Annotated in this window: 108 protein-coding genes, 4 tRNA genes and 4 pseudogenes (1 of these 116 only partly in view); 30 read left to right on the top strand and 86 right to left on the bottom strand. The window is 69.2% G+C overall.

The window, feature by feature from the left end; genetic code table 11:
* Positions 1-186: 186 nt before the first annotated feature.
* The 24 genes from map to rpsJ all read right to left on the bottom strand — a co-directional run bounded on the left by map (position 187) and on the right by rpsJ (position 13,023).
* A complete protein-coding gene (gene map / locus AB0L71_RS03915) occupies positions 187-1,023 on the bottom strand; it encodes a type I methionyl aminopeptidase (protein ID WP_365237494.1) in 837 nt (278 codons plus the stop codon).
* A gap of 119 nt (positions 1,024-1,142) precedes the next feature.
* Positions 1,143-1,799, bottom strand: coding sequence for an adenylate kinase (locus AB0L71_RS03920; protein WP_365237496.1), 657 nt, complete (start codon positions 1,797-1,799; stop codon positions 1,143-1,145).
* A complete protein-coding gene (gene secY / locus AB0L71_RS03925; RefSeq protein WP_365237498.1) occupies positions 1,799-3,118 on the bottom strand; it encodes a preprotein translocase subunit SecY in 1,320 nt (439 codons plus the stop codon). Before secY ends, AB0L71_RS03920 begins: the two co-directional genes overlap by 1 nt.
* Before the next feature lie 215 nt (positions 3,119-3,333).
* Positions 3,334-3,789 (bottom strand): 50S ribosomal protein L15, encoded by a 456-nt coding sequence (gene rplO, locus AB0L71_RS03930; protein ID WP_329818619.1) that lies wholly within the window; start codon positions 3,787-3,789, stop codon positions 3,334-3,336.
* A gap of 1 nt (position 3,790) precedes the next feature.
* Positions 3,791-3,973, bottom strand: coding sequence for a 50S ribosomal protein L30 (rpmD, locus tag AB0L71_RS03935; RefSeq protein ID WP_018550611.1), 183 nt, complete (start codon positions 3,971-3,973; stop codon positions 3,791-3,793).
* On the bottom strand, positions 3,973-4,578 hold the full coding sequence (gene rpsE, locus AB0L71_RS03940) for a 30S ribosomal protein S5 (RefSeq protein ID WP_072485533.1): 606 nt from the start codon (positions 4,576-4,578) through the stop codon (positions 3,973-3,975). The genes rpmD and rpsE overlap by 1 nt, the downstream gene beginning before the upstream one ends.
* A gap of 46 nt (positions 4,579-4,624) precedes the next feature.
* Positions 4,625-5,008, bottom strand: coding sequence for a 50S ribosomal protein L18 (gene rplR / locus AB0L71_RS03945; protein ID WP_365237501.1), 384 nt, complete (start codon positions 5,006-5,008; stop codon positions 4,625-4,627).
* A 2-nt stretch (positions 5,009-5,010) separates the two neighbouring features.
* Positions 5,011-5,550 (bottom strand): 50S ribosomal protein L6, encoded by a 540-nt coding sequence (gene rplF, locus AB0L71_RS03950; RefSeq protein ID WP_365237503.1) that lies wholly within the window; start codon positions 5,548-5,550, stop codon positions 5,011-5,013.
* A gap of 21 nt (positions 5,551-5,571) precedes the next feature.
* Entirely contained in the window at positions 5,572-5,970 is a 399-nt protein-coding gene (rpsH, locus tag AB0L71_RS03955) for a 30S ribosomal protein S8 (protein ID WP_365237505.1), read from the bottom strand.
* Positions 5,971-6,194: 224 nt separating this feature from the next.
* Positions 6,195-6,380, bottom strand: a complete 186-nt coding sequence (locus tag AB0L71_RS03960) for a type Z 30S ribosomal protein S14 (RefSeq protein ID WP_003956452.1) — start codon at positions 6,378-6,380, stop codon at positions 6,195-6,197.
* Positions 6,381-6,382: 2 nt separating this feature from the next.
* A complete protein-coding gene (gene rplE, locus AB0L71_RS03965) occupies positions 6,383-6,940 on the bottom strand; it encodes a 50S ribosomal protein L5 (protein WP_037688009.1) in 558 nt (185 codons plus the stop codon).
* Complete coding sequence (rplX, locus tag AB0L71_RS03970) at positions 6,940-7,263, bottom strand: 50S ribosomal protein L24 (protein ID WP_365237507.1); 324 nt, start codon at positions 7,261-7,263, stop codon at positions 6,940-6,942. Before rplX ends, rplE begins: the two co-directional genes overlap by 1 nt.
* Positions 7,264-7,265: 2 nt before the next feature.
* Positions 7,266-7,634: a 50S ribosomal protein L14 gene (gene rplN / locus AB0L71_RS03975; RefSeq protein ID WP_003966950.1), complete on the bottom strand. Its 369-nt coding sequence runs from the start codon at positions 7,632-7,634 to the stop codon at positions 7,266-7,268.
* A gap of 106 nt (positions 7,635-7,740) precedes the next feature.
* Positions 7,741-8,025: a 30S ribosomal protein S17 gene (gene rpsQ / locus AB0L71_RS03980; RefSeq protein WP_030977953.1), complete on the bottom strand. Its 285-nt coding sequence runs from the start codon at positions 8,023-8,025 to the stop codon at positions 7,741-7,743.
* Complete coding sequence (rpmC, locus tag AB0L71_RS03985) at positions 8,025-8,249, bottom strand: 50S ribosomal protein L29 (RefSeq protein ID WP_014047786.1); 225 nt, start codon at positions 8,247-8,249, stop codon at positions 8,025-8,027. The genes rpsQ and rpmC overlap by 1 nt, the downstream gene beginning before the upstream one ends.
* Positions 8,249-8,668 carry a 50S ribosomal protein L16 gene (gene rplP, locus AB0L71_RS03990; RefSeq protein ID WP_073220207.1) on the bottom strand — a complete coding sequence of 140 codons (420 nt, stop codon included), beginning with the start codon at positions 8,666-8,668 and terminating at the stop codon, positions 8,249-8,251. The genes rpmC and rplP overlap by 1 nt, the downstream gene beginning before the upstream one ends.
* 5 nt (positions 8,669-8,673) lie before the next feature.
* The gene (gene rpsC / locus AB0L71_RS03995) at positions 8,674-9,516 is read right to left on the bottom strand and encodes a 30S ribosomal protein S3 (protein ID WP_093540760.1); all 843 of its coding nucleotides are present in this window, start codon (positions 9,514-9,516) and stop codon (positions 8,674-8,676) included.
* Positions 9,516-9,863, bottom strand: coding sequence for a 50S ribosomal protein L22 (gene rplV / locus AB0L71_RS04000; protein WP_004571827.1), 348 nt, complete (start codon positions 9,861-9,863; stop codon positions 9,516-9,518). Before rplV ends, rpsC begins: the two co-directional genes overlap by 1 nt.
* 42 nt (positions 9,864-9,905) lie before the next feature.
* The gene (gene rpsS / locus AB0L71_RS04005; protein WP_003966956.1) at positions 9,906-10,187 is read right to left on the bottom strand and encodes a 30S ribosomal protein S19; all 282 of its coding nucleotides are present in this window, start codon (positions 10,185-10,187) and stop codon (positions 9,906-9,908) included.
* Positions 10,188-10,199: 12 nt separating this feature from the next.
* Positions 10,200-11,036 (bottom strand): 50S ribosomal protein L2, encoded by an 837-nt coding sequence (rplB, locus tag AB0L71_RS04010; protein WP_093540762.1) that lies wholly within the window; start codon positions 11,034-11,036, stop codon positions 10,200-10,202.
* Positions 11,037-11,075: 39 nt separating this feature from the next.
* Positions 11,076-11,399, bottom strand: coding sequence for a 50S ribosomal protein L23 (gene rplW / locus AB0L71_RS04015; protein WP_037688005.1), 324 nt, complete (start codon positions 11,397-11,399; stop codon positions 11,076-11,078).
* Positions 11,399-12,049, bottom strand: coding sequence for a 50S ribosomal protein L4 (rplD, locus tag AB0L71_RS04020; protein ID WP_365237512.1), 651 nt, complete (start codon positions 12,047-12,049; stop codon positions 11,399-11,401). The genes rplW and rplD overlap by 1 nt, the downstream gene beginning before the upstream one ends.
* A gap of 7 nt (positions 12,050-12,056) precedes the next feature.
* The gene (gene rplC, locus AB0L71_RS04025; protein ID WP_365237514.1) at positions 12,057-12,701 is read right to left on the bottom strand and encodes a 50S ribosomal protein L3; all 645 of its coding nucleotides are present in this window, start codon (positions 12,699-12,701) and stop codon (positions 12,057-12,059) included.
* Positions 12,702-12,714: 13 nt separating this feature from the next.
* The gene (gene rpsJ / locus AB0L71_RS04030) at positions 12,715-13,023 is read right to left on the bottom strand and encodes a 30S ribosomal protein S10 (RefSeq protein ID WP_003948644.1); all 309 of its coding nucleotides are present in this window, start codon (positions 13,021-13,023) and stop codon (positions 12,715-12,717) included.
* Between the two features lie 507 nt (positions 13,024-13,530).
* Between rpsJ and AB0L71_RS04035 the strand changes: the two genes are divergently transcribed.
* Both AB0L71_RS04035 and AB0L71_RS04040 read left to right on the top strand, forming a co-directional pair.
* Positions 13,531-15,201, top strand: a complete 1,671-nt coding sequence (locus tag AB0L71_RS04035; RefSeq protein WP_365237517.1) for an RNA ligase family protein — start codon at positions 13,531-13,533, stop codon at positions 15,199-15,201.
* Entirely contained in the window at positions 15,202-17,496 is a 2,295-nt protein-coding gene (locus AB0L71_RS04040; RefSeq protein WP_365237520.1) for a poly(A) polymerase, read from the top strand.
* A gap of 33 nt (positions 17,497-17,529) precedes the next feature.
* On the opposite strand, the gene AB0L71_RS04045 is transcribed toward AB0L71_RS04040, so the two are convergent.
* From AB0L71_RS04045 to AB0L71_RS04055, 3 genes and pseudogenes are all read right to left on the bottom strand, one after another.
* On the bottom strand, positions 17,530-17,739 hold the full coding sequence (locus AB0L71_RS04045; RefSeq protein ID WP_365237523.1) for a DUF397 domain-containing protein: 210 nt from the start codon (positions 17,737-17,739) through the stop codon (positions 17,530-17,532).
* A gap of 73 nt (positions 17,740-17,812) precedes the next feature.
* Positions 17,813-18,022, bottom strand: a complete 210-nt coding sequence (locus tag AB0L71_RS04050; RefSeq protein ID WP_365237525.1) for a DUF397 domain-containing protein — start codon at positions 18,020-18,022, stop codon at positions 17,813-17,815.
* Positions 18,019-18,896, bottom strand: a pseudogene (locus AB0L71_RS04055) (helix-turn-helix transcriptional regulator). The gene AB0L71_RS04050 and the pseudogene AB0L71_RS04055 overlap by 4 nt, the downstream one beginning before the upstream one ends.
* Positions 18,897-19,445: 549 nt before the next feature.
* Between AB0L71_RS04055 and AB0L71_RS04060 the strand changes: the two are divergent.
* The 4 genes and pseudogenes from AB0L71_RS04060 to AB0L71_RS04075 all read left to right on the top strand — a co-directional run bounded on the left by AB0L71_RS04060 (position 19,446) and on the right by AB0L71_RS04075 (position 23,911).
* Positions 19,446-20,419 (top strand): annotated as a pseudogene (locus tag AB0L71_RS04060) (helix-turn-helix domain-containing protein).
* 49 nt (positions 20,420-20,468) lie between these two features.
* Positions 20,469-21,055: pseudogene (locus tag AB0L71_RS04065) on the top strand (Uma2 family endonuclease).
* Between the two features lie 128 nt (positions 21,056-21,183).
* Entirely contained in the window at positions 21,184-21,642 is a 459-nt protein-coding gene (locus AB0L71_RS04070) for a GNAT family N-acetyltransferase (RefSeq protein WP_365237528.1), read from the top strand.
* Positions 21,643-21,799: 157 nt separating this feature from the next.
* Positions 21,800-23,911, top strand: coding sequence for a PIG-L family deacetylase (locus tag AB0L71_RS04075; protein WP_365237531.1), 2,112 nt, complete (start codon positions 21,800-21,802; stop codon positions 23,909-23,911).
* Between the two features lie 104 nt (positions 23,912-24,015).
* Here the strand turns inward: AB0L71_RS04075 and tuf are convergent, their stop codons facing one another.
* From tuf to AB0L71_RS04155, 16 genes are all read right to left on the bottom strand, one after another.
* On the bottom strand, positions 24,016-25,209 hold the full coding sequence (gene tuf / locus AB0L71_RS04080; RefSeq protein WP_365237534.1) for an elongation factor Tu: 1,194 nt from the start codon (positions 25,207-25,209) through the stop codon (positions 24,016-24,018).
* Positions 25,210-25,370: 161 nt separating this feature from the next.
* Positions 25,371-27,497 carry an elongation factor G gene (gene fusA / locus AB0L71_RS04085; protein ID WP_365237537.1) on the bottom strand — a complete coding sequence of 709 codons (2,127 nt, stop codon included), beginning with the start codon at positions 27,495-27,497 and terminating at the stop codon, positions 25,371-25,373.
* 38 nt (positions 27,498-27,535) lie between these two features.
* Complete coding sequence (gene rpsG / locus AB0L71_RS04090) at positions 27,536-28,006, bottom strand: 30S ribosomal protein S7 (protein ID WP_093897234.1); 471 nt, start codon at positions 28,004-28,006, stop codon at positions 27,536-27,538.
* 2 nt (positions 28,007-28,008) lie between these two features.
* Entirely contained in the window at positions 28,009-28,380 is a 372-nt protein-coding gene (rpsL, locus tag AB0L71_RS04095) for a 30S ribosomal protein S12 (protein WP_003948652.1), read from the bottom strand.
* Positions 28,381-28,694: 314 nt separating this feature from the next.
* Complete coding sequence (locus AB0L71_RS04100; RefSeq protein ID WP_365237540.1) at positions 28,695-29,135, bottom strand: hypothetical protein; 441 nt, start codon at positions 29,133-29,135, stop codon at positions 28,695-28,697.
* A gap of 11 nt (positions 29,136-29,146) precedes the next feature.
* Complete coding sequence (locus AB0L71_RS04105) at positions 29,147-29,902, bottom strand: hypothetical protein (protein WP_365237543.1); 756 nt, start codon at positions 29,900-29,902, stop codon at positions 29,147-29,149.
* 160 nt (positions 29,903-30,062) lie between these two features.
* A complete protein-coding gene (locus tag AB0L71_RS04110) occupies positions 30,063-33,962 on the bottom strand; it encodes a DNA-directed RNA polymerase subunit beta' (RefSeq protein ID WP_365237545.1) in 3,900 nt (1,299 codons plus the stop codon).
* A gap of 128 nt (positions 33,963-34,090) precedes the next feature.
* Complete coding sequence (rpoB, locus tag AB0L71_RS04115) at positions 34,091-37,576, bottom strand: DNA-directed RNA polymerase subunit beta (protein WP_365237547.1); 3,486 nt, start codon at positions 37,574-37,576, stop codon at positions 34,091-34,093.
* Between the two features lie 597 nt (positions 37,577-38,173).
* Positions 38,174-38,557 carry a 50S ribosomal protein L7/L12 gene (gene rplL, locus AB0L71_RS04120; protein ID WP_358856897.1) on the bottom strand — a complete coding sequence of 128 codons (384 nt, stop codon included), beginning with the start codon at positions 38,555-38,557 and terminating at the stop codon, positions 38,174-38,176.
* Positions 38,558-38,668: 111 nt separating this feature from the next.
* Positions 38,669-39,199, bottom strand: a complete 531-nt coding sequence (gene rplJ, locus AB0L71_RS04125) for a 50S ribosomal protein L10 (RefSeq protein WP_365237550.1) — start codon at positions 39,197-39,199, stop codon at positions 38,669-38,671.
* Positions 39,200-39,506: 307 nt separating this feature from the next.
* Positions 39,507-40,406 carry a hypothetical protein gene (locus AB0L71_RS04130; protein ID WP_365237552.1) on the bottom strand — a complete coding sequence of 300 codons (900 nt, stop codon included), beginning with the start codon at positions 40,404-40,406 and terminating at the stop codon, positions 39,507-39,509.
* A gap of 164 nt (positions 40,407-40,570) precedes the next feature.
* Complete coding sequence (gene rplA, locus AB0L71_RS04135) at positions 40,571-41,293, bottom strand: 50S ribosomal protein L1 (protein ID WP_365237555.1); 723 nt, start codon at positions 41,291-41,293, stop codon at positions 40,571-40,573.
* Between the two features lie 81 nt (positions 41,294-41,374).
* Positions 41,375-41,809, bottom strand: a complete 435-nt coding sequence (gene rplK, locus AB0L71_RS04140) for a 50S ribosomal protein L11 (protein WP_006126872.1) — start codon at positions 41,807-41,809, stop codon at positions 41,375-41,377.
* A gap of 177 nt (positions 41,810-41,986) precedes the next feature.
* A complete protein-coding gene (nusG, locus tag AB0L71_RS04145; protein WP_365237557.1) occupies positions 41,987-42,862 on the bottom strand; it encodes a transcription termination/antitermination protein NusG in 876 nt (291 codons plus the stop codon).
* A 73-nt stretch (positions 42,863-42,935) separates the two neighbouring features.
* Positions 42,936-43,223, bottom strand: coding sequence for a preprotein translocase subunit SecE (secE, locus tag AB0L71_RS04150; RefSeq protein WP_365237560.1), 288 nt, complete (start codon positions 43,221-43,223; stop codon positions 42,936-42,938).
* 106 nt (positions 43,224-43,329) lie between these two features.
* A tRNA-Trp gene (locus tag AB0L71_RS04155) sits at positions 43,330-43,402 on the bottom strand.
* 225 nt (positions 43,403-43,627) lie between these two features.
* Here AB0L71_RS04155 and AB0L71_RS04160 point away from each other — a divergent pair.
* Positions 43,628-44,854 (top strand): pyridoxal phosphate-dependent aminotransferase, encoded by a 1,227-nt coding sequence (locus tag AB0L71_RS04160; RefSeq protein WP_365237562.1) that lies wholly within the window; start codon positions 43,628-43,630, stop codon positions 44,852-44,854.
* 134 nt (positions 44,855-44,988) lie between these two features.
* Positions 44,989-46,029 carry an adenosine deaminase gene (locus tag AB0L71_RS04165; RefSeq protein WP_365237565.1) on the top strand — a complete coding sequence of 347 codons (1,041 nt, stop codon included), beginning with the start codon at positions 44,989-44,991 and terminating at the stop codon, positions 46,027-46,029.
* A gap of 29 nt (positions 46,030-46,058) precedes the next feature.
* On the opposite strand, the gene AB0L71_RS04170 is transcribed toward AB0L71_RS04165, so the two are convergent.
* The 8 genes from AB0L71_RS04170 to AB0L71_RS04205 all read right to left on the bottom strand — a co-directional run bounded on the left by AB0L71_RS04170 (position 46,059) and on the right by AB0L71_RS04205 (position 50,784).
* The gene (locus AB0L71_RS04170; RefSeq protein ID WP_365237567.1) at positions 46,059-47,114 is read right to left on the bottom strand and encodes a UDP-N-acetylmuramate dehydrogenase; all 1,056 of its coding nucleotides are present in this window, start codon (positions 47,112-47,114) and stop codon (positions 46,059-46,061) included.
* Between the two features lie 73 nt (positions 47,115-47,187).
* Positions 47,188-48,615: a DHA2 family efflux MFS transporter permease subunit gene (locus tag AB0L71_RS04175; RefSeq protein ID WP_365237570.1), complete on the bottom strand. Its 1,428-nt coding sequence runs from the start codon at positions 48,613-48,615 to the stop codon at positions 47,188-47,190.
* 75 nt (positions 48,616-48,690) lie between these two features.
* Complete coding sequence (locus AB0L71_RS04180; RefSeq protein ID WP_365238340.1) at positions 48,691-49,239, bottom strand: helix-turn-helix domain-containing protein; 549 nt, start codon at positions 49,237-49,239, stop codon at positions 48,691-48,693.
* Positions 49,240-49,357: 118 nt separating this feature from the next.
* Positions 49,358-49,786, bottom strand: coding sequence for a MaoC family dehydratase (locus tag AB0L71_RS04185; protein ID WP_365237573.1), 429 nt, complete (start codon positions 49,784-49,786; stop codon positions 49,358-49,360).
* Positions 49,786-50,238: a MaoC family dehydratase N-terminal domain-containing protein gene (locus AB0L71_RS04190; RefSeq protein WP_365237576.1), complete on the bottom strand. Its 453-nt coding sequence runs from the start codon at positions 50,236-50,238 to the stop codon at positions 49,786-49,788. The genes AB0L71_RS04185 and AB0L71_RS04190 overlap by 1 nt, the downstream gene beginning before the upstream one ends.
* Before the next feature lie 102 nt (positions 50,239-50,340).
* The gene (gene rpmG / locus AB0L71_RS04195; protein WP_003956487.1) at positions 50,341-50,505 is read right to left on the bottom strand and encodes a 50S ribosomal protein L33; all 165 of its coding nucleotides are present in this window, start codon (positions 50,503-50,505) and stop codon (positions 50,341-50,343) included.
* Between the two features lie 89 nt (positions 50,506-50,594).
* Positions 50,595-50,667, bottom strand: a tRNA-Met gene (locus tag AB0L71_RS04200).
* A 44-nt stretch (positions 50,668-50,711) separates the two neighbouring features.
* Positions 50,712-50,784: transfer RNA gene (locus tag AB0L71_RS04205), tRNA-Thr, on the bottom strand.
* A gap of 302 nt (positions 50,785-51,086) precedes the next feature.
* Between AB0L71_RS04205 and AB0L71_RS04210 the strand changes: the two genes are divergently transcribed.
* Both AB0L71_RS04210 and AB0L71_RS04215 read left to right on the top strand, forming a co-directional pair.
* Complete coding sequence (locus AB0L71_RS04210) at positions 51,087-52,370, top strand: amidohydrolase family protein (RefSeq protein WP_365237578.1); 1,284 nt, start codon at positions 51,087-51,089, stop codon at positions 52,368-52,370.
* A gap of 33 nt (positions 52,371-52,403) precedes the next feature.
* The gene (locus AB0L71_RS04215; RefSeq protein WP_365237581.1) at positions 52,404-53,060 is read left to right on the top strand and encodes an SDR family oxidoreductase; all 657 of its coding nucleotides are present in this window, start codon (positions 52,404-52,406) and stop codon (positions 53,058-53,060) included.
* 32 nt (positions 53,061-53,092) lie between these two features.
* Here AB0L71_RS04215 and AB0L71_RS04220 read toward each other — a convergent pair whose 3' ends face one another.
* Positions 53,093-53,542, bottom strand: a complete 450-nt coding sequence (locus tag AB0L71_RS04220; protein ID WP_365238342.1) for a DUF523 domain-containing protein — start codon at positions 53,540-53,542, stop codon at positions 53,093-53,095.
* Between the two features lie 69 nt (positions 53,543-53,611).
* Positions 53,612-53,693 (bottom strand) — tRNA-Tyr (locus AB0L71_RS04225).
* A 375-nt stretch (positions 53,694-54,068) separates the two neighbouring features.
* Here AB0L71_RS04225 and AB0L71_RS04230 point away from each other — a divergent pair.
* From AB0L71_RS04230 to AB0L71_RS04240, 3 genes are all read left to right on the top strand, one after another.
* Positions 54,069-54,557 (top strand): YajQ family cyclic di-GMP-binding protein, encoded by a 489-nt coding sequence (locus AB0L71_RS04230; protein WP_365237584.1) that lies wholly within the window; start codon positions 54,069-54,071, stop codon positions 54,555-54,557.
* 138 nt (positions 54,558-54,695) lie between these two features.
* A complete protein-coding gene (locus AB0L71_RS04235; RefSeq protein ID WP_365237587.1) occupies positions 54,696-55,205 on the top strand; it encodes a methylated-DNA--[protein]-cysteine S-methyltransferase in 510 nt (169 codons plus the stop codon).
* Position 55,206: 1 nt separating this feature from the next.
* The gene (locus AB0L71_RS04240) at positions 55,207-55,881 is read left to right on the top strand and encodes an alpha-ketoglutarate-dependent dioxygenase AlkB (RefSeq protein ID WP_365237589.1); all 675 of its coding nucleotides are present in this window, start codon (positions 55,207-55,209) and stop codon (positions 55,879-55,881) included.
* A gap of 6 nt (positions 55,882-55,887) precedes the next feature.
* Here AB0L71_RS04240 and AB0L71_RS04245 read toward each other — a convergent pair whose 3' ends face one another.
* The gene (locus AB0L71_RS04245; protein WP_365237592.1) at positions 55,888-56,160 is read right to left on the bottom strand and encodes a GlsB/YeaQ/YmgE family stress response membrane protein; all 273 of its coding nucleotides are present in this window, start codon (positions 56,158-56,160) and stop codon (positions 55,888-55,890) included.
* A gap of 328 nt (positions 56,161-56,488) precedes the next feature.
* Between AB0L71_RS04245 and AB0L71_RS04250 the strand changes: the two genes are divergently transcribed.
* Entirely contained in the window at positions 56,489-56,890 is a 402-nt protein-coding gene (locus tag AB0L71_RS04250) for a YccF domain-containing protein (protein ID WP_365237595.1), read from the top strand.
* 141 nt (positions 56,891-57,031) lie between these two features.
* Here the strand turns inward: AB0L71_RS04250 and htpX are convergent, their stop codons facing one another.
* The 12 genes and pseudogenes from htpX to AB0L71_RS04310 form a co-directional block, all read right to left on the bottom strand.
* Entirely contained in the window at positions 57,032-57,895 is an 864-nt protein-coding gene (gene htpX / locus AB0L71_RS04255) for a zinc metalloprotease HtpX (protein ID WP_365237598.1), read from the bottom strand.
* A gap of 271 nt (positions 57,896-58,166) precedes the next feature.
* Complete coding sequence (gene mscL, locus AB0L71_RS04260; protein ID WP_365237600.1) at positions 58,167-58,628, bottom strand: large conductance mechanosensitive channel protein MscL; 462 nt, start codon at positions 58,626-58,628, stop codon at positions 58,167-58,169.
* Between the two features lie 97 nt (positions 58,629-58,725).
* Complete coding sequence (locus tag AB0L71_RS04265; protein ID WP_365237603.1) at positions 58,726-60,285, bottom strand: NADH-quinone oxidoreductase subunit N; 1,560 nt, start codon at positions 60,283-60,285, stop codon at positions 58,726-58,728.
* Complete coding sequence (locus tag AB0L71_RS04270; protein ID WP_365238345.1) at positions 60,282-61,832, bottom strand: NADH-quinone oxidoreductase subunit M; 1,551 nt, start codon at positions 61,830-61,832, stop codon at positions 60,282-60,284. The genes AB0L71_RS04265 and AB0L71_RS04270 overlap by 4 nt, the downstream gene beginning before the upstream one ends.
* Positions 61,833-61,859: 27 nt before the next feature.
* The gene (locus AB0L71_RS04275; RefSeq protein ID WP_365237605.1) at positions 61,860-63,905 is read right to left on the bottom strand and encodes an NADH-quinone oxidoreductase subunit L; all 2,046 of its coding nucleotides are present in this window, start codon (positions 63,903-63,905) and stop codon (positions 61,860-61,862) included.
* Positions 63,902-64,306 (bottom strand): NADH-quinone oxidoreductase subunit NuoK, encoded by a 405-nt coding sequence (nuoK, locus tag AB0L71_RS04280; RefSeq protein WP_365237607.1) that lies wholly within the window; start codon positions 64,304-64,306, stop codon positions 63,902-63,904. The genes AB0L71_RS04275 and nuoK (AB0L71_RS04280) overlap by 4 nt, the downstream gene beginning before the upstream one ends.
* The gene (locus tag AB0L71_RS04285; RefSeq protein ID WP_365237609.1) at positions 64,306-64,869 is read right to left on the bottom strand and encodes an NADH-quinone oxidoreductase subunit J; all 564 of its coding nucleotides are present in this window, start codon (positions 64,867-64,869) and stop codon (positions 64,306-64,308) included. The genes nuoK (AB0L71_RS04280) and AB0L71_RS04285 overlap by 1 nt, the downstream gene beginning before the upstream one ends.
* Positions 64,866-65,543, bottom strand: a complete 678-nt coding sequence (locus AB0L71_RS04290) for an NADH-quinone oxidoreductase subunit I (protein ID WP_365237611.1) — start codon at positions 65,541-65,543, stop codon at positions 64,866-64,868. The genes AB0L71_RS04285 and AB0L71_RS04290 overlap by 4 nt, the downstream gene beginning before the upstream one ends.
* Entirely contained in the window at positions 65,543-66,511 is a 969-nt protein-coding gene (locus AB0L71_RS04295) for a complex I subunit 1 family protein (protein ID WP_365237614.1), read from the bottom strand. Before AB0L71_RS04295 ends, AB0L71_RS04290 begins: the two co-directional genes overlap by 1 nt.
* Positions 66,511-67,974 (bottom strand): annotated as a pseudogene (locus AB0L71_RS04300) (NADH-quinone oxidoreductase subunit C); the annotation flags it as partial. The gene AB0L71_RS04295 and the pseudogene AB0L71_RS04300, both read right to left, overlap by 1 nt.
* Positions 67,971-68,687 (bottom strand): NADH-quinone oxidoreductase subunit B family protein, encoded by a 717-nt coding sequence (locus tag AB0L71_RS04305; RefSeq protein ID WP_365237615.1) that lies wholly within the window; start codon positions 68,685-68,687, stop codon positions 67,971-67,973. The pseudogene AB0L71_RS04300 and the gene AB0L71_RS04305, both read right to left, overlap by 4 nt.
* Positions 68,657-69,058, bottom strand: coding sequence for an NADH-quinone oxidoreductase subunit A (locus AB0L71_RS04310; RefSeq protein ID WP_365237617.1), 402 nt, complete (start codon positions 69,056-69,058; stop codon positions 68,657-68,659). The genes AB0L71_RS04305 and AB0L71_RS04310 overlap by 31 nt, the downstream gene beginning before the upstream one ends.
* 168 nt (positions 69,059-69,226) lie before the next feature.
* On the opposite strand from AB0L71_RS04310, the gene AB0L71_RS04315 reads away from it, so the two are divergent.
* From AB0L71_RS04315 to AB0L71_RS04340, 6 genes are all read left to right on the top strand, one after another.
* Positions 69,227-70,444, top strand: coding sequence for a sensor domain-containing protein (locus AB0L71_RS04315; protein ID WP_365237619.1), 1,218 nt, complete (start codon positions 69,227-69,229; stop codon positions 70,442-70,444).
* 359 nt (positions 70,445-70,803) lie between these two features.
* A complete protein-coding gene (locus AB0L71_RS04320; protein ID WP_365237621.1) occupies positions 70,804-72,159 on the top strand; it encodes a sensor domain-containing protein in 1,356 nt (451 codons plus the stop codon).
* 157 nt (positions 72,160-72,316) lie between these two features.
* Entirely contained in the window at positions 72,317-72,991 is a 675-nt protein-coding gene (locus AB0L71_RS04325) for a response regulator transcription factor (protein ID WP_365237623.1), read from the top strand.
* 320 nt (positions 72,992-73,311) lie between these two features.
* Positions 73,312-75,267, top strand: coding sequence for a 2-oxoacid:acceptor oxidoreductase subunit alpha (locus AB0L71_RS04330; protein ID WP_365237626.1), 1,956 nt, complete (start codon positions 73,312-73,314; stop codon positions 75,265-75,267).
* On the top strand, positions 75,260-76,318 hold the full coding sequence (locus tag AB0L71_RS04335) for a 2-oxoacid:ferredoxin oxidoreductase subunit beta (RefSeq protein ID WP_365237629.1): 1,059 nt from the start codon (positions 75,260-75,262) through the stop codon (positions 76,316-76,318). The genes AB0L71_RS04330 and AB0L71_RS04335 overlap by 8 nt, the downstream gene beginning before the upstream one ends.
* Before the next feature lie 103 nt (positions 76,319-76,421).
* Complete coding sequence (locus AB0L71_RS04340; protein WP_365237631.1) at positions 76,422-78,377, top strand: APC family permease; 1,956 nt, start codon at positions 76,422-76,424, stop codon at positions 78,375-78,377.
* Here AB0L71_RS04340 and AB0L71_RS04345 read toward each other — a convergent pair.
* A complete protein-coding gene (locus tag AB0L71_RS04345; protein ID WP_365237634.1) occupies positions 78,365-78,763 on the bottom strand; it encodes a helix-turn-helix domain-containing protein in 399 nt (132 codons plus the stop codon). The genes AB0L71_RS04340 and AB0L71_RS04345 overlap by 13 nt on opposite strands.
* A 109-nt stretch (positions 78,764-78,872) precedes the next feature.
* Here AB0L71_RS04345 and AB0L71_RS04350 point away from each other — a divergent pair, with 109 nt between their 5' ends.
* The 5 genes from AB0L71_RS04350 to AB0L71_RS04370 all read left to right on the top strand — a co-directional run bounded on the left by AB0L71_RS04350 (position 78,873) and on the right by AB0L71_RS04370 (position 83,415).
* On the top strand, positions 78,873-79,733 hold the full coding sequence (locus AB0L71_RS04350) for an SDR family oxidoreductase (protein ID WP_365237637.1): 861 nt from the start codon (positions 78,873-78,875) through the stop codon (positions 79,731-79,733).
* 129 nt (positions 79,734-79,862) lie between these two features.
* Positions 79,863-80,849 (top strand): EamA family transporter RarD, encoded by a 987-nt coding sequence (gene rarD / locus AB0L71_RS04355; protein ID WP_365237639.1) that lies wholly within the window; start codon positions 79,863-79,865, stop codon positions 80,847-80,849.
* A gap of 144 nt (positions 80,850-80,993) precedes the next feature.
* Positions 80,994-82,586, top strand: coding sequence for an FAD-dependent monooxygenase (locus AB0L71_RS04360; protein ID WP_365237642.1), 1,593 nt, complete (start codon positions 80,994-80,996; stop codon positions 82,584-82,586).
* A 39-nt stretch (positions 82,587-82,625) separates the two neighbouring features.
* Positions 82,626-82,895 (top strand): hypothetical protein, encoded by a 270-nt coding sequence (locus AB0L71_RS04365; RefSeq protein WP_365237644.1) that lies wholly within the window; start codon positions 82,626-82,628, stop codon positions 82,893-82,895.
* Positions 82,896-82,965: 70 nt separating this feature from the next.
* Entirely contained in the window at positions 82,966-83,415 is a 450-nt protein-coding gene (locus AB0L71_RS04370) for a VOC family protein (RefSeq protein ID WP_365237647.1), read from the top strand.
* Between the two features lie 89 nt (positions 83,416-83,504).
* Here AB0L71_RS04370 and AB0L71_RS04375 read toward each other — a convergent pair whose 3' ends face one another.
* Positions 83,505-84,167 (bottom strand): TetR/AcrR family transcriptional regulator, encoded by a 663-nt coding sequence (locus AB0L71_RS04375; RefSeq protein WP_365237650.1) that lies wholly within the window; start codon positions 84,165-84,167, stop codon positions 83,505-83,507.
* A gap of 283 nt (positions 84,168-84,450) precedes the next feature.
* On the bottom strand, positions 84,451-85,170 hold the full coding sequence (locus AB0L71_RS04380; protein ID WP_365237652.1) for an SDR family oxidoreductase: 720 nt from the start codon (positions 85,168-85,170) through the stop codon (positions 84,451-84,453).
* Positions 85,171-85,352: 182 nt separating this feature from the next.
* Between AB0L71_RS04380 and AB0L71_RS04385 the strand changes: the two genes are divergently transcribed.
* Positions 85,353-85,958, top strand: coding sequence for a TetR/AcrR family transcriptional regulator (locus AB0L71_RS04385; RefSeq protein ID WP_365237654.1), 606 nt, complete (start codon positions 85,353-85,355; stop codon positions 85,956-85,958).
* 87 nt (positions 85,959-86,045) lie between these two features.
* Here the strand turns inward: AB0L71_RS04385 and AB0L71_RS04390 are convergent, their stop codons facing one another.
* Together AB0L71_RS04390 and AB0L71_RS04395 are read right to left on the bottom strand one after the other, a co-directional pair.
* Positions 86,046-87,296, bottom strand: coding sequence for a DUF2092 domain-containing protein (locus AB0L71_RS04390; protein ID WP_365237657.1), 1,251 nt, complete (start codon positions 87,294-87,296; stop codon positions 86,046-86,048).
* A gap of 209 nt (positions 87,297-87,505) precedes the next feature.
* Positions 87,506-88,516: a polyprenyl synthetase family protein gene (locus AB0L71_RS04395; RefSeq protein WP_365237660.1), complete on the bottom strand. Its 1,011-nt coding sequence runs from the start codon at positions 88,514-88,516 to the stop codon at positions 87,506-87,508.
* 269 nt (positions 88,517-88,785) lie between these two features.
* Between AB0L71_RS04395 and AB0L71_RS04400 the strand changes: the two genes are divergently transcribed.
* The 3 genes from AB0L71_RS04400 to AB0L71_RS04410 all read left to right on the top strand — a co-directional run bounded on the left by AB0L71_RS04400 (position 88,786) and on the right by AB0L71_RS04410 (position 92,923).
* Positions 88,786-90,780, top strand: a complete 1,995-nt coding sequence (locus AB0L71_RS04400; RefSeq protein ID WP_365237662.1) for a CocE/NonD family hydrolase — start codon at positions 88,786-88,788, stop codon at positions 90,778-90,780.
* Between the two features lie 149 nt (positions 90,781-90,929).
* Positions 90,930-92,159 carry a fumarylacetoacetase gene (gene fahA, locus AB0L71_RS04405; RefSeq protein ID WP_365237664.1) on the top strand — a complete coding sequence of 410 codons (1,230 nt, stop codon included), beginning with the start codon at positions 90,930-90,932 and terminating at the stop codon, positions 92,157-92,159.
* A 143-nt stretch (positions 92,160-92,302) separates the two neighbouring features.
* Positions 92,303-92,923: a Uma2 family endonuclease gene (locus tag AB0L71_RS04410; RefSeq protein WP_365238348.1), complete on the top strand. Its 621-nt coding sequence runs from the start codon at positions 92,303-92,305 to the stop codon at positions 92,921-92,923.
* A 26-nt stretch (positions 92,924-92,949) separates the two neighbouring features.
* Here the strand turns inward: AB0L71_RS04410 and recQ are convergent, their stop codons facing one another.
* The 15 genes from recQ to AB0L71_RS04485 all read right to left on the bottom strand — a co-directional run bounded on the left by recQ (position 92,950) and on the right by AB0L71_RS04485 (position 111,121).
* On the bottom strand, positions 92,950-94,938 hold the full coding sequence (gene recQ / locus AB0L71_RS04415; RefSeq protein WP_365237666.1) for a DNA helicase RecQ: 1,989 nt from the start codon (positions 94,936-94,938) through the stop codon (positions 92,950-92,952).
* Between the two features lie 159 nt (positions 94,939-95,097).
* A complete protein-coding gene (gene nuoN / locus AB0L71_RS04420) occupies positions 95,098-96,762 on the bottom strand; it encodes an NADH-quinone oxidoreductase subunit NuoN (protein WP_365237668.1) in 1,665 nt (554 codons plus the stop codon).
* Positions 96,759-98,330, bottom strand: a complete 1,572-nt coding sequence (locus AB0L71_RS04425; RefSeq protein WP_365237671.1) for an NADH-quinone oxidoreductase subunit M — start codon at positions 98,328-98,330, stop codon at positions 96,759-96,761. Before AB0L71_RS04425 ends, nuoN begins: the two co-directional genes overlap by 4 nt.
* Positions 98,331-98,334: 4 nt before the next feature.
* Entirely contained in the window at positions 98,335-100,230 is a 1,896-nt protein-coding gene (gene nuoL, locus AB0L71_RS04430; RefSeq protein ID WP_365237674.1) for an NADH-quinone oxidoreductase subunit L, read from the bottom strand.
* A 14-nt stretch (positions 100,231-100,244) separates the two neighbouring features.
* A complete protein-coding gene (nuoK, locus tag AB0L71_RS04435; RefSeq protein ID WP_365237676.1) occupies positions 100,245-100,544 on the bottom strand; it encodes an NADH-quinone oxidoreductase subunit NuoK in 300 nt (99 codons plus the stop codon).
* Entirely contained in the window at positions 100,541-101,368 is an 828-nt protein-coding gene (locus AB0L71_RS04440; protein WP_365237679.1) for an NADH-quinone oxidoreductase subunit J, read from the bottom strand. The genes nuoK (AB0L71_RS04435) and AB0L71_RS04440 overlap by 4 nt, the downstream gene beginning before the upstream one ends.
* Positions 101,365-102,009 carry an NADH-quinone oxidoreductase subunit NuoI gene (gene nuoI / locus AB0L71_RS04445; RefSeq protein WP_365237680.1) on the bottom strand — a complete coding sequence of 215 codons (645 nt, stop codon included), beginning with the start codon at positions 102,007-102,009 and terminating at the stop codon, positions 101,365-101,367. Before nuoI ends, AB0L71_RS04440 begins: the two co-directional genes overlap by 4 nt.
* Positions 102,002-103,423: an NADH-quinone oxidoreductase subunit NuoH gene (gene nuoH / locus AB0L71_RS04450; RefSeq protein WP_365237682.1), complete on the bottom strand. Its 1,422-nt coding sequence runs from the start codon at positions 103,421-103,423 to the stop codon at positions 102,002-102,004. Before nuoH ends, nuoI begins: the two co-directional genes overlap by 8 nt.
* Positions 103,420-105,927 (bottom strand): NADH-quinone oxidoreductase subunit G, encoded by a 2,508-nt coding sequence (locus AB0L71_RS04455; RefSeq protein ID WP_365237685.1) that lies wholly within the window; start codon positions 105,925-105,927, stop codon positions 103,420-103,422. Before AB0L71_RS04455 ends, nuoH begins: the two co-directional genes overlap by 4 nt.
* On the bottom strand, positions 105,924-107,297 hold the full coding sequence (gene nuoF / locus AB0L71_RS04460; protein ID WP_365237687.1) for an NADH-quinone oxidoreductase subunit NuoF: 1,374 nt from the start codon (positions 107,295-107,297) through the stop codon (positions 105,924-105,926). Before nuoF ends, AB0L71_RS04455 begins: the two co-directional genes overlap by 4 nt.
* Positions 107,294-108,115 (bottom strand): NADH-quinone oxidoreductase subunit NuoE, encoded by an 822-nt coding sequence (nuoE, locus tag AB0L71_RS04465; RefSeq protein WP_365238349.1) that lies wholly within the window; start codon positions 108,113-108,115, stop codon positions 107,294-107,296. Before nuoE ends, nuoF begins: the two co-directional genes overlap by 4 nt.
* A 29-nt stretch (positions 108,116-108,144) precedes the next feature.
* The gene (locus AB0L71_RS04470; RefSeq protein WP_365237689.1) at positions 108,145-109,467 is read right to left on the bottom strand and encodes an NADH-quinone oxidoreductase subunit D; all 1,323 of its coding nucleotides are present in this window, start codon (positions 109,465-109,467) and stop codon (positions 108,145-108,147) included.
* Entirely contained in the window at positions 109,467-110,192 is a 726-nt protein-coding gene (locus tag AB0L71_RS04475) for an NADH-quinone oxidoreductase subunit C (RefSeq protein WP_365237692.1), read from the bottom strand. Before AB0L71_RS04475 ends, AB0L71_RS04470 begins: the two co-directional genes overlap by 1 nt.
* The gene (locus tag AB0L71_RS04480) at positions 110,189-110,743 is read right to left on the bottom strand and encodes an NADH-quinone oxidoreductase subunit B family protein (protein ID WP_030926341.1); all 555 of its coding nucleotides are present in this window, start codon (positions 110,741-110,743) and stop codon (positions 110,189-110,191) included. The genes AB0L71_RS04475 and AB0L71_RS04480 overlap by 4 nt, the downstream gene beginning before the upstream one ends.
* An 18-nt stretch (positions 110,744-110,761) precedes the next feature.
* On the bottom strand, positions 110,762-111,121 hold the full coding sequence (locus AB0L71_RS04485; RefSeq protein ID WP_365237695.1) for an NADH-quinone oxidoreductase subunit A: 360 nt from the start codon (positions 111,119-111,121) through the stop codon (positions 110,762-110,764).
* A 774-nt stretch (positions 111,122-111,895) separates the two neighbouring features.
* On the opposite strand from AB0L71_RS04485, the gene AB0L71_RS04490 reads away from it, so the two are divergent.
* Positions 111,896-112,706, top strand: partial view of a C40 family peptidase gene (locus AB0L71_RS04490; RefSeq protein WP_365237698.1) — the 5' portion only. Its footprint extends 17 nt past the window's final position; 811 of the gene's 828 nt are visible here — the first part of the coding sequence; its start codon is at positions 111,896-111,898; its stop codon lies off the right edge, out of view.

Here is a 112,706-nt window from a genome sequence, read left to right on the forward strand (position 1 = left end):
GGCGCCAGGGCGCCTCCCGGGCTTCGGACAGCTGCGACGGACTCCGCCCGTCGAGGACCGCTCAGCCCAGCGGGTCCGGCGCGGCCTCGATGCCGACCCCTCCCCCACGCAGCCCTCGCGGGCTCGGCGCCAGGGCGCCTCCCGGGCTTCGGACAGCTGCGACGGACTCCGCCCGTCGAGGACCGCTCAGCCCAGCGGGTCCGGCGCGGCCTCGATGCCGTACTGCGCCAGCTTGGCCCGGCCGCAGTCGGGGGCGGTCAGGACCAGCGGGCCCTGCTCGGTGAGGGCGACCGAGTGCTCCCAGTGGGAGGACCAGGTGCCGTCCGTGGTGATGACCGTCCAGTCGTCCTGGAGCACCTCGGTCTGCGGCGTACCGAGCGAGACCATCGGTTCGATCGCCAGGCAGACACCGGGCACGAGCTTGATGCCCTTGCCGCGCTTGCGTGCGACGTAGTTCAGCAGGTGCGGGTCCATGTGCATCTCGGTGCCGATGCCGTGGCCGCCGTAGTCCTCGATGATCCCGTACTTGCCGGTCGCGGGGCGGGGCTGGCGCCGGATGTAGGACTCGATCGCCTTGGAGATGTCGACGAGGCGGTGGTTCACCTTCATGGCGGCAATACCGGCCCACATGGACTCCTCGGTCACCCGGGAGAGTTCGATCAGCTCCGGAGCGTGCCCGGTGCCGACGAAGGCCGTGTAGGCGGCGTCACCGTGCCAGCCGTCGACGATCGCGCCGGCGTCGATGGAGATGATGTCGCCGTCCTTGAGGACGGTCTTGTCGTCCGGGATGCCGTGGACGACGACCTCGTTGACCGAGGTGCAGATGGTCGCGGGGAACCCGCCGTACCCGAGGAAGTTCGACTTCGCTCCGTGGTCCGCGATCACCTTGCGGGCCACCTGGTCCAGGTCCAGCGTGGTGGCGCCGGGAACCGCCGCCTCGCGGGTGGCCGCGTGAATGGCAGCGACCACCAGCCCCGCCTCACGCATCTTCGCGATCTGCTCGGGGGTCTTGATCTGCACCATTGCGCGGCGCCTCTCTGCATCGAACGGTGACGGCCGCATCCCACGATACGGCGCAAACAGTCGGCCGCGGCGCCCAAGGACGCCGCGGCCGACTGTGGAGTACTGCGGGTGCTCGCCTCTCAGCCCTCTGCGGGCTTGAGAGCCTCCATCGCCCGCTCGGTCACATCGGTGACCTTGCCGAGCGCGGAGATGGTGACCACCAGGCCCTGGGACCGGTAGTAGTCGATGATCGGCTCGGTCTGCGTGTGGTAGACCTCCAGCCGGGTACGGACCGTGTCCTCGGCGTCGTCGTCACGCTGGTACAGCTCGCCGCCGCAGATGTCGCAGACACCCTCGGTCTTCGGCGCGTTGTACACCACGTGGAAGACGTGCGCGCCGTCGTTCCGGCAGATCCGGCGGCCGGCGATGCGCTTGACCACCTCGTCCTCGGGGACCTCCAGGTCCAGGACCGCATCCAGCTTGGTGCCCTCGTCAGTGAGCATGGCGTCGAGCGCCTCGGCCTGACCCACATTGCGCGGGAAGCCGTCCAGCAGGAAGCCGTTCACGGCGTCCGGCTGGGACATGCGGTCCTTGGCCATCCCGATGGTGATCTCGTCCGGAACCAACTGCCCCGCGTCCATGAACGCGCGGGCCTGCTTGCCAAGGTCGGTGCCCTGGCTGATGTTGGCACGGAAGAGATCGCCCGTGGAGATCTGCGGAATCGACAGGTTCTTGGCAAGGTACGCGGCCTGCGTTCCCTTGCCGGCACCGGGCGGCCCGACGAGGACGATTCGCATCAGCGGAGGAACCCTTCGTAATTGCGCTGCTGGAGCTGACTCTCGATCTGCTTCACGGTCTCCAGACCCACACCCACGATGATGAGGATGCTCGTCCCGCCGAACGGGAAGTTCTGGTTCGCGCCGCCGAATCCTGCCAACGCCATCGTCGGCACGAGAGCGATCAACCCCAGGTACAACGAACCCGGCCAAGTGATCCTGTTGAGCACGTAGCTCAGGTACTCGGCAGTAGGTCGACCAGCCCGGATACCCGGGATGAAGCCACCATACTTCTTCATGTTGTCGGCAACTTCCTCGGGGTTGAACGAAATCGCCACGTAGAAGAAGGCGAAGAAAACGATCAACAGGAAGTACGCCGTGATGTAGTACGGGTGGTCGCCCTTGACGAAGTTGTCCTTGATCCAGGTCGCCCAGCCCGCAGTGGAGTTGGAGAACTGCACGATCAGGGCGGGGATGTAGAGCAGCGAAGAAGCGAAGATGACGGGGATCACACCCGCCTGATTGACCTTCAGCGGGATGTACGTCGACGTGCCGCCGTACGACCGGCGCCCGATCATGCGCTTCGCGTACTGCACCGGAATGCGGCGCTGGGCCTGCTCGACGAAGACGACGAGGCCCACCATGACGCAGCCGATCAGGATGACGGTGCCGAACTCGATCCAGCCGTCCGCGAGCTTGCCGCTGGTCTTGATGGCCCACAGGGCGCCGGGGAAGCTGGCGGCGATCGAGATGAACATCAGGATCGACATGCCGTTGCCGATACCGCGGTCGGTGATGAGCTCACCGAGCCACATGACGGCCGCCGTACCGGCGGTCATGGTGATCACCATGACGATGGTCGTGAAGACCGACTGGTTCGGGACGATCTGGTCGGCGACCGGGCAGCCGCTGAACAGTGCGCCGCTGGTGGCGGTGGCCACCAGGCCGGTGCCCTGGAGGATGGCGAGCGCGACGGTCAGATAACGCGTGTACTGCGTGATCTTCGCCTGGCCGGACTGCCCCTCCTTCTTGAGGGCCTCCAGTCGGGGAATCACCACGGTGAGCAGCTGAAGGATGATGCTGGCCGTGATGTACGGCATGATGCCGAGCGCGAAGATCGTGATCTGCAGCAGTGCACCACCACTGAACATGTTCACCAGGCCGAAGAGGCTGTTGTTGCCCTTGCTGGCCTGATCAACACAGGTCTGGACGTTCTCGTAGCTCACTCCCGGTACGGGAATGTGTGCCCCGAGCCGGTAGATCACGATGATGCCGAGCGTGAAGAGCAGCTTCTTGCGCAGGTCGGGCGTCTTGAACGCCCGGGCGAACGCGGTGAGCACGGTGCCTCCTGCGACCCCCGCGCAGAGCGTAGAGGTGACGGTCTTGAGGATCGACGAATACGTAACAGTCAAAAGTCCCCGGACGGGTGCCCGAGGGGTTACCACACAACAACGCACGCCACCTTACCGGCGACCATGCCCACCTAGGAACGACCAACCGGGGATGCCCCATATGAGAGGCATCCCCGGTCGGATGTTCAGGCCATCGAGTCGTCTCAGACGAGCTCGGTGACGGTGCCGCCGGCGGCGGCAATCTTCTCCTTGGCGGAGGCGGAGACGGCGTCGACCGACACCTGCAGCGCCACGGAGATCTCGCCCTGTCCGAGGACCTTGACGAGGTGGTTGTTGCGCACGGCACCCTTGGCGACCAGGTCGGCCACGGTGACCTCGCCACCCTCGGGGTAGAGGGTCGCGAGCTTGTCCAGGTTCACGACCTGGTACTCGGTGCGGAACGGGTTCTTGAAGCCCTTGAGCTTCGGGAGACGCATGTGGAGGGGCATCTGCCCACCCTCGAAGCGCTCCGGAACCTGGTAACGGGCCTTGGTGCCCTTGGTGCCACGACCGGCGGTCTTACCCTTGGACGCCTCACCACGACCCACACGGGTCTTGGCGGTCTTGGCGCCCGGGGCGGGCCGGAGGTCATGGGCCTTCAGCGGCTTGTTCTCCGCCATGTCAGTCGACCTCCTCAACCGTCACGAGGTGGCGGACGGTGTGCACCATTCCGCGGAACTCGGGGCGGTCCTCCTTGACAACCACGTCGTGCAGGCGCTTGAGCCCGAGCGAACGAAGGGTGTCGCGGTGGTTCTGCTTGCTGCCGATGTACGACTTCGTCTGCGTGATCTTGAGGCGAGCCATTACGCACCCGCTCCCGCACGCGCACGAAGCAGGGCCGCGGGGGCGACGTCCTCGAGCGGCAGACCGCGGCGGGCCGCGATCTCCTCGGGACGCTGCAGGCCCTTGAGGGCCTCCACGGTCGCGTGCACGATGTTGATCGCGTTGTCGGAGCCGAGCGACTTCGACAGGATGTCGTGAACGCCGGCGCACTCCAGGACGGCGCGCACCGGGCCACCGGCGATAACACCGGTACCGGGGGAAGCAGGCTTCAGCAGGACGACGCCCGCAGCCTTCTCGCCCTGGATCGGGTGAGGAATGGTGCCCTGGATGCGCGGAACCTTGAAGAAGTTCTTCTTGGCTTCTTCCACGCCCTTGGCGATGGCCGCGGGAACTTCCTTGGCCTTGCCGTAACCGACACCGACGGTGCCGTCACCATCGCCCACCACGACCAGCGCGGTGAAGCTGAAGCGACGACCACCCTTCACAACCTTGGCGACACGGTTGATCGCGACGACGCGCTCGACGTACGCGGTCTTCTCGGCGGCAGCTGCGCCGCCGTCACGGCCCTTCCGGTCCCGCCGCTCGCCGCCACCGGCACCGCTTCCGCGGCGCTGGGGTCCAGCCATTGGATTTACCTCTCTCTGTTACGTCCGCTGTGCGTAGGAACCGGGGCTAGAACTTCAGCCCGGCTTCACGGGCGGCGTCAGCCAGAGCGGCAATCCGCCCGGCGTACTGGTTACCACCGCGGTCAAACACGACGGCCTCGACGCCTGCGGCCTTGGCACGCTCAGCGACCAGCGCGCCGACCTGCTTGGCCTGGTTGCTCTTGTCGCCCTCGCCACCACGGATGGAGACGTCCAGGGTCGACGCCGACGCGAGCGTGTGGCCCGCGATGTCGTCGATGACCTGAGCCACCATGTGGCGGTTGGACCGCGTCACGACCAAGCGGGGGCGCTCCGGCGAACCGGAGACGTGCTTGCGGACGCGGATGTGACGACGCTTGCGGGCGGCACGCTTGTAGGCGTCGCCCTTGGCGATCTTCACGCCGTATGCCATGGCTACTTACCAGCCTTTCCGACCTTGCGGCGGATGACCTCGCCGGCGTACTTGACGCCCTTGGCCTTGTACGGGTCAGGCTTCCGCAGCTTGCGGATCTTGGCCGCGGTCTCGCCGACCTTCTGCTTGTCGATGCCCTCGACCGAGAACTTCGTGGGGGACTCCACCTTGAAGGTGATGCCCTCGGGGGCCTCGATCAGGATCGGGTGGCTGTAGCCCAGGGCGAACTCCAGATTGGAGCCCTTCGCCTGGACGCGGTAACCGACACCGCTGATCTCGAGCGCCTTGGTGTATCCCTGGGTCACACCGGTGATCATGTTCGCCACCAGCGTGCGGGACAGGCCGTGAAGGGCCTTGTTCTGACGCTCGTCGTTCGGGCGGACGACGTGCAGGACGCCGTCCTCACCCTTGGTGACCTCGATCGGCGACGCAACGGTGTGCGTGAGGGTGCCCTTGGGGCCCTTCACCGCGACCGTGCGGCCGTCGATGGTGACGTCCACACCGGCGGGAACCTGGATGGGGAGCTTGCCGATTCGCGACATGAGCTATTCCTCCGTTCCCGACTACCAGACGTAGGCGAGGACTTCCCCACCTACGCCCTTCTTCTGAGCCTGCTGGCCGGTCAGGAGACCGTGGGACGTGGAGATGATCGCCACGCCCAGGCCGCCGAGGACCTTCGGCAGGTTGGTGGACTTTGCGTAGACACGCAGACCCGGCTTCGAGATGCGCTTGATGCCGGCGATCGAACGCTCGCGGTTCGGGCCGAACTTCAGCTCCAGGACGAGGTTCTTGCCGACCTCGGCGTCCTCGACCTTCCAGCCGGTGATGAAGCCCTCCTGCTGGAGGATCTCCGCGATGTGCGACTTGATCTTGCTGGCGGGCATCACGACGGAGTCGTGGTATGCCGAGTTCGCGTTACGCAGACGCGTGAGCATGTCTGCGATGGGATCAGTCATGGTCATGAATTGGCCTTCGGCCTCTCTCGCCGGGGTTTCCTGTATGCGCCATCCCTCTCCCCACTCTGTGGCGGGACGGGTGCGGTGCGGGGACCTACGGCGTAGTAAGTCGGTCTTGGGCGGCAGGCGCCCAACCCCACAAGCCTACGGCATGTGAGGCCGGACTCCTGCCGACCAGATGCTTACCGAGAGCTTCCGTCAATTCCCAACGCCCAAAGGGCGCCGGAGAATTACCAGGAGCTCTTGGTCACGCCCGGCAGCTCGCCGCGGTGAGCCATCTCACGAAGGCACACGCGGCACAGGCCGAACTTGCGGTAGACGGAGTGGGGCCGGCCGCAGCGCTGGCACCGCGTGTACGCGCGGACGCCGAACTTCGGCTTACGGGCGGCCTTAGCGATCAGAGCCTTCTTCGCCACGGTCAGTTCTCCTTGAACGGGAAGCCGAGGTGACGAAGGAGGGCACGACCCTCGTCGTCGTTGGTCGCCGTGGTGACCACGGTGATGTCCATGCCCCGGACCCGGTCGATCTTGTCCTGGTCGATCTCGTGGAACATGACCTGCTCCGTGAGACCGAAGGTGTAGTTGCCACGGCCGTCGAACTGCTTCGGCGACAGGCCACGGAAGTCACGGATACGCGGCAGCGCGAGCGACAGCGTACGGTCCAGGAACTCCCACATCCGGTCACCACGGAGGGTGACGTGGCAGCCGATCGGCTGGCCCTCACGCAGCTTGAACTGCGCGATGGACTTGCGGGCCTTGGTGACGGCAGGCTTCTGGCCGGTGATCGTGGTGAGGTCGCGCACGGCGCCATCGATCAGCTTGGAGTCGCGGGCGGCGTCGCCCACACCCATGTTGACCACGATCTTGACCAGGCCGGGGATCTGCATGACGTTCTCGTACGAGAACTCCTCACGCAGCTTGCCGGCGATTTCCTCGCGGTAGCGCGTCTTGAGACGCGGCGCAGTGGTGGCAGTCATCAGATGTCCTCACCGGTCCGCTTGGCAACGCGGATCTTGTTGCCCTCGTCGTCAAAGCGGTAGCCGACGCGGGTGACGACCTTCTTGCCGTCCTTCTCCACAACCAGCTGAACGTTGCTGACGTGAATCGGGGCCTCGGTGGTGATGATGCCGCCGGTCTGCGAACCGCGAGCCGTCTGACCGGCCTTGGTGTGCTTCTTGACCCGGTTGACACCCTCGACGAGGACACGGTCCTGAGCGGGGTAGGCCACGATGACCTTGCCCTGCTTGCCCTTGTCCTTACCGGTGATGACCTGGACCAGGTCGCCCTTCTTGATCTTCATGCTTACAGCACCTCCGGCGCGAGCGAGATGATCTTCATGAACTTCTTCTCGCGCAGCTCACGGCCCACCGGGCCGAAGATACGGGTGCCGCGGGGGTCGCCGTCGTTCTTCAGAATGACGGCGGCGTTCTCGTCGAAGCGGATGTACGAGCCATCCTGACGACGACGCTCCTTGACGGTGCGAACGATGACCGCCTTGACGACGTCACCCTTCTTCACGTTGCCACCGGGGATCGCGTCCTTGACGGTGGCGACGATGACGTCACCGATGCCCGCGTAGCGGCGACCCGAACCACCGAGAACACGGATGGTGAGGATTTCCTTCGCACCCGTGTTGTCGGCGACGCGAAGTCGCGACTCCTGCTGGATCACGTCTATCTCCTGATCGTCTGCCGGTTCCCGGCGGGGGCCGCTCCGTCACCGGAGCAGCCCCCGCCGAGCCTGGCGGAACTTGCCTGAGGGGAATGCCCCTCAGGAATTACTTGGCCTTCTCGAGGATCTCGACGACGCGCCACCGCTTCGTGGCGGACAGCGGCCGGGTCTCCATCAGGAGGACGCGGTCGCCGACGCCGGCGGCGTTCTGCTCGTCGTGCGCCTTGAGCTTGTTCGTACGGCGGATGACCTTGCCGTACAGCGCGTGCTTGACACGGTCCTCGACAGCGACGACGACGGTCTTGTCCATCTTGTCGCTGACGACCAGACCCTCGCGGGTCTTGCGGAAACCGCGGTCGGTGTTCGTCTCAGTCACAGTCTTCTCGCTCATCAGACGCTCTCCACCGTCTCGATGCCCAGCTCGCGCTCGCGCATCAGGGTGTAGATCCGGGCGATGTCCTTACGGACGGACTTGAGCCGACCGTGGTTCTCGAGCTGCCCCGTCGCCGCCTGGAAGCGGAGGTTGAACAGCTCTTCCTTGGCCTCGCGGAGCTTGTTGAGCAGCTCCTCGTTGCCCAGCTCGCGCAGCTCGGACGCCTTGGTTCCGGCCGACATCACGCCTCACCTGCCTCGCGCCGAACGATGCGGCACTTCATCGGAAGCTTGTGAGCAGCGCGGGTGAGCGCCTCACGAGCAATCTTCTCGTTCGGGTAGGACAGCTCGAACATCACCCGACCGGGCTTGACGTTCGCGATCCACCACTCGGGAGAACCCTTACCGGAACCCATGCGGGTCTCGGCAGGCTTCTTCGTCAGGGGGCGGTCCGGGTAGATGTTGATCCAGACCTTGCCGCCACGCTTGATGTGGCGGGTCATCGCGATACGAGCCGACTCGATCTGACGGTTCGTCACATACGCCGGGGTCAGCGCCTGGATGCCGTACTCGCCGAACGCAACCTGCGTACCACCCTTGGACATACCGCTGCGCTTCGGGTGGTGCTGCTTGCGGTGCTTGACCCTACGGGGGATCAGCATTTCGGTCAGGCCTCCGTTCCGGTGCTCTCAGCGGCCGGAGCGGCAGCGGCGGGAGCCTCGGCCTTGGGGGCCTCGGCAGCCGGAGCCGACTGCTGCTGCGGCTTGCGACCGCGACCGCCACGCTCGCCACCGCGGCCACCACGGCCGGCCGGGCGGTCAGCGCCGCCACGGGCCGGGCGGTTGCCGGCGCGGGCAGCGGCGTTCTCGGCGCGGACCTCGGCGATGTTCTTGACGTCGCCCTTGTAGATCCAGACCTTCACACCGATGCGGCCGAAGGTCGTCTTGGCCTCGAAGAAGCCGTAGTCGACGTTCGCGCGGAGCGTGTGCAGGGGCACACGGCCCTCGCGGTAGAACTCCGAGCGGGACATCTCGGCGCCGCCGAGGCGGCCACCGCACTGGATCTTGATGCCCTTGGCGCCGGCCTTCATCGAGCTCTGCATGCTCTTGCGCATGGCACGACGGAAGGAGACGCGGGAGGAGAGCTGCTCGGCGACGGCCTGGGCCACCAGCTGAGCGTCGACCTCGGGGTTCTTGACCTCGAGGATGTTCAGCTGGACCTGCTTGCCGGTCAGCTTCTCCAGCTCGCCACGGATGCGGTCGGCCTCGGCGCCACGGCGACCGATGACGATGCCCGGGCGGGCGGTGTGGATGTCAACGCGGACGCGGTCGCGGGTGCGCTCGATCTCGACCTTCGAGATGCCGGCCCGCTCCATGCCCTTCGTCATCATGCGACGAATGGCGACGTCTTCCTTGACGTAGTCCTTGTACAGCTTGTCGGCGTACCAACGGGACTTGAAGTCCGTGGTAATGCCGAGTCGGAACCCGTGCGGGTTTACCTTCTGGCCCATTACCGGGTTCCTTCCTTGCTGCTGACGACCACGGTGATGTGGCTGGTCCGCTTACGGATCCGGTAGGCACGGCCCTGAGCACGCGGACGGAACCGCTTCAGGGTCGGGCCCTCGTCCACATACGCCTCGCTGATGACCAGCGAAGAGGCGTCGGTGTGGTCGTAGTTGTGTGCAGCGTTGGCGATGGCGCTGTCCAGCACCTTGCCAACCGGCACGCTCGCGGCCTGCGGGGCGAAACGCAGGACCGCCTGAGCCTCCGTGGCATCCATGCCACGGATGAGGTCCACCACGCGGCGGGCCTTCATGGGCGTGACGCGGATGTACCGCGCCTGGGCCCTGGCTTCCATGGTTGTCCCTTCGGTGTAAGTCATAGTCGTTCCACCCCGCGGTTAGCGGCGCTTCGACTTCCGGTCGTCCTTGACGTGGCCGCGGAAGGTGCGAGTCGGCGAGAACTCGCCGAGCTTGTGGCCGACCATCGACTCGGTGACGAACACCGGGACGTGGATCTTGCCGTTGTGCACCGCGATGGTGTGACCCAGCATGGCCGGGACGATCATCGAGCGACGGGACCAGGTCTTGATGACGTTCTTGGTGCCTGCCTCGTTCTGTACGTCCACCTTCTTGATGAGGTGGCCGTCGACGAAGGGCCCCTTCTTGAGACTGCGCGGCATCTAAACCCGCTCCTAGCGCTTCTTGTTCGTCTTGCGGCGGCGGACGATGTACTTGTTCGATGCCTTCTTCGGCGAACGAGTACGACCCTCCTTCTGACCCCACGGCGAGACCGGGTGGCGACCACCGGAGGTCTTGCCCTCACCACCACCGTGCGGGTGGTCAACCGGGTTCATCGCGACACCGCGGACGGTCGGGCGGACGCCCTTCCAGCGCATGCGGCCGGCCTTGCCCCAGTTGATGTTCGACTGCTCGGCGTTGCCGACCTCGCCGATGGTGGCGCGGCAGCGGGCGTCGACCAGGCGGATCTCACCCGACGGCATACGAAGGTGGGCCATGGTGCCCTCCTTCGCCAGCAGCTGCACGGAGGCACCTGCGGAACGGGCGAACTTCGCACCGCCGCCGGGCCGCAGCTCGATGGCGTGGATGGTCGTACCGACCGGGATGTTGCGCAGCGCCAGGTTGTTGCCGGGCTTGATGTCGGCGGTCGGGCCGTTCTCGACACGGTCGCCCTGCGTCAGGCCACGCGGCGCGATGATGTAGCGCTTCTCGCCGTCCGCGTAGTGCAGCAGCGCGATGCGCGCGGTGCGGTTGGGGTCGTACTCGATGTGCGCGACCTTGGCCGGCACGCCGTCCTTGTCGTGACGACGGAAGTCGATCACTCGGTAGGCGCGCTTGTGGCCACCGCCCTGGTGGCGAACGGTCACACGACCGGCGTTGTTACGGCCGCCCTTGCTGTGCAGGGGGCGGACCAGCGACTTCTCCGGCGTGGACCGCGTGATCTCGACAAAGTCGGCGACGCTGGAGCCACGACGGCCCGGGGTCGTCGGCTTGTACTTGCGGATACCCATTTCTCAGTCCTCGTCCGATTCCGGACGACTCGACCTCCGTTAGGAGGTCGGGCCGCCGAAGATGTCGATACGGTCGCCCTCGGCGAGGGTCACGATGGCGCGCTTGGTGTCAGCGCGCTTGCCGAAACCGGTCTTGGTGCGCTTGCGCTTACCCTGCCGGTTGATCGTGTTGACCCCGGTGACCTTGACCGAGAAGACCGCTTCCACGGCCTGCTTGATCTGGGTCTTGTTGGAGCCGGGCGCGACGATGAACGTGTACTTGTTCTCGTCGAGCAGCGCGTAGCTCTTCTCGGACACCACCGGCTTGACGAGAACGTCGCGCGGGTCCGTGAAGGTCTTGCTGGTAACGGTCGCCTCGCTCATCAGGCGTCGCTCCCTTCGGTCTCAGCGGTCTGGGGGCCAGACACGAAGGACTCGAAGGCGGCCTGGGTGAAGACCACGTCGTCAGAGACGATCACGTCGTACGTGTTCAGCTGGCCCGGCTCCAGGATGTGCACCTGGGGCAGGTTGCGGGCGGACAGCCACGCGGCCTCGTCGGCGCGGTCGACGACCAGGAGCAGGTTCTTGCGCTCCGAGATCTTGCCGAACAGCGTCTTGGCGGCCTTCGTGGAGGCGGCACCCTCGACCACGCCGGTGACGACGTGGATGCGGGAGTGACGGGCCCGGTCCGAGAGGGCACCGCGCAGGGCGGCGGCCTTCATCTTCTTCGGGGTCCGCTGCGAGTAGTCACGCGGCTGCGGGCCGTGGACGACGCCACCGCCGGCGAACTGCGGCGCACGGGTCGAACCCTGGCGCGCGCGGCCGGTGCCCTTCTGGCGGTAAGGCTTCTTGCCACCACCACGGACTTCGCCGCGGGTCTTGGTCTTGTGCGTGCCCTGACGGGCAGCTGCCAGCTGGGCGACAACGACCTGGTGGATCAGCGGAACGCTGGTCTTGGCGTCGAAGATCTCCGCGGGGAGCTCGACGGTCCCGGCCTTGTCGCCTGCCGGCGAAAGGATGTCAATGGTGCTCATCGGTTCCTCAAGCCCCCTTGGCCGCGGTGCGGACCAGGACGAGGCCGCCGTTCGGACCAGGGACCGCGCCCTTGATGAGGAGCAGACCCTTCTCCGCGTCAACCGCGTGGATGGTCAGGTTCTGGGTGGTGACCCGCTCGTTGCCCATGCGACCCGCCATGCGCATGCCCTTGAAGACACGGCCGGGGGTGGCACAGCCACCGATGGAGCCGGGCATGCGGTGCACACGGTGGGCACCGTGGGACGCCTTGCCGCCCTTGAAGTTGTGACGCTTCATGACACCCGCGAAGCCCTTGCCCTTGCTCTTGCCCGTGACGTCAACCTTGACGCCGGACTCGAACACCTCGGCGGTGACCTCCTGGCCCAGCGTGTACTCGCCGGCGTCAGGGGTGCGGAGCTCCACCAGGTGGCGGCGCGGGGTCACGTCGGCCTTGGCGAAGTGGCCCTTGAGGGGCTTGTTCACCTTGCGCGGGTCGATCTCGCCGAAGGCGAGCTGAACCGACTCGTAACCGTCGCGGTCGTTGGTGCGGATCTGGGTGACGACACAGGGCCCGGCCTTGACGACGGTCACCGGGACGACCCGGTTGTTCTCGTCCCAGACCTGGGTCATGCCGAGCTTCTCGCCCAGGACGCCCTTAATGTTCTTAGCCATCTCGCGCGTCACCTCAGAGCTTGATCTCGATGTCGACGCCCGCCGGCAGGTCGAGACGCATCAGCGAGTCAACCGTCTTCGGCGTGGGGTCGAGGATGTCGATGAGGCGCTTGTGCGTGCGCATCTCGAAGTGCTCGCGCGAGTCCTTGTACTTGTGCGGCGACTTGATGACGCAGTACACGTTCTTCTCAGTGGGCAGCGGCACCGGGCCCGCGACCGACGCACCAGTGCGGGTCACCGTCTCGACGATCTTCTTCGCCGAGGAGTCGATGACCTCGTGGTCGTAGGCCTTGAGCCGGATGCGGATCTTCTGTCCCGCCATGGCTACTAGTAGTCCTGTCTCTCGTAACGCTCTGGAACCCGGGAGTTCTAAGGACTCCTCCTCCGACCCACGCGGTCGGGCGTGTCGCATCCCCTCTACGCAGATCTCCCGAAGGATTTCCCAACCAAGGGGGTGCGGGCCCGAGGACCGCAGGACCGGGGGCGGAACACCCACCGGGTGCCTGGTCAGTGCCCCACTGACGCTTCCCGGAAGATTCCCGTACGTCCGACCCGCAGGGGGTCGACGAGTACTGTGGGACTCGCTTCCGGTCCTCCCGGCGGGAGGCGCGCAGCATTGACACTCAACCGAGCAACCTGGTCAGTGTGCCATACGCGGCACGAGCCTGGCCAATCGGGCCGAGAATCTTACCCCGCGTAGCCGTGCGGTCAAACGGGGGCGCGCAGGAGAGGGTCTCCGGGCGCCACTCCGCGTCATTCGGTCGAGCCCCGCACAGCCCCTCCCCCACCGTGACCGGCCGGGCACACCGTCGGCCCAGGGGCATCGAAAATGCGTACGCACTATCCGCGCACCGCGCATCTGCCGTGGTCGCCGGGGGCCGCCTCGGACGACGTGCGGATCGCGGACCTCTCGGGGCTGACCGGCCGCGAGGTCGTGGTCACCGAGAAGCTGGACGGCGAGAACACCACGCTCTACGCCGACGGCCTCCACGCCCGCTCGCTGGACTCCGCCCACCACCCCTCACGGGGCTGGGTGAAGGCACTCCAGGGCCGGATCGGGGCCCGTACACCCGAGGGATGGCGGGTGTGCGGGGAGAACATGTTTGCGCGCCGCTCGATCCCGTACGACGGCCTGGAGAGCTTCTTCTACGGTTTCTCGGTCTGGGACGGGGAGCACTGCCTGCCCTGGGACCGGACGGTGGTGTTCCTGCGCGAGCTGGGGATTCCGGTGCCACCGGTGCTGTGGCGCGGGGTGTTCGACGCGCGGGCCGAGAAGGCGCTGCGTGCCTTGCGACCGGACACCGGGCGACAGGAGGGGTACGTCGTCCGCCCGGCGGACGGCTTCGGCGCGGCGCACTTCGGGCGCCGGGTGGCGAAGTGGGTGCGGCCCGGTCATGTGCGGACCGACACCCACTGGATGCACGCCTCCGTCGTGGAGAACGGTCTCGGTCCGGCCGCCGCTCTGTGGGCGGTGCGGTCGGGCGCACCGGTCGACGCGGGGGCGCTGGCCGATGCCACGGGTGCGGGCGGCTGGGACGTGGGGGCCGCTGTCGCGATGGGCGAGGCCCTCGACGCCCTGGGCCGCACGGGCGACGACCGGCTGACCGGTGTACTGGCCGCGCTGCTGCACCGCGGCCGGCGCACCGCACTCGCGCCCGCGCTGGCGCGGACCCTGGGCATGCCCCAGGCCCGGCGCATCGCGGATCTCGTCGGACTGCACCCCGCGCTGCACCGCCCGTACCCGGACGAGGAACGCCGAACAGGCCTGGTCCGGCTGTCGCTCGCCGCCGGTCTCGGGCTGCTGCACGCGCTGGCCGCGACGGTGGCCGACACCGACGAGGCACGCGAACAGGTGGAGTGGTCGGCCCTGCACGCCCAGGACGTACAGGAGCCGGCCGGACTGTCCGCGGCGTTCACGGATCTGGATCCGTCGGCCGCCGACCGCTGCCGCGCCCAGGCACGTGAGGCGTACGCCCTGGGCCGGGTCGCCACCGCCGAGGAGGCGGTCGCCGCGACCTGGCGATGGCGGACCGGGGACTTCCCGCGCCTCATCCATCTGGTCGGGCCCTCCGGCAGCGGCAAGAGCACCTTCGCGCGCGGCCTGCCCGGTGTCGACACGTATCTGGCGCTGGACGACCTGCGACTGGCCCGGGGATCGCGCGCCGGCCAACGCGCCAACGGGGAGGTGCTGCGCGAGGGGCTCGACCGCCTGGACGCCGCGCTCACCGCAGGCTCCACGGTCGTCTGGGACGCCACCTCGCTCAACGCGCACCAGAGCTCCCTGGTACACGCGGTCGCCCGGCGCAGGGACGCACTGCTGACCCACGCCGTCGCCCTGGTCGACGAGGCGGAGCTGGTCCGCCGCAACGAACGCCGCACCCATCCGGTGCCCCCGCAGGTGCTGACCTCGCAGCTGCACCGGTTCGTGCCCCCGTACCCGGGCCAGGCCCACCGCACCTGGTACATCGGCGCGAGCGGAACTGTGGAGGACGGGGTGTAGATGCGTACCAGCGAGGAGATCTACCACCGGGTCCGCTGGGACCCCCGGTTCGATCCGGCACGCTTCGTGATGGGCGTGGCGCAGCGCGGGACGGTGCCGACGCGGGTGCCACTGCCGCAGTTCACGCCGGGCGGGGACATTCCCTGGCACCGGGTGCTGTTCTTCGAGGCCGACGGCGAGGTGGTGTGGGACCGGTCCTCGGGCGTGGACCGGATCGACGCGACGGAAGCCGGGCGGATCCGCACCGCACGCCGGCTGCCGTCGCCGTACTTCGTCTCCCGCACACCGCACGCGTACTGCGCACCGGAGGCCGCCTGGACGCCCGTACCCGAGGACGTGTCCGCGCCCGCTCCGTCCGGGCCCCTGACGCTGCTGACCTGGAACACCCTCTGGGACCGCTACGACAGCGACCGCATCGACACCGCCCGGCGCCGCCCGCTCCTGCTCGACGCCCTGCGTGCCGCGCACGCGGATGTCATCGCCCTCCAGGAGGCCGAACCCGACCTGCTCGGGCTTCTGTTGGCCGCGCCCTGGGTCCGCGAGACGTACACGCTCTGGGCCGACCCGGCAGGCCGGGACGTCTCCGACTGCGGCCTGCTGCTGCTCAGCAGACTCCCCGTGCGCGAAGCCGGCCTGCATGCGCTCGGCCCGCACAAGGCGGTCGCCGCAGTGGTCGTGGAAACGGCGGAAGGAGCGGTCACGGTCGCCACCACCCATCTCAGCAGCAACCACTCGGCGAACGGTGCCGCCCTGCGCGACGCCGAACTGACCGGCCTGGCAACGGCGTTGAATGCGGTCGAGGGGGATGTGATGCTGCTCGGCGACTTCAACGACAGCGGTGACACACCGCAGGCCCGGCTGGGGATGGCGGACACCTGGAGTCTGGTGCACGGCGTGGACGACCGGACACCGACCTTCGATCCGTCCGTCAATCCGCTGGCCGCCGTCTCCTCCCTGACCGGACGGGCGTCCCGGCTGGACCGGGTGCTGGTCCGCTCGGAGCGGCTGCGGCCCGTGTCGGCCGTGCTGCTGGGCGACGTACCGACACCGGACGGGCTCTATGTCTCGGACCACTTCGGGGTACGGGCGGAGCTGGCCGGAACCTCGGAGGACGAGGCCGGGGAAGCCAAGGGCACCGCGACCGAGATCGTCCGCCGGGTGACCGCAGCCCTGCCCGAGGGCATCGTCCATACGGTCGGCTCGCGGCGGATGGGCTGCGCACGGCCCGGCGCGGATGTGGACCTGGTGGCTGCGCTGCCCGGGGACGGGGATCTCTCCGGGGTGCGGAAGCGGCTGGCCTCAGCACTGCCGGAGGCCACCGGTCTGCGTGAGGTGACCGGTGCACGGGTGCCCGGTCTGCGCTTCCGGCTCCACGGGCTCCTGGTCGATCTGGTGACCGTCGCGACGGGCGGCCTCTCTCCGGCCGAGGCGGTGGACCGGCGCACCAAGTTGGGCGAGGCGGCGGCCGTGGCGCTCAGTGCGGTGAGCGACGCGGACGCGGTGCTCGCGGCGGCGGACCCGCACCGGGCGGCGTTCACCCGCCTCGCACGGGAGGTGAAGGCCTGGGCACGGGCGCGGGGCCTGGACTCCGCCCCGTGCGGCGGACTGCCGGGCCTGGCCTGGTCCGTACTGGCCGCACGAACCGCCCACGAGGCCGGCGACCTGCCCCCGGTCCCCCTGCTCCGGCACTTCTTCGCGACCTGGGCGGCGTGGGACTGGAGCCGGCCGGTCGGCTGCGGGGAGACGGCCGACCCCGGGCGGACAGAGGACTCCGAGCAAGCGGTCGGCTCCCGGAAGGCGGGCGGCCCGGAGCAAGCGGGAGAACGCTCTCTCACCGTGCTCACCCCGACCGCTCCCGTGCGCTCCTGCACCTCGCAGGTCTCCCCGGCGGGCCGCGACCTCATCGCCGAGGAACTCTTCCGCGCATGGGAGATCCTGGAGTCCGCCGCCGACTCCGACCTCGTACCGCGCGCCCTGCTCTGCGCCCCGCCACCCCTGCACCTGCGTCATGCCGCCTGGGCGATCGTCTCCGTCGAACAGGGCCCGGACGAGGGCCGCTTCCGTGGCCGTCTCCTCGCCCTGCTCGCCGCCCTCGCGGAGGCGGGCTCCCCGGACGCCCAGGCCTGGCCCCGCCCGTGCGGCGCCGACGCGTCCCACGTCCAGTACGCGATCGGCCTCGGGCGTACCCCGCCCGACGAAACCCGGCTCGCGGAGATCGGCGGAGAGGTGCTGCGCGGCATCCCGGGGACGGGGCTGCGCCGGGTGGACGGGAGCGAGATGCCGGCGGTGCGGTGAGGGGGTACGCCTATGGGGCGGGCCGCCAGACGGTCAGTTGTCGGACGCGAACGAGACGAAACCGGCCCATGCGCTCGACGGGAAGGCCAACTGGGGCCCCTGCGCCACCTTGGAATCGCGGACACGGACGACACCCGAAGTGGTCGCCACCTCGATGCAGGAGTCGCCCTCACTGCTGCTGCTGTAGCTGCTCTTGAACCACTCCAGCTCGGAAGCGTCCCCGGCAGAGGGCTTGCAGATCATGTCTCCCCCAGCACGTGCTCGATGTAAGCCCCGGGACGCCCGCCAGGCGGCCTGAGGGGCGCGCCATCGGAGGTCAGTCGCGTGACGCGAACGAGACGAAACCGGCCCATGCACTCGGCGGGAAGGCCAACTGGGGCCCCTGCGCCACCTTGGAATCGCGGACACGGACAACGCCGGAAGTGGTCGCCACCTCAACGCAGTCGTTTCCGTCGCCACTGCTGCTGTAGCTGCTCTTGAACCACTCCAGCTCGGAAGTGTTCCCGGCAGAGGGCTTGCTGATCATGTCTCCCCCAGCACTTGTTCGATGAAGGCCAGCGACTCCCGCGGCGCAAGAGCCTGGGACCGGATCATCCCATAGCGCAACTCAAGGATCCTGAGCTGCTTCGGGTCGGAGACGGGGCGGCCGCCGAAGGCCCCATCGGAACGCCCAACAGCACTGCCGTCAGGGAACTTCAGCACCTCGATCAGCCCACCCGTCCCGGGATGTTCCTCGCACCGGGTTGGCATCACCTGGATCACCACGTTTCGCAACTGCCCTACTTCCAGGAGATGTTCGAGTTGCCTGCGCCACACCATGGTGCCCCCAACCGGACGGCGGAGCGTCACCTCTTCCTGTACGAAACTGAGCGAGGGGAGAGGATCTCGATCAAAGATGGATCGCCGGGCCATACGAGCAGCCACGACGCGATCCATCTCGTCCAGTGTGTATGCGGGAAGCCACGATGCGAAGAGGGCCCGCATGTGTTCCTCGGTCTGCAAAAGGCCGTTGATGTTGTGGGGGTGGTAGGCCTCCAACTCGACGGCCTTGGCCTCCAGCTTCGCCAGGTCCCGCACCTTCTTCGGGTACCGGACCTCCGCCACGTCCTTCTTCATCGTGACGAGCTTCCCGCCCGCGCCCAGCACCGCGTCCGCCCTGTCCAGGAACTCCGCCGGGGGATGCGCCGACCGCTCTCCACCTTGTAGACCAGGTCCTCCCCGTACCCGATCGCCGCCCCGAACTCGCAGGCCCTCAGCCCCGCCGACTCCGGCCACACCTTGATCTGACGGCCCACGGCGGCGACCACGGCCGCCCCCGACTCGTCGTCGGGATCGACTTCCCAGCCGGGCTCGTCCGCACCGCCGTCAGCCCGCTCCGCGCCGACCTCGTCCACGCTCATCCGTGCCCCGCTTCCACCGTGCGTGCTGTTCTCCGTCAACCCCTTCAGTCGTCAACCCCTTCAGCCCCCGGTAGGACACCCCGGACAGCCAGGACAGCGCTGGACACCACTGGACAGTGACCGTACGCAAGGGCTTGGCCACGGTGCACGCTATGCAGTCCCGGCCCCACCGAGTGACGTGAACCGAGAATTCAATCGCCCTCGACTCGCCGCCTCCAGCGGTGCGTTCACCACGCCACCTTCCAGGACTACCTCCTCCACCGGGTCGCGACAGCCACGACCCGGTAAACCGCGACGAGGTGAACCACGACGAGGTCGACCGCGCCGTGGTCATGCACGACATAAAAGATCCAAGAACCAGGAAAAGAACCCTTACCCACCCCACCCCACCCCCGTCACTCGCACGGGTGAGGTTCTCCAACTCAACTGGCTTTTCGGCGGGTTGGCAGGCATATGCTCGCCCCCACAACCACAGACATGCGACGGCCCCCAACCAGGAGTGCAATCCCGACCGAGGGCCTGACCACCGAGGAAGAAGAGAGCTTCCCGATGGATACCCCGAAGGTTAGCGCGCCCCCGCGCACCTCGTCAGCCGGTGTCGTACACATCAACACCCGGCACACGAACCGCTTCACTGTCGTCGGCAACCACCTCACCCAGCACAGCGAGCTGTCCCTCGTGGCGATCGGCCTCGCCGCGCACATCCAGTCGCTGCCGACCGGGTCCAGGTTCGGCATCAAGTCCCTCGCCGAGCGCTTCCCGGAGAGCGAGCCCCGGATCGCCGCCGCCCTGCGCGAGCTGGAAGCCCACGGCTACCTGCGCCGCACACGGGAACGCCTGCCCAGCGGCCGGTTCATCGCCCGTATCGAGTCCTACAACCAGCCCACGGGATACGCCGCCCCGGCCGCAATCCCCAGGCCGCGGACCGCGCCCAGCCTCCCGGACCCCGCGCCTCGGGCAACGACGCAGGAACCCCGACCCCGCTCCCCCGGCGACGACGCAGGAGCCCACCCCGGTCGCCCAGCCGGAGCCCCAACAGCCCACGCCCGCCCCGGTCGCCCAGCCGGAGCCCCAACAGCCCACGCCCGACCCCCACCCGGCCCCTGCCTCACACCCAACCCTCCCGGTCCCCCGCTCCCAGGTGCCCGACCCGGAACGGCACCGGACCGCCGTCGACCTCCTCGCAGACCTGCGGCGGCACGACCCGCGGCTGCTGCTGAGCGAGAACGACATCCGGCGGCTGGCCCCTGCCGTCGACGCCTGGCTCGAACGCGACGCCCACCCCGACGCCGTACGCCGCACCCTCCTCGTCGGCCTCCCCCCACCCGCTCACCCGCCCCGCAGGCCTCCTCGCCCACCGTCTCGCCGCCCTCCTGCCACCCCCACTGCCGGCCGCTCCGGCACCGGACACCGCGGGACGCCCGGACCCGCTCCAGAACTGCGACGGCTGCGACCGCGCCTTCCGCGCACCGGAGCCGGGCCACTGCCCCAGCTGCCGATCCGAGCTGATGGAGGCCGCCTAGCATGAACGCGACGCCCCTTGCCTTCGGGCACAGACGAGGAGCCCACGCCGTGGCCACCGCCCCGGACGACGCACCGCAGGACTCGTTCCGCTACCAGGCCATGCGCGACATCGTCGAACAGGTACGGGACAGCGTTCCCGGCAAGCTGGAGATCACCCGAGAAGGGATCGTGCACGACATGACGTCCCCGGGGCGTCTCCACGAACTGACCGCCGCCCAGGTCAGTCGCCGTCTGGAGAAGCTGATGCCGGACGACATCGTGGCCCACACCGGGACGCCCGATGTCGAGGGAGCGTCGGAGGGCATCATGCGCCACCCAGACATCATGGTGATCGCCGTGGAGGACATGGAGGGGCAGGGGTCCTTCGACCCCCGTACGCTCATCGCCGCCATCGAGATCGTCTCGCAGTCGAATCCGGACAACGACTGGGTGAGCAAGATGCGTGACTATCCCCTGCTCGGCATCCCCGTCTACGCGGTCTTCGCCCCCGTACGGGGGTCGGAGCCGTCCTGTCCGACATCCACCCGACACCCCACGGGCCCCGCTACGCGACCCGCAAGGACTTCGTCTACGGCGAGGACGTCACCATCGGCAGGTGGACGATCTCGACCGACGCACTCCCCCGCTACGCCTGAGCCCGGCTCCACGATCCGCCGACACCCACCAGAACGCACCCACTGAACGGGCAGCCGGGAGCGCCCCTCTCCGGTCGCCTCGTGCCACTGCGAATTCGGTCGCCTCGTGCCGCTGCGAGAATCCAGCCGTGAACGAGAGCACTGCCACGGCCTGGGCTCTGCGCCCCGCCGAGCCCGAAGACGTCGAGGTCATAGCCGAGCTGCGGGCCATCGTGATGCGCCCAGACCTGGAACGGCTCGGGCGCTACGACGAGCACCGCGTGCGACAGCGGCTTCGGGACGTCTACGCGTCGGAGCACACCTCGGTCGTCCTCGTGGACGGCGCGTTCGCCGGCTGCGTCACCCTGCGGCCGGTCGAGGACTGGTTGTGGCTGGAGAACTTCTACCTCTCCCCCGCCCTCCAGGGCCGCGGCATCGGCACCGCCGTGCTGCGTTCGCTGCTCGCGCGGGCCGACGAGGAAGGCATGACCGTCCGCCTGGACGTGCTGCAGGGCAGCGCCGCCCGCGCGCTCTACGAACGGCACGGGTTCGTAGAGGAACGGCAGGACCCCGTCGATGTGTACATGGCGCGTACGCCCACGAGTTGAGCCATCGGGGTCACATCGGCAGAACCCAGGCAACCTGTCCCGGGATACCTCCGTCTATCCGGCCGCAGCAGCGGCACGTCCCCGCCGCTGCTGCACGGATTCGGTACGCAGCGCAGGCCGCACAGCCGCCCGCTGCGGGGTGAGTGGACGGAGCACGATGGTGACGGATCGACCCACGCTGCACGCATCTCTCACGGGGCTGCCGCGACGCACCCTGCTCACGGCGGCGGCCGGTGCGCTGGGCCCGGCAGTCCTCGGCGGCTGCACCGCGTCTTCGCCGCGCCGTCGCCGCAACCCCACCGCGGACCCGCTGCCCGGCCTGCCGATCAGCGCCTCGCACGAGTCCCTGATGATGCAGATCCTCGCCCACCCGGACGACGACCTGTACTTCATGAACCCGGACGCCCAGCAGGCCCTGGACGCCGGCACCCCCCTGGTCTGCGTCTATCTGACCGCGGGCGAGGCCACCGGCATCAACCACGCCCCCGGCCACCCGCTGCCCGCCCCCGACAAGGCGGCGTACTCCTCCGCCCGGCACCAGGGGCTCCGCCAGGCGTACGCGACCATTCTCGGCCACGGCCCGTTCACGCAGTGGCAGAAGTCCGTGATCGACCTGCACGGCAACCACCGCGCCGAGATCAACCGCCTCGGCAACGGCGGTCGCACAGTCGACCTGATCTTCATCAACACCGCGATGCACACCACGTACGGCCGCCTCGGGCTGTCCAGCCTCTGGCAGGACCGCCGACTCGTCCTGCCGACCGTCGTCGCCGACAACTCCCCTCTGCAAAAGGCGGGTTCGTACACGTACGACGGGCTGATCGACGTACTGGTCGGGCTGTTCGAGCAATACCGGCCCAGCATCGTGCACACCCTGGACCCGGACCCCGACACCCAGCACAGCAGCAACACCGTCCGCCGCCGGGACAGCGAGCAGCAGGGCTACTCCGACCACCCCGACCACACCGCGACCGCACTGTTCACCTGGACGTCTCTGATCCGGTGGGTGGCAAGGGCCACCGAGGGCGGCGGTACGGTACCGGGCTTCGCCACCACGGCGTTCCGGGGCTACTACAACGCGCACTGGCCCAAGAACCTCCCGCCCGCCGTGCTGGCGGAGAAGGCATCGCATCTGGTGCCGTACGGGGGCGCGATCGGCTGGCGCTGCGGGAACCCCGCGGGCTGCGGGGACTACAACGTGGGCGGCAACCGGCCGCTGACCAACCGCAAGGGCTGGGTGCGCTCCACCCACTACCGCTACCCCGGTCCGCGGACCGCCGTCGTCCCGGAGCCGGACGGCCGGCTCGTCGCATACGGGGTGCTGGGGCTGCGGGCGGTGCGCTGGCGCGAGAGCGCGCCGGGCAGCGGGGTGTGGGACACCCCGGACGACCTCGGCGGCGGCCCGCTCGCACCGGTCCTGGGGAGCGCGACCCTGCCGGACGGGCGGCAGCTGCTCCTCGGGCTGCGGTTCGCCGCGCTCGGCGGGCGCGGGGCGGACGACGAACGCGAGATCGTGGTGCTGGAGCAGCGCCACCCCGGCGGCGGCTTCCGCGCCTGGGACGGACTCGGGAACCCGATGCGGGACCACGAGAGCGGGCGCCGGATCGGTGTCCCGGTCGCGGTCGCCGCACCGGACGGCCGGGTCCATCTCTTCGTACGGAACGCGGGAAAGGGCCTCAGTACGCGGGTCCGGCACACCGACGGCCGGTGGAGCGGGTGGCGGGACGCGGGCGGCGGGGAGGTCCAGGACGGGCTGAGCGCCGTGGTGGACGACGCCGGGTGCGTCCATGTCTTCGCGGCGGGCCATTTCGGGGTGCATCACTGGACGCAGGACAGCCCCGGGGATCCGGTCACCGCGCGCGCCCGGATCAGCGGTCTGCCGGTGCCCGGGGACGGACCGGCCGCGCTGCCGGGGGCGGACGGGACCATCGACCTGTTCTACCGTGCGGCGGCCAAGGCCGCGTTGACGACGGTACGGACCGGGGAGACGGCGAAGGAGACCGGCATCGACGGGTACGGCCGGCTGATCACCGACCGGGCGGGCTTCGACGGGTACGGGCCGGTGTCCGCCGCCGGATCGCCGGATGCCCCGGTGCTGCTCGGCCGCACCATGAAGGGCCTGCTCCAGCTCCGTACGCCCAAGGGGCTCTCGGTACGGACCCACGGGCCGGTGGCCCTGGACGGGCCCGTGCTCCGGGTCGACCAGGACGGGCGGCCCACGGCGGTGGCCCTGGGGCCCGACGCCCTGCCGTGGCTCTGGCGTCCCTGAGGAGGCCCCGCACACGCCGAAGGGCCCCGACCCACCGCTTGCGCGGCGGGCCGGGGCCCTTCTTGGTGCTCTGTGCGGAGCAACCAGGTCAGACAGTCAAATAATTACTTGACGATCTTGGTGACCTGGCCGGCGCCCACGGTCCGGCCACCCTCACGGATGGCGAACTTCAGGCCCTCCTCCATGGCGACCGGCTGGATCAGCGCGACGTTCATGACGGTGTTGTCGCCCGGCATGACCATCTCGGTGCCCTCGGGAAGGGTCACAACGCCCGTCACGTCCGTGGTACGGAAGTAGAACTGCGGGCGGTAGTTGTTGAAGAACGGGGTGTGACGGCCACCCTCGTCCTTCGACAGGATGTAGGCCTGGGCCTCGAACTCGGTGTGCGGCGTGACCGAACCGGGCTTGATGATGACCTGGCCGCGCTCGACGTCCTCGCGCTTGATGCCACGGAGGAGCAGACCGACGTTCTCACCGGCCTGACCCTCGTCGAGCAGCTTGCGGAACATCTCGATGCCGGTGACCGTGGTGGTGGTCTTCTCGGTCTTGATACCGACGATGTCGACGGTCTCGTTGACCTTCAGGACACCACGCTCGATACGACCGGTGACGACGGTGCCACGACCGGTGATCGTGAAGACGTCCTCGATCGGCATCAGGAACGGCTTGTCGACGTCACGCTCGGGCTGCGGGATCGACTCGTCGACGGCGGCCATGAGGTCGAGGACCGACTGGCCCCACTCCTTGTCGCCCTCGAGCGCCTTGAGCGCCGAGACCTTGACGACCGGAACGTCGTCGCCCGGGAACTCGTACTCGGAGAGGAGCTCACGGACCTCGAGCTCGACGAGCTCCAGGATCTCCTCGTCGTCCACCATGTCGGCCTTGTTCAGGGCGACGACGATGTACGGAACGCCGACCTGGCGGGCCAGGAGCACGTGCTCCTTGGTCTGCGGCATCGGGCCGTCGGTGGCGGCGACCACGAGGATGGCGCCGTCCATCTGCGCGGCACCGGTGATCATGTTCTTGATGTAGTCGGCGTGACCCGGGCAGTCGACGTGCGCGTAGTGACGCGACTCCGTCTGGTACTCGACGTGCGCGATCGAGATCGTGATACCGCGCTGGCGCTCCTCGGGAGCCTTGTCGATCTGGTCGAAGGCCGAGGCCTCGTTCAGGTCCGGGTACGCGTCGTGCAGCACCTTGGTAATGGCGGCCGTGAGGGTCGTCTTACCGTGGTCAATGTGACCGATGGTGCCGATGTTGACGTGCGGCTTAGTCCGCTCGAACTTCGCCTTCGCCACTGGGTCCTCCTGTGGAGTGGTTCTGTACGCCTTGCTTCATCGGCGCCAGGGTGATCTTTGCTGGGATGCCGGGGCCGGGGGCATTCACCGCATTGCTTGCGCTCTGCGACGAATGCCCCACGAGGCTCCGGTGACAAGCCTAAAGCGTGAGCTCGGGAGAGTTACTCGCCCTTGGCCTTCGCGATGATCTCCTCGGCGACGTTCCGCGGAACCTCGGCGTAGGAGTCGAACTGCATCGAGTAGCTTGCGCGACCCGAAGTCTTGCTACGGAGATCTCCGACGTAGCCGAACATCTCCGAGAGGGGCACGAGGCCCTTCACGACGCGAGCGCCGCTGCGCTCCTCCATGGCCTGGATCTGGCCACGGCGGGAGTTGATGTCACCGATGACGTCGCCCATGTAGTCCTCGGGCGTCGTGACCTCGATGGCCATCATCGGCTCGAGGAGCACGGGGGACGCCTTGCGGGCACCCTCCTTGAACGCCTGCGAACCGGCGATCTTGAACGCCAGCTCGGAGGAGTCGACCTCGTGGTAGCCACCGTCGAGAAGCGTGACGCGGACGCCCGTCATCTCGTACCCGGCCAGGATGCCGAACTGCATGGCCTCCTGCGCACCCGCGTCCACCGAGGGGATGTACTCCTTGGGGATGCGGCCACCGGTGACCTTGTTGACGAACTCGTACGAGGACTCGCCGCCCTCGAGGGGCTCGATCGCGATCTGCACCTTGGCGAACTGACCGGTACCACCGGTCTGCTTCTTGTGGGTGTAGTCGATGCGCTCGACGGCCTTGCGGATCGTCTCGCGGTACGCGACCTGCGGCTTGCCGACGTTCGCCTCGACGCGGAACTCGCGCTTCATGCGGTCGACGAGGACCTCGAGGTGGAGCTCACCCATACCACCGATGATGGTCTGGCCGGTCTCCTCGTCCGAGTGCACCTGGAAGGAGGGGTCCTCCTCCGAGAGACGCTGGATGGCGACACCCAGCTTCTCCTGGTCACCCTTGGACTTGGGCTCGATGGCGACCTGGATGACCGGTGCCGGGAAGTCCATGGACTCCAGGATCACCGGGGCCTTGTCGTCGCACAGCGTCTCACCGGTGGTGGTCTGCTTCAGGCCCATGACGGCGACGATGTCGCCGGCGCCCACCGACTCGATCTCCTCACGCTTGTTCGCGTGCATGCGGTAGATCTTGCCGATGCGCTCCTTCTTGCCCTTGACGGAGTTCAGCACCGAGGTGCCGGACTCCAGGCGGCCCGAGTAGACCCGGACGAAGGTGAGCTTGCCGAGGTGCGGGTCGCTCATGATCTTGAACGCGAGGGCCGCGAGCGGCTCGTCCTCGGACGGCTTGCGCTTGACGACCTCCTCCGGGTCCTTGACGCCGTGGCCCTCGATGGCCTCGACGTCCAGGGGGGAGGGGAGGTAGCGCACGACGGCGTCGAGCAGGGGCTGAACGCCCTTGTTCTTGAACGCGGTGCCGCAGAACACGGGGGTGACGGTGGTCTCGCCGCCCTTGCCCGAGTTGATGGTGATGCGACGGATGGCGTCGTAGAGCTGCTCCACGGTGGGCTCTTCGCCCTCCAGGTAGAGCTCCATGAGCGCCTCGTCGTTCTCCGCGACGGCTTCGAGGAGCTTGGCACGCCATTCCTCGGCAGCCTCGGCCAGCTCGGCCGGGATGTCGACGATGTCGTACGCCTCGCCCTTGCTGGCTTCGGCGGAGTAGACGAACGCCTTCATCGTCACGAGGTCGACGACACCCGTGAAGTCGGCCTCGGCGCCGATGGGGAGCTGCATCACGATCGGGGTCGCGCCGAGGCGGTCCGTGATCATGGTGACGCAGCGGAAGAAGTCCGCACCGGTGCGGTCGAGCTTGTTGACGAAGCAGATACGCGGAACGCCGTAGCGGTCCGCCTGACGCCAGACGGTCTCGGACTGCGGCTCGACGCCCGCGACACCGTCGAACACGGTGACAGCGCCGTCGAGGACGCGGAGCGAACGCTCCACCTCGACGGTGAAGTCGACGTGCCCGGGGGTGTCGATGATGTTGATGGTGTGGTCAACATCATTGAGCGGCCAGTGGCAGGTCGTCGCGGCCGACGTGATCGTGATGCCGCGCTCCTGCTCCTGCTCCATCCAGTCCATCGTGGCAGCGCCGTCGTGGACTTCACCGATCTTGTACGAGACGCCGGTGTAGAACAGGATCCGCTCAGTGGTGGTCGTCTTGCCCGCGTCGATGTGGGCCATGATCCCAATGTTGCGGACCTTGGCCAGGTCAAGCGAAGTGGTGGCCATAAGGCTCAATCTTCTCTCGGTCTCGATGTGGGTAGCGACTACCAGCGGTAGTGCGCGAAGGCCTTGTTGGACTCGGCCATCTTGTGGGTGTCCTCGCGCTTCTTGACGGCAGCGCCAAGACCGTTGGAGGCGTCGAGCAGCTCGTTCATGAGGCGCTCGGTCATGGTCTTCTCACGGCGGGCGCGGGAGTAACCCACGAGCCAGCGCAGCGCGAGGGTGGAGGCGCGACCGGGCTTGACCTCGATCGGCACCTGGTAGGTGGCGCCACCGACACGGCGGGACTTGACCTCGAGCGAGGGCTTGACGTTCTCAAGCGCGCGCTTCAGCGTGATGACCGGGTCGTTGCCGGTCTTCTCGCGGAGGCCTTCCATGGCGCCGTACACGATCCGCTCGGCAGTGGAACGCTTGCCGTTGAGCAGGATCTTGTTGATCAGCGAGGTGACAAGAGGAGAACCGTAGACCGGGTCGATGATGACCGGGCGCTTCGGGGCGGGGCCCTTACGAGGCATTCTTACTTCTCCTTCTTGGCGCCGTAGCGGCTGCGAGCCTGCTTGCGGTTCTTGACGCCCTGGGTGTCAAGGGAGCCGCGGATGATCTTGTAACGAACACCCGGCAGGTCCTTCACACGGCCACCACGCACGAGCACGATGGAGTGCTCCTGCAGGTTGTGTCCCTCACCCGGGATGTAGGCCGTGACCTCGATGCCCGAGGTCAGACGCACACGCGCGACCTTACGGAGGGCCGAGTTCGGCTTCTTCGGGGTGGTCGTGAACACACGCGTGCAGACGCCGCGGCGCTGGGGCGAACCCTCGAGTGCGGGCGTCTTGTTCTTCTCGACCTTGTCCTGCCGGCCCTTCCGGACCAGCTGCTGGATCGTAGGCACTACTTCTCCGGTTTCTGTGTGCCGTTCGTGAAACTAACCTGGAACGTCACCGACCCACGCGGTCGGGTGTGTCGAATACTGCGTACCCCTGCCACACGGCAGAAGTGAGCGCAGATTGCGGTGGCCAGTGGCGGACTCTCCATGCGGTTGAAGACACGCACAGGAACCCAGGCACACCCCAGGCACAAGGTCTGAGCGTACCTACCTCGTCGACTCCGGTCAAAACAAATGCTGTCCACCGGGACACGCCGGGGCGGCGTTCCGTCTCTACGGCGCCCTCCGCCTGACCTTCAGGCCGAGGTATTCGCCAGGACTCAATCCCCCTGTTCGCCCTTCAGCCCGTTGCCGTTCAAATATCTCTGAATCAAGGCAAGATCCTCTTGGTCCTTCCGGCGATTGGATCTTCCCTTCCAGATAGCCACCTCACGGAGCGGGCAGAACGGTATGCCCTGGATGAATTCGGCCGCTTCGATCAGTTCGTCGGGCTCCGCGGAGCCGGGCAGCCAGCGGTCGAACACCTCAAGACAACCACCGAAGAGCAGCACCATACGGCCGTGCCCGGACGGTGCCGGAATGGGTTCGGCCAGGCTGACGGCTGTCTTCCACGCCGCCCCCCTCGCCACGATGTCCAGGTCTCCCACGGTCTCCCTGAGTCCATGGGCCAGCATGGGTCCGCTGCCCGCGACGACGTAGTCGCCGAGCGCCAGGTCGAGGGACAGGAGCTTCCGGACTAATGGGTGCTCGGTCAGGTCCAAAAGCCCTCCTCCTAGAGCACAGGCAGCCCGACCGCGGAGCGAGCAGCCATGCCCATCGCCAGGGACGCGATGACACTGGCCAGCGTACCGATAAGGAAGTATTCCGACGCGTGCTTGCCGTGGTCGTTCGTCGGTACGCGCGCCAGCGACTTGGCCGCCAGGACAAGAGCGGCAGCTTCGGGCTGGCCGGCGGCAATGAAAACGAAGAGGAGTCCACGCTCCAGCAAACCGATGTTCTTGCTGCCACTCATGAAATCCAGAGCCTTGGTCTTTTCCGGTCCGTCCGGCATCGAATCGACTTCGGCACAGACCGGAGCCGTGGCCGCCTGGGCCAGAGTTCCGCCACCGAACACCGCAAGGAGAAGAGCCGACAGGAAGATCGCCGCTCGATCACTGTGCAACAGATCGCTGCCCAGGGTGACGGTTGTCCCGCCTGCCGTCCACAACGACAGCAGCACGGCGACGGACAGCAGGACGGCTCCTGCCCGTCTCGTCGACGAGGAGCCCGCGGTCAGAGGCAGAGTGATCGAGAAGCCGGACGACGGCGTCGCAGCCTGCCGATACAGCAGGACCGATCCGTAGGCGAGTAGAACAGCGGTGACAAACGCCGACCAGGGCTTCGGCTCGTGCGCATACGGAGCGATGGTGTACGCGCCATACAGGGCGACGAAGGACACGGTCAGCCATGGACGCGTCCGCTGCCAACCTGTTCCCCATGGCATCGATAACGCCGCCGTGATACCGAAGAAGACACGTGCCGTCTCCACGCCCGCCCCCATGTTCCACCGTCAAGTCCCTAGAACAAGGGGGGACTTTACTTGGAAGGCCCCACGCTCACCACGGGTTCACCAAGCCTGTGCATACGCCGGAGGGCGGCCACCCCGTGGTGTACGGGGTGACCGCCCTCCGGTCGTTCAAGCGACTCGCTTACTGGTTGTACGGACCGTAGTCGTAGTCCTCCAGCGGAACGGCCTGGCCGGAGCCCGTGCCGAACGGCGAGTAGTCGATGTCGTCGTAGCCGACGGCCGAGTACATCGCGGCCTTGGCCTCCTCGGTCGGCTCGACCCGGATGTTGCGGTAGCGGGACAGGCCCGTACCGGCCGGGATGAGCTTACCGATGATGACGTTCTCCTTGAGGCCGATGAGGCTGTCGGACTTGGCGTTGATCGCCGCATCCGTCAGGACTCGGGTCGTCTCCTGGAAGGAGGCGGCCGACAGCCAGGACTCCGTCGCCAGCGAGGCCTTGGTGATACCCATCAGCTGCGGACGGCCGGAGGCGGGGTGACCGCCCTCGGTGACCACACGACGGTTCTCGGTCTCGAACTTCGAGCGCTCGACGAGCTCGCCCGGCAGCAGCTCCGCGTCGCCGGACTCGATGATCGTCACACGGCGCAGCATCTGCCGGATGATGATCTCGATGTGCTTGTCGTGGATCGACACACCCTGCGAGTTGTAGACCTTCTGGACCTCGCCGACCAGGTGGACCTGGACCGCGCGCTGACCGAGGATCCGCAGCACGTCGTGCGGGTTGGTGGCACCCACGGTGAGCTTCTGGCCCACCTCGACGTGGTCGCCCTCGCCCACCAGCAGACGGGCGCGCTTCGAGATCGGGAAGGCCGTCTCGTCGCTGCCGTCGTCCGGGGTGACGACGAGCTTCTTGGTCTTCTCGGTCTCCTCGATACGGACGCGGCCTGCCGCCTCCGAGATCGGGGCGACACCCTTGGGCGTACGGGCTTCGAAGAGCTCGACGACTCGGGGCAGACCCTGGGTGATGTCGTCACCGGCCACACCACCGGTGTGGAAGGTACGCATCGTCAGCTGGGTACCGGGCTCACCGATGGACTGGGCGGCGATGATGCCGACCGCCTCACCGATGTCGACCAGCTTGCCGGTGGCGAGCGAGCGTCCGTAGCAGAAGGCACAGGTGCCGACCGCGGACTCACAGGTCAGGACCGAGCGGGTCTTGACCTCCTCGACGCCGGCGGCCACCAGGGCGTCGATCAGGACGTCACCGAGGTCGACGTTGGCGGGCGCGATGACCTTGCCGTCGACGACGACGTCCTCGGCGAGCATGCGGGCGTAGACCGAGGTCTCGACGTCCTCCGTCTTGCGCAGGACACCGTCCTCACCCTTGACGGCGATCTTCAGCTTCAGGCCGCGGTCGGTGCCGCAGTCCTCCTCGCGAATGATCACGTCCTGCGAGACGTCCACCAGACGACGGGTCAGGTAACCCGAGTCGGCGGTACGCAGGGCGGTGTCCGCCAGACCCTTACGGGCACCGTGCGTGGAGATGAAGTACTCCAGAACGGTGAGGCCCTCACGGAAGGACGCCTTGATCGGACGCGGGATCGTCTCGTTCTTGGCGTTGGACACCAGACCACGCATACCGGCGATCTGACGCATCTGCATCATGTTTCCTCGGGCACCCGAGTCAACCATCATGAAGATGGGGTTCGTCTTGGGGAAGTTCGCGTTCATCGCCTCGGCGACCTCGTTGGTCGCCTTGGTCCAGATCGCGATGAGTTCCTGCGTGCGCTCGTCCTTGGTGATCAGACCGCGCTCGTACTGCTTCTGGACCTTCTCGTCCTGGGCCTCGTAGCCAGCAACGATCGCCTTCTTGGCCTCGGGGACCACGACGTCGGAGATGGACACGGTGACACCGGAACGGGTCGCCCAGTGGAAGCCCGCCGCCTTCAGGTTGTCGAGCGTCGCCGCCACGATGACCTTGGGGTAGCGCTCGGCGAGGTCGTTGACGATCTCGGAGAGCTGCTTCTTGCCCACCGAGTAGTCGACGAACGGGTAGTCCTCGGGCAGCAGCTCGTTGAAGAGCGCGCGGCCCAGCGAGGTACGCAGCCGGAAGGTGTCACCCGGCTGGTACTCGGGCTCGCCCTCTTCGGCGACCGGCGGCACCCAGCCACGCGGCGGGATGGTGCCCACCGGGAAGCGGATGTCGACCTGCGTCTGGAGCGAGAGCTCCCGGGCGTCGAACGCCATGATCGCCTCGGCCGTGGAACCGAAGGAACGGCCCTGTCCGATGACGTTGCGCCCCTCCTCGTCCGTGGTGAGGAAGAACAGGCCCAGCACCATGTCCTGGGTCGGCATGGTGACGGGACGGCCGTCGGCCGGCTTCAGGATGTTGTTCGAGGACAGCATCAGGATGCGGGCCTCGGCCTGCGCCTCCGCGGAGAGCGGCAGGTGCACGGCCATCTGGTCACCGTCGAAGTCCGCGTTGAACGCGGTGCAGACGAGCGGGTGGATCTGGATGGCCTTGCCCTCGACCAGCTGCGGCTCGAAGGCCTGGATGCCGAGGCGGTGCAGGGTCGGTGCACGGTTCAGCAGCACCGGGTGCTCGGCGATGACCTCTTCGAGGACGTCGTACACCACGGTGCGGCCGCGCTCGACCATGCGCTTGGCCGACTTGATGTTCTGCGCGTGGTTCAGGTCGACCAGGCGCTTCATCACGAACGGCTTGAAGAGCTCCAGCGCCATGGCCTTCGGCAGACCGCACTGGTGCAGCTTGAGCTGCGGACCGACGACGATCACGGAACGCGCGGAGTAGTCCACACGCTTGCCGAGCAGGTTCTGACGGAAACGACCCTGCTTGCCCTTCAGCATGTCGCTGAGGGACTTGAGCGGGCGGTTGCCGGGGCCCGTGACCGGGCGGCCGCGACGACCGTTGTCGAAGAGGGCGTCAACAGCCTCCTGAAGCATGCGCTTCTCGTTGTTGACGATGATCTCCGGGGCACCGAGGTCCAGGAGCCGCTTCAGACGGTTGTTGCGGTTGATCACACGGCGGTACAGGTCGTTCAGGTCGGAGGTCGCGAAGCGGCCACCGTCCAGCTGCACCATCGGACGCAGGTCCGGCGGGATGACCGGCACGCAGTCGAGCACCATGCCCTTGGGCTTGTTGCTGGTCTGCAGGAACGCGGAGACGACCTTGAGGCGCTTGAGCGCACGGGTCTTCTTCTGGCCCTTGCCGGTGCGGATGATCTCGCGGAGGCGCTCGGCCTCCTCCTCGAGGTCGAAGGACTCCAGGCGCTTCTGCAGAGCAGCGGCACCCATGCAGCCGTCGAAGTACGTGCCGAAGCGGTCACGCAGCTCGCGGTAGAGCAGCTCGTCGCCCTCCAGGTCCTGGACCTTGAGGTTCTTGAAGCGGCTCCACACCTCGTCGAGGCGGTCGATCTCGCGCTGCGCGCGGTCGCGCAGCTGCTTCATCTCACGCTCGGCGCCTTCGCGCACCTTGCGGCGCACGTCCGCCTTGGCGCCCTCGGCCTCCAGCTCGGCCAGGTCGGTCTCGAGCTTCTTGGCGCGGTTCTCGAGGTCGGAGTCGCGACGGTTCTCGATCTGCTGACGCTCGACGGAGACGTGCGCCTCCAGCGACGGGAGGTCGCGCGTGCGGCGCTCCTCGTCGACGAACGTGATCATGTACGCAGCGAAGTAGATGACCTTCTCGAGGTCCTTCGGCGCGAGGTCCAGCAGGTAGCCCAGACGCGACGGGACGCCCTTGAAGTACCAGATGTGGGTGACGGGAGCGGCGAGCTCGATGTGACCCATGCGCTCACGGCGCACCTTGGCGCGGGTGACCTCGACGCCACAGCGCTCACAGATGATGCCCTTGAAGCGGACACGCTTGTACTTGCCGCAGTAGCACTCCCAGTCCCGGGTCGGACCGAAGATCTTCTCGCAGAAGAGTCCGTCCTTTTCAGGCTTGAGGGTGCGGTAGTTGATGGTCTCCGGCTTCTTGACCTCGCCATGGGACCAGGTCCGGATGTCGTCCGCGGTGGCCAGGCCGATCCGCAGCTCGTCGAAGAAGTTGACGTCGAGCACTTGTCGTCAATCCCTCTTTCGGGGGTTCGAGCCCCCTCGCTCACGCGAGAAATCGGGGCACTTCAGCAATGGTCTGAACGGGTCCGGGGAGAGCCGGCCGGATCACGGGGATCCGGCCGGCCAACCCGTCAGACCTCTTCGACGCTGCTCGGCTCGCGCCGGGACAGGTCGATACCGAGCTCCTCCGCCGCGCGGAAGACGTCCTCGTCCGTGTCGCGCATCTCGATGGACATGCCGTCCGAGGACAGCACCTCCACATTGAGGCAGAGCGACTGCATTTCCTTGATGAGCACCTTGAAGGACTCGGGAATGCCGGGCTCGGGGATGTTCTCGCCCTTGACGATCGCCTCGTAGACCTTCACGCGGCCGGTGACGTCGTCGGACTTGATCGTCAGGAGTTCCTGGAGGGCGTATGCGGCGCCGTAAGCCTCAAGGGCCCACACCTCCATCTCACCGAATCGCTGCCCACCGAACTGCGCCTTACCACCCAGCGGCTGCTGCGTGATCATGGAGTACGGGCCGGTCGAACGCGCGTGGAGCTTGTCGTCGACCAGGTGGTGCAGCTTGAGGATGTACATGTACCCGACCGAGACCGGGTCCGGGAACGGCTCGCCGGAGCGGCCGTCGAATAGCTGGGCCTTGCCGGAGGGCTGCACCATGCGGTTGCCGTCGCGGTTCGGGATCGTGGCCCGGAAGAGGCCGGAGATCTCGTCCTCGCGCGCACCGTCGAAGACGGGGGTGGCGACGTTGGTGCCGGGGGCGACCTGGTCGGCGCCGATGGCCTGCAGGCGCTTGGCCCACTCGTCACCGAGGCCGGAGACGTCCCAGCCGCGGCTGGCGAGCCAGCCGAGGTGGATCTCCAGGACCTGTCCCGGGTTCATTCGGGACGGGACACCCAGCGGGTTGAGGATGATGTCGACCGGGGTGCCGTCCTCCAGGAACGGCATGTCCTCGATCGGAAGGATCTTCGAGATGACGCCCTTGTTGCCGTGACGGCCGGCGAGCTTGTCACCGTCGGTGATCTTGCGCTTCTGCGCGACGTAGACGCGGACCAGCTGGTTCACGCCCGGCGGCAGCTCGTCGCCCTCTTCGCGGTCGAAGACGCGGACGCCGATGACCTTGCCGATCTCACCGTGCGGCACCTTCAGCGAGGTGTCGCGCACCTCGCGCGCCTTCTCACCGAAGATCGCGCGGAGCAGGCGCTCCTCGGGGGTCAGCTCGGTCTCACCCTTGGGCGTGACCTTGCCGACGAGGATGTCACCGGCGACGACCTCGGCACCGATACGGATGATGCCGCGCTCGTCGAGGTCGGCGAGGACCTCCTCGGAGACGTTCGGGATGTCCCGGGTGATCTCCTCGGGGCCGAGCTTGGTGTCACGGGCGTCGACCTCGTGCTCCTCGATGTGGATCGAGGAGAGGACGTCGTCCTGCACGAGGCGCTGCGACAGGATGATCGCGTCCTCGTAGTTGTGACCCTCCCACGGCATGAACGCCACGAGCAGGTTCTTACCGAGGGCCATCTCACCGTTCTCGGTGGCCGGACCGTCGGCGAGCACCTGGTCGGCCACGACCCGGTCGCCCTCGGAGACGACGACCTTCTGGTTGACCGAGGTGCCCTGGTTGGAGCGCATGAACTTGGCGATGCGGTACGTGGTGTACGTGCCGTCGTCGTTGGTCACGGTGATGTAGTCCGCGGAGACCTCCTGGACCACACCGTCCTTCTCGGCCTTCAGCACGTCACCGGCGTCGGTGGCGCAGCGGTACTCCATGCCGGTACCGACGAGCGGGGCCTCGGACTTGATCAGCGGCACCGCCTGGCGCATCATGTTCGCGCCCATGAGGGCACGGTTGGCGTCGTCGTGCTCCAGGAAGGGGATCATCGCGGTGGCGACGGACACCATCTGGCGCGGCGAGACGTCCATGTAGTCGACCTCGGCCGGCGGCACGTAGTCGACCTCGCCGCCACGGCGGCGGACCAGGACGCGCGGCTCGGTGAAGCGCAGCTCCTCGGAGAGGGTCGCGTTCGCCTGGGCGATGACGAACCTGTCCTCCTCGTCGGCGGTGACGTAGTCGACCTCGTCGGTGACCTGGCCGTCGACGACCTTGCGGTACGGCGTCTCGATGAAACCGAACGCGTTGATCCGGCCGTACGAGGCGAGCGAACCGATCAGACCGATGTTCGGGCCTTCCGGCGTCTCGATCGGGCACATGCGGCCGTAGTGCGACGGGTGAACGTCACGGACCTCGAAGCCGGCCCGCTCACGGGAGAGACCACCCGGGCCGAGGGCGTTGAGACGACGCTTGTGCGTCAGACCCGACAGCGGGTTGTTCTGGTCCATGAACTGGGACAGCTGGCTGGTGCCGAAGAACTCCTTGATGGAGGCGACGACCGGCCGGATGTTGATCAGGGTCTGCGGCGTGATCGCCTCGACGTCCTGGGTGGTCATGCGCTCGCGCACGACGCGCTCCATACGGGCGAGACCCGTACGGACCTGGTTCTGGATCAGCTCACCGACGTTACGGATACGGCGGTTGCCGAAGTGGTCGATGTCGTCGGTCTCGACCATGATCGAGCGACCGGACTCGCCGACCGTCTCGGTCTCACCGGCGTGCAGCTTCACCAGGTACTTAATGGTGGCGATGATGTCGTCGGTGGTGAGCACGCCGGCGTCCAGCGGCTCGTTGGCACCGAGCTTCTTGTTCACCTTGTAGCGGCCGACCTTCGCGAGGTCGTAGCGCTTCGGGTTGAAGTAGAGGTTCTCCAGCAGCGTCTGCGCGGCCTCGCGCGTGGGCGGCTCGCCCGGACGCAGCTTGCGGTAGATGTCGAGCAGCGCGTCGTCCTGGCCCTGGGTGTGGTCCTTCTCCAGGGTGGCGCGCATGGACTCGTACTCGCCGAACTCCTGCAGGATCTGCTCGGTGGTCCAGCCGAGCGCCTTCAGGAGAACGGTGACGGACTGCTTGCGCTTGCGGTCGACGCGGACGCCGACCATGTCGCGCTTGTCGATCTCCATCTCCAGCCAGGCACCCCGGGACGGGATGATCTTGGCGGAGTAGATGTCCTTGTCGGACGTCTTGTCGATGGAGGAGTCGAAGTAGACACCGGGCGAACGGACCAGCTGCGACACCACGACACGCTCGGTGCCGTTGATGACGAAGGTGCCCTTGTTCGTCATGAGCGGGAAGTCGCCCATGAAGACCGTCTGAGACTTGATCTCACCGGTCTCGTTGTTGGTGAACTCAGCCGTGACGAAGAGCGGGGCGGCGTACGTGAAGTCGCGCTCCTTGCACTCGTCGATCGAGTTCTTCGGGGGTTCGAAGCGGTGGTCGCGGAACGTGAGCGACATCGACCCGGAGAAGTCCTCGATCGGTGAAATCTCCTCGAAGATTTCCTCCAGTCCGGACTTGGTGGGGACGTCTTGTCCACTGTCAAGAGCAGCCTCGACGCGAGCCTTCCAGGCGGCATTGCCGAGGAGCCAGTCAAAGCTCTCGGTCTGCAGCGCGAGGAGGTTCGGAACCTCGAGGGGCTCCTTGATCTTTGCAAAGGAGATGCGCAGCGGGGCGGTGCTGGCACCGTTGTTCGTATTCGCGGTCGAGGCGTTGCGCGAGGCGGCCAAGAGGGGGTCCTTCCGAGGGCTCGGACTCACTACGCGCGTACCGGTCCCAAGTTGTACATGGAGACAGAAATCCCAGGTCAGAGATGTTCGGTCATCGATGCTCAAGCGTGGGCATGCCCCTGGTGACGGGCAGGAGGCAGCTAACAGGCAGCGCAAAGGGTCAGTGTAGCCAAACGGCACACTGATGTCCAGTCGGGGTTCTCAGAGACCCACGTTGCTCGCAACAGCTGTTCTCAACACCTACGTCTAGCTCCTGCGCGGATGCGCTCTTCTTTACTGCCCTCTTCGCACGCGATCCATGCCTCGGTTTCGGATCGATGTGGCAACGCGTCCTGAGAATTGCGCGCCGCGTGCGGTTCGTCAAGGCCCCCCTGCCAGGACGGCTCCCCCTCGGCCCTCACTCCGACCGTCTCCGGGCGCCGGCACCGGCCCCGAGAGGCAACGGCGATGATCACCATACTCGTCACCATCGGAAGAGCAAGGCAGCCGACGCAGGAACGCCGAAGGGCGACCACCCGGATGGGTGATCGCCCTTCGTGTTTTGACGTCCGTACCGACCGGCACGGGCCGTCAGAAGGAGTCAGCAGACTCCCTGAGTCACTTGACCTCGACGGAAGCGCCGGCGGCCTTGAGGGACTCGGCAGCCTTCTCGGCGGCCTCCTTGGCGACCTTCTCGAGGACCGGCTTCGGGGTGCCGTCGACGAGGTCCTTGGCCTCCTTCAGACCCAGCGAGGTCAGCTCACGCACGACCTTGATGACCTGGATCTTCTTCTCGCCGGCGCCGGTGAGGATGACGTCGAACTCGTCCTTCTCCTCGACGGCCTCGGCGGCGGCACCGGGGGCACCCGGGGCGGCAACGGCGACCGCGGCGGCGGCGGTGACGTCGAACTTCTCCTCGAAGGCCTTCACGAACTCGGAGAGCTCGATGAGGGTCATCTCTTCGAACTGCGCGAGCAGGTCGTCCTGGGACAGCTTCGCCATGATGGCGTCCTTCCACTAATTCGGCTGGTGCCGGATGTACATGAAGGCGGGCGTACGTTCGGCCCGCTGCGACCGTCGCCCTGATGGGCGGCGATCAATGCGCGAGCCGAATTACTCGGCACCGCCCTGCTCGGCCTGCTTGGCACGAAGCGCCTCCGCGGTGCGGACGAACTTCGACGGGAGCGCCTGGAAGACCTGAGCAGCCTGAGTCTGCTTGCCCTTCATGGCGCCCGCCAGCTTGGCGAGCAGAACCTCGCGGGACTCGAGGTCCGCAAGCTTCTTGATCTCATCGGCGGACAGCGCCTTGCCATCAAGGACACCGCCCTTGATGATGAGGTTCGGGTTGTCCTTGGCGAAGTCACGAAGACCCTTCGCCGACTCCACCGGGTCACCGGTGACGAAGGCAACCGCCGTCGGACCTGCGAACAGGTCGTCCAGCGCGTCGATCCCGGCCTCGTTGGCCGCAATCTTGGTCAGCGTGTTCTTCACCACGGCGTACTGGGCGTTCTCACCGAGCGAACGGCGCAGCTGCTTGAGCTGGGCCACGGTGAGACCCCGGTACTCGGTCAGCACGGCGGCGTTCGAGCTGCGGAACTGGTCCGCGAGCTCGGCTACCGCGGCAGCCTTGTCGGGCCTTGCCATGAGCGTCGGCCTCCTTCCGGGTGATGAGGACCGCTCAGAAGGGGCCGGGAAAGACGAACGCCCCGGCGCAGGCGCCAGGGCGTAGCTCAACCGAACAGAGTCCGGGAGCTTTCCACAGTCACCTGCGCAGGTCGCCCGCACTCGACGGATCCTTCGGTTGCTGCTCCCTCTTGCGAAGGCACAACAACGACCAGCGGTCTTTGGCTTCTGTAGGAGAGTACGCGACCGGAGTCGCGCTGGGCAAATCCGCCCTTCTTCGAGGGGTGCGGGAGGTTTCGAACCCCCCGGGACCGGGCATCGCGCGGTCTCAGCCCACGTCCGCGCCGGCCTCCTGCTGCTGCTTCACGAGGTCGGCGAAGTCGACCGTGTCACCGGCCGGCGGCTTCTCGACCGAGACCTGGGTGCCGTAGTCGCTGTAGTACACCGTCGAGCTCAGCTCGCCGGTCGTCATCCGGCCGCGCTCGGTCTTCTTGACCAGCAGGTCGTTCTCGTCGACCCAGATGTCGATCGTCTCGGTGGTGATCCCCGCGTCGCCCAGTTGCTTCTTCAGCTGCGTCACCTGGTCGGCGTCGAGCGCGGAGTTCTTCGCGGTGAGCTCGGCGACGTCGACGGTGCCGGAGTAGTGGGTCGTGGAGACCCCGCGCACCTCCTCCTGGCCGACCTTCTTCACGTCGCCGGAGGCGAGCAGGGACTTCACGCCCTGTTCGGGGGTGGTGTTCTGCATCTGCTGCTTCACTGCCTCGCCGGAAGCGCCCGCCAGCTCGGCGAGGTCGGCGTAGCCGTAGCTGATCCAGTGCTTGCCGCCGGCCTGCTTGGCGAAGACATCGCCCATGTTGACGATGTAGCCGTCCTTGAAGTAGCGGGCCTGCATCGTGGAGCTGCCACCGTTCTGCGTCATGGCCTCCGCCATGCTGCCGCCGGTGTAGGTGATCTCCATGGTGCCGGTGAGACCGTCGGACCAGTCGACGGTGCCGCTCTGCTTCATGGACATGGTGGTGCCCATCCGGATGGTGCCCTCGATCTTGGCCGAGCTCGCGCCATCGGTCTTCTTCTGGACGGTGCGCAGCGCGGCGATCGGGTCGGCCTTCACCACGACACCGCGGTGGCCCTCGCCCTTGACGTCCGTCCCCCCGCAGGCCGCGACCGACGTCAGCGCGGCCGCCACCGCCATCGTCAGACCCGCGCGTCGTGCGGTCATGGTCCTCATATCGGCTCCCACCCCTCGTTCGACTGTCGAAGGCTCACGCTAACGCACAGCTCCGACACAGCTTCCGGTTTCCTGTGGGGAAACGAGGACGGGCCCCGCACCTCGAAAGGTTGCGGGGCCCGTCCCTGTCACACGTGACACGGCCTGCTGCCGAGCGCGGGGGCTCAGACGGCGGCCGGGTCCTCCTCGACGAGGAGGTTACGGGTGCGGTTGGCGTCCAGCGGGATGCCGGGGCCCATCGTGGTGGCCAGCGCGGCCTTCTTGATGTAGCGGCCCTTGGCGGCGGACGGCTTCAGACGGAGGACTTCCTCCAGCGCCGCGGCGTAGTTCTCGACCAGCTTCGTCTCGTCGAAGGAGACCTTGCCGATGATGAAGTGCAGGTTCGAGTGCTTGTCGACGCGGAACTCGATCTTGCCGCCCTTGATGTCGGTGACAGCCTTCGCGACGTCGGGGGTGACGGTGCCGGTCTTCGGGTTCGGCATCAGACCACGCGGACCGAGCACCCGGCCGAGGCGGCCGACCTTGCCCATGAGGTCCGGGGTGGCGACGACGGCGTCGAAGTCCAGACGGCCCTTCGCGACCTCGTCGATGAGCTCGTCGGCGCCGACGATGTCGGCGCCCGCGGCTTCCGCGGCCGCAGCACGGTCACCGGTCGCGAAGACCAGGACCCGGGCGGTCTTGCCGGTGCCGTGCGGGAGGTTCACGGTGCCACGGACCATCTGGTCGGCCTTGCGCGGGTCGACGCCCAGACGGAAGGCGACCTCGACAGTGCCGTCGAACTTGGTGGTCGCGGTCTCCTTGGCGAGACGGACGGCCTCGAGCGGGGCGTAGAGGCGCTCCCGGTCGATCTTGGCGTCCGCAGCGCGGAGGTTCTTGCTGCGCTTCACTTCTGCTCCTGTGGTTTCAGGGTGTGGAGTCGTGGTGCGGGCCAGCGCTTGGCCCTACCACTGGGGGTGTGAGGGGCTGAATCAGCCTTCGACCGTGATGCCCATGGAACGGGCGGTGCCAGCGATGATCTTCGACGCGGCGTCGAGGTCGTTGGCGTTCAGGTCGGGGAGCTTCGTCGTGGCGATCTCGCGGACCTGGGCGGCCGTCAGCTTGGCGACCTTGGTCTTGTGCGGCTCGCCGGAGCCCTTCTCCACGCCCGCGGCCTTGAGGATCAGCTTCGCGGCCGGCGGAGTCTTGGTGACGAAGGTGAAGGAACGGTCCTCGTAGACCGTGATCTCCACCGGCACGACCATGCCACGCTGCGACTCGGTCGCGGCGTTGTAGGCCTTGCAGAACTCCATGATGTTGACGCCGTGCTGGCCGAGCGCGGGGCCGACCGGCGGGGCCGGGTTGGCCGCACCGGCGTTGATCTGGAGCTTGATAAGCCCCGTGACCTTCTTCTTCTTGGGAGGCATTGCTCTCTCCGGGTCCTAGTGAGAGTTTTTTCGCCGCCTTCCGGTCATCCGGATGGAGGCATACCGCACAACGATAACGGGTATCGTCACGCGTCCAAAAACCGAGCAGGTCAGACCGGCTGCGGAGCCGGTCTGACCTGCTGGGTAGGCATGCGTCCAGAAACTGGCGGAAAGTCGTCAGTTCTTCTGGATCTGGTCGAAGCTGAGCTCGACCGGGGTCTCGCGGCCGAAGATCTCCACGAGACCCTTGACCTTCTTCGAATCGGCGTTGATCTCGTTGATCGTCGCCTGCAGCGTCGCGAACGGGCCGTCGGTGACGGTGACCGAGTCGCCGACCTCGAAGTCGAGCACCTGCACCTCGACCTTACGGGCCGGAACCGGCTTGCCCTCGGCCTCGGCGGCCTCGCGGGCGGCCTTCTCCTCGGCCTCCGGGGCGAGCATCTTGACGATCTCGTCCAGGGTCAGCGGGTACGGGTCGTAGGCGTTGCCCACGAAGCCGGTGACACCGGGAGTGTTGCGGACGACGCCCCAGGACTCGTTCGTCAGGTCCATGCGCACCAGGACATAGCCCGGGAGCTTGTTCTGGCGGACGTTCTTGCGCTCGCCGTTCTTGATCTGGACGATCTCTTCCTCGGGCACCTCGGCCTGGTAGATGAAGTCCTCGACATTGAGCGAGACGGCGCGCTGCTCCAGGTTGGCCTTCACGCGCTTCTCGTAACCGGCATACGTGTGGATGACATACCACTCGCCGGGAAGGCCGCGCAGCTCCTCACGCAGGGCTGCGACGGCGTCGACGGGGGCGGCCGGCTCGGCCTCTTCCCCGGCCTCTGCGGCCTCGTCGCCCTCGGACCCGGCGTCGGCCTCGGCGGCCTCGTCGATGTCCTCGGTGTGCAGGGCGGCCTGCTCGGCGGGCTCACCCGCGGCGGCGTCGGCAGCTTCGGCCTGGTCCGGCTCCTCGGCGTCCGCTCCCTCGACGATCTCGAGCTCGTCCTCGGCGGACTCGAAGGCGCCCGCCGTCGGCTCGACGGCGTCGTTCAGGTTCGGGTCAGACACGGTGGCTGCTTCTTCCTGGATACAAATGGGTGGAACATGCGAAAGGGGCGCCCATGAGGCGCCCTCCGCGGGATCAGCCGAAGACGTACTTGACGACCCGCTGGAAACCGAAGTCAACCACGGTCACCAGACCAATCATGACGACGACGAACACAATCACCACGGAGGTGTATGTCGTCAGCTGTTGGCGAGTCGGCCAGACAACCTTGCGCAGCTCGGCGACAATCTGGCGGTAGAACAGCGCGAGACGACCCAGCGGGCCCTTCTTTCCGCGCTTTCCGCCCTTCCGAGTCTTCTTCTTCGACTCGGGCGCTTCATCCTCGGCATCAGGCATGTCGATGGAGCCCACGGCGTCCGTCACGCTACTCACCTGATTCCGGGTCATGGCCGTGCCGCGCCCGGTGGAGCCGCACGGCGGTGCATTGAAGTACGTACATGCGCACACGTCCTGGCGAAGGAGTGTGTAGCAGGGCCGGAGGGACTTGAACCCCCAACCGCTGGTTTTGGAGACCAGTGCTCTACCAATTGAGCTACGACCCTTTGTGGTTTCCACCAACCTACCGCATCTTCCCCGATGGTCGGGGCGCAGGAACGGTGCGGCTGGTGAAGGCCAACGACAGGTGAGTGTACGTGTTCCTCGGCCCGGCGTCGAACAGATAGCTTCCGATCACTCCCGGTCGCCTCTTGTCCGCATGCTGTCCGTGTCCTGTCCGGTCCCTGAAACCCGTGTGCCGACCGGGAACGCGGTCTGGGACCATGGGGGCCATGAGCGCTGCAACTTCTCCCTCCGAGCGCCGGGTCTCCGCCCGCATCGGGGCGATCTCCGAGTCCGCCACCCTCGCCGTCGACGCCAAGGCCAAGGCCCTCAAGGCGGCCGGCCGGCCGGTCATCGGCTTCGGCGCCGGTGAGCCCGACTTCCCGACGCCCGGCTACATCGTCGAGGCGGCGGTCGAGGCCTGCCGCAATCCGAAGTACCACCGCTACACCCCGGCGGGTGGCCTCCCCGAGCTCAAGGCCGCCATCGCGGAGAAGACGCTGCGCGACTCCGGCTACGAGGTCGACCCCGCCCAGATCCTGGTCACCAATGGCGGCAAGCAGGCCATCTACGAGGCCTTCGCCGCCATCCTCGACCCGGGCGACGAGGTCATCGTCCCGGCGCCGTACTGGACCACCTACCCCGAGTCGATCCGGCTGGCCGGCGGTGTCCCGGTGGAGGTCGTGGCCGACGAGACCACCGGTTACCGGGTCTCCGTCGAGCAGCTGGAGGCGGCCCGCACGGAGCGCACGAAGGTCGTCCTGTTCGTCTCCCCGTCGAACCCGACCGGCGCCGTGTACAGCGAGGCCGAGGCCGAGGCGATCGGCCGCTGGGCCGTGGAGCACGGCCTGTGGGTGCTGACCGACGAGATCTACGAGCACCTGGTCTACGGCGACGCGAAGTTCACCTCGCTGCCCGCGATCCTGCCCGAGCTGCGGGACAAGTGCATCGTGGTCAACGGTGTCGCGAAGACGTACGCGATGACCGGCTGGCGGGTGGGCTGGATCATCGGCCCGAAGGACGTCGTCAAGGCCGCGACCAACCTGCAGTCGCACGCCACGTCCAACGTCTCCAACGTCGCCCAGGTCGCCGCGCTGGCCGCCGTCTCCGGGAACCTGGACGCGGTCGCCGAGATGCGCACCGCCTTCGACCGCCGCCGGCGGACCATCGTCCGGATGCTCAACGAGATCGACGGCGTGTTCTGCCCGGAGCCCGAAGGTGCGTTCTACGCATACCCCTCGGTGAAGGCGCTGCTCGGCAAGGAGATCCGCGGCAAGCGCCCGGCCACCTCGGTCGAGCTGGCGGCGCTCATCCTGGACGAGGCCGAGGTCGCGGTCGTACCGGGCGAGGCCTTCGGTACGCCGGGCTACCTGCGGCTCTCCTACGCCCTGGGCGATGACGACCTCGTCGAGGGCGTCTCGCGGATCCAGAAGCTGCTGGCCGAGGCCAAGGCCTAGCCGGTTCGGCGACCGGCGCGTCCCGAACCCAGCGAGCGACCCCCGGCTCCAGCCGGGGGTCGCTCGCGCGTTCGAGGACAACTCGATGGGGAAATCAACTACCGTCGGCCCCGTGCGTGCGGCAGGATCTTGGAATGGAGCGTGATGTACGGCTGTTGCCCAAGGCCCACCTGCACTTGCATTTCACCGGGTCGATGCGGCCCACGACCCTGCTGGAACTCGCCGACAAGTACGGCGTGCACCTGCCGGAGGCCCTGACCGGCGGCGAGCCGCCCAAGCTACGGGCCACGGACGAACGCGGATGGTTCCGCTTCCAGCGGCTCTACGACATCGCCCGCTCCTGTCTGAGGGCCCCCGAGGACATCCAGCGGCTGGTCCGCGAGACGGCCCAGGAGGACGTCGCCGACGGCTCCGGCTGGCTGGAGATCCAGGTTGATCCCACCTCGTACGCCCCGCTGCTCGGCGGCTTGATCCCGGCCATCGAGATCATCCTGGACGCGGTGGACAGCGCGTCGCGCGAGACCGGTCTGCCGATCCGGGTGGTGATCGCGGCGAACCGGATGAAGCATCCGCTGGACGCCCGCACGCTGGCCCGGCTCGCGGTGCGGTACGCCGACCGGGGCGTCGTCGGATTCGGGCTCTCCAACGACGAGCGCCGCGGCATGGCCCGGGACTTCGACCGGGCCTTCGCCATCGCCCGTGAGGGCGGCCTGCTGGCGGCCCCGCACGGCGGTGAGCTGGCCGGCCCGTCCAGCGTGCGGGACTGTCTGGACGACCTGGACGCGGCCCGGATCGGGCACGGGGTGCGCGCCGCCGAGGACCCGCGGCTGCTGCGCAGGCTGGCGGAGCGCGGGGTGACCTGCGAGGTGTGCCCGGCGTCGAACGTGGCGCTCGGCGTCTACGAGAAGCCCGCCGACGTACCCCTGCGCGCCCTGTTCGAGGCCGGGGTGCCGATGGCGCTCGGCGCGGACGATCCGCTGCTCTTCGGCTCACGCCTGGCCGAGCAGTACGACCTCGTGCGGCATCACCACGCCTTCACGGACGCGGAGCTGGCGGAGCTGGCCAGGCAGTCGGTACGCGGCTCCGTGGCGCCGGACACGGTCCAGGACCGGCTCCTGGCGGGCATCGACGCCTGGTTGTCCGCGCCGACGGACCAGGGGGCCTCCGTGGCCTGATGCCCGGGCCGCCCGCCCTCCCCACCCCGTTACAGGCTCACACCGACCGTCACAGGTTCGTTGACGAGCGTGACGCCGAATGCCTCGTGGACCCCGGCGACGACCTCCCGGGCGAGCGCGAGGAGGTCCTCGGTGGTCGCGTCGCCGCGGTTGGTGAGCGCGAGCGTGTGCTTGGTGGAGATGCGGGCCGGACCCGTGCCGTATCCCTTGGTGAAGCCGGCCTTGTCGATCAGCCAGGCCGCGGAGGTCTTGGTGCGGCCCCCGTCCGCGGGGAAGGCGGGGGGCGTCGCGCCGGGGCCGAGCCGGTCCTTCGCGCGGGCGAGGAACGCCTCGTACTCCGCCGCCTCCAGGATCGGGTTGGTGAAGAAGGAGCCGGCCGACCAGGAGTCGTGGTCCGCCGGGTCCAACACCATGCCCTTGCCGGCGCGGAGTCCGAGCACCGTTTCGCGGGCCACCGCGACGGGCACCCGCTCGCCCTGCTCGACGCCCATGACCCGGGCCGTCTCGGGGTAATTCAGGGGGGCGGACAGACCGCCCACGTCCTCCAGTTCGAAGCGGACGCGGAGCACCACGAAACGGTCCGGCTCGGCCTTGAAACGGCTGTGCCGGTACGAGAAGGCGCACGCGGCGTTCGGGAGGGTGACCGTCTCGCGGGTGTGCCGGTCGTAGGCGACGACCTCCGTCAGGGTGGTGGCCACCTCCTGGCCGTACGCGCCGACGTTCTGGATCGGGGTGGCGCCGGCGGAGCCGGGGATTCCGGCCAGGCACTCGATACCTGCGAGACCGGCCTCGACGGCCCGGGCGACGGCGTCCGTCCAGACCTCCCCCGCGGCCAGTTCCAGCGTCGTGCCGTCCAGGGTGAAGCCCTGGGTCGCGATGCGCAGGGCGGTGCCGTCGAAGCCCTTGTCGCCGATGACCAGGTTGCTGCCACCGCCGATGACGAGGAGCGGGGTGCCGCTCTCGTCGGCCTCGCGCACGGCTTCGATCACCTCGTCGTCGGTTGTCGCCGTGCGGAGAAGGGTGGCGGGGCCGCCGAGCCGGAAAGTGGTCAGGGGGGCGAGGGGGGCGTCGTGGAGTTCCTGCACGGGGACAAGAGTACGGTCCGTGGTCCCGCCGCTCGGGCGGGGCCACGGACCGGTACGGACGGGGAACCGTGGCTCAGGCGGCGAGAACGCGATCCTCGGCCGCTTCGGGCTCCGGGGCGGCGTCGCCACGGCGGGCGGGGATCAGCAGGGCGACGAGGGCGGCCAGCGCCACCACACCGGAGCCGATCCACAACGCCGGAACAGTCCCGTCCGTGAAGGACCGCGCGGATGCGTAACCGCCCTGCGAGGAGAAGACCGTGGCGAGCACGGCGACCCCGAGGGATCCGCCGACCTCGCGCAGGGCGTTGTTGGCGCCGGAGGCGATGCCCTGCTCGGAGGGGCGGACGCTGGACATCACGAGGCTGGCAGCGGGTGCGAAGTACAGGGCCATGCCGATGCCGCCGACGATCAGACCGGGCAGCTGCGAGGCATACGAGGCATCGGGGCCGATGACCAGCGCGAAGAGGGCGAGACCGGCTGCCTGAAGGGCGAGCCCGGCCACGACCACCGGGCGGCCGCCGAAGCGGTCGGAGAGGGCCCCCGCGACGGGTGCGACCAGCATCGGCATTCCGGTCCAGGGCAGCATCCGCAGGCCGGCCTCGGTGGGCGAGTAGCCCAGTACGCCCTGGAGATACTGGCTGAGCAGGAAGATCGACCCGAACATCCCGAGGAACATCAGCAGGCTGGCCATGTTGATCCCGAAGAACGCGCGGCTGCGGAAAAGCCGCATGGGCAGCATCGGGTTCTTCGCGTGGAAGCCGTGGTGGATGAACCCGCCGACGAGCACGGCACCGGCGATCAGGGCCGTGAGGACGGTGGGGCTGGTCCAGCCGTCGGAGTTGGCGTTGACCAGGCCGTAGACGATGCCGAAGAGTCCGCCGCTGACCAGGAGCGTGCCGGGGATGTCGAGCCGCGAGTCCGGCGCGTGCGACTCCGCCAGGCGCAGTCGCGCCAGGGGGAGCAAGGCCAGACCGATCGGGACGTTCAGCCAGAAGATCCACTGCCAGGAGAGGTGCTCGGTGAGGCTGCCGCCGATCAGGGGGCCACTGGCCACGGCCAGCCCGGTGACGGCGCTGAAGATGCCGAGCGCGGCACCACGACGGGCGGGTGGCACGGCGGCCGTGAGCAGGGTGAGCGTCAGCGGCATCATGATCGCCGCGCCCACACCCTGGACGGCCCGGAAGGCGATGAGTTCGTTGATGCCGGGTGAGAGGGCGGCCGCGGCGGAGGCCCCGGTGAAGACGGTGAGCCCGGTGAGGAAGAGCCGGCGGCGGCCGAACCGGTCGCCGAGTGCGGCCCCGAGCATCAGCAGCACGGCGAAGGTCAGGGTGTAGGCGTTCACCGTCCATTCGAGCTCCGTCAGTTCGCCGCCGAGGCTTGTGCGGATGGAGGGCAGGGCGGTGGTGACGACGAGGTTGTCGAGGGCCGCCATGAATCCTGCGACGCTGGTGATGACGAGGGCCCAGACCGCTCCTAAGCGGCCTGTCGTGTGCTGGTTCACTGTTCCCCCTGGGGGTTAGTTATCCATTACTAACTTCTCTGGGCAGAAAACCGGGCAGAGCTCGGGTCGTACCGTTCAGGTGATCGGCCTGGCCGACTCATAGAACCCCGACCAGACCCGGTGACCGGCCGGGAAGCCGAGCGAGGTCAGCGTGTTGATGAGCATGCCGTACGCAAGAAACGTGGTCGTCTCATCGGCATCGGCGCCGAGCGCGAGATGGGCCTCGTCCCACATCTGCAGCCAGCCGGCGCGCGCCGACTCGCCGAACTCATGGTCCCCCGATGCCTCGGCCGCCGCGACGGCCGCATACATCTGCATCTGCAGGAGCAGCTTGTCCGGATCGTCGACGATCAGACGCTGATACGCGACAGCCATGGCATGAAGCGCTTCTTCGCCCTCAAGCCCTTCGGCCGCATCGGAGAAGACCTTCCGGGTGTCCGCGAGACAGCGCTCGGTGGCGGCGAGGAACATGGCCTGCTTGTTGGGGAAAAGACGGAACAGGTACGGCTGCGAGACGCCGACGCGCTTGGCGATCGCCTCGGTGGAGGTGGCGGCGTAACCGCCTCGGGCGAACTCGGCGATCGCCGCACGAATGACGCTCTCGCGCCGCTCTTCCGCACTCATCCTTGCCATGCCAGGAAGTTAGTACTCAATCACTAACTTCGTCAACCGGTATGTGTGCGCAGGAACGCGCAAGGGGCACCGCCCTCGGACAGTGCCCCTTGCGCCGCGCTCAACTGCTTCAGTCGAGCCGCACCACGGCGCGGGACATGCCCAGCACCTTCTTGCCCTCGCTCATGGCCGTCAGGTCCACCCGCACCTGCTTGTCGTCCAGCAGGGCCGCCACCTTGGCGCTGACCTCGATCAGGGCGCCCTGGTCGTCGTTCGGCACGACGACCGGCTTGGTGAAGCGCACGCCGTACTCGACGACCGCGCCCGGGTCGCCGACCCAGTCCGTGACCACCCGGATCGCCTCGGCCATGGTGAACATGCCGTGGGCGATGACGTCCGGCAGTCCCACCTCGCGGGCGAACTTCTCGTTCCAGTGGATCGGGTTGAAGTCCCCCGAGGCGCCCGCGTACTGCACCAGCGTCGCCCGGGTCACCGGGAAGGACTGCGCCGGCAGCTCCGTACCGACCTCGACCGACTCGTAGGCCACCTTCGCCGTCATCACGCCTCCTCGGCGGCGCGCGCCACCAGCTTCGTCCACGCGGTCACGACATGCTCACCGGTCTCGTCGTGGACCTCGCCCCGGATGTCCAGGACGTCGTTGCCCGCCAGGGACTTGATGCCCTCGATCGTCGAGGTGACCGTCAGCCGGTCCCCCGCCCGCACGGGGCGCACATAGGCGAACTTCTGGTCACCGTGCACCACCCGGCTGTAGTCCAGGCCCAGCTGCGGGTCCTGCACCACCTGCCCGGCGGCCTTGAAGGTGATCGAGAACACGAAGGTCGGCGGCGCGATCACATCGCTGTGGCCGAGCGCCTTGGCGGCCTCGGGATCGACGTACACCGGATTGGCGTCGCCCACCGCCTCGGCGAACTCGCGGATCTTCTCCCGGCCGACCTCGTACGGCGGGGTGGGTGGATAGACCCGCCCCACGAAGGACTGGTCGAGCGCCATGTGCTCGCTCCCTCCTGATGAAAGATGAAAAGGCCATAGAACAGCCCCATACAACGACACGAGGCCGCCCCCAGTGGGGACGGCCTCGTGTACGAGCCTGTTTCAGCGCGTTTCGCGGTGCGCCGTGTGCGAGTTGCAGCGCGGGCAGTGCTTCTTCATCTCAAGACGGTCCGGGTTGTTGCGCCGGTTCTTCTTGGTGATGTAGTTCCGCTCCTTGCACTCCACGCAGGCCAGCGTGATCTTCGGGCGGACGTCGGTGGCAGCCACGTGAGTGCTCCTTGGACGGACGGATGAACGGATGAACGCAAAAAAGAGTAGCCGATCGAAGGACCGACCCCGCAATCGGCTACCGTAAGTAGCGGTGACCGGACTTGAACCGGTGACACAGCGATTATGAGCCGCTTGCTCTACCGACTGAGCTACACCGCTTTGATGACGAGTCCCCCGCCGAAGCGGGGTTCCCCGATCACCAGAGCCCCAATGCGGAATCGAACCGCAGACCTTCTCCTTACCATGGAGACGCTCTACCGACTGAGCTATTGGGGCGAGCGATGAAGACATTACACGGTTGGTCGCCGATCGCCCAAATCCGTTTCGGCGCCCCGGCCTGCACTCTTGATCGAGACAGCCTCGATCCCTCCGGACGGCCGCTCTCCGGCCTGCTCACCGACCGCGCGCGACCGCACCCCGACCACCCCACGAACCGCTCCGGTCCCACCCGTACACAGCACCCGGCCCTCCTCCGGGCCACGCCGGTATGACTATTTCGCTCCTCCTCGAACCGGGCCGAACACGCCCCTAGGCTCGACTCACTCTGTGTGACCTTGCCCCCCTTTCCCAGGAGCACGATGCCCGACAGCCAGCCGCGGCAGCCGGACGGCGACGCTGCCGACGAGACCAGCGGCCCCGCCGCCGAGACCGGCGCCCTCGTACTCTGCGGCGCCCGTCTCACCGACGGCCGCATCGTGGACGTACGTCTCGGTGGCGGTCGCATCGAGGCCGTCGGTACCGCGGGCAGTCTGGCCGTGCCGGGTCCGCGCGTGGACCTGCGCGGCTATCTGCTGCTCCCCGCGCCCGCCGAACCCCACATCCACAGCGACACCGCGCTCACCGCGCACGGCGCGGGCCCCGAGGGCCCGGGGCCCGTCTCGCACCACCCGGAGGACATCCAGCGCCGCGCCGTCGAGGCCGCCCTGCTGCAGCTCGGCCACGGCGCCACCGCACTGCGCGCGCATGTGGGCATCGGGGACGTACGGGGCCTCACCTCCCTCGAAGCGGTGCTGCAGGCACGACGCTCGCTGCGCGGACTCGCCGAGCTGATTCCGGTCGCCGTACCCCGGCTCCTGACGGGCGTGGCAGGCGCGGACAACCTGGCCATGCTGCGCGACGCGGTGAAGATGGGGGTCGGCGCGGTCGGCGGCTGCCCCGACCTCGATCCGGATCCGGCGGGGTACGCCGAGGCCGTCCTGGAGATCGCCGCCGAACAGGGCTGCCCCGTCGATCTGCACACGGACGGCGACGACCCGGCCCGGCTCGGCCGGCTGGCCGCCATGGCGGGCGGGCTGCGGCCCGGTGTCTCCATCGGCCCGTGTGCCGGTCTCTCCCGGCTCCCCTCCCAGGCCGCGGCCCGCGTCGTGGACCAGATCGCCGCGGCCGGACTGACGGTGACCTGCCTCCCGCAGGGCGGCTGCTGCGGGGCGGAGGGCCGGGGCATCGCCCCCGTGCGCCTGCTGCGTGCGGCCGGGGTGCGGGTTGCGGCGGGCAGCGGTGCGCTGCGGGACGTGGTGAACCCGGTGGGGCGGGGGGACCCGCTGGAGGCCGCCTACCTGCTGGCCTCGCAGAGCGGCATGCGGGCCGACGAGGCGTACGACGCGGTCTCCTCGGTCGCGCGGAGCGCCATGGGGCTGCCCGAGGTGCGGGTCGAGGCCGGTTTCCCCGCCGAACTGCTGGCCGTACGCGGGGAGCAGCTCTCGGGCGTGCTGTCGCTCGCCTACAGCCGGGTCGTGGTGCACCGCGGCCGGGTGGTGACGCGGACGAGCGCGGTGCGCGAGTACTGCGATTCGGAGACCGTCGTCGCCCTCGGCCTGCCCCGCCAGGGCCGGCCCGAGTCCGGTCCCTGCAGCGGACCCTGAGCGCCGCGGCCCCGTGCGGCGTACGGTCGGACCATGCGCATTGTCATCGCAGGTGGACATGGTCAGATCGCGCTGCGGCTGGAGCGGCTGCTCGCCGCGCGTGGGGACGAGGCGGTGGGCGTCATCCGGAACCCGGAACAGAGCGCTGACCTCAGGGCGGCGGGCGCGGAGCCGGTCGTCCTGGATCTCGAATCGGCCTCCGTGGAGGACGTGGCGCAGGTGCTGCGCGGCGCCGACGCGGCGGTCTTCGCGGCCGGTGCGGGCCCGAACAGCGGCGCGGCGCGCAAGGAGACGGTGGATCGCGGCGCGGCGGTGCTGTTCGCGGACGCGGCGGAGCAGGCGGGCGTGCGGCGTTTCGTGGTGGTCTCGTCGATGGGTGCCGACCCCGACCACCCGGGCGACGAGGTCTTCGACGCCTATCTGCGGGCGAAGGGTGCCGCGGACGCGTATGTGCGCTCCAGGACCGCACTCGACTGGACGATCCTGCGCCCCGGAATGCTGACGAACGACGCGGGCACCGGGATGGTCCTCCTGACCGTCTCGACCGGCCGCGGCCCGGTCCCGCGCGACGACGTGGCGGCGGCACTGGTGGAGCTCCTGGACACCCCGGCGACCGCGGGGCTGACGCTGGAGCTCATCTCCGGCAGCATGCCGCTGTCAGTCGCCGTGAAGGACGTGGCGGGGAACTGAAACCGCCTCCTCGGCATTTCGGTTCGGCCGGTTCAGCCGCGCGGCGCCGGGCGCACCGTGATGCCGTGGCGTTCCAGCAGGGCGGCGGTGACGCCGTCACCCTCGCGCAGTGCGCCCGTGAACGTACCGTCATGGACCGTGCCACGCCCGCAGGAAGGGCTGCGCGTCATCAGCAGCGCCTCCGTGCACCCGGCCCGGCGCGCGGCCTCCAGCGCCCGGTGGGCGCCCTCCACGAACTCCGCCGTCACGTCCCGCCCGGTGTCGTCGACGACACGGGCGCGGCCGTCCAGCACGTCGTGACCGTCCCCGCCGACGATCTCGGCAGGGCGGCGCGGGGTGGGCAGTCCGCCGGACACCTCGGGGCAGAAGGCGACGGTGCGGCGTCCGCCGATGGCCTCCGCCACCGCGGCGGAGCCCTTGGCCCGGCCGTCGAAGCGGCAGGGAACGCCCCGCAGACAGGCGCTGACCAGCAGAGGTTCCATGTTCACGTTCACCACCCTCGCAGCAGAAAACAAAGAAGGTCCCTGTCCTGAGACAGGGACCTTTCGATGTGGCGGCGCCAGGGTTCGAACCTGGGTAGGCTGAGCCGGCAGATTTACAGTCTGCTCCCTTTGGCCACTCGGGCACACCGCCGGGAATCGCTGCCGTGAGAACCGATTTTCGGCGGTGCTCCCTGGCAACGACGTAAACGATACCCGATGCCGGGGGGTGCTTCGCCACCGGATTGATCAGTGGTCCGATCGGGCGTGGGCGGGCGAGGGCCGCCCGGTCGTCCCCGGTGGGTCGGCGTGCGGCGTCGCGGTGCTGGCAGGACGCGGAGGGACGTCCACATACTGGCTGTATGCGGGTGTTCCGAGCGACGCGGACGAGGCGCCGTGGCTGCTGCCGCGCGCCCACCGGCGATCGCGGGACAGCCCTTAGGCTTTGATCGGCGGCGCGGGGCCGGCAGGCCCGCAGCCGCCCGTATGCACCCCGTTTCCCAGCCCCCGATACAAGGAGCAACACGTCATGGCCGACTCCAGTTTCGACATCGTCTCGAAGGTCGAGCGGCAGGAGGTCGACAACGCCCTCAACCAGGCCGCCAAGGAGATCTCGCAGCGTTACGACTTCAAGGGCACCAACGCCTCGATCTCCTGGTCCGGCGAGAAGATCCTCATGGAGGCGAACGGCGAGGAGCGGGTCAAGGCGATCCTCGACATCTTCCAGTCCAAGCTGATCAAGCGCGGCATCTCGCTGAAGGCGCTGGACGCGGGCGAGCCGCAGCTGTCCGGCAAGGAGTACAAGATCTTCGCCGACATCGTGGAGGGCATCTCCCAGGAGAACGCCAAGAAGGTCGCGAAGATCATTCGCGATGAGGGTCCGAAGGGCGTGAAGGCGCAGGTCCAGGGCGACGAGCTGCGGGTGAGCTCGAAGAGCCGCGACGACCTGCAGGCCGTGCAGGCACTGCTGAAGGGCAAGGACCTCGACTTCGCCGTGCAGTTCGTGAACTACCGGTGACGTACCGGCCCCACCCGTACGGTCGTTGCCCGTGGGGGCGCTGACGGCGTGACCGGGACGGGTGCCGGGAGGTACGGGGTGACGCGACGCGGGACGTGTCGCGTCACCCCTCACCACGGGCGAGGAGAGGGACAGGGCATGACCATGTACGCGACGGTCGGCAGTCCGCTGGGGGAACTGCTGCTGGTGGGCGAGGAAGCCGCCGGTGCGGACGGCGGAGTCGCGCTCGCCTCGCTCTCGCTCCCCGGCCAGAAGGGTGCCGCGGTCGTCCAGGAGGACTGGGTCCCCGCTCCGGAGGCCTTCGCGGGAATCGCCGCACAGCTGCGGGAGTACTTCGAGGGGCGGCGCAGGCACTTCGACATCGCGTACGCGGACGGCCGGGGCACCGACTTCCAGCGGCGGGTCTGGGCGGCGCTGGACACCGTTCCGTACGGGGAGACCGCGTCCTACGGGCAGATCGCCGAACGGGTCGGCACGTCCGGGGCGGGCGTACGGGCCGTGGGGACGGCGATCGGCCGCAATCCCCTGCTGGTCGTACGGCCCTGCCATCGGGTGATCGGCGCGGACGGATCCCTGCGGGGCTACGCGGGCGGCCCGGAGCGCAAGAAGCAGCTTCTCGCCCTGGAGGGCGCCCGGGTGGTGCGCTGAGATGTCCGGGCTCTTCCCGAGGCCGCGCACCGTCGTCGCGCCGGGGGCCGTGCATGTGCCCGAGTGGCTGTCGCCGGAGCGCCGGCGGGAACTGGTGGCGGCCTGCCGGGAGTGGGCGCGGGGGCCTGTGCCGCTGCGGCACACGGTGCTGCCGGGCGGCGGCGTGATGTCCGTGCAGACGGTCTGTCTGGGCTGGCACTGGCAGCCGTACCGGTATGCCCGCACGGCCGACGACGTGAACGGTGCGCGGGTCACCGCGTTCCCGGACTGGCTGGCGGATCTGGGGCGCGACGCGGTGGCCGAGGCGTACGGGGACGAGAGCCCCGTACGGACGTACGCACCGGACGCCGCTCTGATCAACTTCTACGACGGCGCCGCGCGGATGGGGATGCACCAGGACAGGGAGGAGCGGTCCGACGCTCCGGTGGTGTCGCTCAGCATCGGCGACACCTGCGTCTTCCGCTTCGGGAACACGGAGAACCGCGGAAGGCCGTACACCGATGTGGAGTTGGCCTCCGGCGATCTGTTCGTGTTCGGCGGCCCCTCCCGTTTCGCGTTCCACGGTGTGCCGAGGATCTGTCCCGGGACGTCCGATCCCGCATCCGGTCTGCGCCGTGGCCGGCTCAATCTGACGCTGCGTGAGACCGGGCTGGGCGCCCCGGACTCCGGGTGCTGACGGGCGTCAGCGCCGTTCGCGGGAGTTGCCGAAGAGCAGGCGGTAGAGGATCAGCAGGATCAGCGAGCCGCCTATGGCCGCGACCCAAGTGGCCGTGTCGTAGAAGTCGTTGGAGATCGGGCGGTCGAGGAAACGTGACGATATCCAGCCGCCGAGGAAGGCGCCGACGATCCCGATGAGGGTGGTGCCGATCAGGCCGCCGGGGTCTCGGCCCGGGAGCAGGACCTTGGCGATGGCTCCGGCCAGCAGCCCGAGAATGATCCAACCGATGATGCTCATGCGTGCGAACCTACCCGTCACTCGTTCCTGGAATCCAAGACGTTTTCGCGGATCGGGCGGTTGCGGCGCGTGGTCCGCGAGCGGGCCGTGCGCCGCTCGTCGTGCGGTCGTGCGCGGGCGCTGAAATCCGGTCAGCGCTCACGGCGACGGGGCGGCGCATGGGGCGGGGAAGGTCTTGGCACCCGTCCGCGCCGGGCCGCCGGGAGGTGGGGTCGCCGGGGGGCTGAGCCATCTCGGGGGCCGTCTCCGGTTCCTGTTCTTCGCCTGCGCAGCTGATACTGGCTCCGAACAGCACTGACGGACGAAACGCATCGGAAGGCCAGTGACCATGAAGCTCGTGCAGCTGATCCTGAACATCTTGTGGGTGGTGTTCTGCGGGTTCTGGATGGCCCTCGGGTACCTGCTCGCCGCAGTCATCTGCTTCGTGTTGATCGTGACCATTCCCTTCGGCATCGCCTCCCTGAGGATCGCGGGCTATGTGCTGTGGCCGTTCGGGCGGACCACCGTGGAACGGCCCGACGCGGGTGCGCCCTCGTTCGTGGGCAATGTGATCTGGCTCGTCTTCGCCGGATGGTGGCTCGCGCTGGGGCATCTGATCACCAGCATCCCGCTGTTCGTGTCGATCATCGGCATCCCCTTCGGCTGGGCGAACCTGAAGATGATCCCGATTTCCCTGATGCCCCTGGGGCGCCAGGTGGTCCCGACCGACCAGGCGTTCGGATCCCGCTGACCTTCAAGGCCCGCCGGCATCCCGGGCGGCTGCTGCGCCCGGGATGCCGGCGGGCTCCGGCTCGTGGTGGTCCGTCGGAAGCAGAACCGCCACGAGCGGTGCCCTGGTCCTTCCGACCGTCCGGCCCTGGTCCGTCCGTCCTCAGGGGCGACGGCCGGCCATCTGCTCCAGTCGGGCGATGCGCTCCGCCATCGGCGGGTGGGTCGAGAACATCCTGGACAGGCCCTGGCCGGGGCGGAAGGGGTTCGCGATCATCATGTGGCTCGCGGTCTCGAGCCTGGGCTCCGGGGGCAGAGGGAGCTGTTTCGTTCCTGCGTCGAGCTTGCGCAGGGCACTGGCGAGGGCCAGCGGGTCGCCGGTCAGTTGGGCACCCGAGGCGTCCGCCTCGTACTCGCGGGACCGGCTTACGGCCAATTGGATGACGGACGCGGCCAGCGGACCGAGGATCATGATGAGCAGCATGCCGAGAAGGCCGGGGCCCTCGTCGTCGTCGGACCGGCCCACCGGGATCAGCCAGGCGAAGTTGACGAGGAACATGACGACGGAGGCGAGCGCTCCGGCGACGGACGAGATCAGGATGTCGCGGTTGTAGACATGGCTGAGCTCGTGGCCGAGGACTCCGCGCAGCTCGCGTTCGTCGAGGATCTGCAGGATGCCTTCGGTGCAGCAGACCGCGGCATTGCGCGGGTTGCGGCCGGTGGCGAAGGCGTTGGGGGCCTGTGTCGGGGAGATGTAGAGCCGGGGCATGGGCTGGCGGGCGGCGGTGGAGAGCTCGCGGACCATGCGGTAGAGCTGGGGCGCCTCGAATTCGCTGACGGGGCGGGCACGCATGGCCCTGAGCGCCAGCTTGTCGCTGTTCCAGTACGCGTAGGCGTTGGTGCCGATGGCCACGAGGAGCGCGACGATCAGGCCCGTACGTCCGAAGAAGCTTCCGATGACGAGGATGAGTGCGGACAGGCCCCCGAGGAGTACGGCGGTTTTCAGCCCGTTGTGCCGGCGGTGCACGGTACGCCCTCCAAGTGGTGCGGCAGGGGGACCCTTTGGTGGTCTCCACATCCCAGTGGAGCCTCCCGTACTGGTCAACGCCAGGCGAGAAGTGCTAGTTCCCTTGTGCATGTGGCCCTGGGAACACGGCCCACCGGACGCGGGTGACCGAATCGGGCTCCGGGCCGGAGGGGGCAGGGGGTAGCGAGCGGGGCCTGTTCGGAACGGAGGCCCTTCGGGCCCTGGTCCGAACAGGCCCCGGGGAAGCGTGCGCGTACTGGATGCCGCCGGATCAGCGCTGGGCGGGGAGGCCGGCGACCGCGAGGGCCTCGGGGTCCGGCTCGATCTCGCTGGTGCAGTGGGAGCAGCGGGAGGCGATGGCCGGGATCTCGGTGAAGCAGCGGGGGCAGTCACGCATGGCGGCCTTGATGTCGACGACCTTCTCGTCCGCCTTGGCGAAGCGGTTCTGGACCTTCGTCATGGGGACGATGACGCAGAAGTACAGCACGGCCGCGGTGATCAGGAAGGCGATGGCGGCGGCCAGGAACTTCCCGTACGGGAAGATCGTGCCCTCGACGGCGAACTCGGCCGAGCTGAAGTCGCCGACGGAACCGGTCGCGAGGCCGATCAGCGGAGTGATGAAGGCCGTGCTGAATCCGGTGACGACTGCGGTGAACGCGGCTCCTACAGCCAGACCGACGGCCATCGAGACGACGTTTCCGCGCAGGATGAAGTCCTTGAACCCGTTCAGCACTGCTCTTGCTCCTCTGGGACATGCGTATGGGGGTGGGAATGTGCCGCCCTGACCTTGCCTTGTCGGGGCTGTCCCGGGCAAACCGATCGTGCGTCCATCAGAAGAGACTCACAGCGGCGAATCGGAGGACGGTCTGGGGGGCACCGGACAGCACGACGGCCACAGCGGCAGTGAGGGCGATCGAGACAGTGAGGGGGGCCGGGGCGCGGTGCCGGGTGGGAACGGGGGTGGTCTCGCCGGCCGGTGCCTCTTCCGGGGCACGGAAGAGCTCCGCGGTCCACTGGAGGTAGTAGTAGAGGGCGATCACGACGTTGACGGCCATGACGACGGCCAGCCAGCCCAGGCCCGCGTCGACGGCTGCCGAGAAGACCGTGACCTTGGCGAAGAGTCCGACGATGCCGGGCGGCAGACCCGCCAGGCAGAGCAGGAAGAAGGCCATCGCCAGGGCGGTGAGGGGGCGGGTGGCGTACAGGCCGCGGTAGTCGGAGATCCGGTTTCCGGGGTGCGTACGGGCGACGAGGGCGGCGACCGCGAATGCGCCGAGGTTCACGACGGCGTACATGAGGGCGTACGCGACGGTGGAACCGATCTGCCGGTCGCTGGAGTACGCGGCGGCGGCGATCGGGACCAGGAGGTACCCGGCCTGGCCGACCGAGGACCAGGCGAGCAGGCGTACCGCGCTGCGGGCGCGGGCGGCGTTCTGACGCAGGGCGGCGACGTTGCCGGTCGTCATGGTGAGCGCGGCGAGAACGGCGAGGGCCGGCCCCCAGACGTCGGCGTACGCCGGGAACCCGATCACGGTGACGAGGACGAGGCCGGAGAAGCCGGCCGCCTTGCCGACGACCGAGAGGTAGGCGGCGACCGGCAGGGGGGCACCGACGTAGGTGTCGGGGACCCAGAAGTGGAAGGGCGCGGCGGCGGTCTTGAAGGCGAAGCCGACCAGGGTGAGGACGACGCCCGCCCGGGCCAGGGTGGAGAGCTGTCCCTGCACGTCGTCGAGGCGGCCGGCGATCTCCGTGAGGTGCAGGGTGCCGGTGGTGGCGTACACGAAGCTGACGCCGAGCAGCATGACGGCGGTCGCGACGACGGAGGAGAGGAAGAACTTCAGCGCCGCCTCGGAGGACCGCCGGTCGCCGCGCTTGATGCCGACGAGGGCGAAGGCGGGCAGCGAGACGACTTCGAGGGCGATGACGAGCGTCGCGAGGTCGCGGGAGGCGGGCAGGAGCGCGGCACCCGCCGCCGAGGACAGCAGGAGGAACCAGAACTCGCCCGCGGGCAGCCTGCGGGTGTCGCCGAGGGAGAGCAGGGCGGTCAGCAGGGCGGCGCCGAGCACGAGGGCCTGGATGACGAGGGCGAAGTGGTCGGCGGTGTAGCTGCACGCCCCGGTGGTGCCGGTGCCGGTGGCGGCCGCGGTGACGCAGAAGGTGGCGCGGTTGCCGTCGCGCAGCGGCACGAGGAGGGCGAGGGCGGCCACGAGTCCGGCCATGGCCGTCCAGCCGAGGAGCGGCTTGCGGTCCTCGGGGAGGAAGAGGTCGGCGACGAGCACGATCAGGGCGAAGGCCGCGACGACGACCGGGGGTGCGATCGCGAGCCAGTCGACGGACTGGACGAGGCTGGTGGTGCTCTCGGCCGCTGCGGTGACGACGGCTGGGGTCACGACTTGCCTCCTGCGAGGAGCTTCTGCACGGCCGGGTCGGTGAGGCCGAGGAGGACGGCGGGCCACAGACCGGCGAGGACGGTGAGGGCGACGAGCGGGCTCCAGGCGGCGAACTCGTACGTCTGGACATCGGCGAGCTGCTGCGGTTCCGTCCGCTTCTCGCCCATGCAGACGCGGCGTACCACGATCAGCATGTACGCGGCGGTGAGCAGGGTGCCGAACGCGGCGATCGACATGAAGGTGAGGAAGGCGGGGCGGCTGAGGCCGTCGGCGGGGTCGAAGGAGCCGAACAGGGCGAGCATCTCGCCCCAGAACCCGGCGAGTCCGGGCAGGCCCAGGGAGGCGACGGCGGCGAAGGCGAGGAGGCCGCCGAGGCGGGGTGCGCGGCCGTAGAGGGCGGCGCCGGTGGCACCGGAGAGGGTGTCGAGGTCGGCGGTGCCGTATCGGTCCTTGACGGCGCCGACCAGGAAGAACAGCAGTCCGGTGATGAGGCCGTGGGCGATGTTGGCGAAGAGTGCGCCGTTGACCCCGGTGGGGGTCATGCTCGCGATGCCGAGAAGCACGAAGCCCATGTGGCCGACGGAGGAGTAGGCGATCAGTCGCTTGAGATCGCCCTTGGAGCCGGGCCGGGCCAGGGCCAGGCAGGCGAGCGATCCGTAGACGATGCCGACGGCCGCGAGAGCGGCGAGGTACGGCGCGAAGGTGTGCATCCCGTCGGGGGCGATCGGGAGCAGGATGCGGACGAATCCGTAGGTGCCCATCTTCAGCAGGACGCCCGCGAGCAGGACCGAGCCGACGGTCGGGGCAGCGGTGTGGGCGTCGGGGAGCCAGCTGTGCAGCGGCCACATCGGGGTCTTCACGGCCAGCCCGACGCCGATCGCCAGAACGGCGATGAGCTGCACGGACGAGGTGAGCCCACGGCCGTTGTCAGTGGCGAGTGCCACCATGTCGAAAGTGCCGCTCTTCAGTCCGATGAGGAGCAGGCCCAGCAGCATGATCACCGAGCCGAGCAGCGTGTAGAGGATGAACTTCCAGGCGGCGGCCTGCTTCTGTGCACCGCCCCAGCGGGCGATGAGGAAGTACATCGGGATGAGGACCATCTCGAAGGCCAGGAAGAACAGCAGCAGGTCGAGGACGGCGAAGCTCGCGAGGGTGCCGGTCTCCAGGACGAGGAGGAGCGCGACGAAGGCCTTCGGGGAGGGGCCCTCGGGCATTTTGAAGTAGCTGTAGAGCGCGCAGAGGAAGGTCAGCAGCGCGGTCATCACGAGAAGGGGGAGCGAGATGCCGTCGATGCCGAGGTGGATGCGGACGTCGAGTGCCGGGATCCAGCTGATGTCGGTGGTGGCCTGCATCTTCGACGGGTGGTCGTGGTCGAAGCCGGCGGCGAGGACGAGCGCGGCGAGCAGGACCGCGCCGGTGACGGTCACCCCGTGGCGGAGTACGGCCTGGTCGGGGCTGGTCCCCTTCAGTCCGGGCGGGGCCGGCAGGAGAGCGGCCACGGCCCCGATGAGCGGGATGACGACGATGAACGCGAGAAGGAACTGCATCACGGATTCGCTGATATCGATCACGGTTCACGACCCGGCGTTGACGTTGGCGAAGACGAGGACGGCGACCGCCAGGACCAGGGAGCCGGCGAGCAGCGCGCCGAGGTAGGTCTGCACGTTGCCGGTCTGGGCGCGGCGGACGGCGGTGCCGAGCCAGCGTGCTCCGGTGCCGGCACCGCGTACGTACGTGTCGACGACCTCGCGGTCCAGGAAGCGGACGAGGCTCGCCGCGGCCTGGACGGGGCGGACGAACAGGGTCGCGTACAGGGCGTCGAGGTGGAAGCCGGCGGCGGCGTGCCGGTGGAGCGGGCCGAGGAGCAGGCGTCCGGGATCGGCCGGGTCGGAGACGTCCCCGTCGGCCCCGTAGGCCGCGGTGTGCGCCGACAGGGCCTGGGCCTCGACGAGGGCGGGTTCGGCCTCGGGGTGGGCGACGACCGTGCCGACGGCTGTGCGGGCGGCGAATGCCGAGGTGTGGCGCCAGGCGCCGTAGGTGACGAGGCCGCCGACGAGGCCGACGCCCGTGGAGAGGACGGCGGTGGTCAGGGTCGGGGTGAGGGCGTGGCCGTCGAACCAGTCGGTGATCGCTCCGACGGTCAGTCCGAAAGCGATGGTGGGTACGGCGAGGACCCAGAGGACGGCGGTCATCGCGACGGGCTGCCTGCCGTGGTCGGGGACCTCGGTGCCGCGGCCCCGGAAGGCGAGGAGCCAGAGACGGGTGGCGTATCCGGCGGTGAGGACGGCGGCGAGCAGTCCGGCGACGAGGACGGTCCAGCCGGCGGCGGCCGGGGCGACGTGCCGCTCCCCGAGCGCGGTGTGCTCAGCAGCGACGAGGACGGCTTCCTTGGAGAAGAAGCCGGCGAACGGCGGGATCGCGGCCAGCGCGAGGAGGGCGACGGTCATCGTCCAGTAGGCGTCCGGGATGCGTTTCGCGAGACCGCTCATGCGGGACATGGCGGCCAGTGAGTTGGTCCCGGCGGCGTGGATGACGACGCCCGCGGCGAGGAAGAGGACCGCTTTGAACGCACCGTGCGAGAGGAGGTGGAAGACGGCGGCACCGCGGTCACCGACGGCCAGGGCGCCGGCCATGTAGCCGAGCTGTCCGATCGTCGAGTAGGCGAGGACGCGTTTGAGGTCGTCCTGGGCGAGGGCGGCGATTCCGGAGCCGATCATCGTGATCGCCGCCATCACGGCGAGGACCACCAGGGCCGCGCCGGATGCGGCGAAGACGGGGAGGAGCCGGGCCACGAAGTAGATACCGGCTGCGACCATCGTCGCGGCGTGGATCAACGCGGAGACGGGGGTGGGGCCGGCCATCGCGTCGGGCAGCCAGGTGTGCAGGGGGAACTGCGCGGACTTGCCCGCGACCCCCGCGAGGAGCAGCAGGGCGATGACGGTGGGGTGGTCGAGGCCGCCGCTCGCGACGGCGCCGAGGACCCCGGTGATGCGGAACGTTCCGGTGTCGGCGGCGAGCGCGAACAGGCCGATCAGGAGGGGGACGTCGCCGAGCTTGGTGACCAGGAAGGCCTTGAGGGAGGCGGCGCGGGCCTCGGGCGTCTCCCAGTAGTGGCCGACGAGGAAGTAGGAGCAGATGCCCATGACCTCCCAGCCGACCAGGAGCACCATCAGGTCGCCGGAGTAGACGACGAGCAGCATCGCGGCGGTGAAGAGGGAGACCAGGGCCGCGTACGAGGGGTAGCGGGGGTCGTCGCGCAGATAGGCGGTCGAGTAGATCTGCACGCAGGTCGCGACGAGCCCGACCAGGACGGCGACGAGGACCGCGAAGCCGTCGAGGTGCAGGGCGAGGTCGATGGGGACCGAGCCGGTGGGGGTGAACCGGGTCGCCGCGTCGATGGCCCGGCCGCCGCCCTGGTCCCAGGCGACGACGACGGCGAGCACGAAGGAGGCGAAGGTGGGCAGGACGGCGAGGGGGCGCACGTATCCGGGTGTGAAACGGAGCGCGCGGAGCCCTGTCCCGGAGTGGTGGCCGGAGGCGGGCGTGCCCAGCAGGAGGCCGGCCGCGGCGCCCAGGAACGGAAGGAGGGGAACGAGGACGGCGAGGGTCGTGGTGGTCACGCGGTGGCCTCTGCCTTCTGTGCCTTCCCTGCCGCAGCAGTGGCCTGGTCTTCGGTGGCGTCGGCCTCGTCGCCGGGGAGGTTTTCGGCGGCGTCGGTCTCGGCGGTGTCGCGGAGGCGGTCCACGTCCGAGCTGCCGCGGTTGCGGTACACGGCGAGGACGATGGCAAGGCCGATGCCGATCTCTGCCGCCGCGATGGCGATGGTGAAGAGGGTGAGGGCCTGGCCGGAGTGCAGGCTGTCGCGGAGCCAGACGTCGAAGGCGACCAGGTTGAGGTTGACGGCGTTGAGCATCAGCTCGACGGACATCAGGACCAGGATCGCGTTGCGGCGTGCGAGCACTCCGTACAGCCCGGTGCAGAAGAGGAGGGCGGCGAGCACGGCGGGATAGGCGAGGTGCATCAGCTCTGCTCCTTACCGCGCTTGCGGGACAGGACGATCGCGCCGACGAGGGCGGCGAGCAGCAGGACGGAGAGTGCTTCGAACGGCAGCACCCAGTGCCGGAAGAGGAAGGCTCCGGTCACCTCGGTGGAGCCCTGGGCCGGCCCCTCCAGGTCGATCCAGGTGGTGCGGAAGGCGTCGACGACGACCCAGACGAGTGTGCCGGCGGCGGCGACCGCCACAGCGAGTGCCGCCCAGCGGTGTTCCGAGTCGGCGTCCGGGGAGCGTCCGATGGGGGCCCTGGTGAGCATCAGTCCGAAGAGGAGGAGCACGACCACGGAGCCGACGTAGATCAGTACCTGCACCCAGGCGATGAACTCCGCCGTGAGCAGGAGGTACTCGACCGCGAGCCCGCCGAGCGCGACGACCAGCCACAGGGCGGCATGCACCAGCTGCCTGGTCGTGACGGTGACGAGGGCCGCTGCGAGGGTGGCGATGCCGACGAGGACGAAGGCGATCTCGATGCCGGTCGGGGAGAGGAAGCCGGGGTGGGCGGACTGGGCCGCCGCGGCTGCGAGTGTCACTCCTCCCCCTCTGCTTCCTTCTGGGCCTGCTGGGTCTCTCGGTCCTGTGGGGCTTCCTGGGCTTCCTGCGCCTCTTGGGCCTCTTGGGCCTCCTGGGCGCGTCGGGCTTCGAGTTTCTCCGCCGTCTTGCGGGCGGCGGCGATCTCCTTGGGCTCCTCGGCGCCGGGGTCGAGCGCCGGTGGCTCCGGCACCGTCCACATCCAGGCGCGGAGCTTGTCGCGCTCATGGGTGAGTTCGAGGATGTCCGTCTCCGCGTACTCGAACTCCGGCGACCAGAACAGTGCGTCGAAGGGGCACACCTCGATGCAGATACCGCAGTACATGCAGAGCGAGAAGTCGATCGCGAAGCGGTCGAGGACGTTGCGGCTGCGCTCACGCCCGCCCGGGGTGGCGGCAGGCACGGTCTCCTTGTGGGAGTCGATGTAGATGCACCAGTCCGGGCACTCGCGGGCGCAGAGCATGCAGACGGTGCAGTTCTCCTCGAACAGCGCGATGACACCGCGGGAGCGCGGCGGGAGCTCGGGCTGGACGTCCGGGTACTGCGCGGTGACCGACTTCCTCGTCATCGTCCGCAGGGTGACGGCCAGACCCTTGGCCAGGCCGGAGCCGGGGATACGGGGCCGGGTGGACGGGGGGACGGCGGGCCGGGAGGAGGGCGGGGGCGACGCGGCCATCAGTTGATCGCCACCTTCACGATGCCGGTGAGCGCGATCTGCGCGAGAGCGAGCGGGATGAGGGTGGTCCAGGCGAGCTTCTGCAGCTGGTCCTCGCGGAGCCGCGGATAGCTCACGCGCAGCCAGATGACGACGAAGGCGAGGACCGCGGTCTTGAGGAGCGTCCAGACCCAGCCGAGTCCGTCGGCGCCGAACGGCCCGTGCCAGCCGCCGAGGAAGAGGACGGCGGTCAGACCGGACAGGACGACGATGCCCGCGTACTCGGCGAGCAGGAACAGTGCGAAACGGAGGCCGGTGTACTCGGTGTACGCACCGAAGATGATCTCCGAGTCGGCGACCGGCATGTCGAACGGCGGGCGTTGCAGTTCGGCGAGTCCGGCCACGAAGAAGACCAGGGCGCCGACGATCTGCCAGGGCAGCCACCACCACTCGAAGGCGTCGAGGATGCCCGGGAGGGAGACGGTGCCCGCGGCCATCGCGACGGAGGCGGCGGCGAGCAGCATCGGCAGCTCGTACGCGAGCAGCTGGGCGGCGGTACGCAGCCCGCCGAGGAGGGAGAACTTGTTGGCGGAGGCCCAGCCGGCCATCAGCGAGCCGAGCACGCCGACGCCCATCACCGCGAGGACGAAGAAGATGCCCGCGTCCACGACCTGTCCGACCGCGCCCTCACCGGGACCGATCGGGATGGCGACGAGCACGAGGAGGTACGGCAGCAGCGCGACGGCCGGCGCGAGCTGGAAGATGCGACGGTCGGCCCCGGCCGGGACGACGTCCTCCTTCTGCGCGAACTTCACCCCGTCCGCGACGAGCTGCGCCCAGCCGTGGAAGCCTCCCGCGTACATCGGACCGAGGCGGCCCTGCATATGGGCCATCACCTTGTGCTCGGTCTGCCCCACGACCAGGGGGAGGACCATGAACACGACGAAGACGGCGACGAGCCGGAGGGCGACGTCCAGTGCGTCGTTCACGCGGTATCGCCTCCGGCGGATTGGTCGGGGGCCGGCCCGGGTGCGGGCTCCGAGGGCGGGGTGGTCGGCCGCCCGGTGGCCCCGTCGGGGGCCTCCGCGGGCGTGGGGTCCTCCGTGGGAGGTTCGGTCCCGGTGCCGGTGCCGGTGCCCGATTCGGAGCCGGTGCTCGATTCGGTGTCGGTGCGGGAGCTCGTTCCGGTGCCGGCTTCGGTCCCGGTACCGGACGCCTCCTGGCTGTCCAGGGCGGTATCGGCGTCGTGGGGCCGGCCGGTGCCGTGGGGCCCGCCGGTGCCGTGCTCGGCAGTGTCGTCGCAGGCCGGGCGGGCGTGGTGCCAGGGGGCGTCGCTGCTTCCGGGACCCGGCTGCGCCTTCCCCGCCTCCGACGCGTCCGGACCGGTCCGGTCCGGCGCCTCGGCCGGCACTGCCTCTGCCGCTCCCGGCCTCGCCGCCTGCTGGCTCGCCGAACCCTCGGACGCACTACGCGTACGCCGCGGCGCCGCCGGAGACGCGGCCGGGGCAGCCGCCTCCGCCTGCTGGCTCGCCGAACCCTGGGACGCACTACGCGTACGCCGCGGCGCCGCCGGAGACGCCGCCGGGGCAGCCGCCTCCGCCTGCTGGCTCGCCGAACCCTGGGACGCACTACGCGTACGCCGCGGCGCCGCCGGAGACGCCGCCGGGGCAGCCGTCTCCGCCTGCTGGCTCGCCGAACCCTCGGACGCGGTACGGGTACGCCGCGGCGCCGCCGGGGCAGCCGCGTCCGGCTGCTGGCTCGCCGAGCCCTCGCTCACGCTACGGGTGCGGCGTACCGGCCGGTCGCCCGCCGCGCGGGGGGCGCGGGCCGGGCGGGACGGGGCAGCCGGGAGCTGGCCCTTGAGGGGGCCCCATTCGTTCGGGTCGGGAACGCCGGGCGGCAGCATCGTGCGTCGCTTCGGACCGCCGTGCTCCGACTCCCCCGGCTCCTTCGCACCCGGCCAGGCCTTCGCGACCCGGGCCGCCAGGACGAAGTCCTTGCGCAGCGGGTGCCCCTCGAAGCCCTCGGGCAGCAGCAGCGGCACCAGGTGCGGGTGGCCCTCGAAGCCGATGCCGAACATCTCGTGCGTCTCGCGCTCGTGCCAGGCGGCACCCGCGTAGACACCGACGGCGGAGGGAAGGACCGCTCCCTCGTGCGCAACGGTCGTCCGGACCAGCAGGCGCCGGACCCTGCCCTCGGCCAGGGCCGCGACATGGGCGCAGACCCGGAAGCCGGTACCTGGTTCGTCGACCGCGCTCAGCCAGTCGAAGTAGGTGCATCCCAGCAGGTCACGGGCGGTCTCGAGCGCGGTGATCCAGGAGGCGGGCGGTACGTCGACGGTCAGCAGGTCGTAGGCGTACTCGGCCGTCGCGTCCTCGCCGAAGAGTTCGGCGGCGGCGTCCGGAAGCCGATCGTAGGCCTCGTTGGCCTCGTTGGCCGGGGTGCCGGTCATGTGCGGTCCTCCCCCGGTGTCGGCGGGGCGGCGACCAGGCCGCTGCGCAGCGCGGCGGTGGAGGGGCGGCTGCCGCCCGTCGCGTACCGCTCCCCCAGGGACTCGCGGGCGATCTTCTCCTGGAGCTTGAGGATGCCCTGGAGAAGCGCCTCGGGCCGGGGCGGGCAGCCGGGGACGTAGACATCGACCGGGATGATCTGGTCGACGCCCTTCGTCACGGAGTACGAGTCCCAGTACGGGCCGCCGCAGTTGGAGCAGGCGCCAAAGGAGATGACGTACTTGGGCTCGGGCATCTGCTCGTACAGCCGCTTCACGGCCGGGGCCATCTTGTCCGTCACCGTGCCGGAAACGATCATGAGGTCGGCCTGGCGGGGCCCGGGGGCGAACGGGATCACGCCGAGCCGGATGAAGTCGTGGCGCGCCATGGAGGCGGCGATGAACTCGATCGCACAGCAGGCAAGGCCGAAGTTGAAGACCCAGAGGCTGTAGCGGCGACCCCAGTTCAGGATCACCTTCATCGGCTCGGGAGCCAGGCGCGACAGGACACCGAGCCGCTGGGGCTCCGGCAGGAACGTCGCGGCGGCCCGGGGTTCGGATCCCCCCTCGGGCTGTGGTTCGGGCACCGCTTCGGTCCCCTGCTCCGGCTGCGTCGTGGGCCGGGGACCCGAGGGCGGCGGGCTCGTCACGTCCATTCGAGGACGCCCTTCTTCCATGCGTAGAGCAGTCCTACGGCCAGGAAACCGAGGAAGATGAACATTTCCACCAGAGTCGTCGCCCCGTATCCGGGTGCGGCGAATACGGTCGCCCACGGAAACAGGAAGATCGAGTCGACGGCGAAGATCACGTACAGGAAGGCATAGACGTAATAACGGACCTGGGTATGAGCCCATCCTTCACCCACGGGATCCACGCCGCACTCGTACGTCAGGAGTTTCTCCGGCGTGGGAACCACGGGGCGCAGCAGCCGGCCGGCCCCGAAGGCTACGGCCACGAACAGCACGCCGATCACGGCGAGCAGTCCGACCACCGCGTATCCATGGAAGTAGTCCGACGCGAGAACGGTCGATCCCGGCAGTTCCGCCACGTCCGTCCCTCGCTCCCTCGACGTGTTCGACGATCCGTACGCACGGGAGTCTAGGCCCTGTTAAAGAGACGGTAAGCAGTCGCGTCGGGCAAGGGGTGGGGTTAACCCCCCTCCACCCCACCCACGGACCCCATGGTGTGCGGGCGTTCCGCCCGGCAGGCTGGGCGCATGACCATGAGCCCCCCGGTCCCCGACAACGACCGGCCGCCGCCCGCCCGCTTCGCCTTCGACCGGTGGACCTGGAAGGAGATCGGCTATCTCCTGGCCAATCTCCCCATGGCCGTGGCCGGGTTTGTTTACACCGTGTTCATGCTCAGCGTCGGCGTGGGGCTTGCGGTCACGGTGATCGGTCTGCCGCTGCTCGCCGTCGGGCTGCGCGGGGCGCGGCTGCTAGGGAAGGCGGAGCGGGGGCGGGCGCGAGGGATGCTCGGGGTGCGGATCGACGAACCGAGCCCCGTGGGTCTCGCCCGCCGGGAACGCGGGTTCCTCCCCTGGATGTGGGCGAGCATCTCGGATCCAGTGGCCTGGCGGGCGGTGCTGTACTCCTTCATACGGCTGCCCTGGGGCGTGCTCACGTTCACCGTGACCTTCGTGGGTCTCTTCGTGCTGTGGCCGGTGCTTCCTCATGTCGCACGGCTCCTCGCGCATGCCGACCGGGCGATGGCACGTGGTCTGCTCTCCCCCTCCGACGAGCTGGAGCGCAGGATCGCCGAGCTGGAGTCGGACCGTGGGGTGGTCGTCGACACGGCCGCCGCCGATCTGCGCCGTATCGAACGCGACCTGCACGACGGCGCACAGGCCCGGCTCGTCGCCCTCGCCATGGACCTGGGACTCGCGAAGGAGAAACTGGCCCAGGACCCCGAGGCCGCGGCCCGCATGGTCGACGAGGCCCACGGCGAGGTCAAGGTCGTCCTCCAGGAACTGCGCGACCTCGCCCGCGGCATCCACCCCGCCGTCCTCACCGACCGAGGACTCGACGCCGCACTCTCCGCCATCGCCTCCCGCTGCACCGTCCCCGTCACGGTGACGGTGGACCTGCCGACGCGGCCCGCGGAGGCGATCGAGGGGATCGCCTACTTCACGGTCTCCGAGCTGCTGCAGAACGTCAGCAAGCACGCCCGCGCGACCCACGCCTCGGTCGACGTCTGGCGCACCGCCGACCGACTGATGCTCCAGGTCACCGACGACGGACAGGGCGGCGCCCGGATCGACGCCGGCACCGGCATGGCCGGACTGGCCGAACGACTGGACGCGGTGGACGGCGTACTCGTCGTGGACTCCCCGCAAAGCGGCCCCACGACAGTCACCGCGGAGCTTCCCTGGCGGGACCGGGGGACGAAGGAACCGAGCCGCGGCGGGGCTGTCGGCCGTCCTCAGTCGCCGTGACCGGGCGGGGCCCCGACGCCGCCACCGGGCGGGGCCCCGACGCCGCCACCGGGCGGGCCCGCACGCCGCAACCGGGCCGGCCGCACACCATCACCGGGTGGGCCCGCATGCCGCCACCGGGGCGGCCGCACACCGTCACCGGGCGGGCCCGCATGCCGCCACCGGGGCGGCCGCACACCGTCACCGGGTGGGGAAAACCCCCGGTCGAAGAGGGATACCGCCCTCATGGTGCGCAGGCCCGCGGCGCCACACCCTTGATGTACCGGCCGGAACCCCTGGACCACCGAAGAGACCCGGCCGGTGACTGACCGGTGACTGACCGGTGACGGAGAAGACCCGAGAAGAAACGGACTGCACCCATGGCCACGGCATACCGACCGGACGCCCGGGACCTGGAACGGCCCGGAGGCGGTCACCCGGACCGTCCCCCGGTGAAGCACGGCCTCCCGGCCGCGCTGCGCGCACCTGTCGAGGGCAGGACCTGGCGCGAGTTCGGTCATCTGCTGCTGAGTCTGCCGATCAGCACGGTGCTGTTCTGCCTCTCGATCACGCTGACATCGCTGGGCGTCGGCATGCTGATCACCTTTCTCGGGGTTCCGATCCTGGCCGGCGCCCTGGCCCTGTGCCGCGGTTTCGGCTCGATGGAGCGCGCCCGCGCACGCGGGCTGCTGAAGCTGGACGTGGCAGACCCGGCACCGGTGCGCGGCAGGACCGGCGGTCCGCTGTCCTGGATGGGCGCGACCCTCAAGGACGGGGCGTCCTGGCGGCATCTGCTCTACGCGCTGCTGCACTTCCCGTGGGCGGTCTTCGCCTTCACCGTCTCGGTGACGCTCTGGACGTGCGGGTGGGTAGCCCTCACCTACCCGCTGTGGCAGTGGGTCTTCCCCGCGTACGTGGGGGTCGACGGCATTCAGCTGTACGGAGACAGCACCCATGACATCTACCTCGACTCCCCCTTCGAGCTGGCCGCGACCAGTGTGTGCGGCCTGGTACTCGTCCTGATCACCGCGTGGGTCATCCGTGGTCTGGCGAACGTGGACCGGGTGATGGTGGCCGGGCTGCTGGGGCCGTCCAGGCTGGCGACGCGCGTGTCGGAGCTGGAGTCGGACCGTGGGGTGGTCGTCGACACGGCCGCAGCCGACCTGCGCCGCATCGAACGCGACCTGCACGACGGCGCACAGGCCCGGCTCGTCGCCCTCGCCATGGACCTGGGACTCGCCAAGGAGAAACTGGCCCAGGACCCCGAGGCCGCGGCCCGCATGGTCGACGAGGCCCACGGCGAGGTCAAGGTCGCCCTCCAGGAACTGCGCGACCTCGCCCGCGGCATCCACCCCGCCGTCCTCACCGACCGAGGACTCGACGCCGCACTCTCCGCCATCGCCTCCCGCTGCACCGTCCCCGTCACCGTGACGGTGGACCTGGCGTCCAGGCCGGCCCAGGCGATCGAGGGCATCGCCTACTTCACGATCTCCGAGCTGCTGCAGAACGTCAGCAAACACGCCCGCGCGACCCACGCCTCGGTCGACGTCTGGCGCACCGCCGACCGACTGATGCTCCAGGTCACCGACGACGGACAGGGCGGCGCCCGGATCGACGCCGGCACCGGCATGGCCGGACTGGCCGAACGACTGGACGCGGTGGACGGCGTACTCGTCGTGGACTCCCCGCAAGGCGGTCCGACGCGGATCACGGCCGAGCTGCCCTGGCTCGGCTGACCCGTCCACGGAGCCATGCGAGGCCCCGCCCCACGGCTCCCCACCACGCATGAACCGCTCACGCCCTGTCTTCGGCTGCTGGAGACAGGGCGCTGCCGATACTGGGATGCTGGGTCCCGTACGAGCGGGACCAACAACCCATGGGGGATACAGCGGCATGGCGGAGAACAGGGTGCGGGTGGTGATCGCCGAGGATTCGGTGCTGCTCCGGGAGGGGCTCACCCGGCTGCTGACCGACCTCGGGCACGACATCGTCGCGGGGGTCGGGGACGCCGAGGCGCTGATCAGCACGGTGCACGGTCTCGCGGCGCAGGACGCGCTGCCGGACGTGGTGGTCGCCGACGTACGGATGCCTCCCACCCACACCGACGAGGGCGTACGCGCGGCCGTGCGGCTGCGCAAGGAGTATCCCGGGGTCGGGGTGCTGGTCCTCTCGCAGTACGTCGAGGAGCAGTACGCGACCGAGCTGCTGGCCGGATCGACCCGCGGCGTGGGGTATCTGCTGAAGGACCGGGTCGCGGAGGTCCGCGAGTTCGTGGACGCGGTGGTCCGGGTGGCGCAGGGCGGAACGGCCCTGGACCCGGAGGTGGTGGCGCAGCTGCTGGGTCGGAGCCGCAAACAGGACGTCCTGGCGGGTCTGACGCCGCGCGAGCGCGAGGTGCTCGGCCTGATGGCCGAGGGGCGGACCAACTCCGCGGTGGCCAAGCAGCTGGTGGTGAGCGACGGCGCCGTGGAGAAGCACGTCAGCAACATCTTCCTGAAGCTCGGCCTGTCCCCCAGCGACGGGGACCACCGCCGGGTGCTGGCCGTGCTGACCTATCTGAACTCCTGACGATCTGACACCGTGTCAGATACCCCGGTGCAGGCCGTTCCGGGGGCATCGGGGCGGGCCGAGTGACGGCCGTCGAGGTGACGCGGGCCCGGTCCGGAGGCCGACCGGACCCCTGGAACCGAACAATGAGTGCACGGCAACTTCGTCGAGAGACCGGGGGGCTTGCAAGGCATGAACGACAGGTGTCGAATCGCATCCCAAAATGATGTCCACCATGTGATCGGCCCAGGGAAGGCGACCCTTACGGTCGTAGGGTTGGCCCTGGGACCGTCGGCGGGCCGGCCGGTCCCGAGCCGCCGCCCCAAGGGAGGTCCAGTTCAGTGACCAGCCAGGTCAGTAGCCCAGCCGAACAGGCCGATGAGGCCAGCGACACGCTCGTCGGGGGGCAGCGCGCCCTCCGTCCCGGTCACACGGACGCCGGCGAGAAGGAGATCCGTCGTCTGGACCGGGTGATCATCCGTTTCGCGGGTGACTCCGGAGACGGTATGCAGCTCACCGGTGACCGGTTCACCTCGGAGACCGCTTCCTTCGGGAACGATCTCTCCACGCTGCCCAACTTCCCCGCCGAGATCCGCGCCCCCGCAGGCACCCTGCCGGGGGTTTCCTCGTTCCAGCTGCACTTCGCCGACCACGACATCCTGACCCCGGGCGACGCACCGAACGTCCTGGTCGCGATGAACCCGGCCGCCCTCAGGGCCAACATCGGCGATGTGCCGCGCGGCGCCGAAATCATCGTCAACACCGATGAGTTCACCAAGCGCCCGATGGCGAAGGTCGGCTACGAGACCAGCCCTCTGGAGGACGGCTCGCTGGACGCGTACAGCGTCCATCCGGTGCCGCTGACCACGCTCACGATCGAGGCGCTGAAGGAGTTCGGACTCTCCCGCAAGGAGGCCGAACGCTCGAAGAACATGTTCGCGCTCGGACTGCTCTCCTGGATGTACCACCGGCCGACCGAGGGAACCGAGGCGTTCCTCCGGGCCAAGTTCGCGAAGAAGCCGCAGATCGCCGAGGCGAACGTGGCCGCGTTCCGCGCCGGGTGGAATTTCGGGGAGACGACGGAGGACTTCGCGGTCAGCTACGAGGTGGCGCCCGCCTCGCAGGCCTTCCCGACGGGCACGTACCGCAACATCTCGGGGAACCTGGCGCTCTCCTACGGGCTGATCGCCGCGAGCCGGCAGGCGGATCTGCCGCTGTACCTGGGCTCGTACCCGATCACACCGGCCTCCGACATCCTGCACGAGCTGAGCCGGCACAAGAACTTCGGTGTCCGCACCTTCCAGGCCGAGGACGAGATCGCGGGCATCGGTGCCGCGCTGGGCGCCGCGTTCGGCGGATCGCTCGCGGTGACGACGACCTCCGGGCCCGGAGTGGCCCTGAAGTCGGAGACGATCGGGCTCGCCGTCTCCCTCGAACTGCCGCTGCTCGTCGTCGACATCCAGCGCGGCGGCCCGTCCACCGGTCTGCCCACCAAGACCGAGCAGGCCGACCTGCTCCAGGCGATGTACGGGCGCAACGGCGAGGCCCCGGTCCCGATCGTGGCCCCCCGGACCCCGGCGGACTGCTTCGACGCCGCGCTCGACGCCGCCCGGATCGCCCTGACCTACCGCACCCCGGTGATGCTGCTCTCGGACGGCTACCTCGCCAACGGCTCCGAGCCGTGGAAGATCCCCGAGATCGACGAACTCCCGGACCTGCGCGTCCAGTTCGCCACCGGCCCCAATCACGAACTGGCCGACGGCACCGAGGTGTTCTGGCCGTACAAGCGTGATCCGCAGACCCTGGCCCGCCCCTGGGCCGTCCCCGGCACCCCCGGTCTCGAACACCGCATCGGCGGTATCGAGAAGCAGGACGGCAGCGGCAACATCTCCTACGACCCCGCGAACCACGACTTCATGGTCCGCACCCGCCAGGCCAAGATCGACGGCATCGAGGTTCCCGACGTCGAGGTCGACGACCCCGGCGAGGCCCGCACCCTCGTCCTCGGCTGGGGCTCCACCTACGGCCCGATCACCGCCGCCGTCCGCCGGCTGCGCGCCGCCGGGCACCCCATCGCCCAGGCCCACCTGCGCCATCTCAACCCCTTCCCGAAGAACCTCGGCGAGGTGCTGAAGCAGTACGACAAGGTGGTCGTTCCGGAGATGAACCTCGGCCAGCTGGCCACCCTCATCCGGGCCAAGTACCTGGTCGACGCGCAGAGTTACCATCAGGTCAACGGTATGCCGTTCAAGGCCGAGCAGCTCGCGACGGCTCTCAAGGAGGCCATCGATGCCTGACACCAACGAACTCCTGCAGCTGGTGCCGAAGGCCGAGGCCAAGCAGTCCATGAAGGACTTCAAGTCCGACCAGGAAGTGCGCTGGTGCCCCGGCTGCGGCGACTACGCGGTCCTCGCCGCCGTGCAGGGCTTCATGCCCGAGCTCGGACTGGCGAAGGAGAACATCGTCTTCGTCTCCGGCATCGGGTGCAGCTCCCGCTTCCCGTACTACATGAACACCTACGGGATGCACTCCATCCACGGCCGCGCCCCGGCGATCGCCACCGGTCTCGCCTCCTCCCGGCGCGACCTGTCCGTCTGGGTCGTCACGGGTGACGGCGACGCCCTCTCCATCGGCGGCAACCACCTCATCCATGCCCTGCGGCGCAATGTGAACCTGAAGATCCTGCTCTTCAACAACCGGATCTACGGGCTCACCAAGGGGCAGTACTCCCCCACCTCCGAGGTCGGCAAGATCACCAAGTCGACGCCGATGGGCTCGCTCGACGCACCCTTCAACCCGGTGTCGCTGGCCCTCGGCGCGGAGGCGTCCTTCGTCGCCCGCACCATCGACTCCGACCGCAAGCACCTCACCAGCGTGCTGCGCGCGGCGGCCGACCACCCGGGCACGGCGCTGGTGGAGATCTACCAGAACTGCAACATCTTCAACGACGGCGCCTTCGAGGTCCTCAAGGACAAGGAACAGGCGCAGAACGCCGTCATCCGGCTGGAGCACGGGCAGCCGATCCTCTTCGGCGCGGACCAGGACAAGGGGGTCGTGCGCGACCCCGCCACGGGCGACCTCAAGGTCGTCGCGGTCACCGAGGAGAACCGCTCGCAGGTCCTCGTCCACGACGCCCACGCCGCCAGCCCGACCACGGCCTTCGCACTGTCCCGGCTCGCCGACCCCACCACCCTGCACCAGACCCCCATCGGGGTACTGCGCAGCGTGGAGCGGCCGGTCTACGACACGCAGATGGCCGAACAGCTCGACACCGCCGTCGAGCAGAACGGCAAGGGCGACCTGGCCGCGCTGCTCGCGGGCAACGACACCTGGACGGTCGTCGGCTGAGGGTTCCCGCCACCGCCACCTGCCGTCGCCGGACGGGCTGAATTTCGGCCCGTCCGGCGATTGCCGTCCGGTGCGCGGCCGGACCGCCGCGCACCATGTGGCCATGGCCCTGGACCGCCCCGCCTATCGCCTCAAACGTCGCCTGCTCGGCAGAGCGCTCACCACCGAGCGCATCAGCGAGGAGAAGCTGAACAACCGGACGGCGCTCGGGGTGCTCGCCTCCGACTGCATCAGCTCGTCCGCGTACGGCTCCGAGGAGATGCTCCGGGTCCTGGTACCCGTGGTGGGCACCGCCGCGTTCACCCTGCTCATGCCGGTGACCGGTGCGATCCTGCTGGTCCTGCTGCTGCTCACGCTCTGCTACAGCGATGTCGTGATGATCTACACCCGGGCGGGCGGGTCGTACGTCGTGGCCCGGGAGAACTTCGGGCCGAACATCGCGCAGATCGCCGCCGTGGCGCTGCTCGTCGACTACATCGTCACCGTCGCCGTGCAGGTCTCGGCCGGCACCAACGCCCTGATCTCGCTCGCCCATCTGGTCGGCGGCAACTTCACCGGGCTGGACCATCTCCAGCTCCCGGTCTCCGTCGCCGTCATCGTGCTGCTCGCGTACGGGAATCTGCGCGGGGTCCGTGAGGCGGGCCGGACCTTCGCGCTGCCCGCCTATCTCTTCATGGCCGCCGTCGGCCTGATCCTCGTCGCCGCCGTGGTGCGCGGGCTCCTGGGCGAGCTGCCGCAGGCCGATCTGCGGGCGCATGGGGTCGTGCCGGTCGGCACCCCGGGCCAGGGCTGGCTCTACGGCGCCTCGCTCTTCATCGTGCTGCGCTCCTTCGCCAACGGCGGCTCGTCCCTCACCGGACTCGAAGCGATCTCCAACGGCATCTCCACGTTCCGTGAGCCCCAGGGCCGCAACGCCCGCCGCACCCTCATCGCCATGAGCACGGTGCTCGGCATCCTCGTGCTCGGAGTGTCCACGCTGGCGCACTTCACCCATGCCGTCCCGTACACCGACGGCACTCCGACCGTCATCGCGCAGGAGGCCCATCTCGCCTTCGGCAACGGGCCGGCCGGCACGGCCGGGCTGGTCTTCGTGCAGCTGGCCACCGCGCTGGTCCTCTACACCGGCGCCAACACCCCGTTCACCGGCTTTCCGTACCTGGCGAGTTTCGTCGCCAAGGACCGGTTCCTGCCGCGGGTGCTGACCCGGCGCGGGCACCGGCTGGCGTTCTCCAACGGCATCATCTCGCTGGCCGTCGTCTCCCTGGCGCTGCTGCTGGTGACCGGCGCCAGCGTGGACAGGCTGGTGGCGCTGTACGCGATCGGTGTGTTCACCGCCTTCACCATGGCCGGGGCCGGGCTCACCGCGTACCACCTGCGGCGCCGGGAGCGGTACCGCAGGCTCAAGGTCGCGGTCAATGGCACCGCCGCGGTCATCTCGGCGGCCGTGGTGCTGATCTTCGCCGTCACCAAGTTCACCGAGGGGGCCTGGCTGGTCGTGGTGGTCTTCCCGCTCGGGGTGTGGGCGCTGACGCGGATCAACCGCGAGTACCGGCACGAAGCGGCCGCGCTGCGGAGCATCCCGGCTTCGGGCGCCGACCGGCCGCGGTTCCGCCGCCATCTGGTCTTCGTCCTCGTCGAGACGCTCGACCTGGCGACGCTGAAGGCCCTGCGGTACGCCCATGAGCTGCGCCCGGACGGGATCAGGGCAGTGCACTTCGCGATCGACGAGGCGTACGGCAGACGACTGGCCGCCAAGTGGGAGGCGACCGCCGCCACCTCGGTCTCCCTGGACCTGGTGCAGTGCCCGGACCGGCGGCTGCGCCACGCGATGCAGGAGCTCGCGTCCCGCACCACGGAGGACGGCGAGACCTGGCTGACGGTGCTGGTGCCCCGGCGGACGTACCACAACGTCCTGGGGAAGCTGCTGCACCGGGGCACCGGCGAGCAGATGGCGAAGACGCTGGCACAGCTGCCGCATGTGGCGGTGACGATCCTGCCGTTCGACGTCTCACGGGCGCTGCGGACCCTGGAGGAGGGACAAGCGCCTCAGCCGGACTGAGCCCGTTCCTGCTTCCGGGCGTCGTACGCCTCGCGCGCCGCCTGCACCGCGTCCAGGCGCCGCTCCGTCCAGCGGGCCAGCGCCCACACCTGCTCGGCGGCCTCCCGGCCCAGCCCGGTGAGCGAGTAGTCCACCCGCGGCGGGATGACCGGCTTCGCGTCCCGGTGCACGAAGCCGTCGCGCTCCAGTGCCTGAAGGGTCTGGGCCAGCATCTTCTCGCTGACCCCGTCGATCTCGCGGCGCAGTTCGCTGAACCGGTACGAGCGCTCCAGCAGGGCGGCGAGGACCAGGACACCCCAGCGGCTGGTGACGTGTTCGAGCACCACCCGGGAGGGGCACGTCTGCCGGTTCACATCGGGCTTCATGCCCGCGTCACTCACGCTCATGCCAGTACCTTACTTCAAAGTGGGTACTTTCGATGGGTAAGTACAGGTCCTACAGTGAGTTCCGAAACCCAACGAGGATCAGCGCCACCCCAGAGGAGAAACACGCCCCATGAGCATCGTTGTCACCGGAGCCACCGGGGAGCTCGGCCGTCTCGTCGTCGACGAGCTGCTCACCGCCGTGCCCGCGAACGAGATCGCCGCCGTCGTCCGCGACGAGCAGAAGGCCGCCCCGCTCGCCGCCCGCGGCATCGAGATCCGCGTCGCCGACTACGACCGCCCGGAGTCCCTCGAGGACGTCTTCCGGTCCGGCGACCGGGTCCTGCTCATCTCCGGCAGCGAGGTCGGCCGGCGGGTGCCGCAGCACACCGCCGTCATCGACGCGGCCAGGGCCGCGGGCGTGGCACAGCTCGCCTACACCGGCGTACTGGGCGGCCCCGAGGCCGACTTCGGGCTGGCCGACGAGCACAAGGCCACCGAGCGGCTGATCCTGGACTCCGGCCTGCCGTACACCTTCCTGCGCAACGGCTGGTACACCGAGAACTACACCGCCCATCTCGCCCCCGTCCTGGAGCACGGTGCCGTCGTCGCCAACGCGGGCGACGGACGGATCGCCTCCGCCACCCGCGCCGACTTCGCCGCCGCGGCCGCCGCCGTGCTGACCGGTGAGGGCCACCTCGGCAAGGCCTACGAGCTGAGCGGCGATGTCGCCTGGTCGCTCGCCGAGTACGCGGCGGTGGTCGCGGAGGCCACCGGCAAGGAGATCGCGTACCAGAACGTCCCGGCCTCGGCGCACCAGGAGATCCTGGTCGGCGCCGGTGTGCCCGAGGGCTTCGCGGCGATCCTCGTCGACGTCGACGCCGCGATCGAGCGCGGCCTGCTCGCCGGCACGAGCGGTGACCTGGCCCGGCTGATCGGCCGGCCGACGACCCCGCTCGCCGAGACGGTGGCCGCTGCGGTGGCCACGGCGTAACTCCGCTCCCCCACGCCTCAGGGATCTCATGTCATGACCGTATGACGATACGGCCATGACATGAGAGTCTCCCGGCGCTACCGTCGTGCAGTCGGCGGAGCAGTCGACACGGACAGGCCGGGAGGGCCCGTGCAGGGGACGAACGAACAACGGGCCGGACTGCTGTCCGGGGTCGGCGCCTACGGCATGTGGGGCCTGGTCCCCCTTTTCTGGCCGCTGTTGAAGCCCGCCGGCGCCGTCGAGATCCTCGCCCACCGCATGACCTGGTCGCTCGTGGCCGTCGGCCTGGCACTGCTGGTGCTGCGCCGCTGGTCCTGGATCGGCGCCCTGGTCCGGCAGCCGAGGAAGCTCGGTCTGATATCGGCAGCGGCGGCCGTCATCACGGTCAACTGGGGTCTGTACATCTGGGCCGTGAACAACGGTCACGTCGTCGAGTCGTCGCTCGGCTACTTCATCAATCCGCTGGTCACCATCGCCATGGGTGTCCTGCTCCTCGGTGAACGACTGCGCCCCGCACAGTGGGTGGCGGTCGGCACGGGTGCCGCGGCGGTGCTGGTGCTGGCGATCGGGTCCGGGCGGCCGCCGTGGATCTCGTTGACGCTGGCGTTCACCTTCGCGACGTACGGACTGGCGAAGAAGAAGGTCAACATGGGCGGCATGGAGTCGCTCGCCGCGGAGACCGCCGTCCTGTTCGTGCCCGCGCTCGGTTATCTGCTGTGGCTCGGCGCGCAGGGCGACTCGACGTTCACCTCCGAGGGCCCCGGCCATGCGGCCCTGCTGGCCGCGACAGGAATCGTCACGGCCGTACCGCTCGTCCTGTTCGGGGCGGCGGCGATCCGCGTACCACTCTCCACCCTGGGGCTGCTGCAGTATCTGGCGCCGGTCTTCCAGTTCATCCTCGGCATCCTGTACTTCCACGAGGAGATGCCGATGGAGCGGTGGGCCGGGTTCGCCCTGGTGTGGCTGGCCCTCGCCCTGCTGACCTGGGACGCACTCCGGACGGCACGGCGGGCGAGGATACCGGCGCAGTCCCGTGCGGCCCGGGCGACGGCCCCGCGGACACCGCCGGCCACGGATTCCGCTCCGATCCCGCCGACCACGACTCCGGCCCCCTGACCCGACACCCGCCCGCCGCCGGGCGCCGTACCACGGCTGCGGCATCCGGCAGGAAATTGCCACACTTTTTTTAGATACCAGGTTGCTTTTTTAACTCGGTTGCTATTTTCTGGGTGTTCCCGGAACCACAACCGAGGAGCTCGCATGCCCGCAACCGCACCCACCACCCAGGTACTGATCGTCGGCTCGGGCCCCACCGGCCTGACCCTGGCCTGCGATCTGGCCCGGCGCTCCGTCGACGTACGGATCATCGAGAAGTCCTCCGCGTTCCCGCGCAGTTCACGGGCCAAGGGCCCCAACCCCCGCTCCCTGGAGGTCCTGGAGGACCTGGGTGTCGTCGACAGGGTCCTCGCCGCGGGCTCGGCGCCGATCCCCATGCGCAAGTACCGCAATGGGCTGCCGGTCACCGACACCGACCCGTTCGAGACGTCGCGCCCGACACCGGACGCCCCCTACGACCGGCCGCACCTGATCGCCCAGTGGCGGCTGGAGGAGATCCTGCGGGACCGCCTGGCAGAGCTCGGCGTACGGGTCGAACTCGACTCGGAGGCGGACACGTTGACGATGGGCCCCGACTCGGTGACCGTCGGCCTCACCGACGGCCGGAGCATCGAGGCGCAGTACGTGGCGGGCTGCGACGGCGCCCACAGCCGGGTGCGCAAGCTGCTCGGCATCCCCTTCGAGGGGAAGACGGACGAGGAGCAGTCGATGGTCTGCGGGGACGTGGAGATGGAGGGCCTCGACCGCGGCTACTGGCACCAGTGGTTCGACGAGGACGGTGCCGTCATGCTGTGCCCGATCCCCGGCACCCGGTCGGGCTGGTGGTTCCAGGCGGCGCCGGAGCGCGACCCGGCGGGAGCCCTCGTACCGCCCTCCCTGGAGAGCTTCCAGCGACTCCTCGCCCGGCACACCGGCCTGCCCGGCACACGCCTGTCGCAGGCCACCCTGTTGTCCACGTACCGGGTCAACGAGCGCCTGGCCGACCGCTGTCGAGTGGATCGCGCACTGCTGGCCGGGGACGCCGCGCATGTGCACTCCGTCGCGGGCGGGCTGGGCATGAACACCGGGATCCAGGACGCCTTCAACCTCGGCTGGAAGCTCGCCCGGGTCGTCACCGGCCAGGCCGGCCCCGGCCTGCTGGACACCTACGAGGAGGAGCGGCTGCCCGTGGCCGCCTGGACCCTGGACTTCACCTCCGAGCGGCTGCGGGCCACGCTCGACGCGATCGCACAGCCGGGCGGCGGACTGGACGCGGCGGTCTCCGAGGAGACCATGGGCCTCGGCCTCGGCTACCGCTGGAGCTCACTCTCCCCCGCGGGCTCCACCACCCGGCTGCGGGCGGGCGACCGGGCCCCGGACGCCCCCTGCCGCGACGCCGCAACAGGCCTGGTGATCCGGCTGTTCGAGACCTTCGCCGGACCGCACTTCACCCTGCTGGGTTTCGGCCCCGGCACGGCGGACGCGCTGCGGGCGACGGAGGCCGCCCACGGCGACACGGTGCGGGTCTGCGGGGTGGACGCGGGGACCGGGCACGGCGTCACCGATGACGGCGGCCATGCCCGTTCGGCGTACGGCATCGAACCGGGCACCAATGTGCTCGTGCTGGTCCGTCCGGACCACCACGTGGGCCTGATCGCACCGGCCGACGACGGCCGGGCCGTCACGGAGTACCTGCACCGCCTGGATCGCCGAACAGTACGTCATTCAGGCGGACTTGATCAGAGCATCGGCGAGTAGCCCCACAAACATCTGATTTTTATACTTTTCTGACGTGCCATGAGCCGAGTTGCCTGCACGTCCGGAAACGCCCGCCTGGTGCTGCGTACCGCCACCGCGGCCCTGTCCACCCTGACCTTCCTCGTCTGCGGCACCCCCACCGCACACACCGCCTGCCTGGGCGGCCCGCACTCCACCCAGGCAGGCGGACGGCCGTCCCGGGCCCCACACCTGGAGCCCCGCCAGCAGAGCGGGACAAGCCAACAGGCTTCGCACAGAAGGCTGGAGGCCGGGTCGTCGCGCTCCTTCGCCCCTGCGGCACCACAGTAGGAGGCTGATCCCTCCCCGCCCCGGCGCGCCCGTTACCGCGCCGGTCGCGTCAGCACTACAAACGGGTTCCATGACTCTGCACTGGAAACTCGTCATCGACGCCGCCGACCCGCACGCCCAGGCCGCTTTCTGGGCCGAGGCCCTCGGTTATCTGGTCGAGGACAACAGCGCGCTGGTCGAGCGGGTGCTCGGCCTGGGCGCGGCGCCGGAGGCCGCGACGGTCCTGGTCGACGGCCGCCGGGCCTGGCGCGACCTCATCGCGGTCCGGCACCCGGACGATCCCTACGACCAGGAGACCGGGACCGGCCTCGGGCGACGACTGCTGTTCCAGCGCGTGCCGGAGGCCAAGACCGTGAAGAACCGGATACACCTGGACGTGCACCCGGGCCCGGACCGGCGCGAGGCGGAGGTGACCCGGCTGGAGGGGCTGGGTGCGACGGTGGTGCGCAAGGTCGAGGAACCGGGCGGCACCTGGGTCGTCCTCACCGATCCCGAGGGCAATGAGTTCTGCGTGCACTGATCCCGGCAGGTCGCCCGCGCCCCGCACCTCCGGGGACGCGGGGCGCGGCGACCGCTCCGCGGCCCGCATCGCACCGCAGCGGGACACCCTCAGTCGTGCCCGCTGTCCAGTGGCTGCGGCTGCGGGAGCGCTCCGGGCGGAAGCGGCCGCGACTGCTGCGGGAGCGGATCGGGCACCCCCAGCGACCGCAGCACGTGATCGACCAGTTCCCTGATCGTCCGCTCGTCCTGCATCGGCTTGCGCAGCACATGCCGGTAGTACACCGGCCCGTACAGCATCTCCACCGCCAGCGCCAGATCGCCCCCCGGCGGGATCTGGCCCTGCTCCTCGGCCCGGCGCAGGCGGGCGACCGCCTCGTCGAACCGGGGGTCGACCAGTTTCGTCCTGACCGTTCGGGCGAGCGCCTCGTCGTGGTGGACCTCGGAGAGGATGCCGGCATAGGCGGGGCCGTAGGGTGGCGTGGAGATCAGCTTCACCGCACCCGCCAGATTGGCCCGCAGATCGGCGGCGATGTCGCCGGTGTCGACGAACGGCGTCGTGTCGACCAGTGCCTCGGTGAAGGCCTCCAGCAACACCGCGCTCTTCGACGGCCACCAGCGGTAGATCGTCTTCTTGCTGACGCCCGCTCTGGCCGCGATGGCCTCGATGGTGACGCGACCGTACCCCTTCTCCGTGCAGAGTTCGAGGGCGGCGTCCAGGGTCGCCCGGCGTGATCTCTCGCTACGGCGCAGTGAACTCGGCGATGGGATCATGCGGTGAGCATAGGTGTGTCCGAGTCAAATTTTGTTGACAGTCCGTCGTCGCAAGCCGAACAATACCCAGGCGTAAACGGAACGTGCCGTGTCGATTCGCACTGTTTCCGCTGTGCGCACCGTTCGGGCCGTTCGTGCCGCGACGAGCCGATCGGGGGACGGCTCGCCCGGCCGACGGCGCGAGCGCGACCGGGAGTCGCGGCCGGAATCACCGCTGCCGGCACCGGACAGTCATGCCCCTCTGCGTGAACATGCCTCTCTGCGTGGGCTTGCGACCTCTCGCCTACAGGGGGCGGGTGTGGACGCCGACACCCCCGGAGACGATCAGGTTGTCGCCCGTGATGTAGCCGGCGCCGTCGGATGCGAGGAAGGCGACGGCTTCGGCGATGTCGGCAGGGGCTCCGACGCGGCCGAGGGGAACGCTCTCACCCCAGGAGGCGACCACGTCCGGGGAGACGCCCATCTTGCCGTAGGCAGGGGTGTCGACCATGCCGGGGCTTACCGCGTTGACCCGGATGCGGCGGGGGGCGAGTTCGATGGCCAGGGAGCGCACCAGAGGCAGCAGGGCCCCCTTGGCAGCGGTCATGGCGACGCCGAGCCCCTCCCCCGCACCGACGGTGAACACCACGGACGCGCCTTCGTTCAGCAGCGGGAGCGCCTTTTGAAGAGTGAAGAAGTTGCCCTTGACGTTGATGTCGAACAGGGCGTCGAAGGCGGCCTCGTCGGTGGACTCGATCGAGAGGCCGGGGCGCGGGAGGCCCGCGTTGAGGTGGAGCAGGTCGAGCGAGCCCAGGTGCTCTCGCGCCTGGCCCACCGCCCTGTCGATGTCGGCCAGGGAGCTGATGTCGGCCTCGACGGCGGTGACGCCCGTGGGAAGGCCGGCGCGGTCGAGGTCGCCGAGGCCGGTGACCATGACGCGATAGTCGCGTGAGTGGAGCAGTTCCGCTGTGGCCTTGCCGATCCCGCTGGTTCCGCCGGTGATGAGTGCTGTCTTCGTCGCCACGGCTGTCCTCCTTGCTGAGTGCATGGGGAGCCTCCAGCCCTGTCGCCAGAGGCGGAGAGAAAGCAAGACGCGAAGCGCCGCGACGGCGCCCGGCCCCGCTGCATGACAGCGTACGCCTACTTGGCAGCGACTGCCAGACTTCTGGCAAGTGCCAGGTTGGCAGGCCGGGCTAAGCTGAGGGCATGACGCAGGGAACACCGGGCAAGGGGGCGGCCGCGCCCACGCTGTGGGATCGCACGCGGCAGCTCGCCGCCCAGGAGATCCTCCAGACCGCGTTGCGCCTGTTCACGCAGCAGGGGTACGACGAGACGACCATCGCGCAGATCGCCCGTGAGGCCGGTGTCTCCCAGCGCACCCTCTTCCGTTACTTCGGTGCCAAGGAAGACCTCATCGGCGGCAGCGAGGAACGGTTCGTCACCCTCCTGACGGAGACCGTTCGCAACCAGCCCGCCGGTACCGGCGCCTGGGAGGCGTTGCGTGCCGCATTCGAGGCCGCGCTCTCCCTCCACACAAGTCCCGAGCAGGCCCTGGAGCGCTTCCGCCTGGTGCACCACACCGAATCGCTGCGCGCCGCCTATCTCGGGAAGCGCGTGCGCTGCCAGGAGGAGCTACTGCCCCTGCTCGAAGCCGGACTGGCGCCCTCGGGGACGGACCGAGGGCAAGCCCGCGCCATCGTCGCGACCGCGTTCGCGTGCTTCGATGCCGCCACCGCCACATGGCTCGAGAACGACGGGCAGGGCGACATTCTCGACCTCTACGACCGAGGCCTGGCCGCGGTACACGGCTAGTGCCTGGCCGCCTTTGCCCCGACCCGCCGCACGGAGGGTACGGCGGGGCGGGTGACCGGAGAAGAAATGGGCTGACGCGGCGCCGCGTCAGCCGGCGTCGTCGGCCGCCTCGACCAGCGCGTGGGGCGTCACCGCGCCGAGGTACACCGTGCCGTCGTCCGTCATCAGCGCGTTGATCAGGCGGGTCCTGAAGACCGTGCCGGAGCCGAACTCTCCGGTGACCTGGTCGCCCAGCGAGTCCAGGAACTGCTGCGCCAGGGCCGGCAGCTCGTCGGACGTCTTCGAGGAGCGTCCGGCGCCGTCCGGCGTGCCGATCCGGACGATGGTGTTCCAGCCCTCGCCGATGACCTCCGGGGACGTGGCGCCCCCGTCTGCGGCGCCCAGTTCCCCGACACCCGGGAGCAGGCCCGAGACCAGCCCCTCGGCCGCGTCCGCGCCCTCCGCCGCCTTCGCGTCACCGGCCTCGGTCACCTCGGTGCCCTCGGGCGGGGTGAACGTGAACGAGGAGGCGGCCGGCTTCGCGAAGTCGACCTCGGTGAATCCGGCGTCGACGACGGCCTTGCCGCCGCTGCGGGCGAGCAGGGTGAACTTCAGCGGTACGCCGTTCTTCGCGTCGACCGCGACGGTGACCGAGCCGATCGTGGAGCCGCTCCCCCGGGGCTTGATGAGCAGCTTGTACGCGTCACGTCCGGCGACCTGCGCGGTGCCGTCGACCGTCACCGAGGTGGTGGGGCCCGCGGCCTTCAGGACCTGCTCGGCGAGCGCCTTCGGCGTGACCGACAGCGGATCGGACGCCCCGGCCGGATCCCCGGACCGGTTCGTCCCGGCCGGATCCCCGGTGGCGTGGTAGGCCTGGTGGGACCCGCTGTCGTACGCCCAGACCTGATCGCCGTCGTGGATCAGGCGGTACTCCGCCGCGTCCTCCACCACGGACAGCCGCTGCCGGTCGGGGCCGTCGGCCGCCACCCGCAGGGTGTGCGTACCGGACGCCAGCTCCGCCAGCCTGGTCCGCGGGTCGGCGGTCGAACCGCCCGAGTCGGCGCCCCGGGCGAAGGAGCCGACCAGGCCACCGAACGACGGGATGCCGAGGTCCGTGCTGATCCGCACGGTGCCGGAGAGCCGCTGGGTGTCCGAGGCGGCGATCTTCTCGATGAGCTGCTGCGCGGTGATCTCCGGCAGCTCGGGATCACCGGTGTTCGCGAGTGCCGGTACGAGCCCGATCGTCGCGGCCGCCACCCCCGCCACCGCGACCGGGACGGCGTAGCGCGCCGCCTTTCGGCGGCCGACGGCGGTGTCCCTGGCCCCGCCGCCGCTCTCCACGCTGTCGTTCGATGCCATGGGTGCCCTACCTCCGAGGTCAGCGGCTTCTGTCCGGATGCGTTCGGCCACTGCCCTGCTCACCGACGGTGCTCAGGAGTGGTTGTTCCCATCCGACCGCAACCGCGGCGCGGAATCGTCACCCGCGGGGAGCAACTCCGCCTACCTCTTCGGGATGACGCCACCGGGCCCGGGGCGCACCGGCCCGTAGGGGGCGGTGTGGAGCGGGCTCAGCCTGCCCGGTACACCACCGCGTCGCACAGCTCCTCCAGCGCGGCCTTCGCGTACCCCTCGGGCAGCGGCGCCAGCGTCGCACGGGCCTCCTGCGCGTACCGGACGGTGTCCCGTCGCGCCTCCTCCAGCGCCGGGTGGGCGCGCAGCCTGCGCAGCACCTCGGCGTGCCGGACGTCGTCGCTCAGATCGCCGTCGAGCAGTTCGACGAGCTCCAGGTCCTCGGGCCTCTGGTCGGCCGCCGCACGGGCCCGCAGACGGAGCACCGGGAGCGTCGGGATGCCTTCGCGCAGGTCGGTGCCGGGGGTCTTGCCGGACTCCTGGGAGTCGGAGGCGATGTCGAGCACGTCGTCGGCGAGTTGGAAGGCGACGCCGAGCCGCTCACCGTACTGGGTGAGGATGTCGACGGCGGACTCGTCCGCACCGGCCATCATCGCGCCGAACCGGCAGGCCACCGCAATCAGCGAGCCGGTCTTGCCGCGCAGTACCTCGAGGTAGTGCTCGACCGGGTCGCGCCCGTCACCGGGACCCGCGGTCTCCAGGATCTGACCGGTGACCAGCCGCTCGAACGCCTCCGCCTGGATGCGTACGGCCTCCGGACCGAGGTCGGCCAGTATCTGCGAGGCGCGGGCGAAGAGAAAGTCGCCGGTCAGGACCGCCAGCGCGTTGCCCCAGCGGGCGTTGGCGCTGTCGACACCGCGGCGCACCTCCGCCTCGTCCATCACGTCGTCGTGGTAGAGCGTCGCAAGATGGGTCAGCTCGACGACGACGGCGGCGGGCACGACCCCCGGCGCGTCGGGGTCGCCGAACCGGGCGGCCAGCATGGCCAGCAACGGCCGGAAACGTTTGCCCCCGGCGTGCACCAGATGCTGCGCGGCCTCCGTGATGAACGGCACGCCGCTCTTGGTCGCTTCGAGCAGCCCCGACTCGACAGCAACCAAACCGGCCTGGACATCGGCCTCAAGAGCGTGGTCCCGCACGCTCAGTCCGAACGGCCCGACGACGGTCACGAGGGGATCTCCTGTCTGCTGACGATCACACGGAATGCCGATGTGTCGCTGTCATCACTCAACTCAGCGTATCCGGTCCCCTTTGGATCACCGTGGGCGCCTTCCCGCCACCGCCGGTATGTTCGGGATCGGCTCATACGATCAGGAGTCCGCCCCATGTCCGATACGGGCACCACGAGATCCGGCCACGCCGCCACCCGGTGCGGCCCGTCGTCCTGGCCGTGCCCCGGCCCGAGCGCACCCTGCACTCCGTCCACTGAGGTACCGCCATGCGCATCCGCACCTCGTACCCCTACGACACCAGCCATCAGGACGTCTTCATTCCGCTCCCGGACGGCATCCGGCTCCATGCCCGGATCTGGCGACCGGTCACCGGTGAACCCGTCCCCGCACTCCTCGAGTACCTGCCGTCCCGGCTGAGCGACCGGACGGCGGCGCGCGACCGGCAGCGCCACCCCTGGTACGCGGGCCACGGCTACGCCTCCGTACGGGTGGACGCACGCGGCCACGGCAACAGCGAGGGGGTGCCGGGCGACGAGTACGACGCGGCCGGGCCGGCCGACGGCGCCGCCGTCGTCCACTGGCTGGCCGGACAGGAGTGGTGCTCCGGCCGGGTCGGCATGTTCGGCCTCTCCCGGGGCGGCTACGACGCGCTCCGGGTCGCGGCGCTGGCCCCCGAGCCCCTGAAGGCGGTCGTCGCCGTCTGCGCGGCCGACGACCCCTACGACAGCGGCGTCCCCTACCTGGGTGGCTCGGTCCTGGCCGCCGGCCTGCACGACTGGGCGGCCACCACGCCGGCCCTCGTCGCCCGGCCGCCGGACCCGGCCCTGGTCGGCCCGGACTGGAAGGACCGGTGGCTGCGGCGGCTGGAGAACCTGGAGCCGTACCTCCACACCTGGCTGGCCCACCAGACCCGGGACGAGTACTGGAAGCGCGCCTCCATCCGCGAGGACTCCTCCGCGATCAGGGCCGCCGTCCTCGCGGTGGGCGGCTGGCACGACCCGTACCGCGACACCGTCCTGCGGCTCGTCGAACGCCTCGCCCCGGACCGGGTACGCGGGCTGATCGGGCCGTGGTCGCACCTGTATCCCGATCAGGGCCTGCCACCCGAGCAGGCGATCGGCTTCCTCCAGGAGACCCTGCGCTGGTGGGACCAGCACCTCAGGGGCGAGGACACCGGCGTCATGGCCGAGCCGCTGCTGCGGGCCTGGATCAGTGAGTCCCACCGGCCCTCAACGGAGTACGGGACGCCGGCCGGCCACTGGGTCGCCGAGACCGCCCTGCCCTCGCCGAACGTCTCCCCGGTCACGTACGCCCTCCAGGGCGGTCCGCGGATCGTCGACTCCCCGCAGCAGACCGGTCTGGACGCCGGCCGCTTCCGCCCGGTCGGCGACGACGCCGACCTGCCGCCCGACCAGCGCGACGAGGACGCCAAGTCGGTCTGCTTCGAGTTCCCCGTCGAGGGCGCCCCGATCGAGATCCTGGGCCGCCCCCGGGTGAGGCTGCGCCTCCGGATGGACGTGGCGCGGGGCCAGGCGATCGCCCGGCTCTGCGACGTCGCACCGGACGGCTCCTCCACCCTGGTGACCCGCGGCACGCTCGGTCTCGCCGCCCGGCACGGCCTGGACCGCGCGGACGACTGGCCGGTGGGCGGCACCGAGGACGTGGCCTTCGACCTGAACGCCACCGGATACGCCTTCCCGCCCGGCCACCGCATCAGGCTCGCGGTCTCCTCCTCGTACTGGCCGTGGGTCTGGCCGCGGGCCGGATCCGTCGGCTTCACCCTGGACGCCGACGGCAGCTTCGTCGAGCTGCCGGTGCGCCGGCCCACCGAGGACCCCGCGATCCGGTTCGAGGAGCCGGAGCAGGCGGAGCCGCTCGGCGTCGTCCGCCCGGTGACGCTCGACGAACAGCGTCCCGGACGTCTGGTGGTCCGCGATGTCGCCAAGGGCGAATGGCGGCTGGAGGTCGCCCCGCGCCACGGCGGCACCCGCGTCCACCCGGACGGCCTGGAAGTCACCGAGAACGCCCGGGAGACGTACACGATCCAGGAGAACGACCCGCTCTCCGCACGCACCCGCTCCGACTGGACGGTCCGGCTGCACCGGCCGGAGCTGGGGTGGGACGTCCGGATCGAGACCCGGTCCGAGATCAGTGCGGACGAGACCGCCTTCCTCACCTCCGACGAGGTGGTGTGCAAGGACGGCGGCGAGGTCGTCTTCCACCGCACCTGGGAGAAGCGGATCCCGCGCACGGCCGGATGACCCGGCACGCGACCGGCGGGGCGGGGCTCCCGTACAGCAGGGTCACAGCAGAACTTTCCGGACATCAGGAGCAGTTGGGTCACTGCCGCCCGGTGGTGACCCCGACGTAACGTGTCCCCCAAGCGACCTGGAAAGCGAGGCAGCAACACATGCCCGAGCAGAGCAGCCCGCTCGATCTGGCCGAAGGCGACCCCTTCGGTCCGCACAACCTTCCGTACGGAGTGTTCTCCACCCCCGACCACCCCGAGGACCGCCGGGTCGGCGTCCGCATCGGCCATCACGTACTGGACGCCGGAGCCGCGGCCCACGCGCTCGGCTCGCCCTACGCACGCCTGCTGGCCCAGCCGGACCTGACCGCGCTGCTGGCCGCGGGCCGCACCGCCTGGCGGGACATCCGGCGGGCGCTGACCGCGTGGGTGACGGTCCCGGCCCACCGCAAGGACATCGAACCGCTGCTGCACCCGGTGGAGTCCGTCACGCTCCATCTGCCGTACGAGGTCGCGGACTACGTCGACTTCTACGCGAGCGAGAACCACGCCACCAACGTCGGAAGGATCTTCCGGCCGGACGGCGAGGCGCTGACGCCCAACTGGAAGCACCTGCCGATCGGTTACCACGGCAGGTCGGGCACCGTCGTCGTCTCCGGTACGGACGTGGTGCGCCCGTCCGGCCAGCGCAAGGCGCCCGGTGACCCGGCCCCCGTCTTCGGCCCGTCCGTCAAGCTCGACATCGAGGCCGAGGTCGGCTTCCTCGTCGGAGTCGGCTCCGAGCAGGGCCGCCCGGTCCCGCTCAGCGGCTTCCGCGACCACGTCTTCGGGCTCTGCCTGCTCAACGACTGGTCGGCGCGGGACATCCAGGCCTGGGAGTACGTCCCGCTCGGCCCGTTCCTCGGCAAGTCCTTCGCCACATCCGTCTCGGCCTGGGTGACACCGCTCGAAGCCCTGGAATCGGCCTGGATCGCACCCCCGGCCCGCGACTTCCCGCTGCTGCCCTACTTGGAGGACGCGGACGCCGAGGAGCACGGCGGCCTCGACCTGCGGATCTCCGTCGAGATCAACGGCCGGCTGGTCGCCGAACCGCCGTTCTCCACCATGTACTGGACGGCCGCCCAGATGCTGGCCCAGATGACGGTGAACGGCGCCTCGCTGCGCACCGGCGATCTGTACGGCTCCGGCACGGTCAGCGGCGCCGAGCCCGGACAGCGCGGCTCGCTCCTGGAGCTGACGTGGAACGGCCGCGACCCGCTGGACCTCCCGGAGGGCAAGCGGACGTTCCTGGAGGACGGCGACACCGTGACGATGACGGCCTGGGCCCCGGGCCCGAACGGCACCCGGGTGGGGATCGGCGAGGTGACGGGGCGGATCGTTCCGTCGGTCTGACATCCACCCGTCGACGGCCGCGCCACCGCCCGCGGGCGCGGCCGTCAACGACACCCGATTGGTTCACCTGTTCGCGCGGTTCGGAACCTGTTCCTGGCGGATACGCTGGACAGACCCGTGAGACTCCGTGCATGGGAGCACGGATGAGTGGCGAGCCCGAGGCGGACCAGCCTAGGTGGGCGGTACCGCCCGAGGGCGGCTGGACCGCCGATGACCTGGACACACTCCCGAATCTGCCTCCGCACACGGAGCTGATCGACGGGAGCCTTGTTTTCGTCAGTCCGCGGACCGTATTCCATGAGCGCGCGATCGATTTCCTCAAGTGGCAGCTGCAGTCGCTCGCCCCCCCCCCCCTCGACTTGGAGGTCTTTCGCGAATTCACCATCGACGTGGACTGGCAGAACCGGCCCGAACCCGATGTGATCGTTGTGCGTGCCGATTCGGTCGAGAGTCTGCAGCAGACACGGTTCCCGGCGGAGACGGTGTTGCTGGCGGTCGAAGTCGTCTCCGACGAGTCACTGACCCGCGACCGGGAGACCAAGCCCGTGAAGTACGCGCGGGCGAAGATCCCCCACTACTGGCGGGTGGAGAACCAGGACGGCCGGGCGGTGGTCTACGTCTTCGAGCTGGAGCCATCGACCGGCGTCTACACCTCCACCGGCATCTTCCATGACCGGATGAAGGTCGACGCTCCCTTCCCCGTCGACCTCGACCTCACCGCTGTCGTCAAGCGCCGCCGGACGACGACCCCGGAACCGGAGTAGCCCGAAGCCCTCACCCGCCGCCGGACTCACTCGTACTCCGGCGGCTCCTCGTCCCAGCCGAACTCCGGGTCGTCGTCAGGTGCGGCCGACGACGGGACCCGTGCGGCAGACGGGGTCGCCCCGGCTTCCGGCGCCGTCGCAGCACCGTTGGCAGCAGCACTGTCGGCAGCAACACCGGTGAAGGTCGCAAGCACCTCCAGCACTCCCTCCCCGTACGTCGCCAGCTTCTTCTCGCCCAGGCCGCTGATGCCGCCCAGCGCGGACACCGAGTCCGGCCGCGCCGCGGCGATCTCCCGCAACGTCGCGTCGTGGAAGATGACATACGCCGGGACGCCCTGCTCCTTGGCCCGGGCACCCCGCCAGGCCCGCAGGGCCTCGAAGACCGGGACCGCCTCGGGCGCCAACTCGGCGGCGACCGCCTGGGACTTCGTCCGGCGCTCCCCCTTGGTGGAGCGCGACGCGGGCTTCGGCGCCTCCTTGCGCAGCATCACCTCGCGCTGGCGCCCGAGCACCGAGCCGCTCTCCTCGGTCAGCACCAGCGTGCCGTAGTCGCCCTCGACCGCGATCAGCCCCTGGGCGAGCAACTGCCTGACGACTCCGCGCCATTCGGCCTCGGTCAGCTCCTCACCGATGCCGAAGACCGAGAGCTGGTCGTGGTCGAACTGGATGACCTTCGCCGTCTTGCGGCCGAGCAGGATATCGATGATCTGGCCCGCGCCGAACTTCTGCCCACGCTCCCGCTTCAGCCGCACCACGGTCGACAGGAGTTTCTGCGCGGCCACCGTGCCGTCCCAGGTCTCGGGCGGGGTGAGGCAGGTGTCGCAGTTGCCGCACGAGGCGGCGGTGGGCTCCTGACCGAAGTACGTCAGGAGGCGGCTTCGGCGGCACTGCGGTGTCTCGCACAGGGCCAGCATCGAGTCGAGGTGGGACGCCGCACGGCGGCGGAAGGCTTCGTCGCCCTCGCCGCCCTGGATGAGCTTGCGCTGCTGGACGACGTCCTGCAGGCCGTACGCCATCCAGGCCGTGGACGGCAGCCCGTCCCGCCCGGCGCGGCCGGTCTCCTGGTAGTACCCCTCGACCGATTTCGGCAGGTCGAGGTGGGCGACGAAGCGTACGTCCGGCTTGTCGATGCCCATGCCGAAGGCGATGGTCGCGACGACGACCAGCCCCTCCTCGCGCAGGAAGCGGGACTGGTGGGCGGCGCGGATGCCCGCGTCCAGGCCCGCGTGGTACGGGACGGCCTCGATGCCGTTGCGGCAGAGGTACTCGGCGGTCTTCTCGGTGGAGTTGCGCGACAGGCAGTAGACGATGCCCGCGTCACCGGCGTGCTCCTCCTTGAGGAAGGTGAGCAGCTGCTTCTTCGGGTCGGCCTTCGGCACGATCCGGTACTGGATGTTGGGCCGGTCGAAGCTGGCGACGAAGTGCTTCGCGTCCGGCATGCCCAGGCGCTGGGTGATCTCCTGGTGCGTGGCGTTCGTCGCGGTCGCCGTCAGGGCGATGCGCGGCACGTCCGGCCAGCGCTCGCCGAGGACGGAGAGGGCCAGGTAGTCCGGGCGGAAGTCGTGGCCCCACTGGGCCACGCAGTGCGCCTCGTCGATCGCGAAGACGGAGATCTCGCCGCGCGAGAGCAGACCGAGGGTGGAGTCCAGGCGGAGCCGCTCCGGGGCCAGATAGAGCAGGTCCAGCTCGCCGGCGAGGAACTGGGCCTCCATCGAGCGGCGCTCGTCGAAGTCCTGCGTGGAGTTGATGAAGCCGGCCCGGACACCCAGCGCCCGCAGCGCGTCCACCTGGTCCTGCATCAGGGCGATCAGCGGGGAGACGACGACGCCCGTACCGGGCCTGACGAGGGACGGGATCTGGTAGCAGAGGGACTTCCCGCCACCGGTCGGCATGAGCACGATGGCGTCCCCGCCCGCCACCACATGGTCGACGATGGCTTCCTGCTCACCGCGGAACGCCTCGTATCCGAACACCCGGCGCAGCGTCTGCTGCGCATCGCTTCCGGTCACATCCATGGTTCCGCCTGTCGCACCCATCATCCGGTTCTCCGCGGTCCGTCCGTCCTGCACCGTCCCCTGCCACGATAGGCGCCGCCCACGACAACGCCGGACGGGCTTGACTTCTCAGGCCCGTCCGGCGTTGTCCCGGCCGCATTGCGGCGGTGCGGGTGTGCGCTACCTCACGAAGACTCCGGCCTGGCTCGCCAGGTCCAGGAAGTACTGCGGCGCCAGGCCCAGCACCAGGGTGACCGCCACCCCGACCGCGATCGTCGTCATCGTCAGCGGGGACGGGACGGCGACCGTCGGGCCGTCCGCCTTCGGCTCGCTGAAGAACATCAGCACGATGACCCGGATGTAGAAGAACGCGGCGATCGCCGACGAGATCACACCGACCACGACCAGGCCGCCCGCGCCGCCGTCCGCCGCCGCCTTGAAGACGGCGAACTTACCGGCGAACCCGGAGGTGAGCGGGATACCGGCGAAGGCCAGCAGGAACACCGCGAAGACCGCGGCGACCAGCGGGGAGCGCCGGCCGAGCCCGGCCCACTTCGACAGATGCGTCGCCTCGCCGCCCGCGTCGCGCACCAGGGTCACGACGGCGAACGCGCCGACCGTCACGAAGGAGTACGCGCCCAGGTAGAAGAGGACCGACGAGATGCCGTCCGGGGTGGTCGCGATGACACCGGCGAGGATGAAGCCGGCGTGCGCGATCGAGGAGTAGGCGAGCAGCCGCTTGATGTCGGTCTGGGTGATCGCGACGATCGCACCGCCCAGCATCGTGACGATCGCGACGCCCCACATGACCGGCCGCCAGTCCCAGGCGAGCCCCGGCAGCACCACGTACAGCAGGCGCAGCAGCGCACCGAACGCGGCGACCTTGGTGGCCGCGGCCATGAAGCCGGTGACCGGGGTCGGGGCGCCCTGGTAGACGTCCGGGGTCCACATGTGGAACGGGACGGCACCGACCTTGAAGAGCAGACCGGTCAGGATCATCGCGCCGCCGATCAGGAGCAGCGCGTCGTTGCCCATGGTGTCGGCGAGCGCCGGGTCGATCTGGGTGACCGAGCCGTCGACCACCTTCGCGATGGCGGCGTACGAGACGGAGCCGGAGTATCCGTAGAGCAGGGCGATCCCGAAGAGCAGGAACGCCGACGAGAAGGCGCCGAGCAGGAAGTACTTCACCGCGGCCTCCTGCGACATCAGCCGCTTGCGGCGGGCGACGGCGCACAGGAGGTAGAGCGGGAGGGAGAAGACCTCCAGGGCCACGAAGAGCGTCAGCAGGTCGTTGGCCGCCGGGAAGACCAGCATGCCCGCCACCGAGAAGAGCAGCAGCGGGAAGACCTCGGTGGTGGTGAACCCGGCCCTGACCGCGGCCTTCTCGCTGTCGCTGCCGGGGACCGCGGCGGCCTGTGCGGCGAACGAGTCGACGTGGCTGCCATGCGCGTCCGGGTCGAGCCGCCGTTCGGCGAAGGTGAAGACGGCGACCAGTGAGGTCAGCAGGATGGTGCCCTGCAGGAAGAGCGTCGGCCCGTCGATCGCGAGGGCGCCCATCGCGGCGATGTGCGCCTTCGTGGTGCCGTACCCGCCGGCCGCCAGGCCGACGACCGCGGCGAACGCGGCGGCGAGGGCGACGACCGTCAGGAAGACCTGCGTGTAGTAGCGGGCCCGGCGCGGCACGAAGGCCTCGACGAGTACGCCCACGACGGCGACACCGATCACGATGAGGACCGGGGTCAGCTGGGTGTACTCGATGACCGGCGCCTTGAACTTCTCGGCCGGGGCGGCCGATGTCATCCCGCCCGCCGTCGTCCACAGACTGTGGACAGCTGTTGCGCTCACTTGGCGGCCTCCACCTCAGGCTGGGGGTCCTTCTTCTGGACGTCCGACATGGTGTGCTGCACCGCCGGATTGACGATCTCGGTCAGCGGCTTCGGATAGACACCCAGGAAGAGCAGCAGCGCGATGAGCGGGAGGACCACCACCAGCTCCCGGACCTTGAGGTCCGCCATGCCCTGGACCTCGGCCTTCACCGGGCCCGTCATCGTCCGCTGGTACAGGACGAGGACGTACAGCGCGGCGAGCACGATGCCGGTCGTGGCGATGATGCCCGCCGCCGGGTACGCGCTGAACGCGCCGACCAGGACCAGGAATTCGCTGACGAACGGGGCGAGGCCGGGCAGCGACAGGGTCGCCAGACCGCCGATCAGGAAGGTGCCGGCCAGGACCGGCGCCACCTTCTGCACCCCGCCGTAGTCCGCGATGAGCCGCGAGCCGCGGCGGGTGATCAGGAAGCCCGCCACCAGCATCAGCGCGGCGGTCGAGATCCCGTGGTTGACCATGTAGAGCGTGGCGCCCGACTGGCCCTGGCTGGTCATCGCGAAGATGCCCAGGATGATGAAGCCGAAGTGCGAGATCGAGGCGTAGGCGATCAGCCGCTTGATGTCGCGCTGGCCGACGGCGAGCAGCGCCCCGTACACGATGCTGATCAGCGCCAGGACGATGATCACCGGGGTGGCCCACTTGCTGGCCTCCGGGAAGAGCCCGAGGCAGAAGCGGAGCATCGCGAAGGTGCCGACCTTGTCGACGACCGCGGTGATCAGGACGGCGACCGGGGAGGTCGCCTCGCCCATGGCGTTGGGCAGCCAGGTGTGCAGCGGCCACAGCGGGGCCTTCACCGCGAAGGCGAAGAAGAACCCGAGGAACAGCCAGCGCTCCGTGCTGGTCGCCATGGAGAGTGAGCCGTTCGCCCGCGCCTCGGCGATCTCGGAGAGCGAGAACGTCCCCGCGACCACGTACAGCCCGATCACGGCGGCCAGCATGATGAGGCCGCCGACCAGGTTGTAGAGGAGGAACTTCACGGCGGCGTACGAGCGTTGGGCCGCCGCGTTCTCGTCGCTGCCGGCGTGTGCCCGGTCCCCGAAGCCGCCGATGAGGAAGTACATCGGGATGAGCATGGCTTCGAAGAGGATGTAGAAGAGGAAGACGTCGGTGGCCTCGAAGGAGAGGATCACCATCGCTTCGACGGCCAGGATCAGGGCGAAGAAGCCCTGGGTCGGGCGCCAGCGCGAGGACGTGTTCTCCAGGGGATCGGCGTCGTGCCAGCCGGCCAGGACGACGAAGGGGATCAGCAGCGCGGTGAGCGCCATGAGCGCCAGCCCGATGCCGTCCACGCCCAGTTCGTACCGGACGCCGAACTCCGCGATCCAGGCGTGCGATTCGGTGAGCTGGTAGCGGGCGCCGCCCGGCTCGAAGCGGGCGAGCGCGATGCCCGCCAGGACGAGCGTGGCCAGCGAGAAGAGCAGCGCCGTCCATTTGGCGGCGGTGCGCCGGGCGGCCGGGACGGCGGCGGTGGCGATCGCACCGATCGCCGGGAGCGCGGCCGTCGCTGTCAGGAGGGGAAAGGACATGTGATCAGACCGCCCTCATCAGCAGGGTCGCGGCGATGACGACCGCCGTACCGCCGAACATCGAGACCGCGTAGGAGCGGGCGTAGCCGTTCTGCAGCCTGCGCAGCCGGCCGGAGAGCCCGCCCATGGTGGCGGCCGTGCCGTTGACGACGCCGTCGACCAGGGTGTGGTCGACGTACACCAGGGACCGGGTGAGGTGCTCGCCGCCGCGGACCAGCACGACATGGTTGAAGTCGTCCTGGAGGAGATCGCGGCGGGCGGCCCGGGTGAGCAGCGAGCCGCGCGGGGCGACGACCGGTACCGGCGCCCGTCCGTACATCGCCCAGGCGAGAGCGACACCGGCGGCGAGGACCACCATGGTGGCCGCGGTGACGGTGGCGGCGCCGACCGGGGAGTGTCCGTGGCTGTGTCCGGTGACCGGCTCCAGCCAGTTCAGGAAGCGGTCGCCGATGGAGAAGAGTCCACCGGCGAAGACCGAGCCGAAGGCCAGGACGATCATGGGGATGGTCATCGACTTCGGGGACTCGTGCGGATGCGGTTCGTTGCCCTCCGCGTCCGGCTGCCAGCGCTTCTCCCCGAAGAACGTCAGCAGCATCACGCGCGTCATGTAGAACGCGGTGATCGCGGCGCCCAGCAGGGCCACCGAGCCGAGGATCCAGCCCTCGGTGCCGCCCTTGGCGAAGGCCGCCTCGATGATCTTGTCCTTGGAGAAGAAGCCGGACAGACCGGGGAAGCCGATGATCGCCAGATAGCCGAGGCCGAAGGTGACGAAGGTGACCGGCATGTACGTCCTGAGGCCGCCGAACTTCCTCATGTCGACCTCGTCGTTCATGCCGTGCATGACCGAACCGGCGCCGAGGAAGAGCCCGGCCTTGAAGAAGCCGTGCGTCACCAGGTGCATGATCGCGAAGACGTAGCCGATCGGGCCGAGCCCGGCGGCCAGGATCATGTAGCCGATCTGCGACATCGTCGACCCGGCGAGGGCCTTCTTGATGTCGTCCTTCGCGCAACCGACGATCGCACCGAAGAGCAGGGTGACCGCGCCGACGATCACGACGACCAGCTGGGCGTCCGGCGCGGCGTTGAAGATCGCGCCGGACCGGACGATGAGGTAGACGCCCGCCGTCACCATGGTCGCGGCGTGGATGAGGGCCGAGACCGGGGTCGGGCCCTCCATCGCGTCACCGAGCCAGGACTGCAGCGGCACCTGGGCCGACTTGCCGCAGGCCGCGAGCAGCAGCATCAGGCCGATCGCCGTCAGCTTGCCCTCGCTCGTCTCCCCGGTCGACGCCAGTACGGGACCGAAGGCGAAGGTGCCGAAGGTGGTGAACATCAGCATGATCGCGATCGACAGGCCCATGTCGCCGACCCGGTTGACCAGGAACGCCTTCTTGGCGGCCGTGGCCGCGCTGGGCTTGTGCTGCCAGAAACCGATCAGCAGGTACGACGCCAGACCGACGCCCTCCCACCCGGCGTACAGCAGCAGGTAGTTGTCGGCGACGACCAGGATCAGCATCGCCGCGAGGAAGAGGTTCAGATAGCCGAAGAAGCGGCGCCTGCGCTCGTCGTGCTCCATGTAGCCGATCGAGTAGATGTGGATCAGGGTGCCCACACCGGTGATCAGCAGCACGAAGGTCATCGACAACTGGTCGAGCTGGAAGGCCACGTCGGCCCGGAAGCCCTCGACCGGGATCCAGCTGAACAGCTTCTGGTGCAGCGCCCGGTCCTCCGCACCCTTCCCCAGCATGTCGAAGAAGAGCACGGCGCCGATGACGAACGACACCGCGGCGAGCACGGTGCCGACCCAGTGTCCGGAGCGGTCCAGCCGTCGGCCGCCGCAGAGCAGGACCGCGGCTCCGAGCAGAGGCGCCGCGACGAGCAGCGCAATCAGGTTCTCCACGATTCAACGTCCCCTTACAGCTTCATCAGGCTGGCGTCGTCGACCGAGGCCGAGTGGCGGGAACGGAACACCGACACGATGATCGCGAGCCCGACCACGACCTCGGCGGCGGCGACGACCATCGTGAAGAAGGCGATGATCTGCCCGTCGAGATTGCCGTGCATCCGGGAGAAGGTCACGAACGCGAGGTTGCAGGCGTTGAGCATCAGCTCCACGCACATGAAGACCACGATCGCGTTCCGCCTGATCAGCACCCCGGACGCCCCGATGGTGAACAACAGGGCCGCGAGATAGAGGTAGTTGACCGGATTCACTTGCTGACCTCCTCCCCTTCGTTGTCACGGCCGAGCCGCTTCTCGGAGCGCCGCGTCAACGCCTTGAGCTGCTCCAGCGACTCCTCCGAGACGTCGCGGATCTGCCCGCGGTTGCGCAGCGTCTGCATGACGGTGAGCCCGGCCGGGGTGCCGTCCGGGAGCAGACCCGGGATGTCCACGGCGTTGTGCCGGGCGTAGACGCCGGGGGCAGGCAGCGGCGGCATGTGCTGGCCGCGCACGCGCTCCTCGGACAACTGCCGCTGGGTCCTGGCCCGTTCGGTGCGCTCCCGGTGGGTGAGCACCATCGCGCCGACCGTCGCGGTGATCAGCAGGGCGCCGGTGATCTCGAAGGCGAAGACGTACTTGGTGAAGACCAGGTTGGCCAGCCCCTCGACGTTCCCGCCGTGCGCGGCGTTCGCGGTTTCGAGCCCGTTGAAACTGTGCAGCGAGGCGTTGCCGATGCCCGCGATCAGGAGGACGCCGAAGCCGATTCCGCAGCCCGCGGCCAGCCAGTGCTGGCCCTTGAGCGTCTCCTTGAGCGAGTCGGCCGCCGTGACACCCACGAGCATGACCACGAAGAGGAACAGCATCATGATCGCGCCGGTGTAGACGACGATCTGGACGACGCCCAGGAAGTAGGCGCCGTTGGCCAGATAGAACACCGCCAGGACGATCATGGTCCCGGCGAGGCTCAGCGCGCTGTGCACGGCTTTTTTCATGAGGACGGTGGACAACGCGCCGAACACGGCGACGATGCCCAGCACCCAGAACTGGACGGCCTCCCCCGTCGAGGTCTGGGAGGCCGCCGCGGCCAGGCCGGTCATGCGCCCACCTCCTGCGCCGAGCCGTTGTTCCCGTTGCCGCCGTTGCCGGAGGCGTCGTCCGACGGCTTCTCGCCCTTGGACACGGCGATCTGGCGTTCCGTGCCGGGAGCGGCCCCGGTGACCAGCCCCCGGTAGTAGTCCTGCTCGTCCATCCCGGGGTAGATGGCGTGCGGGGTGTCGACCATGCCCTCCTCCAGGCCGGCGAGCAGCTCGTCCTTGGTGTAGATGAGGCTCGCGCGGGTGGTGTTGGCGAGTTCGAACTCATTGGTCATCGTCAGCGCCCGGGTGGGGCACGCCTCGATGCACAGACCGCAGAGAATGCAGCGCGCGTAGTTGATCTGGTAGACGCGGCCGTAGCGCTCACCCGGGGAGTAGCGCTCCTCGTCGGTGTTGTCCGCGCCCTCCACGTAGATCGCGTCCGCGGGACAGGCCCAGGCGCACAGCTCGCAGCCGACGCACTTCTCCAGCCCGTCCGGGTGACGGTTGAGCTGGTGCCGGCCGTGGAAGCGCGGCGCCGTCACCTTCTGGGTTTCCGGGTACTGCTCGGTCAACCGCTTCTTAAACATGGCCTTGAAGGTCACGCCGAAGCCGGCCACCGGGTTCTGGAACTTCTCTCCCGAGGGTTCTGATGACTCAGACACCGTCAGCCTCCTTTCCGTCGCTCGGACTTCCGCCCTTCCGACTGCTGTCACTGCCCGTGTCCGCACCACCGCTGGCGACGAGCTCCCGCTCGCCCCGCGGCCTGCGGCGCGGCACCGGCGGCAGGGTCTGTCCGGGCAGCGGCGGCACCGGGAACCCGCCCGCCATCGGGTCGAACTCGGGCGGCGGTCCCGCTTCCGCCTCGGCGCCCAGGCCGCCCTTCTTGTCGCGGAAGATGTCGGCGACGAAGGACAGCAGCAGGACCACGATCACGGCCCCGGCCACGTACAGCACGATCTTCGAGAAGTCGTACCCCTCGTTGCGCAGCGCCCGCACCGTCGCGACCAGCATCAGCCAGACCACGGAGACCGGGATCAGGACCTTCCAGCCGAGCTTCATCAGCTGGTCGTAGCGGACCCGGGGCAGGGTCCCGCGCAGCCAGATGAAGAAGAACAGCAGCAGCTGGACCTTGAGGACGAACCAGAGCATCGGCCACCAGCCGTGGTTCGCGCCCTCCCAGAAGGTGCTGATCGGCCACGGGGCCCGCCAGCCGCCCAGGAACAGCGTCGTGGAGACCGCGGAGACGGTGACCATGTTGACGTACTCGGCGAGCATGAACATCGCGAACTTGATCGACGAGTACTCGGTGTTGAAGCCGCCGACCAGGTCGCCCTCGGACTCCGGCATGTCGAACGGGGCCCGGTTGGTCTCGCCGACCATCGTGACGATGTAGATGATGAAGGAGACCGGCAGCAGGAGGATGAACCAGCGGTCCTGCTGCGCCTCCACGATCTTCGAGGTCGACATCGACCCGGAGTAGAGGAAGACCGAGGCGAACGCCGCGCCCATCGCGATCTCGTAACTGATCATCTGTGCGCAGGAGCGCAGCCCGCCGAGGAGCGGGTACGTCGACCCGGACGACCAGCCCGCCAGCACGATGCCGTAGATCCCGACCGAGGCGACCGCGAGGATGTAGAGCATCGCGATCGGCAGGTCGGTGAGCTGCATCGCCGTACGGTGCCCGAAGATCGAGACCTCGTTGCCGGACGGGCCGAACGGGATCACCGCGATCGCCATGAACGCCGGGATCGCGGCGACGATCGGCGCGAGCACGTACACGACCTTGTCGGCGCGGCGCACGACGACGTCTTCCTTCAGCATCAGCTTGATGCCGTCGGCGAGCGACTGGAGCATGCCCCAGGGACCGTGCCGGTTGGGGCCGATGCGCAGCTGCATCCAGGCGACGACCTTGCGCTCCCACACGATGGAGAAGAGCACGGTCACCATCAGGAACGCGAAGCAGAACACCGCCTTGACGACGACGAGCCACCACGGGTCGGTGCCGAACATCGACAGATCCTCGGCGGCGAGTACGGCGCGGTCCGGTGCCGCGGCCAGTTGAGCGAAGGCAGTCACGCCCCCACCTCCGGTGTGATGTCGGGAGTGCCCGGGGCGGCGGGGCCGATCCGGACCAGACCGCCGGTCCGGGCACCGGTGTCGGCCGGAACGCCCCGCCCGACGGAGTTCAGCGGCACCCAGACCACCCGGTCCGGCATGTCGGTGATCTTCAACGGGAGTTCGACGCTTCCAGCCGGGCCGGTGACGGCCAGCAGGTCACCGTCCTTGACGCCGGTCTCGGCCGCGGTGGCGGCGGAGAGCCGGGCGACCGAGGCGTGCCGGGTACCGGCCAGCGCGTCGTCGCCCTGCTGGAGGAGGCCCTGGTCGAGCAGCATCCGGTGACCGGCGAGGATCGCCTCGCCGTCGCCGGGCCTGGGGAGCGGCCGCGCCGGCTCGTTCGGGTCGGTGGCGTGCGTACCGCTCCAGCCGCCGAGCTGTTCCAACTCCCGGCGTACGGAGGTCAGATCCGGCAGCGCCAGGGGGATGTCCATGGCGTCGGCCAGCATGTGCAGCACCCGGGCGTCGGTCGGGGCGAGCGTCCGGGTCATCTGCTCGGGCTTCAGCGCCGCGGCGAACATCCGGGCCCTGCCCTCCCAGTTGAGGAAGGTGCCGGCCTTCTCGGCCACCGCGGCAACCGGGAAGACCACATCGGCCCGCTCGGTCACCTCGCTGGGCCGCAGCTCCAGCGAGACCAGGAAGCCGACCTGGTCCAGCGCCTCCAGGGCCCGGGCCGGGTCCGGCAGATCCGCGGGCTCGACCCCGGCGACGAGCAGGGCGCCCAGCTCGCCGGTGGCCGCGGCCTCCACGATCTGGCCGGTGTCGCGGCCGAAGCGGGACGGGAGTTCGGCGACGCCCCAGACGGCCGCCACCTCGTCCCGGGCCCGCGGGTCGGTCGCCGGACGGCCGCCGGGCAGCAGCGACGGAAGCGCGCCGGCCTCCAGCGCACCGCGCTCGCCGGCCCGCCGCGGAATCCACACCGGGGTGGCCCCGGTCGCAGTGGCGGCTCGCAGCGCGGCGGTCAGCCCGCCGGGCACGCCCGCCAGCCGCTCGCCGACGACGATCACGGCGTCTCCGCCGCGCAGCGCCTCGGCCGCCACGGCACCGTCGCCGTCGAGTCCGACGCCGCCCGCGATCGCGTCCAGCCACTCGGTCTCGGTGCCGGGGGCGGCGGGGAGCAGGGTGCCGCCCGCCTTCTCCAGGCCGCGGGTGGCGTGCGAGGCGACGGCGTAGGTGCGCTGTCCGTGCTTGCGGTGCGCCTTGCGCAGCCGCAGGAAGACACCGGGCGCCTCCTCCTCCGACTCGAACCCGACCAGCAGGACCGTCCGGGCCTTCTCCAGCAAGGTGTACGTGACACCCGAGCTGTCGAGGTCCCGGCCGCGGCCGGCGACACGGGCGGCCAGGAAGTCGGCCTCCTCGGCGCTGTGCACCCGGGCCCGGAAGTCGATGTCGTTGGTGTCCAGTGCGACCCGGGCGAACTTGCTGTACGTGTACGCGTCCTCCACCGTCAGCCGGCCGCCCGTGAGGACCGCCGCCCGGCCGCGCGCGGCGGCCAGACCGGTGGCCGCGGCGGCCAGCGCCTCGGGCCAGCCGGCCGGTTCCAGGACACCGTCCGCGTTGCGCACCAGCGGAGTGGTGAGCCGGTCCCGCTGCTGCGCGTAACGGAACCCGAAGCGGCCCTTGTCGCAGATCCACTCCTCGTTGACCTCGGGGTCGTCGGCGGCGAGCCGCCGCATGACCTTGCCGCGCCGGTGGTCGGTGCGGGTGGCGCAGCCGCCCGCACAGTGCTCGCACACCGAGGGCGACGACACCAGGTCGAAGGGCCGGGAGCGGAACCGGTACGCGGCCGAGGTCAGTGCCCCGACCGGACAGATCTGGATGGTGTTCCCGGAGAAGTACGACTGGAACGGATCACCCTCGCCCGTACCGACCTGCTGGAGCGCGCCGCGCTCGATCAGCTCGATCATCGGGTCGCCCGCCACCTGGTTGGAGAAGCGGGTGCAGCGCGCGCAGAGCACGCAGCGTTCCCGGTCCAGCAGCACCTGGGTGGAGATCGGGACGGGCTTCTCGTACGTCCGCTTCTTTCCGTCGAAGCGGGAGTCGGCGCCGCCGTGCGACATGGCCTGGTTCTGGAGCGGGCACTCGCCGCCCTTGTCGCAGACCGGGCAGTCCAGCGGGTGGTTGATGAGCAGCAGCTCCATCACACCCTTCTGGGCCTTCTCGGCGACGGGCGAGGTGAGTTGCGTCTTCACCACCATGCCGTCGGTGCAGGTGATGGTGCAGGACGCCATCGGCTTGCGCTGGCCCTCGACCTCGACGATGCACTGCCGGCAGGCGCCTGCCGGGTCGAGGAGCGGGTGGTCGCAGAAGCGCGGGATCTCGATGCCGAGCAGTTCGGCGGCCCGGATGACCAGGGTGCCCTTGGGCACGCTGATCTCGATGCCGTCGATCGTCAGCGTGACGAGGTCCTCGGGCGGAAGGGCCGCCTCGCCGCCCCCGGAGGGCGCACTCGTGGTGACTGTCATGCGTTCACCCCCTGGTGAGCGTTCTTGTCGTCGGCCCAGGCCGTGGACCTGGCGGGATCGAAGGGGCAGCCGCGGCCCGTGATGTGCTCCTCGTACTCCTCGCGGAAGTACTTCAGCGAGGAGAAGATCGGCGAGGCGGCGCCGTCACCCAGCGCGCAGAAGGACTTGCCGTTGATGTTGTCGGCGATGTCGTTCAGCTTGTCGAGGTCGCCCATCTGGCCCTTGCCCGCCTCGATGTCGCGGAGCAACTGCACGAGCCAGTAGGTGCCTTCGCGGCAGGGTGTGCACTTGCCGCAGGACTCGTGGGCGTAGAACTCGGTCCAGCGGGTGACGGCGCGCACGACGCAGGTCGTCTCGTCGAAGCACTGGAGCGCCTTGGTGCCGAGCATGGATCCGGCGGCGCCGACGCCCTCGTAGTCGAGCGGCACGTCGAGGTGCTCGTCGGTGAACATCGGGGTCGACGAGCCGCCCGGCGTCCAGAACTTCAGCCGGTGACCGGGGCGCATGCCGCCGCTCATCTCGAGCAGCTGGCGCAGCGTGATGCCGAGCGGGGCCTCGTACTGGCCGGGGCTCGCCACGTGGCCGCTGAGCGAGTACAGCGTGAAGCCCGGGGACTTCTCGCTGCCCATCGACTTGAACCAGTCCTTGCCCCGGTTCAGGATCGCGGGCACCGAGGCGATGGACTCGACGTTGTTCACCACGGTGGGGCAGGCGTACAGACCGGCGACCGCGGGGAAGGGGGGCCGCAGCCGGGGCTGGCCGCGTCGCCCTTCGAGCGAGTCGAGCAGCGCAGTCTCCTCGCCACAGATGTACGCGCCCGCGCCGGCGTGCACGGTGAGTTCGAGGTCGAGTCCGGAGCCCAGGATGTTCTTCCCGAGGAAGCCGGCCTCGTAGGCCTCGCGCACGGCCTCGTGCAACCGCCGCAGTACGGGCACGACTTCACCGCGCAGATAGATGAAGGCGTGCGAGGAACGGATCGCGTAGCAGGCGATCACGATGCCCTCGATGAGGGAGTGCGGGTTGGCGAAGAGGAGCGGGATGTCCTTGCAGGTCCCGGGCTCCGACTCGTCGGCGTTGACGACCAGGTAGTGCGGTTTGCCGTCGCCCTGCGGGATGAACTGCCACTTCATCCCGGTGGGGAAGCCCGCGCCGCCGCGGCCGCGCAGACCGGAGTCCTTGACGTAGGCGATGAGCTCGTCCGGCGACATGGCGAGGGCCTTGCGCAGCCCCTCGTACCCCTCGTGCCGCTGGTAGGTGGCCAGGGTCCAGGACTCCGGTTCGTCCCAGAAGGCGGAGAGGACGGGGGCGAGCAGCTTCTCGGGGCTGCCGCCGTTTCCGCTTCCGTTGATCTCGGCTGCCAACGTCATCACTCCCCCTCCTTGGCGTCGGGACCGGCCGGGTGGTCCGGGTCCAAGGCCGAGGTCTGCTGCGGTGCGTCGTGCGAGCCGAGGTGCTCGGACGGCGACGGGTCGTGCGGCTGCTCGCCGCGGGGCTGCTCGCCGCGCGGGGACACGACCTTCGGGTGCGGCTCCTCGCCCTTGGCGAGGCGGAGGCCCACCAGCGAGGCGGGGCCGGCGCCGCCGGACGCCTCGACGGCGCCGGGGCGCTCGTCGGGGAAGCCGGCCAGGATCCGGGACGTCTCCTTGTACGAGCACAGCGGAGCGCCGCGGGTGGGTTCGACGGTGCGCCCGGCGATCAGGTCGTCGACCAGGCGGGTCGCGCTCTCGGGCGTCTGGTTGTCGAAGAACTCCCAGTTGACCATCACCACGGGGGCGAAGTCGCAGGCCGCGTTGCACTCGATGTGTTCGAGGGTGACCTTGCCGTCCTCGGTGGTCTCAGCGTTTCCAACTCCGAGGTGCTCCTTGAGCCGGTCGAAGATCGCGTCGCCGCCCATCACCGCGCACAGGGTGTTGGTGCAGACACCGACCTGGTAGTCGCCGCTCGGCCCGCGCCGGTACATCGTGTAGAAGGTGGCGACGGCGGTGACCTCGGCGGTGGTGAGGCCGAGCTGCTCGGCGCAGAACGCCATGCCCGTACGGGAGACGTAGCCCTCCTCGGACTGCACCAGGTGCAGCAGCGGAAGCAGCGCGGAGCGGCTGTCGGGGTAACGGGCGATCACCTCCTTCGCGTCCGCTTCGAGCCTGGCGCGCACCTCGGCCGGGTAGGCGGGGGCGGGGAGCTGCGGCATCCCCAGACTGACTTCCTGACGTGCTTCGGTCACCGGTCGACGCCTCCCATCACGGGGTCGATGGACGCGACGGCGACGATGACGTCGGCGACCTGGCCGCCCTCGCACATCGCCGCCATGGCCTGGAGATTGGTGAAGGACGGGTCGCGGAAGTGGACCCGGTAGGGGCGGGTGCCACCGTCCGACACGACATGGGCGCCGAGTTCGCCCTTGGGCGACTCGACCGCGACGTACGTCTGTCCGGCGGGGACGCGGAAGCCCTCGGTCACCAGCTTGAAGTGGTGGATCAGGGCCTCCATGGAGGTGCCCATGATCTTCTTGATGTGGTCGAGCGAGTTGCCGAGCCCGTCCGGGCCGAGAGCGAGCTGGGCCGGCCAGGCGATCTTCTTGTCGGCGACCATCACCGGCCCGGGGGCCAGCCGGTCGATGCACTGCTCGACGATCCGGAGCGACTGGCGCATCTCCTCCAGGCGGATCAGGAAGCGGCCGTAGGCGTCGCAGCTGTCGGCGGTGGGGACGTCGAAGTCGTAGGTCTCGTACCCGCAGTAGGGGTCGGTCTTGCGCAGGTCGTGCGGGAGTCCGGCGGAGCGCAGGATCGGACCGGTGGCGCCGAGGGCCATGCAGCCGGTCAGGTCGAGATAACCGACGTCCTGCATACGGGCCTTGAAGATCGGGTTGCCGGTGGCGAGCTTGTCGTACTCCGGCAGGTTCTTCTTCATGGTCTTCACGAACTCGCGGAGCTGGTCGATCGCGCCGGGCGGCAGGTCCTGGGCGAGTCCGCCGGGCCGGATGAACGCGTGGTTCATCCGCAGGCCGGTGATCAGCTCGAAGAGATCGAGGACGAGTTCACGGTCGCGGAAGCCGTAGATCATGATCGTGGTGGCGCCGAGCTCCATGCCGCCGGTGGCGATGCACACCAGGTGCGAGGAGATCCGGTTGAGCTCCATCAGGAGCACACGCAGGATGCCGGCCCGGTCGGGGATCTGGTCCTCGATGCCGAGGAGCTTCTCGACGCCCAGGCAGTACGCCGCCTCGTTGAAGAACGGCGTCAGGTAGTCCATGCGCGTCACGAAGGTGGTGCCCTGGGTCCAGTTCCGGAATTCGAGGTTCTTCTCGATGCCGGTGTGGAGGTAGCCGATGCCGCAGCGGGCCTCGGTGACGGTCTCGCCGTCGATCTCCAGGATCAGCCGGAGCACCCCGTGCGTGGACGGGTGCTGGGGGCCCATGTTGACGATGATGCGCTCGTCGTCCGCCTTGGCCGCGGACTCGACGACCTCGTCCCAGTCGCCGCCGGTGACTGTATATACAGTCCCCTCGGTCGTGGCGCGAGGCGTTGCGTGGGAAGCAGTCATCAGGAGTACGACCTCCGCTGGTCCGGAGCCGGGATCTGGGCGCCCTTGTACTCGACGGCGATGCCGCCGAGCGGATAGTCCTTGCGCTGCGGGAAGCCCTGCCAGTCGTCCGGCATCATGATCCGGGTGAGGGCGGGGTGTCCGTCGAAGACCAGCCCGAAGAAGTCGTAGGCCTCGCGCTCGTGCCAGTCGTTGGTCGGGTAGACGGTGACGAGGGACGGGATGTGGGGGTCGCCGTCCGGGGCCGACACCTCCAGGCGGATCAGCCGGCCGTGCGTGATCGAGCGCAGGTGGTAGACGGCGTGCAGCTCGCGGCCCTTGTCGCCGAGGTAGTGGACCCCGCTCACACCCGTGCAGAGCTCGAAGCGCAGCGCCGGGTCGTCGCGCAGGGTGCGGGCGACCTGGACCAGGTGTTCCCGGGCGATGTGGAAGGTGATCTCGCCACGGTCGACGACCGTCTTCTCGATGGCGTTGCCGGGGAGCAGGTCCTGTTCCTCCAGGGCCCCTTCGAGTTCGTCGGCGACCTCGTCGAACCAGCCACCGTACGGACGGGACGTGGCGCCCGGCAGGGTCACCGTGCGGACGAGGCCGCCGTAGCCGGAGGTGTCGCCGCCGTTGTTGGCGCCGAACATGCCCCTGCGTACGCCGATGACCTCGCCGGACTCGTCGCGCGGTGCGGGGACGGCGTTGCCGTTCTGCTCGTCGTGGTTGAGGTTCTCGCTCACCGCAGCAGCCCCTTCATCTCGATCAGGGGCAGTGCCTTGAGTGCCGCGTCCTCCGCTTCCCGGGCGGCCTCCTCCGCGTTGACCCCGAGCTTGGAGCCCTGGATCTTCTGGTGGAGCTTGAGGATCGCGTCCATCAGCATCTCGGGCCGCGGCGGGCAGCCCGGCAAATAGATATCAACCGGGACAATGTGATCAACACCCTGAACAATGGCGTAGTTGTTGAACATTCCGCCCGATGAAGCACAAACCCCCATGGAGATCACCCACTTGGGATTCGGCATCTGGTCGTAGACCTGCCGCAGGACGGGCGCCATCTTCTGGCTGACCCGCCCTGCCACGATCATCAGATCCGCCTGCCGCGGCGATCCGCGGAAGACCTCCATCCCGAAACGGGCCAGGTCGTAGCGCCCGGCGCCGGTCGTCATCATCTCGATGGCGCAGCAGGCCAGGCCGAAGGTGGCGGGGAAGACGGAGGACTTCCGTACCCAGCCGGCGGCCTGCTCGACAGTGGTCAGCACGAAGCCGCTGGGCAGCTTCTCTTCGAGTCCCATGGTGTGTCCCTCAGCCCCTCAGTCCCATTCCAGGCCGCCGCGACGCCACACATACGCGTAGGCGACGAAGACGGTGAGCACGAAGAGCAACATCTCCACGAGCCCGAAGATCCCCAGGGCGTCGAAGGTGACCGCCCAGGGATAGAGGAAGACGATCTCGATGTCGAAGACGATGAAGAGCATCGCCGTCAGGTAGTACTTGATGGGGAAGCGGCCGCCTCCGGCTGGAGTGGGGGTGGGTTCGATACCGCACTCGTACGCTTCGAGCTTTGCTCGGTTGTACCGCTTTGGGCCGATAAGCGTGGCCATGACCACGGAGAAGATCGCAAACCCTGCCCCGAGGGCGCCGAGCACGAGGATGGGCGTGTAGGCATTCACGCTCCTCGCTCCTTCCAGTCGTCCTTGACCGTTGGACCGCATCGGGCGATTCGGCTCGCCACCCCACCAAGATCGTGTACATGTGAGGCAGTTCACAAGCCCGACTGCCCCGCATCTTATGCCCGCCATCCTGTGATCTGCGACACGGGGTACGACAGTGAGTTTGTGATCTCCACCACCCGGCGAAGGCTCGCGAAGCCGCCTGAGCGGTGATCTTCATACGCAAAGCGGCCGAGCGGTTACGAGAGGTGATATCTGATGCTGTTAGCGCTGGTCAAAGCGTTGTTCCCAATAACAATCAGATACCCGTAGAAGCAAATTGGCAATGGGCGACCCGTACGTGATAAGGGCATCTGCCCCACTCTGACCCTTCCGGGCTCACTCGCACGAGGGGTTCCCAGGAGCAAAGTGGACGTGTCCACTCATGAGTGATCTTCCGGACGAACGGACGGCTCCACTCGCTCCGGTCGCTCCCCCGGAAGCCGGACCCACCCACCCCTCCCTCGCGCGACACCCGCAGGGTGACCTGCGTCACTCCTCACACACCGTCATATAAACGGGGCTTGGCCAACAACGTGAACGGATGGTAAGTGGCGGGCATTTCGGGCGTATTGGCGAAAGTCCGTGATCACAGCGTTGTCGGGGTGAGTCCGTTTTGCCCGTTACGCCGTCAATAAGGGTCTACAGAAAGCGGATTCACAGATTCCGAACGTAACTGTGTCGCAACACACGTTTCTTGATGGGGACCCCGGAGCCCTGATAGCGCTAGTACTCATGTCCCACACCGCTCACATACGCAGCCACCGGAAGCCCCGCCGGAACGCGCCGAAGACGGCGTTGCGGACCGGAGTTGCCGGTGGCGTCCTCAGCACGATCGCGGTCGCCGGCGCAGCCGGTCCGGCCCAGGCCGAGCCGGCGGCGTCCCAGACCATCGAGATGCCCACCCTCACCTCCGGGCTCTCCACCGCCGTCGCCGCGTCCGCTCAGGCCACGCAGCAGGTGGCCCAGGACCTGCAGATGCAGGCCCAGGAGGACGCCGCGGCCACCACCGCGGCCAAGGCCGCCAAGAAGGCCAAGGCCGAGGCGGTCCGCAAGGCGGAGGCCAGGAAGAAGGCGGAGGCGGCCGCCAAGGCCAAGGCGGAGGCCGCCGAGCGCGCCTCCCGGACGGCCGAGCGCACGACGCTCAGCGCGTCCTCCGGCTCCGCCGCCGTCGCCGCGTCCTTCTCCACCTCCTCGTCGAGCGCGACCGGCTCCGCCGCGTCCGTCGTCGCGTTCGCGCAGGCCCAGGTCGGCGACGCGTACGTCTCCGGCGGCACCGGCCCCAACTCGTGGGACTGCTCCGGCCTCGTCCAGGCCGCGTTCCGTTCGGTCGGCGTCGACCTGCCGCGCGTCTCGCAGGCCCAGTCCACCGCCGGCACCCAGGTCTCCCTGAGCAACCTCCAGCCGGGCGACATCCTGTACTGGGGCGGCGCGGGCAGCGCGTACCACGTCGGGATCTACGTGGGCGACGGCCAGTTCGTCGGGGCACAGAACTCCAGCACCGGTGTGGTGCAGCGCCCGCTGTCCTACGACCCGCCGTCGGGCG

The sequence above is a fragment of the Streptomyces sp. NPDC052052 genome (assembly GCF_040680455.1).
GTDB lineage: Bacteria > Actinomycetota > Actinomycetes > Streptomycetales > Streptomycetaceae > Streptomyces.

Coding starts and splice junctions, on each gene's coding strand:
- AB0L71_RS04190 (WP_365237576.1), bottom strand. CDS start 50,238: ATGGCGCTCGACCAGTCCTTCGTGGGGCGGGTCTATCCACCCACCCCG.
- recQ (WP_365237666.1), bottom strand. CDS start 94,938: ATGGATGTGACCGGAAGCGATGCGCAGCAGACGCTGCGCCGGGTGTTC.
- AB0L71_RS04165 (WP_365237565.1), top strand. CDS start 44,989: ATGGAGCGTGATGTACGGCTGTTGCCCAAGGCCCACCTGCACTTGCAT.
- AB0L71_RS04315 (WP_365237619.1), top strand. CDS start 69,227: ATGACCATGAGCCCCCCGGTCCCCGACAACGACCGGCCGCCGCCCGCC.
- AB0L71_RS04365 (WP_365237644.1), top strand. CDS start 82,626: ATGAGCCGAGTTGCCTGCACGTCCGGAAACGCCCGCCTGGTGCTGCGT.
- AB0L71_RS04035 (WP_365237517.1), top strand. CDS start 13,531: ATGCGTACGCACTATCCGCGCACCGCGCATCTGCCGTGGTCGCCGGGG.
- AB0L71_RS04250 (WP_365237595.1), top strand. CDS start 56,489: ATGAAGCTCGTGCAGCTGATCCTGAACATCTTGTGGGTGGTGTTCTGC.
- AB0L71_RS04345 (WP_365237634.1), bottom strand. CDS start 78,763: ATGAGCGTGAGTGACGCGGGCATGAAGCCCGATGTGAACCGGCAGACG.
- rplC (WP_365237514.1), bottom strand. CDS start 12,701: ATGGCTAAGAACATTAAGGGCGTCCTGGGCGAGAAGCTCGGCATGACC.
- rplL (WP_358856897.1), bottom strand. CDS start 38,557: ATGGCGAAGCTGTCCCAGGACGACCTGCTCGCGCAGTTCGAAGAGATG.
- AB0L71_RS04050 (WP_365237525.1), bottom strand. CDS start 18,022: ATGATCAGCAAGCCCTCTGCCGGGAACACTTCCGAGCTGGAGTGGTTC.
- rpmD (WP_018550611.1), bottom strand. CDS start 3,973: ATGGCTCGCCTCAAGATCACGCAGACGAAGTCGTACATCGGCAGCAAG.
- rplR (WP_365237501.1), bottom strand. CDS start 5,008: ATGGCATACGGCGTGAAGATCGCCAAGGGCGACGCCTACAAGCGTGCC.
- AB0L71_RS04270 (WP_365238345.1), bottom strand. CDS start 61,832: ATGCAGTTCCTTCTCGCGTTCATCGTCGTCATCCCGCTCATCGGGGCC.
- rplD (WP_365237512.1), bottom strand. CDS start 12,049: ATGAGCACCATTGACATCCTTTCGCCGGCAGGCGACAAGGCCGGGACC.
- AB0L71_RS04400 (WP_365237662.1), top strand. CDS start 88,786: ATGCGCATCCGCACCTCGTACCCCTACGACACCAGCCATCAGGACGTC.
- AB0L71_RS04350 (WP_365237637.1), top strand. CDS start 78,873: ATGAGCATCGTTGTCACCGGAGCCACCGGGGAGCTCGGCCGTCTCGTC.
- AB0L71_RS04245 (WP_365237592.1), bottom strand. CDS start 56,160: ATGAGCATCATCGGTTGGATCATTCTCGGGCTGCTGGCCGGAGCCATC.
- AB0L71_RS04215 (WP_365237581.1), top strand. CDS start 52,404: ATGCGCATTGTCATCGCAGGTGGACATGGTCAGATCGCGCTGCGGCTG.
- AB0L71_RS04040 (WP_365237520.1), top strand. CDS start 15,202: ATGCGTACCAGCGAGGAGATCTACCACCGGGTCCGCTGGGACCCCCGG.
- AB0L71_RS04180 (WP_365238340.1), bottom strand. CDS start 49,239: ATGAGTGCGGAAGAGCGGCGCGAGAGCGTCATTCGTGCGGCGATCGCC.
- AB0L71_RS04455 (WP_365237685.1), bottom strand. CDS start 105,927: ATGACAGTCACCACGAGTGCGCCCTCCGGGGGCGGCGAGGCGGCCCTT.
- nuoE (WP_365238349.1), bottom strand. CDS start 108,115: ATGCCGCAGCTCCCCGCCCCCGCCTACCCGGCCGAGGTGCGCGCCAGG.
- AB0L71_RS04160 (WP_365237562.1), top strand. CDS start 43,628: ATGAGCGCTGCAACTTCTCCCTCCGAGCGCCGGGTCTCCGCCCGCATC.
- AB0L71_RS04335 (WP_365237629.1), top strand. CDS start 75,260: ATGCCTGACACCAACGAACTCCTGCAGCTGGTGCCGAAGGCCGAGGCC.
- AB0L71_RS04360 (WP_365237642.1), top strand. CDS start 80,994: ATGCCCGCAACCGCACCCACCACCCAGGTACTGATCGTCGGCTCGGGC.
- AB0L71_RS04440 (WP_365237679.1), bottom strand. CDS start 101,368: ATGACCGGCCTGGCCGCGGCGGCCTCCCAGACCTCGACGGGGGAGGCC.
- AB0L71_RS04210 (WP_365237578.1), top strand. CDS start 51,087: ATGCCCGACAGCCAGCCGCGGCAGCCGGACGGCGACGCTGCCGACGAG.
- rplF (WP_365237503.1), bottom strand. CDS start 5,550: ATGTCGCGAATCGGCAAGCTCCCCATCCAGGTTCCCGCCGGTGTGGAC.
- AB0L71_RS04425 (WP_365237671.1), bottom strand. CDS start 98,330: ATGTCCTTTCCCCTCCTGACAGCGACGGCCGCGCTCCCGGCGATCGGT.
- fusA (WP_365237537.1), bottom strand. CDS start 27,497: ATGGCCACCACTTCGCTTGACCTGGCCAAGGTCCGCAACATTGGGATC.
- AB0L71_RS04235 (WP_365237587.1), top strand. CDS start 54,696: ATGACCATGTACGCGACGGTCGGCAGTCCGCTGGGGGAACTGCTGCTG.
- rplX (WP_365237507.1), bottom strand. CDS start 7,263: ATGAAGATCAAGAAGGGCGACCTGGTCCAGGTCATCACCGGTAAGGAC.
- AB0L71_RS04185 (WP_365237573.1), bottom strand. CDS start 49,786: ATGACGGCGAAGGTGGCCTACGAGTCGGTCGAGGTCGGTACGGAGCTG.
- rpsH (WP_365237505.1), bottom strand. CDS start 5,970: ATGACCATGACTGATCCCATCGCAGACATGCTCACGCGTCTGCGTAAC.
- AB0L71_RS04075 (WP_365237531.1), top strand. CDS start 21,800: ATGGTGACGGATCGACCCACGCTGCACGCATCTCTCACGGGGCTGCCG.
- rplJ (WP_365237550.1), bottom strand. CDS start 39,199: ATGGCAAGGCCCGACAAGGCTGCCGCGGTAGCCGAGCTCGCGGACCAG.
- AB0L71_RS04130 (WP_365237552.1), bottom strand. CDS start 40,406: ATGAGGACCATGACCGCACGACGCGCGGGTCTGACGATGGCGGTGGCG.
- rplP (WP_073220207.1), bottom strand. CDS start 8,668: ATGCTGATCCCCCGTAGGGTCAAGCACCGCAAGCAGCACCACCCGAAG.
- rplV (WP_004571827.1), bottom strand. CDS start 9,863: ATGGAAGCCAGGGCCCAGGCGCGGTACATCCGCGTCACGCCCATGAAG.
- AB0L71_RS04320 (WP_365237621.1), top strand. CDS start 70,804: ATGGCCACGGCATACCGACCGGACGCCCGGGACCTGGAACGGCCCGGA.
- AB0L71_RS04385 (WP_365237654.1), top strand. CDS start 85,353: ATGACGCAGGGAACACCGGGCAAGGGGGCGGCCGCGCCCACGCTGTGG.
- rpmC (WP_014047786.1), bottom strand. CDS start 8,249: ATGTCGGCCGGAACCAAGGCGTCCGAGCTGCGCGAGCTGGGCAACGAG.
- rplK (WP_006126872.1), bottom strand. CDS start 41,809: ATGCCTCCCAAGAAGAAGAAGGTCACGGGGCTTATCAAGCTCCAGATC.
- fahA (WP_365237664.1), top strand. CDS start 90,930: ATGCCCGAGCAGAGCAGCCCGCTCGATCTGGCCGAAGGCGACCCCTTC.
- AB0L71_RS04045 (WP_365237523.1), bottom strand. CDS start 17,739: ATGATCTGCAAGCCCTCTGCCGGGGACGCTTCCGAGCTGGAGTGGTTC.
- AB0L71_RS04230 (WP_365237584.1), top strand. CDS start 54,069: ATGGCCGACTCCAGTTTCGACATCGTCTCGAAGGTCGAGCGGCAGGAG.
- AB0L71_RS04305 (WP_365237615.1), bottom strand. CDS start 68,687: ATGGAAGAAGGGCGTCCTCGAATGGACGTGACGAGCCCGCCGCCCTCG.
- rplO (WP_329818619.1), bottom strand. CDS start 3,789: ATGGCGGAGAACAAGCCGCTGAAGGCCCATGACCTCCGGCCCGCCCCG.
- rplE (WP_037688009.1), bottom strand. CDS start 6,940: ATGACTGCCACCACTGCGCCGCGTCTCAAGACGCGCTACCGCGAGGAA.
- nuoK (WP_365237607.1), bottom strand. CDS start 64,306: ATGCACCTCGCCTATCCCGCCGTGCTCGCCGCCCTCCTCTTCTGCACC.
- rpsC (WP_093540760.1), bottom strand. CDS start 9,516: ATGGGCCAGAAGGTAAACCCGCACGGGTTCCGACTCGGCATTACCACG.
- AB0L71_RS04290 (WP_365237611.1), bottom strand. CDS start 65,543: ATGGCCGCGTCGCCCCCGCCCTCCTCCCGGCCCGCCGTCCCCCCGTCC.
- AB0L71_RS04370 (WP_365237647.1), top strand. CDS start 82,966: ATGACTCTGCACTGGAAACTCGTCATCGACGCCGCCGACCCGCACGCC.
- AB0L71_RS04325 (WP_365237623.1), top strand. CDS start 72,317: ATGGCGGAGAACAGGGTGCGGGTGGTGATCGCCGAGGATTCGGTGCTG.
- AB0L71_RS04375 (WP_365237650.1), bottom strand. CDS start 84,167: ATGATCCCATCGCCGAGTTCACTGCGCCGTAGCGAGAGATCACGCCGG.
- rpsJ (WP_003948644.1), bottom strand. CDS start 13,023: ATGGCGGGACAGAAGATCCGCATCCGGCTCAAGGCCTACGACCACGAG.
- rpsS (WP_003966956.1), bottom strand. CDS start 10,187: ATGCCGCGCAGTCTCAAGAAGGGGCCCTTCGTCGACGGCCACCTCATC.
- rpsE (WP_072485533.1), bottom strand. CDS start 4,578: ATGGCTGGACCCCAGCGCCGCGGAAGCGGTGCCGGTGGCGGCGAGCGG.
- AB0L71_RS04480 (WP_030926341.1), bottom strand. CDS start 110,743: ATGGGACTCGAAGAGAAGCTGCCCAGCGGCTTCGTGCTGACCACTGTC.
- AB0L71_RS03920 (WP_365237496.1), bottom strand. CDS start 1,799: ATGCGAATCGTCCTCGTCGGGCCGCCCGGTGCCGGCAAGGGAACGCAG.
- AB0L71_RS04340 (WP_365237631.1), top strand. CDS start 76,422: ATGGCCCTGGACCGCCCCGCCTATCGCCTCAAACGTCGCCTGCTCGGC.
- rplB (WP_093540762.1), bottom strand. CDS start 11,036: ATGGGTATCCGCAAGTACAAGCCGACGACCCCGGGCCGTCGTGGCTCC.
- rpsG (WP_093897234.1), bottom strand. CDS start 28,006: ATGCCTCGTAAGGGCCCCGCCCCGAAGCGCCCGGTCATCATCGACCCG.
- AB0L71_RS04410 (WP_365238348.1), top strand. CDS start 92,303: ATGAGTGGCGAGCCCGAGGCGGACCAGCCTAGGTGGGCGGTACCGCCC.
- rplW (WP_037688005.1), bottom strand. CDS start 11,399: ATGAGCGAGGCGACCGTTACCAGCAAGACCTTCACGGACCCGCGCGAC.
- rpsQ (WP_030977953.1), bottom strand. CDS start 8,025: ATGAGCGAGAAGACTGTGACTGAGACGAACACCGACCGCGGTTTCCGC.
- AB0L71_RS04220 (WP_365238342.1), bottom strand. CDS start 53,542: ATGGAACCTCTGCTGGTCAGCGCCTGTCTGCGGGGCGTTCCCTGCCGC.
- AB0L71_RS04240 (WP_365237589.1), top strand. CDS start 55,207: ATGTCCGGGCTCTTCCCGAGGCCGCGCACCGTCGTCGCGCCGGGGGCC.
- AB0L71_RS04470 (WP_365237689.1), bottom strand. CDS start 109,467: ATGACTGCTTCCCACGCAACGCCTCGCGCCACGACCGAGGGGACTGTA.
- map (WP_365237494.1), bottom strand. CDS start 1,023: ATGGTGCAGATCAAGACCCCCGAGCAGATCGCGAAGATGCGTGAGGCG.
- AB0L71_RS04390 (WP_365237657.1), bottom strand. CDS start 87,296: ATGGCATCGAACGACAGCGTGGAGAGCGGCGGCGGGGCCAGGGACACC.